General features: G+C 63.0%; 77 protein-coding genes. 42 read left to right on the forward strand and 35 right to left on the reverse strand.

Annotated elements, in window-relative coordinates; all coding sequences use genetic code 11:
• Positions 1-396: 396 nt before the first annotated feature.
• Entirely contained in the window at positions 397-1,803 is a 1,407-nt protein-coding gene (locus PQR08_RS27695) for a sugar porter family MFS transporter (protein ID WP_250487559.1), read from the forward strand.
• Between the two features lie 18 nt (positions 1,804-1,821).
• On the opposite strand, the gene PQR08_RS27700 is transcribed toward PQR08_RS27695, so the two are convergent.
• The 8 genes from PQR08_RS27700 to PQR08_RS27735 are packed head-to-tail and all read right to left on the reverse strand — an operon-like array spanning position 1,822 to position 9,153.
• Positions 1,822-2,736, reverse strand: coding sequence for a LysR family transcriptional regulator (locus PQR08_RS27700; RefSeq protein ID WP_035499147.1), 915 nt, complete (start codon positions 2,734-2,736; stop codon positions 1,822-1,824).
• A 9-nt stretch (positions 2,737-2,745) separates the two neighbouring features.
• The gene (fdxA, locus tag PQR08_RS27705) at positions 2,746-3,090 is read right to left on the reverse strand and encodes a ferredoxin (RefSeq protein WP_250487558.1); all 345 of its coding nucleotides are present in this window, start codon (positions 3,088-3,090) and stop codon (positions 2,746-2,748) included.
• The gene (locus PQR08_RS27710) at positions 3,090-3,863 is read right to left on the reverse strand and encodes an enoyl-CoA hydratase-related protein (protein ID WP_250487557.1); all 774 of its coding nucleotides are present in this window, start codon (positions 3,861-3,863) and stop codon (positions 3,090-3,092) included. The genes fdxA and PQR08_RS27710 overlap by 1 nt, the downstream gene beginning before the upstream one ends.
• Complete coding sequence (locus PQR08_RS27715) at positions 3,860-5,008, reverse strand: CaiB/BaiF CoA transferase family protein (RefSeq protein WP_250487556.1); 1,149 nt, start codon at positions 5,006-5,008, stop codon at positions 3,860-3,862. The genes PQR08_RS27710 and PQR08_RS27715 overlap by 4 nt, the downstream gene beginning before the upstream one ends.
• A 17-nt stretch (positions 5,009-5,025) precedes the next feature.
• Positions 5,026-6,411 carry an FAD-dependent oxidoreductase gene (locus PQR08_RS27720; RefSeq protein ID WP_250487555.1) on the reverse strand — a complete coding sequence of 462 codons (1,386 nt, stop codon included), beginning with the start codon at positions 6,409-6,411 and terminating at the stop codon, positions 5,026-5,028.
• Positions 6,412-6,448: 37 nt separating this feature from the next.
• Positions 6,449-7,288, reverse strand: a complete 840-nt coding sequence (locus PQR08_RS27725) for an ABC transporter permease (RefSeq protein WP_250487554.1) — start codon at positions 7,286-7,288, stop codon at positions 6,449-6,451.
• Complete coding sequence (locus PQR08_RS27730) at positions 7,288-8,121, reverse strand: ABC transporter ATP-binding protein (RefSeq protein ID WP_250487553.1); 834 nt, start codon at positions 8,119-8,121, stop codon at positions 7,288-7,290. The genes PQR08_RS27725 and PQR08_RS27730 overlap by 1 nt, the downstream gene beginning before the upstream one ends.
• Before the next feature lie 3 nt (positions 8,122-8,124).
• The gene (locus PQR08_RS27735; protein ID WP_250487552.1) at positions 8,125-9,153 is read right to left on the reverse strand and encodes an ABC transporter substrate-binding protein; all 1,029 of its coding nucleotides are present in this window, start codon (positions 9,151-9,153) and stop codon (positions 8,125-8,127) included.
• Between the two features lie 410 nt (positions 9,154-9,563).
• On the opposite strand from PQR08_RS27735, the gene PQR08_RS27740 reads away from it, so the two are divergent.
• The 3 genes from PQR08_RS27740 to PQR08_RS27750 all read left to right on the forward strand — a co-directional run bounded on the left by PQR08_RS27740 (position 9,564) and on the right by PQR08_RS27750 (position 14,188).
• A complete protein-coding gene (locus tag PQR08_RS27740) occupies positions 9,564-10,691 on the forward strand; it encodes a porin (protein ID WP_250487551.1) in 1,128 nt (375 codons plus the stop codon).
• A 199-nt stretch (positions 10,692-10,890) separates the two neighbouring features.
• Entirely contained in the window at positions 10,891-11,637 is a 747-nt protein-coding gene (locus tag PQR08_RS27745) for a hypothetical protein (protein WP_408162999.1), read from the forward strand.
• A gap of 2,374 nt (positions 11,638-14,011) precedes the next feature.
• Positions 14,012-14,188, forward strand: coding sequence for a hypothetical protein (locus tag PQR08_RS27750; protein WP_238211484.1), 177 nt, complete (start codon positions 14,012-14,014; stop codon positions 14,186-14,188).
• A gap of 520 nt (positions 14,189-14,708) precedes the next feature.
• On the opposite strand, the gene PQR08_RS27755 is transcribed toward PQR08_RS27750, so the two are convergent.
• Together PQR08_RS27755 and PQR08_RS27760 are read right to left on the reverse strand one after the other, a co-directional pair.
• Entirely contained in the window at positions 14,709-15,680 is a 972-nt protein-coding gene (locus tag PQR08_RS27755; protein ID WP_250487549.1) for a ParB/RepB/Spo0J family partition protein, read from the reverse strand.
• Entirely contained in the window at positions 15,677-16,885 is a 1,209-nt protein-coding gene (locus PQR08_RS27760) for a ParA family protein (protein WP_238211486.1), read from the reverse strand. The genes PQR08_RS27755 and PQR08_RS27760 overlap by 4 nt, the downstream gene beginning before the upstream one ends.
• A 330-nt stretch (positions 16,886-17,215) precedes the next feature.
• Between PQR08_RS27760 and PQR08_RS27765 the strand changes: the two genes are divergently transcribed.
• Both PQR08_RS27765 and PQR08_RS27770 read left to right on the forward strand, forming a co-directional pair.
• Positions 17,216-17,425, forward strand: coding sequence for a hypothetical protein (locus tag PQR08_RS27765; RefSeq protein ID WP_250487548.1), 210 nt, complete (start codon positions 17,216-17,218; stop codon positions 17,423-17,425).
• A 253-nt stretch (positions 17,426-17,678) separates the two neighbouring features.
• Positions 17,679-19,058, forward strand: coding sequence for a replication initiation protein (locus PQR08_RS27770; protein WP_250487547.1), 1,380 nt, complete (start codon positions 17,679-17,681; stop codon positions 19,056-19,058).
• Between the two features lie 214 nt (positions 19,059-19,272).
• Here PQR08_RS27770 and PQR08_RS27775 read toward each other — a convergent pair whose 3' ends face one another.
• A complete protein-coding gene (locus tag PQR08_RS27775) occupies positions 19,273-20,487 on the reverse strand; it encodes an FAD-dependent monooxygenase (protein ID WP_250487546.1) in 1,215 nt (404 codons plus the stop codon).
• Positions 20,488-20,624: 137 nt separating this feature from the next.
• Here PQR08_RS27775 and PQR08_RS27780 point away from each other — a divergent pair, with 137 nt between their 5' ends.
• Together PQR08_RS27780 and PQR08_RS27785 are read left to right on the forward strand one after the other, a co-directional pair.
• Entirely contained in the window at positions 20,625-21,560 is a 936-nt protein-coding gene (locus PQR08_RS27780; protein WP_187609263.1) for a LysR family transcriptional regulator, read from the forward strand.
• A 34-nt stretch (positions 21,561-21,594) separates the two neighbouring features.
• Entirely contained in the window at positions 21,595-22,239 is a 645-nt protein-coding gene (locus tag PQR08_RS27785; protein ID WP_187609262.1) for a DsbA family oxidoreductase, read from the forward strand.
• 21 nt (positions 22,240-22,260) lie between these two features.
• On the opposite strand, the gene PQR08_RS27790 is transcribed toward PQR08_RS27785, so the two are convergent.
• On the reverse strand, positions 22,261-23,061 hold the full coding sequence (locus tag PQR08_RS27790; RefSeq protein ID WP_250487545.1) for an SDR family NAD(P)-dependent oxidoreductase: 801 nt from the start codon (positions 23,059-23,061) through the stop codon (positions 22,261-22,263).
• A gap of 259 nt (positions 23,062-23,320) precedes the next feature.
• Here PQR08_RS27790 and PQR08_RS27795 point away from each other — a divergent pair, with 259 nt between their 5' ends.
• From PQR08_RS27795 to PQR08_RS27835, 9 genes are all read left to right on the forward strand, one after another.
• Complete coding sequence (locus tag PQR08_RS27795) at positions 23,321-24,643, forward strand: MFS transporter (RefSeq protein WP_238211492.1); 1,323 nt, start codon at positions 23,321-23,323, stop codon at positions 24,641-24,643.
• A gap of 15 nt (positions 24,644-24,658) precedes the next feature.
• Complete coding sequence (locus PQR08_RS27800) at positions 24,659-25,813, forward strand: CaiB/BaiF CoA transferase family protein (protein WP_250487544.1); 1,155 nt, start codon at positions 24,659-24,661, stop codon at positions 25,811-25,813.
• Between the two features lie 179 nt (positions 25,814-25,992).
• Positions 25,993-27,138 (forward strand): acyl-CoA dehydrogenase family protein, encoded by a 1,146-nt coding sequence (locus tag PQR08_RS27805; RefSeq protein ID WP_250487543.1) that lies wholly within the window; start codon positions 25,993-25,995, stop codon positions 27,136-27,138.
• Positions 27,139-27,167: 29 nt separating this feature from the next.
• Entirely contained in the window at positions 27,168-27,665 is a 498-nt protein-coding gene (locus PQR08_RS27810) for a MaoC family dehydratase (RefSeq protein ID WP_035499213.1), read from the forward strand.
• An 11-nt stretch (positions 27,666-27,676) separates the two neighbouring features.
• A complete protein-coding gene (locus PQR08_RS27815; RefSeq protein ID WP_250487542.1) occupies positions 27,677-28,888 on the forward strand; it encodes a thiolase family protein in 1,212 nt (403 codons plus the stop codon).
• A 10-nt stretch (positions 28,889-28,898) separates the two neighbouring features.
• Entirely contained in the window at positions 28,899-29,318 is a 420-nt protein-coding gene (locus PQR08_RS27820) for a Zn-ribbon domain-containing OB-fold protein (protein WP_250487541.1), read from the forward strand.
• Between the two features lie 22 nt (positions 29,319-29,340).
• A complete protein-coding gene (locus PQR08_RS27825; protein WP_250487540.1) occupies positions 29,341-30,567 on the forward strand; it encodes a CaiB/BaiF CoA transferase family protein in 1,227 nt (408 codons plus the stop codon).
• Positions 30,557-31,705: a CaiB/BaiF CoA transferase family protein gene (locus PQR08_RS27830; RefSeq protein ID WP_250487539.1), complete on the forward strand. Its 1,149-nt coding sequence runs from the start codon at positions 30,557-30,559 to the stop codon at positions 31,703-31,705. Before PQR08_RS27825 ends, PQR08_RS27830 begins: the two co-directional genes overlap by 11 nt.
• A 54-nt stretch (positions 31,706-31,759) precedes the next feature.
• The gene (locus tag PQR08_RS27835) at positions 31,760-32,704 is read left to right on the forward strand and encodes a LysR family transcriptional regulator (RefSeq protein WP_238211498.1); all 945 of its coding nucleotides are present in this window, start codon (positions 31,760-31,762) and stop codon (positions 32,702-32,704) included.
• Here the strand turns inward: PQR08_RS27835 and PQR08_RS27840 are convergent.
• Together PQR08_RS27840 and PQR08_RS27845 are read right to left on the reverse strand one after the other, a co-directional pair.
• Positions 32,678-33,928, reverse strand: a complete 1,251-nt coding sequence (locus PQR08_RS27840; protein WP_250487538.1) for an acetyl-CoA hydrolase/transferase family protein — start codon at positions 33,926-33,928, stop codon at positions 32,678-32,680. The genes PQR08_RS27835 and PQR08_RS27840 overlap by 27 nt on opposite strands.
• Entirely contained in the window at positions 33,925-34,479 is a 555-nt protein-coding gene (locus PQR08_RS27845) for a DUF2889 domain-containing protein (protein ID WP_250487537.1), read from the reverse strand. Before PQR08_RS27845 ends, PQR08_RS27840 begins: the two co-directional genes overlap by 4 nt.
• A gap of 354 nt (positions 34,480-34,833) precedes the next feature.
• Between PQR08_RS27845 and PQR08_RS27850 the strand changes: the two genes are divergently transcribed.
• From PQR08_RS27850 to PQR08_RS27870, 5 genes are all read left to right on the forward strand, one after another.
• Complete coding sequence (locus PQR08_RS27850) at positions 34,834-35,688, forward strand: IclR family transcriptional regulator (protein ID WP_250487536.1); 855 nt, start codon at positions 34,834-34,836, stop codon at positions 35,686-35,688.
• A 7-nt stretch (positions 35,689-35,695) separates the two neighbouring features.
• On the forward strand, positions 35,696-36,484 hold the full coding sequence (locus PQR08_RS27855) for an IclR family transcriptional regulator (protein ID WP_250487535.1): 789 nt from the start codon (positions 35,696-35,698) through the stop codon (positions 36,482-36,484).
• 153 nt (positions 36,485-36,637) lie between these two features.
• Positions 36,638-37,483, forward strand: a complete 846-nt coding sequence (locus PQR08_RS27860) for an enoyl-CoA hydratase/isomerase family protein (protein WP_250487534.1) — start codon at positions 36,638-36,640, stop codon at positions 37,481-37,483.
• Between the two features lie 14 nt (positions 37,484-37,497).
• Positions 37,498-38,682 (forward strand): CaiB/BaiF CoA transferase family protein, encoded by a 1,185-nt coding sequence (locus PQR08_RS27865; protein ID WP_238289546.1) that lies wholly within the window; start codon positions 37,498-37,500, stop codon positions 38,680-38,682.
• A 29-nt stretch (positions 38,683-38,711) separates the two neighbouring features.
• Entirely contained in the window at positions 38,712-40,385 is a 1,674-nt protein-coding gene (locus PQR08_RS27870; RefSeq protein ID WP_250487533.1) for an electron transfer flavoprotein-ubiquinone oxidoreductase, read from the forward strand.
• A gap of 39 nt (positions 40,386-40,424) precedes the next feature.
• Here the strand turns inward: PQR08_RS27870 and PQR08_RS27875 are convergent, their stop codons facing one another.
• Positions 40,425-41,303, reverse strand: a complete 879-nt coding sequence (locus tag PQR08_RS27875) for a MaoC/PaaZ C-terminal domain-containing protein (protein ID WP_250487532.1) — start codon at positions 41,301-41,303, stop codon at positions 40,425-40,427.
• A 16-nt stretch (positions 41,304-41,319) separates the two neighbouring features.
• A complete protein-coding gene (locus PQR08_RS27880; protein WP_371883195.1) occupies positions 41,320-42,225 on the reverse strand; it encodes an SDR family oxidoreductase in 906 nt (301 codons plus the stop codon).
• 250 nt (positions 42,226-42,475) lie between these two features.
• Here PQR08_RS27880 and PQR08_RS27885 point away from each other — a divergent pair, with 250 nt between their 5' ends.
• The 3 genes from PQR08_RS27885 to PQR08_RS27895 are packed head-to-tail and all read left to right on the forward strand — an operon-like array spanning position 42,476 to position 44,278.
• Positions 42,476-43,630, forward strand: a complete 1,155-nt coding sequence (locus PQR08_RS27885) for an acyl-CoA dehydrogenase family protein (RefSeq protein WP_250487561.1) — start codon at positions 42,476-42,478, stop codon at positions 43,628-43,630.
• A gap of 10 nt (positions 43,631-43,640) precedes the next feature.
• A complete protein-coding gene (locus PQR08_RS27890) occupies positions 43,641-43,871 on the forward strand; it encodes a hypothetical protein (RefSeq protein WP_238289537.1) in 231 nt (76 codons plus the stop codon).
• Positions 43,871-44,278, forward strand: coding sequence for a YybH family protein (locus tag PQR08_RS27895; RefSeq protein ID WP_250487531.1), 408 nt, complete (start codon positions 43,871-43,873; stop codon positions 44,276-44,278). The genes PQR08_RS27890 and PQR08_RS27895 overlap by 1 nt, the downstream gene beginning before the upstream one ends.
• 42 nt (positions 44,279-44,320) lie before the next feature.
• Here PQR08_RS27895 and PQR08_RS27900 read toward each other — a convergent pair whose 3' ends face one another.
• The gene (locus PQR08_RS27900) at positions 44,321-45,469 is read right to left on the reverse strand and encodes a porin (protein WP_250487530.1); all 1,149 of its coding nucleotides are present in this window, start codon (positions 45,467-45,469) and stop codon (positions 44,321-44,323) included.
• 134 nt (positions 45,470-45,603) lie between these two features.
• Positions 45,604-46,800: an acetyl-CoA C-acetyltransferase gene (locus PQR08_RS27905; protein WP_250487529.1), complete on the reverse strand. Its 1,197-nt coding sequence runs from the start codon at positions 46,798-46,800 to the stop codon at positions 45,604-45,606.
• 293 nt (positions 46,801-47,093) lie between these two features.
• Between PQR08_RS27905 and PQR08_RS27910 the strand changes: the two genes are divergently transcribed.
• On the forward strand, positions 47,094-49,034 hold the full coding sequence (locus PQR08_RS27910) for an AMP-binding protein (protein ID WP_250487528.1): 1,941 nt from the start codon (positions 47,094-47,096) through the stop codon (positions 49,032-49,034).
• A gap of 7 nt (positions 49,035-49,041) precedes the next feature.
• Here PQR08_RS27910 and PQR08_RS27915 read toward each other — a convergent pair whose 3' ends face one another.
• The 3 genes from PQR08_RS27915 to PQR08_RS27925 form a co-directional block, all read right to left on the reverse strand.
• The gene (locus tag PQR08_RS27915; protein ID WP_250487527.1) at positions 49,042-49,929 is read right to left on the reverse strand and encodes an alpha/beta fold hydrolase; all 888 of its coding nucleotides are present in this window, start codon (positions 49,927-49,929) and stop codon (positions 49,042-49,044) included.
• A 13-nt stretch (positions 49,930-49,942) separates the two neighbouring features.
• Positions 49,943-50,716 carry an alpha/beta fold hydrolase gene (locus tag PQR08_RS27920; protein WP_250487526.1) on the reverse strand — a complete coding sequence of 258 codons (774 nt, stop codon included), beginning with the start codon at positions 50,714-50,716 and terminating at the stop codon, positions 49,943-49,945.
• 124 nt (positions 50,717-50,840) lie between these two features.
• Positions 50,841-51,290 carry a YaiI/YqxD family protein gene (locus tag PQR08_RS27925; RefSeq protein ID WP_238211517.1) on the reverse strand — a complete coding sequence of 150 codons (450 nt, stop codon included), beginning with the start codon at positions 51,288-51,290 and terminating at the stop codon, positions 50,841-50,843.
• Between the two features lie 191 nt (positions 51,291-51,481).
• Here PQR08_RS27925 and PQR08_RS27930 point away from each other — a divergent pair, with 191 nt between their 5' ends.
• The 6 genes from PQR08_RS27930 to PQR08_RS27955 all read left to right on the forward strand — a co-directional run bounded on the left by PQR08_RS27930 (position 51,482) and on the right by PQR08_RS27955 (position 55,819).
• Positions 51,482-51,745 carry a DUF4148 domain-containing protein gene (locus PQR08_RS27930; RefSeq protein ID WP_187609277.1) on the forward strand — a complete coding sequence of 88 codons (264 nt, stop codon included), beginning with the start codon at positions 51,482-51,484 and terminating at the stop codon, positions 51,743-51,745.
• Between the two features lie 280 nt (positions 51,746-52,025).
• The gene (locus PQR08_RS27935; protein ID WP_250487525.1) at positions 52,026-52,868 is read left to right on the forward strand and encodes an ABC transporter substrate-binding protein; all 843 of its coding nucleotides are present in this window, start codon (positions 52,026-52,028) and stop codon (positions 52,866-52,868) included.
• 51 nt (positions 52,869-52,919) lie between these two features.
• Positions 52,920-53,636 carry an amino acid ABC transporter permease gene (locus PQR08_RS27940; protein ID WP_250487524.1) on the forward strand — a complete coding sequence of 239 codons (717 nt, stop codon included), beginning with the start codon at positions 52,920-52,922 and terminating at the stop codon, positions 53,634-53,636.
• A gap of 21 nt (positions 53,637-53,657) precedes the next feature.
• The gene (locus PQR08_RS27945) at positions 53,658-54,302 is read left to right on the forward strand and encodes an amino acid ABC transporter permease (protein ID WP_250487523.1); all 645 of its coding nucleotides are present in this window, start codon (positions 53,658-53,660) and stop codon (positions 54,300-54,302) included.
• Positions 54,299-55,051, forward strand: a complete 753-nt coding sequence (locus tag PQR08_RS27950; RefSeq protein ID WP_035499103.1) for an amino acid ABC transporter ATP-binding protein — start codon at positions 54,299-54,301, stop codon at positions 55,049-55,051. Before PQR08_RS27945 ends, PQR08_RS27950 begins: the two co-directional genes overlap by 4 nt.
• Positions 55,052-55,069: 18 nt before the next feature.
• Positions 55,070-55,819 (forward strand): IclR family transcriptional regulator, encoded by a 750-nt coding sequence (locus PQR08_RS27955; protein ID WP_187609234.1) that lies wholly within the window; start codon positions 55,070-55,072, stop codon positions 55,817-55,819.
• Between the two features lie 12 nt (positions 55,820-55,831).
• Here the strand turns inward: PQR08_RS27955 and PQR08_RS27960 are convergent, their stop codons facing one another.
• The 4 genes from PQR08_RS27960 to PQR08_RS27975 all read right to left on the reverse strand — a co-directional run bounded on the left by PQR08_RS27960 (position 55,832) and on the right by PQR08_RS27975 (position 61,368).
• On the reverse strand, positions 55,832-56,791 hold the full coding sequence (locus tag PQR08_RS27960; RefSeq protein WP_250487522.1) for an alpha/beta hydrolase family protein: 960 nt from the start codon (positions 56,789-56,791) through the stop codon (positions 55,832-55,834).
• A 387-nt stretch (positions 56,792-57,178) separates the two neighbouring features.
• Positions 57,179-58,639 carry an efflux transporter outer membrane subunit gene (locus tag PQR08_RS27965; RefSeq protein WP_250487521.1) on the reverse strand — a complete coding sequence of 487 codons (1,461 nt, stop codon included), beginning with the start codon at positions 58,637-58,639 and terminating at the stop codon, positions 57,179-57,181.
• Positions 58,640-58,682: 43 nt separating this feature from the next.
• Positions 58,683-60,248, reverse strand: a complete 1,566-nt coding sequence (locus PQR08_RS27970; protein ID WP_238211522.1) for an MDR family MFS transporter — start codon at positions 60,246-60,248, stop codon at positions 58,683-58,685.
• The gene (locus tag PQR08_RS27975) at positions 60,241-61,368 is read right to left on the reverse strand and encodes an HlyD family secretion protein (RefSeq protein ID WP_250487520.1); all 1,128 of its coding nucleotides are present in this window, start codon (positions 61,366-61,368) and stop codon (positions 60,241-60,243) included. The genes PQR08_RS27970 and PQR08_RS27975 overlap by 8 nt, the downstream gene beginning before the upstream one ends.
• Before the next feature lie 179 nt (positions 61,369-61,547).
• Between PQR08_RS27975 and PQR08_RS27980 the strand changes: the two genes are divergently transcribed.
• On the forward strand, positions 61,548-62,213 hold the full coding sequence (locus PQR08_RS27980; protein WP_238211525.1) for a TetR/AcrR family transcriptional regulator: 666 nt from the start codon (positions 61,548-61,550) through the stop codon (positions 62,211-62,213).
• 36 nt (positions 62,214-62,249) lie between these two features.
• On the opposite strand, the gene PQR08_RS27985 is transcribed toward PQR08_RS27980, so the two are convergent.
• Positions 62,250-62,513: a hypothetical protein gene (locus PQR08_RS27985; protein ID WP_187609229.1), complete on the reverse strand. Its 264-nt coding sequence runs from the start codon at positions 62,511-62,513 to the stop codon at positions 62,250-62,252.
• A 475-nt stretch (positions 62,514-62,988) separates the two neighbouring features.
• Between PQR08_RS27985 and PQR08_RS27990 the strand changes: the two genes are divergently transcribed.
• Both PQR08_RS27990 and PQR08_RS27995 read left to right on the forward strand, forming a co-directional pair.
• Positions 62,989-63,270 carry a hypothetical protein gene (locus tag PQR08_RS27990; RefSeq protein ID WP_187609228.1) on the forward strand — a complete coding sequence of 94 codons (282 nt, stop codon included), beginning with the start codon at positions 62,989-62,991 and terminating at the stop codon, positions 63,268-63,270.
• Between the two features lie 64 nt (positions 63,271-63,334).
• Entirely contained in the window at positions 63,335-63,550 is a 216-nt protein-coding gene (locus PQR08_RS27995) for a hypothetical protein (protein WP_035499201.1), read from the forward strand.
• A gap of 108 nt (positions 63,551-63,658) precedes the next feature.
• Here PQR08_RS27995 and PQR08_RS28000 read toward each other — a convergent pair whose 3' ends face one another.
• Positions 63,659-63,865, reverse strand: a complete 207-nt coding sequence (locus PQR08_RS28000; protein ID WP_408163023.1) for a hypothetical protein — start codon at positions 63,863-63,865, stop codon at positions 63,659-63,661.
• Here PQR08_RS28000 and rpoD point away from each other — a divergent pair.
• A complete protein-coding gene (rpoD, locus tag PQR08_RS28005; RefSeq protein WP_408163014.1) occupies positions 63,809-65,572 on the forward strand; it encodes an RNA polymerase sigma factor RpoD in 1,764 nt (587 codons plus the stop codon). The genes PQR08_RS28000 and rpoD overlap by 57 nt on opposite strands.
• Here rpoD and PQR08_RS28010 read toward each other — a convergent pair.
• The 3 genes from PQR08_RS28010 to PQR08_RS28020 all read right to left on the reverse strand — a co-directional run bounded on the left by PQR08_RS28010 (position 65,569) and on the right by PQR08_RS28020 (position 67,387).
• Positions 65,569-66,567, reverse strand: a complete 999-nt coding sequence (locus PQR08_RS28010; protein ID WP_313761223.1) for a S1 family peptidase — start codon at positions 66,565-66,567, stop codon at positions 65,569-65,571. The two genes, rpoD and PQR08_RS28010, sit on opposite strands and share 4 nt — an antisense overlap.
• Positions 66,568-66,787: 220 nt before the next feature.
• Positions 66,788-67,006: a hypothetical protein gene (locus PQR08_RS28015; protein WP_035499089.1), complete on the reverse strand. Its 219-nt coding sequence runs from the start codon at positions 67,004-67,006 to the stop codon at positions 66,788-66,790.
• Positions 67,007-67,183: 177 nt separating this feature from the next.
• On the reverse strand, positions 67,184-67,387 hold the full coding sequence (locus PQR08_RS28020; protein WP_035499088.1) for a cold-shock protein: 204 nt from the start codon (positions 67,385-67,387) through the stop codon (positions 67,184-67,186).
• 393 nt (positions 67,388-67,780) lie between these two features.
• Between PQR08_RS28020 and PQR08_RS28025 the strand changes: the two genes are divergently transcribed.
• The 5 genes from PQR08_RS28025 (at position 67,781) to PQR08_RS28045 (ending at position 72,635) form a co-directional block, all read left to right on the forward strand.
• Positions 67,781-69,514 carry a M57 family metalloprotease gene (locus PQR08_RS28025; RefSeq protein WP_250487518.1) on the forward strand — a complete coding sequence of 578 codons (1,734 nt, stop codon included), beginning with the start codon at positions 67,781-67,783 and terminating at the stop codon, positions 69,512-69,514.
• Positions 69,515-69,609: 95 nt separating this feature from the next.
• The gene (phaP, locus tag PQR08_RS28030) at positions 69,610-70,191 is read left to right on the forward strand and encodes a TIGR01841 family phasin (protein ID WP_250487517.1); all 582 of its coding nucleotides are present in this window, start codon (positions 69,610-69,612) and stop codon (positions 70,189-70,191) included.
• A 312-nt stretch (positions 70,192-70,503) separates the two neighbouring features.
• Positions 70,504-71,382: an extracellular catalytic domain type 1 short-chain-length polyhydroxyalkanoate depolymerase gene (locus tag PQR08_RS28035; RefSeq protein WP_250487516.1), complete on the forward strand. Its 879-nt coding sequence runs from the start codon at positions 70,504-70,506 to the stop codon at positions 71,380-71,382.
• 139 nt (positions 71,383-71,521) lie between these two features.
• Positions 71,522-71,884 (forward strand): cupin domain-containing protein, encoded by a 363-nt coding sequence (locus tag PQR08_RS28040; protein ID WP_250487515.1) that lies wholly within the window; start codon positions 71,522-71,524, stop codon positions 71,882-71,884.
• Between the two features lie 4 nt (positions 71,885-71,888).
• Positions 71,889-72,635 carry an SDR family NAD(P)-dependent oxidoreductase gene (locus tag PQR08_RS28045; RefSeq protein WP_250487514.1) on the forward strand — a complete coding sequence of 249 codons (747 nt, stop codon included), beginning with the start codon at positions 71,889-71,891 and terminating at the stop codon, positions 72,633-72,635.
• Here PQR08_RS28045 and PQR08_RS28050 read toward each other — a convergent pair.
• The 4 genes from PQR08_RS28050 to PQR08_RS28065 are packed head-to-tail and all read right to left on the reverse strand — an operon-like array spanning position 72,615 to position 83,358.
• Positions 72,615-73,559 carry an alpha/beta hydrolase gene (locus PQR08_RS28050; protein WP_250487513.1) on the reverse strand — a complete coding sequence of 315 codons (945 nt, stop codon included), beginning with the start codon at positions 73,557-73,559 and terminating at the stop codon, positions 72,615-72,617. The two genes, PQR08_RS28045 and PQR08_RS28050, sit on opposite strands and share 21 nt — an antisense overlap.
• Positions 73,560-73,574: 15 nt before the next feature.
• Positions 73,575-80,750 (reverse strand): non-ribosomal peptide synthetase, encoded by a 7,176-nt coding sequence (locus tag PQR08_RS28055; protein WP_250487512.1) that lies wholly within the window; start codon positions 80,748-80,750, stop codon positions 73,575-73,577.
• A gap of 44 nt (positions 80,751-80,794) precedes the next feature.
• A complete protein-coding gene (locus PQR08_RS28060) occupies positions 80,795-82,486 on the reverse strand; it encodes a cyclic peptide export ABC transporter (protein ID WP_238211541.1) in 1,692 nt (563 codons plus the stop codon).
• Positions 82,474-83,358, reverse strand: a complete 885-nt coding sequence (locus PQR08_RS28065) for an alpha/beta fold hydrolase (protein ID WP_250487511.1) — start codon at positions 83,356-83,358, stop codon at positions 82,474-82,476. The genes PQR08_RS28060 and PQR08_RS28065 overlap by 13 nt, the downstream gene beginning before the upstream one ends.
• A 229-nt stretch (positions 83,359-83,587) precedes the next feature.
• Here PQR08_RS28065 and PQR08_RS28070 point away from each other — a divergent pair, with 229 nt between their 5' ends.
• Positions 83,588-84,244, forward strand: a complete 657-nt coding sequence (locus PQR08_RS28070) for a GAF domain-containing protein (RefSeq protein WP_250487510.1) — start codon at positions 83,588-83,590, stop codon at positions 84,242-84,244.
• A 127-nt stretch (positions 84,245-84,371) separates the two neighbouring features.
• Here the strand turns inward: PQR08_RS28070 and PQR08_RS28075 are convergent.
• Positions 84,372-85,854 (reverse strand): alpha/beta fold hydrolase (locus tag PQR08_RS28075; protein ID WP_408163020.1); only part of this gene is annotated, 1,483 nt, incomplete at its 5' end.

Below are 85,854 nucleotides of genomic sequence, written 5' to 3' on the forward strand. Positions count from 1 at the left end.
CCAGCCCAAAGGACTGAAACCGCACTCGCTATCAAGCGCCCACACTTATCGGCTGTTAGTTTTTAAAGAGCATTGCGCCAAGAATTTGCTTCGCGGGTTACCTGCTTTCGCTTGCTTTCTTGCGCGCCGTCATTCAACGGGAGGCGAATTATGCGGACCAATTTCGATATCGTCAAGCGTCTTTTTTCAAAAAAATTAATCAGACTATTTTCGAATCGGAATGGCGAAATCGCGCAAAGGTGCGCGCTGCCGCTCGATCGCGTGGCGGCCCGCCTTCGGCATGCCCTCATCACGCGCTAATTCTCGTGTTCGATCATGGATGCAGATGGGAACGACCGGCGACGCCGCCCGCCGCAACCGAAATCGAGTATGAAGAACAACCTGGAGACACCCCAAATGAGCACGCTCGCCGATAGCACCGTCCCGACACACTCGAGGTCCCGACGCTATGGTCTCTTCGTCTGCCTCATGGCAGCGCTTGCCGGTCTGCTGTTTGGCCTCGATATCGGCGTGATCTCGGGCGCGCTGCCGTTCATCGCGAAGCATTTCGTCCTGAATGATCGCGCGCAGGAATGGATCGTCAGTTCGATGATGGTCGGCGCGGCGATCGGCGCACTGGGTGCGGGCTGGCTGTCGTGGCGCCTCGGACGCCGCTATGCGCTCGTGCTGGCGGCGATCCTCTTCATCGCGGGATCGCTCTGGTCGGGATTCGCGGGCAGTCCCGCTCATCTGATCGGCGCACGGCTGATACTCGGCCTCGCGGTCGGCATGGCGTCCTTCACGGCGCCGCTGTACCTCTCGGAAGTCGCGCCACGGCAGGTGCGCGGCGCGATGATCTCCACGTATCAGCTGATGATTACCGTCGGGATTCTGGCAGCGTTTCTGTCGAATATCGGGCTGTCCTACGTGGCCGACTGGCGCTGGATGCTGGGCGTGATCGCGATCCCCGCCGCGTTCTTCCTGGCAGGCGTCCTCGCGCTTCCCGACAGTCCGCGCTGGTTGCTTCAACGCAATCGCGCCGCGGAAGCGCGCGCCGTGCTGCAGCGCCTCTACACGAATCCGGCCGACGTCGAAGCCGAGCTCGAACAAGTCAGCGAAGACAGCACGCGTCCGCAGCGAGGATGGAGCCTGCTGCGCAAGAACATGAACTTTCGCCGTTCGGTGTTTCTGGGCGTCGTGCTGCAAGTCTTCCAGCAGCTCACCGGCATCAATGTCGTGATGTACTACGCACCGCGTATCTTCGAGCTGGCCGGGTTCGCGACGCACGAGCAGCAATTGTGGGCGACGGTCATCGTCGGCCTCGTCAACGTCGTGGCGACATTCGGCGCGATCGCCTTCGTCGATCGCTGGGGCCGCAAGCCGATTCTCTATGCGGGATGCGCGGTCATGGCAATCGGCATGTGCTCGCTCGGGGTTCTCCTGCATATCGGCGTGGCGGGCCTCACGGCTCAGGTTCTGGCGGTTGCGGCGCTCCTGCTTTTCATCGCCGGCTTTGCGATGTCCGCTGGTCCGCTCGTATGGATTCTCTGCTCGGAAATTCAACCCCAGCAGGGTCGCGACTTCGGCATCGCCGTTTCGACGCTGGTCAACTGGGTCGCCAACATGGCGGTCGCCGCCACGTTTCTCAGCTTGTTGTCGACGGTCGGCGAAGCGAATACCTTCGTTCTGTATGCCATCCTAAACGTCGTCTTCGGGATCGTCGTGTTCGTCTACGTACCCGAAACGCGCGGTGTCTCGCTCGAGAAACTGGGCAACGATCTGATGGCCGGCAAGCGCCTGCGTGATCTGGGCAAAAGCAACTGAGGAAGACGCGGGAGCAACTCAAAACTCCCGCAAGGTCAGCTCGACATGCTTCAGCCTGCGCACCATCCGCTCGATGAATTCGCCCGTCACATGCGGCAGCGCGCGCTGGCTCGGAACGATGATGCCGACCGTCAGCTCGTTGATGTTCTCATCGTCGATCGGCCGCCACACGACGTCGCCGCGCGACAGCTCGTCGAGGAACGCGAGCTTCGAGAAGAACGATATGCCGCGCCCGGATGCGATCAGACGCTTGAGCAGCGTCGTCGAGTTGCAGGTGACGCTCGGCTGCAGCAATTCCCAGAACGCGGGGAACTCGCTGCTCATGGCGCCCTGGATCGGCGAGCGGCCTTCGAGGCGCAGAAACGCGTGATGGCGGCATTCGTCGAAGGTCACGCGCTCGCGCTTCGCGAGCGGATGCGACGACGCCATCACGACGCCCGGCGGCAAGGGCACTTCCGTCACGACATCGAGCCCGGCGGGCAGCTTCGTGATGTACGTGATGCCGACGTCGTACTCGCCGGTCAGCACGCGCGGCGGGACATCGTGTGGCGGCACGGCGGCGATCGAGTACGTGACGGCCGGATACGCGTCCGAGAATTCCTCGACCGTCGCCGGCAGAAAATCGACGAACAGCGAATCCATCGCCACCACGGACACGTGGCCTTTGCGATCGCCCTTCAGTTCGTCGAGCTCGCTGCGCATGAGGTGGAAATCGTTCAGCGTGCCGCGAATGTGTTGCAGGACGCGCTCGCCCGCCGCGTTCAGACGGATGCCGTTGGGAAGCCGGTCGAAGAGCTCGGTGCCCATCTCGGATTCGAGCTTGAGTATCTGCCGGTTCACCGCGCTCGATGCGACATAGAGGTTCTGCGCGGCCTTGCGGATCGATCCGCACCGCGCGACCTCGACGAAATACTTCAGAACGTTCGCGTGCATCGTTTGCCCTCAGTCCTTCACCGTCACGCTGCTTCGCGGCCACGACGCGACCACGGGGTGATCGAAGGCTACCCTGCCGACGTCCGATGCGCCACCCGGCGAACCGAGCGCGCTCACGTTCGCGTCGAAGAAGGCGCGGTTAACCGCCGCGAACGCGGCTTGCTCGCGCGGCAGTTCTTCCTCGTGATAGATCGCCTCGGTCGGGCACACTGAGACGCATACGCCGCAATTGATGCATTCCTCAGGATGGATGTAGAGCGTGCGCCCGCCTTCGTAGATGCAATCGACCGGACAGCACTGCACGCATGCGCCGTCCTTCACGTCGATGCACGGCGACCCGATCACATAGGCCATCAGCGTCCCCTCCATTGCGGCTTGCGCTTTTCCTGGAACGCACGCACGCCTTCGTGCGCGTCCTCGGACTGCAGCGCGCTGACGAGCGCGGGGAGCCTGAGCGCCTGCGCCTCGCTCGCGGACAACGTCGACGTGCGGCGCACGACCTGCTTGATCGCCTGCACCGACAACGGCGCGCACGCGAGCACCGCATCGACCCATCGATCGACGGTTGCGTCCAGCTCCGCTCGCGCGACGACCTCGTTGATGAGGCCCATCTCCCGCGCTTCGTGCGCGGAAATGCGGCGTCCCGTCATGAGCATCGCCATCGCCTGACGATACGGAATCTGCCGTTGCAGCAAGGTCATGCCGCCGTCGAGCGGCATGCGGCCGACGAGCGCCTCGGGCAAGCCGAAGCTCGCTTCCTCGCACGCGATCACGAGATCGCAGCCGAGCACCATCTCGAAGCCGCCGCCGAGCGCGTAACCGTTCACGCGCGCGATCACCGGCACATTCAGCGTCTCGCGCAGCGCGATGCCGCCGAAGCCGCCGGGGCGCGGCGCGGCCCAGTATTCGAGGCCGCTCATCGCGGGATTCTTGAGATCCGCGCCGACGCAGAACGCGCGCTCGCCTTCGCCCGTCAGCACGACGACACGCACGTCGCGGTTATGCTCGAGCTCGCTCCAGATGCGTTGCAGTTCGGCTTCGGTTTCCAGATCGACGGCGTTGAGCGCTTCCGGACGCGCGAGCGTCACGGTGGCCACGTGCCGATCGATGACGAGGCGCACGCTCATACGGCCTCCGTCGTCGTGAGGCCGAGCACTTCGGCCGTGTGCTGGCCGAGGCGTGGCGGTGCGCGGCGCAGCGCGACAGGCGCGTTCGACAGCTCGATCGGGCTGCCGATCAGGCGCACCGGCTGCCCTTCTCCGTCGCCTTCGATGACGAGCCGGTTATGCAGCGTCTGCGGATCGACGAGCGCCTCGCGCAGATCGCGCACCGGCGCGCACAGAAGGTCCTGTTCTTCGAGCCGCGCGAGCCAGTGCTCGCGGCTGTTGCTCGCGAACCGTTCGCGGAAGGTGCGCTGCAATTCGGCCTTGTGTGCGAACTGCTGATTCAGGTTGCAGAAGCGCGCATCGGCGGACATGTCGTCGATTTCCAGCGCCGCGCAGATGTCGCGCAACGGATTCGCCTTGAACGCGCCGACGAGCACGAGCGGGCCCGTCGTCGTCTCGAACACGCCGGAGAGCGGCATCGCGGCCCAGTTCACTTCGGAGTCCGCCATCATGATCATCGCGGCTTCCTGCATCTGCATCGCGAGCATCGAGTTGTAGAGCGACACGTTGACCTTCTGCCCCTCGCCCGTGCGCTCCCGATGCAAGAGCGCGAGCAGAATGCCCTGCACCATGTGCATGCCCGCCGAGTAATCCGCGAGCGCCGTCGGATAGACGGAGACAGGCAGCGAGTCGTCGGCGCGGCGCGCCATCACGCCGCTCATCGCCTGCGCGAGCACGTCTTGCCCGCCCTTGTGCGCATACGGTCCCGTCTCGCCGAAACCCGTGCCGACCGCGTAGATAATGCGCGGATTCAGCGCGCGGCAGGCTTCGTAGCCGAGACCCAGACGATCCATCACGCCCGCGCGGAAGTTGTTCACGACGACGTCCGCTTCCGCGATCAGCGCCTTCAACGCTTCCATCTGCGATGCATCGCGCAGATCGAGCGCGACGCTGCGCTTGTTGCGATTCAGGCTGCAGAAGATCGGATTGTCCGCGCCCGCGACCGGCTCGAAAGTCGAGCGGCTCAGATCGCCCGCACCGTGCCGTTCGATCTTGACGACATCGGCGCCGTAGTCGGCGAGCATCTGCGTGCAGACGGGGCCCATCATCACTTGCGTGAGATCGATCACGCGCACGCCGGTCAATGGAAGATCGTTCTTTTTCATCTTGTTCTCCGTGTTGCTCATGCCGCTTCCCTCGCATCGATATGCCGCGCGAGCGCCGGGACGTCCGCGTTGCGCCCGCTCTGGTCGCCCGGGTCCGCGCCCTGCGTGCGCAGCGTCTTCTGCAGCGCGGATACATCGACGTCGCGCACGGTGACGCCTGCGTTCAGCGCGAGCGCCGCCGCGACGCCCGCGGCTTCGCCCATCGCCATGCACGGCGGAATTTCGCGCGACATCTTCTGCGCCTGCGACGTCGCCGAGTAATGACGGCCCGCGACGAGCAGGTTGTCGATCTCCTTCGGCAACAGCACGCGATACGGCATGTAGTAGTCGCGTCCACGCGCGATGCTGTCGGTGAAGCGCGTGCGCTGCGCGAGGTCTTCCTTCGTCATTACGTATTCGCCCTGCAACAGGCGCGTCTGACGCACGCCGGTCTGCGGCGCGACATCGATCACGTAGCATTGCTCGAAGCCCGGCAGCTTCTCGCGCACGAATTCGACGACCGCGTGAATGTGGCTGCGTCCCTGCATCTCGGCACGCGTCAGGTCCTCGGGCTTCAGGCCATCGAGACCGGCCATGTGCGGGCAGTTGCACCACACGACGCCCGGCAGCGGCGTCTTGAGCCACCAGTAGCCCCACGAGCCGCCGAGAATCCGCTTGATCTGGCGATCGAGCGCGGCGAACGCTTCCGGCTCCTCTGCTTCGAAGCGCTCGGCGGCTTCGGTATCGACGCCGCCGAGACGAAACACCGTCGTCGTGATGTAGCTGCCGCCGACATGCGGCACGCCCGCCGACGCCGCGACGTCGAGATCGCCCGTCGCGTCGATGACGACATCGGCGAGAATCGCTTCGCGCCCGCTCTTGGTCTCGCAGATCACGCCCTTGACCTTGCCTTCCTCGACCAGCGTGCGCGAGAACCACGAATGCAGCCGCAGCTTGATGCCGAGCGACTCGACCATTTCGAGCGCGACGCGCTTCATCGCATCGGGATCGAAGGCCGCGGCGAAGCACACCGGATGCGGGTTCTTCTGGCTATGAAAATCGAACGTGCCCCAGCGGCCCCACTTGCGATACGCCGCCGGATCGTCGCCCCATTCGTCGGCACGCGGGAAATAGGCGAGCTTGCGTGCGGCCATGCGCTCGATGAACGTCATGCAGGTGCCGCGCACCGAGATCTCATTCAGATGGTTGTCCCACATGTCGTCGAGCACGAGCACCATGCCGCCCGATGCGAGACCGCCCAGATGGTTGTAGCGTTCGAGCAGTATCACTTCCGCGCCGTTGCGTGCGGCCGCGATCGCCGCCGACAAGCCCGCCGGGCCGCCGCCGACCACGACGACGTTTGCTTGCGCCGCCACGCGCACATCGCGTGCGGGTTCCTGAATCCAGTCGCTGATCGTATTCATTTCGTCTCCTGTGTTGATGGTTCGTGTCGCGTCGGATTCAGCGGACGCCTTCCGGCTGCCACTTGACGAGCCAGCGCTCGAGCGCCGCGATCATGAGAAAAAAGAAGCCCGAGAGAACGGCGCTCATGATGATCGCCGTATAGAGCAGCGCCGAGTCGAAGGCATAGGTCGCCTGAATGATCATCGCGCCGATGCCTTCGGTCGCACCGATCCACTCGCCCACGACCGCGCCGATCACCGACATCGACGCCGCGATGCGCAGCGCGGAGAACAGATACGGCAGCGATGCGTAGAGCCTCAGCTTGAAGAAGATTTCGCGCTTGCTGGCGGAGAGCACGTGCATCAGTTCCATCGACTGCGGATTGACCGCTTCGAGACCGCGCACCATGTTCACGAGCGTCGGGAAGAAGCAGACGATCGCCGCAATCGTGATCTTCGGCTCCAGCCCATTGCCCATGATGAGCACGAGGATCGGCGCCTTCGCGACCACCGGAATCGAATTGATCATCACCGCGACCGGATAGAAGATGTCCTGCAGCGTCTTGTTGTGCACGAAGATCGTCGCGAGCACGATGGCCACGAGATTGCCGAGCACAAAGCCGAGCGAGGCTTCGATCGCAGTCGGCACGAGGTTCTGCAGCAGCACGTCGCTCTTGGCGAAGAGCGTCTCGAACACGAGCGCCGGCGAAGGCGCGATGAACGGCTTCACATGAAAGCCCGCGACCACCGCCCACCACGCGAAGATCAGGCTCGCGACACCGAGCGCCGGCAGCATGCGGGCGCGCCACAACTGCTGGCGACGGCGCGCGCGCCACGCCAGCGATTCCGCGTCCGGCATGCTGGCCGGCACGTTCAGGTTCATTTCGGACGTAGCCATCAGCAAGTCTCCAGTACGCGGCGCAGATGCGCGGTGAGTTCGACGAATTCGCGCGTCTCGCGGATATCGAGCGTGCGGTCCTCGGGCAGGTCCACCGGCACGATTTCCTTCACGCGTCCAGGGTTCGCCGCGAGCATGAGCACGCGCTGACCGAGGAACGCGGCCTCGTAGATGCTGTGGGTGACGAAGAGCGTCGTCAGGCCGAGCTCCTTCCAGACGCGGCGCAGTTCTTCGTTGAGGCGGTCGCGCGTGATTTCGTCGAGCGCGCCGAAGGGCTCGTCCATCAGCAGCACTTTCGGATCGCAGACGAGCGCACGCGCAATCGCGACGCGCTGGCGCATGCCGCCCGACATCTCATGTGGAAACGCATCCTCGCGGCCTTTCAGACCGACGAGTTCGAGCAGCTCGCGCGGCGTCGCGCGGCCGGCGCGTGCCTTGCCGTGCGCGACTTCGAGCGGCAGCTCGACGTTCTGGATCGCGGTGCGCCACGGCAACAATGCCGCGTCCTGAAACACGAAGCCGATATCGCGCCGCTCGCGCGCGGCTTGCGGCGGCGAACCAAGCACGCTGATGCTGCCGCGGCTCGGCTTCACGAGATCGGCGACCACGCGCAGAAACGTCGACTTGCCGCAGCCCGACGGCCCGAGCAGCGTGAGGAATTCGCCCTCCGCGATATCGAGGCTGAGACCCTCGATCGCGGTAACGCTGCGGCGGTCGGTGAAAAAGCGCACGTTGATGTCGCGGCAACTGATCGCGCAATCGATGTCTCGCGGCAACGCGAAGTGCGAGCTAGCCCGCTCCGCGCGCGGCGGATTCAAAGTGGCAGCATGCATGGGTTACACCTTCAGGCGAGAGGAGTGAGTGGCCTTGAGCACGTCCATCGTCATGACGTCGTCGACTTTGGGTTGTCCCGCGCGAAACTGGCCGAGCTGGCCGTACATCGCGATCTGTTCTTCCCAGACGCCCGCGTCCATCGCGCCCCAGCCCTGCGTCTGCGTGGTCTGGTTGAATGCGTAGCTCATCAGCGAATCGATCGCGACGCGCTCATCCGCGCGATTCAGGTTCGGATAATCCTTCACCAGCATGTCGACGGCCTGATCGCGATTCTGGTTGGCGTACATCCAGCCGCGCGCGGTGGCACGAAGAAATCCCGCGACGACTTCCGGATGCTCCTTCAGGCTCGACGTCGTCGCGTAGTACGGCAGCGCGTAGAGGCGCACGCCGGTGTCCCACAGACGCAAGTCCACGCGATCCGCGCCGAGCGGCTTCAGTGCCGTGGTGTTGGTCTGCCAGCCGGTGACGGCATCGACCTGACCGGCGACGAGCGGCATCATGTCCGCGCCGACCGGCACGATCTTCACCTGGCTCTCGGGGATCTTGTGTTTCGCGAGCAGCGCGCGCAGCAGCACCATGCCCGTCGACTGAATGCCGATGCGCTTGCCGATCATGTCCTGCGGCGAGCGGATCGGCGCCTTCTTCAGCGAGAAGAACGTATACGGATGTTGCTGGAGCCCGACCGCGATGCACTTGATGGGCAGCCCTTCCGACACGGCCAGCATGATCGATGGACTCGATGAAATCTCGCCCGCCTGAAAGCGCCCGGACGCGACGATCGCGACGCCGTCGATGTTCGGGCCGCCCGGCTGGATATGAAAGTCGATGCCTTCCTTCTCGTAGTAGCCGAGGCGCCTGGCCACCACCTCACCGACCTGATTGCCGCCCGGCACCCAGCCGAGCTGCATGTTCACGGTCGCGAGTCCGCCGGCGAACGCTCGCACCGACAGCAGGCCGCCGCTCGTCGCCAACGCACCCGCGGTGAACGCGCGCAACATGCGCCGCCTTCCCGCGTTTTCGATCATTGCCATTTTCGTCTCCGGTGTTTCCTGCATGGGCTCCCCTTTTCCACTGTCTTTCGTCAGACGGGTGATGCCGAGTGATCCCATTGTCAGCAGCCAAAAGTGTCCCCGCATAGCATCATTTTTTGCGATGAGTGATGCCGAAATTAGATCGGGGTGGGTATACCCGGCGATCCGAAGGCGATGAAAAGCGTACGCAGCGCGCACGGATGCGCAGCGCATGCGCGCTAAAAATTCGCTCGCTGGTGGCCAAATTCGGTGCTATCCCGCGCGTTTTTTGTTCCGCAAGAATCTGTCGCAACCGGGACGAATCGCTGTTGCCGATGTCCGTGAAAGGCGAACGCCGGGCTTCAAGGAGGTTGATTCGTCATCCTTATCGATCGAGATGTTTCCGTTCAAACTCATACGACAGGAAAGCCATGAAACGACGTTTGTTGGTCATCGCCGCAAGCGCGCTGTGCGTCCAGAGCGCGTTTGCCCAGAGCACCGTAACGCTCTATGGACTGGTTTCGACAGGCATCGTCTATGCGAACAACCAGCGCGGCGCGGACAAGCAGGGGCATTCGACCTGGCAGTTCGCGAGCGGTCCGATGCAGACGCCGCGCTGGGGCATGAAGGGCACCGAGGATCTGGGCGGCGGCGTGAAGGCGATCTTCACGCTGGAGAGCGGCTACAACATCGGCAACGGCACGCTGTCGCAGGGAGGACGCGAGTTCGGGCGGCAGGCGTTCGTCGGGTTATCGTCGAACACGCTCGGCACGATCACGTTCGGGCGTCAGTACGACGAGGCAGTCACGCTGTGCATGTTCGAATCGGCGTGCCAGTTCGCGGCGTATGGCGCGCATATCGGCGACAGCGACAACGTGTTCGATACCTTCCGCATCAACAACGCGGTGCAGTACAAGACGATCGACTACGGCGGCTTTCAGGCGGAAGCGCTGTATGGCTTCTCGAATCGCGCGGGCGGCTTTTCCGACAACAACGCGTACAGCGCGGCGGTGCAGTACCGCAGAGGTCCGTTGTCACTGGGCGCCGCGTTCCTGCTCGTCAACGAGCCGAACGATCCGAACAACCCGAACGGCGCAGTGGTCGGCGATTATGGATTCACGTCGCCCTTCATCACCAACCCGGCGACGGGCTCGGGCGTGCGCAGACAAACGATGTACGGCGCGGGCGGCGCTTACGCGTTCGGATCGGCGAGCGCGTCGTTCCTCTATACGAACGCGCGCTTCGACTATCTGGACGAGTCGCGATTGACGCTGCAGAACTTCGAAATCTCCTTGACGGACTATGTCTTGCCCGACCTGCTGCTCGGCGCGGCGTATATCTACACGACCGGCCAGTACCATCCGCAGGACACGTCTCCCGCTTGGCATCAGGTGAATGCGGGCGCGAACTACTTCCTCAGCAAGCGCACGGACCTGTTCCTTGTCGGCATCTATCAGCATGCGGCGAAGGACGCGCCTTACGCGCAGATCTACACGCTGTCGCCGTCGACGACGAAGACGCAAGTCTCGGCCGTCGTCGGGTTGAGGCATCGGTGGTAACGCTTCAGGGCATCGGATTGGAAACGTCGACCTCAAGTTGTAATCCTCGGTGCCGTTAAGTCAGTGAGAGCGCCGATTCGCTTTCGTGGCCGTTGCTAGAACACGCGGCCGTTTTTGCGGCTTCCGGATCGTTTCGCAACCCAGGTTGGCTTTTTTAATTTCCCTTGCCGCGAGCGCAAGTCAAAACACCAGAACAAACATGAAATTCGTCGTCGCGGTATCTGCACTTTCGATCGCTTTGGCCGGATGCGGCGGAGGTGGAGGCGGTGGCTCGGACAGCACGCCCAGCGCGCCCGAGGCAAACACCGCCCAAGGCCTTTATTCGGGAACCGATGTAAACGGCAACGTTGTCGGCGGCGTTGTGCTCGATACAGGTGTTTACTATTTCGTGTATGCCAACACGACGACCAACGCATTCGGGTTGGTGCAAGGCACGGCGTCCGCATCTCATGGCGCGTTTCAATCCGACAACGCGCGTACCTTCGACATCACCGGCAAGAGCGCGAGCGATACGCCTGTCCTCGCGGGCTACAACGAGAAGAACAGTGTCCAGGGCGTGATCTATACGAGCGCCGCGAAGCAGAACAGCTTCAAGTTCAATCTGCTTTACGACGGCACGTATGAGCGCGCGATCGCGCTGTCGGCGGTCGCGGGGAGTTATTCGGGCGCGGCGGGATCGATCAAGGGCAGTGAGACGACCACGTTCGCGATCGGTCAGGACGGCGCGATCAAAGGTTCGGGAGCGAGCGGCTGCACGTTCAGCGGGACGGCAACGCCTCATGGGAACAAGTATTTTCTGGATGCCGCGATTACGTTTGGAGGCGCGCCTTGTGTTTATCCGGGCGCAACCGTTACGGGGGTCGTGTTCTTTGCCAACGGACAAGTGCTCGCGGCGCTGACGCTGCCCGATCGATCGGATGCGTTTGTTGTTGCTGCTACGAAGTGAGGGGATGAGGGCGTTGAATCGACTGGATTCGGTTTAGTGCCCTCTTCAAGGAGCCGCTTTTTGGCGGATCCGTCGGCGGGATGATGGCGCCTTTTAAATTGGCAGAGACTCTCGACGATGCTTGGGCAGAGGCGATTTTGCTGATGCTTCGCGCCTCAGACCGTTAGTTGCGTCACGATTGCTGTGGGCGATTGCGGCGGCAAGGTTTGCAGGTCGATGTCCATGTCGGCCCTTGCGTCGGCATTTGCGGGACGACGTGTCACGGACGCCATGGCAACTGCGCGCGACGTGCCCGTTTCCACGAAGGCTCAAACGCCGAACAGACGCGCATTGTGATGGCTTATCGCGACTTTGATGTGGCGTTGCCAAATACATACTCAGGCAAATCGATTCTTCGACACCACAGATTTCGCGACCGGATGAGGTAGACATGGCTTTGCTCGAGTTCCTTGGCACGATTGGGTTTGTCGCTGTCGTACTCCTGTCGTTGATAACGGTTTTGGACGTGTTCTTCCCGCGCCTGATTCCGAACTCGAACGCACTGCGCGCTTTTGATCACGTTCGCTCACGCAAACTTGCGAAGGTACGTGCGCGTTAGTCCGGCCGGGGCGTTAAGTCACGCGCAGCGTGGGCATCTTCGCTCTCGTTCTCTCGATACGGAGCAGACGGGTCCCGCTCGTAGTTGAATTGCGTCTCGCAGAAGCATGGCTCATGCTGAACCTAACCGCCCTTTTCGATCGCGCACCGACAGGGCGCTCTTATGAAGGCGGCATATCCGGGCGTTGTTTGAATGCATTCAATCGTTGATTGTAGCCAACCCAGCCTGTTAATCGCGGCGCGGTCGCCTGAGATGGCTCAGATTCAGCGGGAGTGGACTGCGCTCGTCTCGCATCACGGCAATGGTTGCAGGTGTAGCGAAAAATACATAATCAGGGTGTTTTGTTACGAAAACACTGTGAAGGTCTGCTTCAATGCCTCCAAGGAGTAATGCATGAGTCCGGTGCGTGTCAGCGTCGATAAAGGCGTGGAACAATTCCTCGAAGGTAGATGAAAAACGGCGCTAAAGCCCTTACCAGCAAGGGCTAAAGGCACTTATCGTCGTTGCAATTATTGTTTCACGGTCCTCTCCGTAGAAGCACCGGCAGGTTGCGAGGTCGTAGGTAGGCTCACCGGACAAAAGCCCATCCGGTCGCAATTCGCAAGCTATTAATGGTTCAGTTCAGCGAGGTTTCGCCGCGGATTCGAAGGTTGTGCCGAGCGCGTTAGTGCTCCCTCGGAAAAGGCCTCTGCGGCAGTGACGGCGTCTTTGGACTAGGGTCGACTAGCTCACCCGTAGGATTCGACTATCCGATCTCAAAGTTGTCGACTCGCTTCTCTTCAGCAGAACTTCTCCAGCCGATGCCGATGACCGCGCGATCGTCGCTTCTGCATGCGGTTTCGAATAGACGCAGCTTTCACGTGAGATTCAATATGCTTGCAGACCGACCTCGATGTAATTGCTGTCGCCAGCGGCCCGGCAATTAAGGCAGCGTAGCAGACGCGCCCTCCATCGCGGACGTTGCCTCGCGCTTGATTTACGAGGTGAGATTGCACCTGAATCGGCGCGGCGAACGCAACATCAGCTCGTTACGAGGATGATGCTCAAAATGACTGCGCGACTGTGCGTCATGATCGCTGCGCGGACTTCGGGAAAAAGGCGATAGCCACGCATCAGCCTTCTAACGAAACTCTTCATCACCTGTTGCTGCCGCCTCAAGAACATCGCGGACAATGGGCTCGGTCCAATGCACGAGTAAAGGATGCAAGTCTTGTCCGCTGTGCAGTCTGAGTCGTTATCTGGCAACCACGCGATTTCAGCAGGCAGTTTCAAGAAAATCGGTTTTGAACGGTACGGCGAGTCCCACGTTTCCCTGGGAACACCCCCTTGCGGCGCTTGGCTCACTGTTTTCATGGTCGCTGCAACTTGACGAGTACGCTCGTCGTAGTGGGCGCGATGTTCAGAGCCATCAGAATCTCGATGCTATTGTTCTTCGCTTGTGGCTTTGGCATCAATGCCGACGCTGCGCTGCCATGGTGAGCGTCTGCCTTTATTAGCAAACTGCGCACGTAGCGGCGCGCGGACGAATGTTATCGACCAAGCCGGCGGCGTCCGTTTTCCTGAGGTTGAGTCATTCCTAGTGGAAAGCAGGAAGCAAGCTTGCTGCCACTCTCCCGATCGCGCTACTCGCGATCGGTCTTGTTCGGGGCGTTTTTCCTGGAACGCTCTCTCGCGAGGTCGCCAGTTGGCATCCGATCGACCATCGCAGCCGGAGTAAAAGCCCCGCACTAGTCGCACTTGGCTTTTTTGCTCGTCGCTGTTAAGAACCGCCGTTGTATGGCTACGCGCTATTTCAAGCTAAGCCACGACGCGGCGATTTCGCGGCAGTGCCGCGATCGCGACGACGATGCTGCTGCTACATCGATCGAGCGAGGCTTCGCGGAGAAGGAACGAATCTATCCACGGATTTCGCCGACTCAAGATGAAGGGATCCCGTCAAACATCAGTGTGTGAACCGCGCGTTTCGTCGAACGATAGTGCTCACAACTCTTCGTGAGTTCAACGTCCAAGTTTATGCCTGCGTGGGCGCGACGAGCGCGCGCGAGAAACTCCGTTCCCGAATTTGACTGGCAAGTCTTCGACTGTTTGCGCGATTCCTTCCGGTCGTCTGAGGCCGCTCTAGCTATTGACAATGATCCGGAGAATTGAGCCGCGGGTAGCAACGGTTTGTTGAGTTGGCGGACGCTTCGGCCGAGGGCAAAACTGATCGGAATGAGAACAGCAGCGGCAAGAAAATCTAGGAGAGCTTGAGGATGCGTTCTCGCCAGTCGGCAGTCTAAAAAGGGGGCGAACCTGTAGCGAGGGCGCTCGCCGGACGAACGCGCACTGGGTGTCCCAAGTAGGGACACCCGGCGAGCCCTCAGCTTACGAGAAAATATGTCAGTTTAGAAAACTGTCCCAACTTGAGACACTGCAACCCGGGAAATCGTAGGACGACAAAAGCGATCGGGCCAATTTAAAAGTACGACGCAAACTAACCGTTATCTGCAAACAACTGCGTGACCAAATCCCGGATTTGCTTTTCCTTGTCCGCGGTCAGCGACCCCGCTTTGATCTTGACAGTCAATCCCATCGAGTCCTTTGTGATCGACCCCGCTTGCGATCCGCCCGCGAATATTTTGTCGATGCTGCGATCGCTCACGCCGGGTGCCGCCTTGCCTTCATCCTCCAACGCCTGCTTGATCGCCCTCCCGAATTTCGACTGTTCCAAATCCCCCGCTACCACTCGCGCCCAGAGATCCTTGGCGATCCCGAAAGCAGCCTCATTCCGTCCGCGAAGCACGGATACGACGTTTTCCGCGGCAGTCGCGCCCAGCAAACGCGGTTGCACATCCAGATCCTGGAGAACGAAATCAGGCAATTCTCCGAAAGCCAGATACCGATAAAGCTCCGATCGAGAAATTCCCAAAGCCTCCGCCATCCGCTTGCGGTTAGGAAACTCCTTTTCGGTCCGCCGAATCGATCGCGAAATCTCGTAGTCACACAAATCCTCGCGGGCGACGTTCTCCACGAGGGCGAGCATCGCCATCTCTTCGTCCGAGAGGTCGACCACCAGGACTTTGATCGACTCCTTTCCGATCATCTTGTGCGCGCGCCACCGCCGCTCGCCCGCGACAATTTGAAATCCCGCGCCGACGCGCCGTACAACAATAGGCTGAACAAGTCCGGCTTCACGAATCGACTCCGCCAGCTGAACAAGCTTGGCGTCGTTGAACACTTGGCGAGGCTGCCACGGATTCGGAATGATTTCCGATACTGCCGCCTCCGATGCGGGACCGGCGTGTTCGAGCTGAGCAATACGCTGCTGCGCGGCCGCCAATGCGGCCGCCATGCCGGGTGCGGTCCGCGGGCTGACGGCCTTCTCCTGCTGCGGATCGAGTTGAATGTCTTTCGCCGCTCGAACCTCGGCGGTCTTGCTCATCATGCGATCACGAAGGCTGCTCATTGTCCTGCCCTCCATTGGGCGACATACTGGTCATCGATCCATTTGCAGTAGTCCACCATCGGCTGCTTTACGCGCGCCAAGGTTTTCGCGACAGTTTCGGCACGCGACAAATCGAACACAGTCGAAAACGCCAACGCGCCGTTACTCATAACGGAACTGGCCGGGATCTCTGTGGTATGCAGCCAGTCGCCATATGCTCGCTGAGACCAGGAGCGCACCACTGGCGCCGACGAGGTGCTCCCGTAGTCCACCCGTGACAGGAGTACCGAGACGAAATCGTAGGTTTTGTCGACCTCGTGCTCTACGAAACCATTCGCGACTTCCGCGAACAGCGACCAAAACGACACCGACGATATGAAGTCGAGACTTTCGGGTACGAGTGGCATTACCATCGAGTCGGCCGCCATCAGTCCGTTGAGCGTCATATAAGAGAGTGACGGAGCGGTATCGAGGATGATGTAGTCGTATTGAGCACGCAGCGGCTCGATCCCTTTCCGTAGCACCGACCAGAACTCGAAGTTCGCATTCGTCTTCTGAGCGGTCGGCAGGTGAAACTCGGCGTCGTGCAAATAGTTGTGCGCCGGAATCACATCGAGACCATCCCAATAGGTCGTCTGTACCTTTGACGAGAGCCCGCCTTCGATATCCGGATCATAGATATAGGGCAGGACTGTATCCTCCCAAGTCAGATCCTTCTCGGCGTACAAACCGCACAGTTCCGAAAGCGATGCTTGTGGGTCGAGGTCGATCATGAGAACCTTGCGACCACGCAGACTCAGTCCCTGACCGATGCACATCGATGTCGTCGTCTTGCACGAGCCGCCTTTGAAGTTCGCGGTGATCAATACGCGACCCCGATGTTCTCGCGTACCGGTGACCAGCGGCGTCTGATAAATGTCCGAGACCTGTTGCACCCAGGTCCGGGCGTCCCGCAAGGAGAAGATGCGCGCGCGGCCCGTCCCGTGCGTTTCTCCCGGAGGCAATTCGCTTCCGTCCTTGGTCGCCAGATAGTTGATTTTCTGGCGGTCGATGCCGCACATGTCGGAGAGCTCGCCGATCGTAAAGACGGGAGCTGTCTTCCGCGGCCTGGGGGCAAGGATCTGATCTCGCAGTTCGTTCGTCATGACCGACAAACGCTCGGCGAACTCGCCAAGATTGGAGAGTTTCACCCTTCGATTGATCCCTGGCAGTTCACTCAAATTCATTCCGGCGCTTCCTTATAAATCCACGGTGAGGTGTTTTCTCCACGCTCCGTGGTGTTTCCACGGTTTTGGTATAACTGGATGTCGAACCGTAGAATACTCGTCGCAGTGATGAATGGCTATTGGAAATGAAGGAAATTCGCAAAAGCCACCGTCTAGATCGAAAAACCCCTTATCTTTCCGAGACTTGACCTTCCCGCATAGCTCATTGCGCAAGCCATAAACAGACAGATCCTTCTGCGAGTGTCTCAATAGGGGATCAACGAGCGAGCGTACCAGCACAAAACACCTCACCTCAGCAGGCGGCCCTCCGGCTCGTTGAAGGACGCATCAATGCCCGATCACAATTCGCCTCACCATTCCGCCAATACTGTAGGCGAGAAAATCAGTTGCCTGGCTCAAACCGCATGGTCCAGCGAGATTGATCTCAGGATCGGTGAACTTGTGTTCGCTGGTTTGTTTTTTTTTAAAAGAACAGAACCGACCACCACCAACAGCACCGATGACCTCGTTAAAAATCAGATAGATACATTCAGATGGTGAGGTTTACTGTGCTCGAAGTGCTGTTGATTGAGTACCAAAGTGCTGTGTTTACCCCGGCTAAGTGAGGCGAATTGACAACGAAGGTGAGACGTCTGGGCGGCGAGGGTGAGGGAAATTGTGAAAGAGATCGGGAAAGGTGAGGCGTTCTGTGTTGACGTCGAACCAAGGTGAGGTGTCTTGTGTTGACAGCTCACCTTGCAGACGTTAACGTACCGCTCGACAGCAAAACTACAGCGCGTGATGCGGAGGCGGAATGACGGGAGCAGGGCAGGTGGCCACGTCCAGACAACTGGCGTTGGCGCTATTCGACGATGCGAATGCCGAAGGCCTTCCCGTCGATGCTGCTCGCTCGGACATCGGTTTCGCGCGCAAGAACGTCCTGATTCGGATCGTCGATCTCGGCGTGTCGGCTCGACGTCTTATCGACGCGGCTTATTTCATCGTCGCTCAGGAACACAAGGTCCACGATCTATACGACGTCGAACTGGACTATTTCAAATGGCTCATGCGCTACTCGAGCCGCAATAACGCGCATCTCGAACAGGTGATCACGGAGGCGCAGCGGGCACTCATTCAGGCGACCGCGGAACCCGATGCCGACGGGTCCAAGCCATTCGGATCGGTTCAACTGATCGGCCGTATCTCCTACGTGGGCGGACGGTTCCAGTTCCGAGTGCCGCCCGACCTCATCGGGATCATTCGTGGTCCGGGGAAATCTCACTGGCTTAGCCTGCGCATCACATCTCTCTTCACGCTCAGCTATGCACGTGTCATGTACGACCACCTTCTTCCGTACGCGGGCGAGGGTGTAACCGACTGGTTCACACTCGATGAACTGCGCGCGTGGCAGGGAACGATGGGCGCGAAGGCACAGGAATTCAAGTACTTCAAGCGGGACTGGCTCGCGCCCGCCGTGGATCAAATCAATGAGGTGTCCGATCTTTCTCTCTCTTATGAGACGCGCAATGAACCGGGCTCCCGCAAGATCGGGCGCATGCGCTTTCGCGTCGAGCGAAAGGAGATGGCCGAGCGATTGCTTCATACGCACGAGCACGCACAAGCGCTGTATCAGACGTTGAAGCAGGAAATCGGTCTGTCGAGCGCGCAATTCGGTCAGATCGCTTCGGACCGGGATACCTACACCGATGCTCGTCTGGAACAGGCAATCGAGCGTACGCGTTTCAGCCTGAAACTGGGCAAGGTATCAAAGAGTCCGGCCGGCTTTTTCATGAAGGCGCTGAAAGAAGGCTGGATCGTCTCGGACGCTGAGCGTCAGATGGTACAGATCCAGCAGGGCCTGACGCTCACCGATCAGCGCGAGGCGGAGGCGAAGGAACAAGCCGAGGCGCGCCGGGCATTGCAGATCGCGGCGCAAGACGTGAATGCACAGAACCGGATCGTCGACGAAGTTCGTCGAGGCTGGGACGTGTACGAAGCCGCAACGCCGCGACAACGCGATGATTGGCGTCGTACCTACAAAACGAGCCCTGGCGGAAAACTGACGCTGCGCAGGCTGGGCATCGATCCATCGAGTGATCTTGTCGAAGCCATCATCCAGAAATATCCCGATCTGCGCGACGGGTTCTCAGGATATGTGTTCAACAAGATGCGATCCGTGAAGAGCAGGGGCTGACAAATCGGAACGATGTGTGACTGCCTTGATCGCATAGTCCGCAACTAACGGTCTCGCTGAGCTTGCGCCACGATTCGCTTCGCCAGCGAAGAGCAGCAATCGACGATCGCGCTAGAAGCGACGCACGGAACCAGCCCGGCGCATATCACCGAGCGAATCCCGCACGCATCAACTCGGCGCGATCGTTAGCCGTCCGCGTCGAGAACCTGCAACCTCAAAGCCACACGCCGCCCTGACGCTCGCTCGGTTCCTGTGTCAGGGCATCGAAATCGTGAATCCAGTCCAGATGACGCATCAGGCTGTCACGCCCCTGAAGGCGAGCGTTACGGGCCTGCGCCTCGGGCCCGTCCGGCAGATGCAGCACGTCCGCGGTCGTTATCGACGCGTATTGCACCTTGCGCGTACGGCCCCGACGCAGCCGTTCATACCCCTCCTGCGCCTCGCGCCACCGTCCCGCGCCGGCCTTCAATTGCGCGGCCAGCACGACGGCATCTTCGATCGACTGATTGGCGCCTTGCCCGTGATGCGGCACGAGCGCATGCGCGGCATCGCCGATGAGCGTCACGCGGCCTTTGCTCCAGCGTCCGAGCGGAGGCCGATGAAACAGCCCCCAGCGCTGACTGATCGGCACCGCCGTGATCATCTGCACCACGGCCGGATGCCAGTCCCCGAACAGCCGCAATTGCTCGCCTTCACTCGCCGGCGTGACCCAGTCGCGCGACGGCCACGGCGACGGATGACGCTCGACCAGCAGAAAGTTCTGATCGCCCTCATCGCCGATCGGATAGTGCAGCAGATGGCCCTGCGGACCGATCCAGAACTGGATGGCTTCAGGGTCGGGCAGTAGATCCATGCGCCCGGCGGGCACCACGCCGCGAAAGCCCGAGCAGCCTGAATACAGCGCGTCGTCGTAGCCGAGCATCCAGCGCCGCGTAATCGAGCGCGCGCCGTCCGCGCCGATCACCAGATCGGCGTCGATCTGTTTGCCGTTGGCAAAACTCAGACTCACGCGATCCGGATGCTGCACGAGATCGATCAGCCGATGGCCGAGATTGATACGTTCGAGCCCCACCGCTTCCGACAGCACCGCCTGCAGGTCCGCACGATGCACGCCCCAGTACGAGCCGCCGAACTGCTGCCGATAGCTCGGCTCGCCGCGATGCTCTCCGATGAGCTCGCCGCTGCGCCCATCGCGATAGATCAGCGCGGGAATTTCGGCGCACACGGCGTCGAAGGCCGAGCGCAACCCCATGCGCTCGTAGAAGCGCGTCGCGTTCGCCGACAACGCGACGGCCGCGCCGACTTCGCGAAGCTCGTCGGTCTGTTCATAAAGCTGTGCATCGACGCCGTGTTCGCGCAACGCGAGCGCGAGCGTGAGGCCGCCGATTCCCGCGCCGACGATGGCGATTTTCAGATCCAACTGTCCCATGATGTGTCTCCGTGTGTTCGAGTGGACGCCGCATTCGTGCGCCGTGTCCGTATTCTCGGGAGCGGAGTTTCATTCCACAATAAAATGGGATGAATCTGCTTCATCACCAGAATCAATGAACGCGAGATAACCGAATCATGGAACTGCGCGACGTCGATCTCAATCTGCTGCTGCTCTTTCAACGTCTGATGCAGGAACGACGCGTCTCTACCGTCGCCGAGCAGATGGACATGAGCCAGCCCGGCGTCAGCAATGCGCTCGCCAAGCTGCGTCGGCGGCTCGGTGATCCGCTGTTCGTGCGCGGGCCGGGCGGCGTGGTGCCGACGCCGTTCGCGTTGCGTCTGGCCGAACCGGTCTCGCAGGCGCTCGCGACGCTGCACGCCGCGCTCAATCCCGCGACCGGTTTCGATCCGCTGCGCGCCACGGACACGATGACGATCGGCATGACCGACATCGGCGAGGTCGTCTTTCTGCCGGCGCTGGTCGAACGGCTGTCGCGTGAAGCACCGGGCATCGCGCTGAATACCGTTCGCGAAACCGGCGTCAATCTGAGCGACGAAATGGCCGATGGTCGCGTGGACCTCGCCATCGGTCTGCTGCCGCAACTCAAGGGCGGCTTTTATCAGCGCCGTTTGTTCGATCAGCGCTATGTGTGTCTCTTCAGACGCGGCCATGCACTGGAGGATGCGCCGCTCACGCTCGCGGCCTGGCGGGAAGCCGAGCATCTGGTCGTGGTGTCGGCTGGCACCGGGCACGGTCAGGTCGAAGACTGGCTGAAGCGCCGCGGCGTGCAGCGCCGGGTGCGGCTGACGGTGCCGCATTTCATGAGCGTCGGCTATATCCTGCAACGCACCGACCTGATCGCCACGGTGCCCGAGCGACTGGCCCAGCAACTGGCTCAGCCGTTCTCGCTCAGCCTGCGCGCGTTGCCTTCGACGCTGCCCGCCGCGCCAATCCATCTGCTCTGGCACGCGCGCGTGCAGCAGGACGAAGGCAATCGCTGGCTGCGCGGCGTGGTGATCGATCTGTTCGCGGACTCAGCGAAAAACGCAGGCCAAACCGATTTGCGCTAGCCTGTGCGATTCATCTTCAACTTTCACCACACTCATGTCTCGCCCTCTCCAAATCGACTTCGTCTCCGACATCGCCTGCCCGTGGTGCGCCGTCGGCCTGTCTTCCCTGCAACGCGCGCTGGAGCGCCTCGGCGATACCGTCGATGCCCGCATCACGTTGCATCCGTTCGAACTGAATCCGGACATGGGCCCGCAAGGCGAGCGCATCGTCGATTATCTCGGCCGCAAGTATGGCCGCACGCCGGAGCAGATCCGCGAGACGCAGGCGATGATCCGCGAGCGCGGGGCGCAGGAAGGCTTCGATTTCGGCGAGCGCAACTGGGTGTACAACACGTTCGATGCGCATCGGCTGCTGCACTGGGCGGGCATCGAAGGCAAGCAACTGCCGCTCAAGCTCGCGCTGTTGCGCGCGTATCACGGCGACGGCAAGGATACGAGCGATCCGGACGTGCTCATCGAGGCGGCCCGAAGCGTCGGTCTCGATGGCGAAGCGGCGCGCGCGGTGCTGGAAAACGGCACCTATGCCGATGAAGTGAGGGCCGAGGAGCGGGAGGTGCAGCAACTCGGCATCCAGTCCGTGCCCGCGATCATCTTCGACCAGAAGTATCTCGTGAGCGGCGGCCAGCCTTCCGAAGCGTTCGAACAGGCGATCCGCAAGATCATCGACGAGAAGGGTTGAAGGGCAGGGACGCGACGGCCTTCAGTGCAGCGTGAGTCCGCCCGTCGGGCTGAGCGTCGCGCCGGTGAGGTAGGCGGACTCGTCGGAGGCGAGAAACGCCACTACGCGTCCGATGTCCGCCGGCGCCGCGACGCCGAGCGGGCAACCCGCGACGATCTTCTCGTACTGTCGGCGATGCTGCTCCGACACCTTGCCGTCCTCACCGAACACAGCTTCCCACGACGGACTGTCGCGCACGACCGTGACGCACACGCAATTCACGCGGATGCGGTCGCGCGCCAGTTCTTTCGCTATCACCTTGCTTGCGCGGATCAGCCCGCCGGCAAACGTCGCCACGGCGGTTTGCCCCGGCGTCGGCACACGGCCGCCCTCCGATGTCAGGAAGATCACGCTGCCGCCGCCTCGCGCGCGCATATAGGGCAGCGCCGCCTGCACGGGGAAGAGCTTCGCGCAGGTGTTCTCCGCGACGACGGCCGCCACGCGCGCCAGATCGATGTCGACGAACGGGCCGCGCACTTGCGCCGAGCGGGCTTCGTCGTCGTTGCCGCCCGCGTTCGCGACGACGATGTCGATGCCGCCGAACCTGCGCGCGGTCTCTTCGGCGAGCGCGGACATATCGGCGCTGGATCGCACGTCGCCCGCGATGAAGCCTGCCGTTGCGCCGGCCTGCCGCATTTCCGCGAGCGCGGCTTCGGCTTTCGCCGCGCTGCGCCCGCTGATCACGACGACGGCGCCGCGCGTGGCGAGCTGCAACGCGATGCCCTTGCCGATGCCGCCCGTGCCGCCCGTGACGATGGCCACCTTTCCTTCCAGATCGCTCATTGCATTGCGTCCTCGATGATTTGACGAGTCCTCTCCTGCCGATCACCACGTTAGGCGCGCAACGGTCATCGCGGCAACTGCAATGTTTCGAACCGGCGCTTCGCGTAATCCGAACGACCTGCCGCGCCGCGATTCGACGACACCGAATACCCGATTCGAAAACCGTCACTAGGTCTGAAAATTTCGCGTGCCTATATTGGGACGGCTCACTCGATGAGCCCATCAGCGGACATTCGAATAATCCGACACAGGAGACGATGTGAACCTATCTTCAAGACCGCCGCGAAGCAGTCTGTTCGTGGTCATGCTGTGCTTTCTGACGATTGCAGTCGATGGCTACGATCTCATCGTCTACGGTGCGACCATCCCGCGCCTGCTCGAAGAACCCGGCTGGAACCTGAGTCCCGCGAGCGCGGGGATGATCGGCAGCTGGACGCTCGCCGGCCTGATGGTCGGCTTGCTCGGCGCAGGTCCGCTGTCCGATCGCATCGGGCGGCGCAAGCTCATGATGGCGGGCGTGTTGTGGTTCTCGCTCGGCTCGCTGCTCTGCGCGATCGCGCATTCGCCGCAGGCGCTCGGCATCGCGCGTTTCGTGACCGGAATCGGGCTCGGCGGCGTGGTGCCGTCGGCGGTGGCGCTCACCATCGAATACGCGCCCCGCAGCCGCCGGCAACTCTACAGCGCGATCGCGTTGACGGGCTATCCGGTCGGCGGCGTGATCTGCGCGCTGCTCGCCATCGCGATGCTGCAAGAGCAGGGCTGGCGCGTGCTCTACGGACTCGGGGCGCTCTACGTGTTCATTCTGCCGGTCATGTTCTTCTACCTGCCCGAGTCGGCGAGCCATCTTCTGGACCGCGGCCGCACCGACGAAGCGCGCGCACTCGCTGCGCGCTACGCAATCGACCTCGACGAAATCGCACGCGACGAAGAGGAACATCGCCGGTCGCGCGTCGCGGCCGCGGGCGCGCGGGGATATCGGCTGCTGACATCGCCCGAATTCCGCGCCGCGTTGCTGCTGTTCGCGCTGATGTGCTTCTGCGCGCAACTCGTCGTCTATGGCCTCAACGCATGGCTGCCCCAGTTGATGCGCAAGTCGGGCTATCCGCTGGGTTCATCGCTGCAGTTCCTGCTCGTGATGCAGTTCGGCGCCGTGGTGGGCAACCTGATCGGTTCGTGGCTCGCCGACCGATTCGGCTCGAAGCGCGTGCTCGTGCCGTATTTCCTCATCTGCTCGATATCGCTGCTCGTGCTCAGCCAGAAGCCGGATCACACCTGGCTCATGCTGGCGGTGTTCGGCGCGGGCCTCGGGTCGATCGGCTCATCGACGCTCGTCTACGGCTTTATCGGCGCCTATTTTCCGGCATCGTGCCGCGGTTCCGCGATCGGCGCCGCGCAGGGTCTCGGGCGCATCGGCTCGATTCTCGGACCGATGATCGGCGGGTGGGTGCTCGGCTCGAACCTCGGCCATCACTGGAACTTCTATGCGTTCGCGATTCCCGCCGTGATGGCCGCCGGCGTCGTCACGCTGATACCGAAGGCCACGCAATACGACGTACCCTATGCGCAAGCGAAGAGCACGTGAGCGGAGACGACCGACATGGAAAACGCACGAGGGCCGCTCGCGGGCATTCGCATCGTCGAGCTGGGCGGTGTGGGTCCGGCGCCGTTCTGCTGCATGCTGCTGGCGGATCTGGGCGCGGATATCGTCCGCATCGACAGGCCGCCGGGCTATGACGGCGGCGCGCCGGTGGAACATCGCTTCAATCTGCTGCATCGCGGGCGTCGCAGTGCGGCGCTCGATCTGAAGAAGCGGGAAGCCACGGACGCCGTCATGAAGCTGGTCCGCTCAGCCGATGCGCTCATCGAAGGCTTCCGGCCGGGCGTCGCGGAAAAGCTCGGGCTGGGACCGGATGCGTGCCTCGCCGCGAATCCCGCGCTCGTCTATGGACGGATGACCGGCTGGGGGCAGGACGGGCCGCTCGCGCAGGCGCCGGGACACGACATCAACTACATCTCGCTCACCGGCGTGCTGCATTCGGTGGGGCGCGCGCAGGGCGGTCCCGCGATTCCGCTGAACCTCGCGGGCGATTTCGGCGGCGGTTCGCTGTATCTCGCGCTGGGCGTAGTATCGGCGCTGCTCGAACGGCAGCGCTCGGGCAAGGGTCAGGTGATCGACGCGGCAATGGTCGACGGCTCCGCATCGCTGATGACGCTCTTCTACGGCCTGCGCGCGGGCGACTACTGGCGCGATGAGCGGGGCGTCAATCGGCTCGACTCGGGGGCGCCCTGGTACAACGTGTACGAGACGAAGGACGGCCGCTGGCTAAGCCTCGGATCGAACGAGGCGCGTTTCTGGCGCAACACGCTGGCGCTGCTGGACTTGCGCGAAGCCGATATGCCTGCTCAGCACGACCGCGCGCAATGGCCCGCCGTGCACGCGATATTCGCCGCGCGTTTTCGCACCCGCACGCGCGATGAATGGTGCGCGCTCGCGCAAGGGCGCGAGGTGTGCATCGCGCCCGTGCTGTCGATGGCCGAAGCGCCGGATCATCCGCATTTGCGGGCGCGCGAGACGTTCGTCGTGAACGATGGCGTCACGCAACCCGCGCCCGCGCCGCGCTTTTCCCGCACGCCGGGCGCGATCCAGCGGCCGCCGCCCGCGCCCGGCGAGAACACCGATTCCGTGCTTGCCGACTGGGGTTTCACGCCCGAGGAGCTGAGCGCATTGCGCGAAGCCGGCGCGATCGTCTGAACCCGTTTCGTTGCAGCCCGCAAACAGCGCCGGAGGGCGCTGTTTGCGTTTCCGCGCACGCGCAACACGCTTCGACATCATCGAAACCGGGCTTCGAAAAACGCCAGTTGGATCGCGGTCTGCATCGCTCTAACCTGCAAATACCGATACATCGGTCATTCAACGAGGAGCAAGAAGACATGCCCGCAAACTTTCTGGACGAGTCGCAAACGATGTGGCTCGACACCGTCAACAAGTTCATGGACAACGAGATCACCGTCGAATACGTGCGCAAGTGCGACATGGAACGACAGTATCCGTACGAAGCCTACGAGAAGATCGCGCAGCAGGGATGGCTCGGCATTCTGATTCCGGAAGAAGCGGGCGGCTCGGGCGGCGACATTTTCGATTACTCGCTGATGGCCGAAGGCCTCGGCAAGTTCGGCTTCGACTTCGCGTGCTCGGTGCTCGTGCCGACCTTCACAGCGATGAACATCATCAAGTTCGGCACGCCGGAACAGAAAACGCGTTACGTGAAGCCCTTCATCGAAGGCAAGATCCGCTTCTCGGTGTCGATCTCCGAGCCGGACGCGGGTTCCGATGCCGCCAACACGAAGACGCGCGCGCGTCGCGACAGCAACGGCGACTGGATCGTGAGCGGCCAGAAGCTCTGGTGCAGCGGCGCGGCGGCGAAGGACACCACCATCGCGATGCTGGTGCGCACGGGCAACGACGACAAGCACGGCGGCCTGTCCGTGCTGCTGATTCCGAACGACACGAAGGGCGTCGTCATCAACAAGCTGCCGACGCTCTCGCGTCACGCGACGGGCACCACCGAAATCTTTCTCGACGAAGCGCGCGTGCCCGGCGATGCGCTGCTCGGCGACGTCGGCCAGGGCTGGAAGATCATCACCGAGCATCTGGAGCTGGAACGCTGCGCGGTCGCGGCGGCCTACGCCGGCAACGCGCAACAGGCCGTGACCGCGGCCACGCGCTATGCGCACGAGCGCATCCAGTTCAGCAAGCAACTGTACGAATTTCAGGTGATCCGCCACATGCTGGCCGATTGCCAGACCAAGGTCGATGCCGCGCGCCTGCTTTGCTATCGCGCCGCGCAAATGGCCGCCGCGCATGTGCCGTGCAGCCGCGAAGTGTCGATGGCCAAGCTCTACGGCTCCGAGACGCTCAAGGAGTGCGCACTCACCGGCATGCAGGTGCTGGGCGGCTACGCGAACCTGCCCGAAGCCGACATGGAGCGCTATCTGCGCGAGAGCATTCAGTCGACCATCGGCGGCGGCACGTCGCAGATTCAACGCACGATCATCGCGAAATCGATGCGTCAGTGAACCCCGCAAAAATCACACAGGAGATATCGATGAGCGTCGTCAATAACAGCGTCAACGTGCCGTGGGACGAACTGGAGATCGGCCAGAAATTCCGCTCGGCGGGCCGCACCGTGACGGAAAGCGATGTGGTCATGTTCTGCATGTTCACCGGCAACTGGATCGAGATTCACTCGAACACCGAATACGCATCGAAGACGCGCTGGGGCGAGCGCCTCGTGCAGGGCATGTTGACCTTCTCGCTGCTCTCGGGCCTGCTGCAGTTCGGCCCGGCGATTCAGGCGAACTACGGCGTCGACAAGATGCGCTTTCTCAATCCGGTGAAGATCGGCGATACCGTTTATGTGAGCGCGGAAGTCATCGGCAAGAAAGAGAAGGACGACAAGTACGGCGTCGGCTCGTTTCTGATCAAGGCATTCAACCAGCGCGGCGAAGTCGTGCAGCGCAGCGAATGGAGCCTTCTGATGATGAGAACGCGCGCCGATCTCGACGCGCTCGTCGCCGGATCGCAGCCCGAGCTTCAGGACTGAGGAGAGCGAGCATGACGCCTCAACCCGTCGCGGCGATCGTCGGAATGGGCGATGCGTATGCATCGCTCGCGAATCGCAAGGACCCGTTGCAGCTCGCGGCCGAAGCCACGCACAACGCACTCGCCGACGCGGGCATCGATCGCGATCAAGTCGATGCCGTGTTCACCGGCCGCTCGCCGTGGGCCGACAAGCGTTCCCAGTGGAGCAACATCTTCATCTCGCACATGCAGATGCCGGTGACCATCACGAGCGAAGTGACGATGCACGGCGCGGGGCTGACATCGACCATCGCCATCGCTTCGCAGATGATCGCGGCGGGCCGCGCGGAGTACGTGCTGTGCCTGCAAAGCGATGCGACCGAGCTCTTTGTCGATGCCGTCGCGATGGGCGCCGAAGCCGACGCCGATCCGCAGTTCGAGATTCCGTACGGCCCGACCATTCCCGCGCTGTATGCGCAGGCCGCGTGCCGCTACTTTCACGAGTTCGGCATCACGGAAGACGACCTCGCCGATGTCGTGATCGCGAATCAGCGCTGGGGGCGGCATCATCCGCACGCGGCGAAGGCGAAGTTCGGCGAGATCGATCGCGCGAAGGTGCTGGGCTCGCCGTATGTCGCCTCGCCGTTGCGCCGCTGGATGTGCTCGACCTGGGGTGGCGGCACGGGCGGCGCGCTCATCGTGACATCGCCGGACAACGTGAAAGATGCACGCGATCCCGTCTACGTGCTCGGCTACGGATCCGCGACGACGCACGAGTATCTGACCGATCGCATGAACATGCGCCGCTGCAAGTTCGAAGGCCTCGGCGCGTTCCCGAACCTCACGCATACCGCGACGGCCGAAGCGGCGCGTCAGGCCTATGCGATGTCCGGCCTCACGCCATCGGACATCGACATGACGCAGATCTCCGTCAACTTCGCGCACATGGGTCCGATCGTGATGGAAGACCTCGGCTTCGCGAAGAAGGGACGCGGCATCGATCTGTATCGCGAGGGCCGCACCGGCATCGACGGCGATCTGCCGACCGATACCAACGGCGGCTGGCTCTCGTTCGGGCAGCCGGGCATTTCCTGCAACATGGACAGCATCGTCGAGGCGATCCGCCAGTTGCGCGGCACGCCGCTCGGCCTTGCCGCGAGAAACCGTCCGAAGACCGTGCTGGTGCAGGGCGCGGGCGGCATGCTGGCAGCGGGCGCCGTGCTGATGCTGTCGTCCACGACCTGAGAGAACGCACATGACAGAAGCCATTTCAGCGCAAGGCTGGCCGCAACCCTACCGCCTTCCGGATGCCGAACCGTACTGGGCCGCGCTCTCCGGGAACGAACTCACGTTTCAGCGCTGCGCCGATTGCGCGCAGGCGGTGTGGCCCGCGCATTCGTACTGCCCGCATTGCGGTTCGCCATCGCTCGGCTGGGAACGCTCGCAAGGGCGCGGCGAAGTCTGGTCGCACAGCACGATCATGCGCGGCCCGACGCCCGTGTGGGCATCGATCACGCCGTACACAGTCGGCTTCATCAAGATGGACGAAGGCTACTATCTGTTCTCGCAGATCGATGCCGAACCGGACGCCGTGCGCATCGGCGAGAGCGTGACGATGCGCATCGTCGAACGCGGCGCGCAGAAGATGCCGGTCTTCGTCCTGTCCGACCGATAACGAACAAGCTGGAGGAGACGTCATGGCAGGACCACTCGACGGCGTGCGCATTCTCGATCTCACGTCGAATTTCATGGGGCCGTACGCATCGCTTCTGCTCGCCGACATGGGCGCGGACGTGTGCAAGATCGAATCGCGCGAAGGCGACACGACGCGCGGTGTCGGACCGTGCAGGCATCGCGGCATGAGCGCGATCTTTCTGCATCTGAACCGCAACAAGCGCAGCATCGTGCTCGACCTGAAACACGAGCGCGGCGCGGCGGCGCTGCAACGCATGATCCGGCAGGCCGATGTGGTGATCTACAGCCTGCGGCCCGCATCGATGGCGCGGCTTAACATCGCATACGAAGATGTGCGCGAGGTGAATCCGCGCATCGTGTACTGCGGCGCGTTCGGCTTCGGGCAGAACGGCCCGTATGCGGATCGCCCGGCTTACGACGATCTGATTCAGGCCGGCGTCGGCATGCCGGTGCTGCAGGCGCGCAAGAGCGGCGAGCCCGAATACGTGGCGACGGCGATCGCGGATCGCGTCGTCGGCATGGCGTTGTGTTCGGCGGTATCGATGGCGCTGTATCGACGAGAGAAAAGCGGCGTCGGTCAGGAAGTCGAGGTGCCGATGTTCGAGACCTTCGCGCACTTCGTGATGGGCGATCATCTCTACGGCCATACCTTCGTGCCGCCGATCGGCGACTGGGGCTACGCGCGCATGATGAACGGCGACCGCCGTCCGTATCGCACGCTGGATGGCTACATCGGCGTGAACGTCTATGCCGATCATCACTGGCGGCGCTTTTTCGTGCTGACCGGGCATCCGGAGATGGCCGACGATCCGCGCTACGCCGACATCCACGGACGCACGCAGCATATCGCCGATCTGTACGCGTTTCTCGCGCGCACGTTCGAAACGAAGACGACTGCGCAGTGGATGAAGCTGCTGGTGGAAGCGGACATTCCCGTCATCGAGATGAACACGCCCGCGACGCTGCTCGACGATCCGCACATGAAGCAGATCGGTTTCTTCGAGGAGCAGGAGCATCCGTCGGAAGGCAGGCTGCGCAGCATCGGCATTCCCCAGCGGTGGAGCGAGAGCGCGCCCGCGTTGCGTCATCCCGCGCCGCGCCTCGGGGAGCACACCGTGCAGTTGCTGGACGAATACGGCTTTTCGCGCGACGAGATCGAAGCCATCTTGCTGTCCGGCGGCGCGTGGGCCGCGCAACGGGCACAACCGGAGAACGAACATGCTACGTGACCTGCCTTTGTCGGGCGTGGTGGTGGTGGAGTTGAGCGACAGCGCCTCCGCGCCGTTCAGCGGCCGCATTCTCGCCGCGCTCGGCGCCGAAGTGTGGAAGGTCGAGCGGCCGAGCGGCGATTCCTCGCGCGGCTGGGGGCCGAGCACATGGAAGGGCAGCGGCGCCGCGTTTCATGCGATCAACCGGGGCAAGCGCTGCATCAGCATCGATATCAAGGATCAGGCGCAACTCGGTATGCTGCATCAGCTCATCGCCGAACATGCCGATGTGTTCATCCATAACCTGCGGCCGGGCACGAGCGCGAGCTACGGCCTCGACGCCGACAGCCTGCGCGTGACCAAGCCCGAACTGGTCCATTGCGAGATCGGCGCGTTCGGACACACCGGTCCGCTCAACGATCTGCCCGGCTACGATCCGCTGATGCAGGCGTTCTCCGGCATCATGAGCATCACGGGCGAGGAAGGGCAGTCGCCGGTGCGCGCGGGCGTGTCCATCGTCGATTTCGGCACCGGCATGTGGGCCGTGATCGGCATTCTCGCGGCGCTCTACCGGCGACAGGCGAAGCATTGCGGCGCGAGCGTCAGCAGCTCGCTCCTGGAGACGGCGATCGCGTGGATGTCGGTCGGCATCGCCAATTACAGCGCCGACGGCGAACTCGGCGCACGGCACGGCTCGGGCGTCGCGTTCATCGTGCCGCATCGGGCTTATCCGGCGGCGGACGGCTATCTGATCATCAGCGCCGCCAACGATGCGCTCTTCGCGAAGCTGTGCGCCGCGCTCGATCATCCCGAATGGGCGCGCGACGAGCGCTTCGCGACCAACGCGGCGCGGCTGAAGTATCGCGCGGAGATCGACGGCCTGATCGGCGCGCGGCTCGCGCGGGAAACGCGCGCGTTCTGGCAGGCGCGCCTGCAGGCGGCGGGCCTGCCGGTCGCGCCGGTTCAGACCACCGACGAACTCGTGCATCACGCGCAGACGAAGGCGCTCGGCATCATCGAAACGCCGCCGGACGACGAGATCGGTCTGGTCGGGCTGCCGCTGTCGTTCGAAGGCAAGCGGCCGCCGCCCTTGCACGCGGCGCGGGATATCGGCGCGGACAACGACCGGCTGGAGGCCTTGCTGAAAGTTCACCAGTAGAAAGCGCCTGTAAAGAGCGCACAATGAGCGCATCGGCGATGCGCGAGAGGAGACATGGGAACCTTCAACCGGCTTCACCTGATCCGTCAGGTCGATCTGTTCACGCTCAAGCTCTTTCTTTCCGCGGTCGAGGAACAACAGATCGGCCTCGCCGCGATCCGCGAAAACATCGCCGCATCGACGGCGACCAAGCGCATTCAGGACCTCGAGGACATCGCCGGCGTCAAGCTGCTCGAACGCAGCCCGAAAGGCGTCGTCGCAAGTCCGGCGGGCAACGTGCTCGCGCGCTATATCCGCACGATTTTCGGCAGCCTCGAAGACATGCGCGCCGAGATCGCCGCGTTCACGGAAGGCATGCAGGGCGAGTTGACGGTCGCGTCGGCGCGTTCGGTGTACGTGCCGTTTCTGTCGCGCGAGCTGGGCGAGTTCAGCCGCGAATATCCGCTCGTGCATCTCGTCCTGCGCGAACTCGAAAATGCCGAGATCATTCACGCCGTATCGCGTGGCGAAGCCGATATCGGGCTTTTCGCGGCGGCGCACGAACTGGATCTCGGCGGCGTCGATGTCACGCCGTATCGGCATGACCGGATGGTCGTGGTCGTGCCGCAAGGGCATCCGCTGAGCGCGCATTCCAGCGTCACGTTCAAGGAATTGCTGCCGGAACAACTCGTCACCGTCGATGCGATGCTCGGCGCGTTTCGCGCGGCGGCCCGCCGTCTCGGCACGGAATTCGAGCCGCGCCATTGCGTGCGCAGCGCGGGCGTCGCGATCAGTCTGGTGCAGGCGGGTCTCGGCGTGACCGTGCAGCCCGAATGCTTTCTCGGCCACGAACTGCTGAACCGCGTTTCGGTGATCGAACTGGCGGAGCCGTGGGCCGTGCGCAGAATTCATATCGCGACGCCGCGCGGCCGCAGCCCGAGTCCGACCACGCGCGCGCTGATGCAGCAATTGCTCGATCAGCCGCGCGACGAATCAACGCGCCACGATGACGCGCAATGACGCGTCGCGCGCTTCGCGCTCCAGCGCTTCACGATGATCGGGATGCGCGACATCGATCATGCGCGAAAGACGCTGCGCGAGGGACAGTCCGCGCAGGTCGGCCACGCCGTATTCCGTGACGATCACGCAGGCGTCGCTGCACGGGATCGTCGTGGGTCCGGCGAGTCGCGTGACGATGCGGCTGTGTTTGCCCGCGGTCGACGGCATCGCGATGATCGGCACGCCGCCACGGCTCGCCTGCGCCGCGCGCAGAAAATCGCCGGCGCCGCCGACCGCGCCGACATACGTGCCTGCCGCGACTTCTGCGTTCACCTGCCCGGTCAGATCGACTTCGACGGCGGAATTGATCGCGACGAAACGATCGAATCTCCGCAGCACGTTCGCGTCGTGCGTGTACGCGGTGCCGCGCAGTTCCAACGCGGGATTGCGATGCGCGAACCGGCGCACGCGCGCCGAGCCGATGATGACGCCGCCCACGCAGACGCCCGCATCGACCGCCTTCCTGGCGTTCGTGACGACGCCCGCTTCGCATAGCGTCGCGATGCCGTCGCCGATGCTGCCCGTGTGCACGCCGAGATCGCGGCGGTCCATCAGTTGCGAGAGCACCGCGTCGGGAATGGCGCCGATGCCGGTCTGCAAGGTCGCGCCGTCTTCGATGAGACTCGCCACGTTTTTCCCGATGGCAATTTCGACCGGACCCGGCGCGCTCGCGGGCGGGTTGGCGAACGCGGCATCCGATTCGACCAGCAGATCGAAGTCCGATTCGCGCAGATAAGGCCCGCCATGTGTCCAGGGCACGTCGCGATTCACTTCGCCGATGATCGTGCGCGCGCCCTTCAACGCTTCGACCAGATATTCGCGCGCGAGGCCGAGCGAATGGCGGCCGAGCGCATCGGGCGGCGATACCTGAAGCATGACGACATCGACACGCAAGGCACCGCTCTGCACGAGTTTCGGAAGCTGCGAATAGTGCGCGGGAAGAATATCGAGAACGCCCGCGCGCGCGAGCGTCCGGTTGGAGCCGCTGCCGCAGTACGCCAGAAAGTCGAAGGCGTCGGCGTGTTCGGGCGCGAGCACGTCAGAGAGGCCGATGCCGAGAAAGAGCCGCACACGCCCGATGCGATGCCGCTCTTCGACGAGCGCGCGCATCAGCGTGACGGGTTCGGCGTGGGACTGGCCCCACATGACGGTATCGCCGGGGCGGATCAGCGCGGAGAGATTCATGTGGGCGTGTGATGGTAGGGCCATAGACGTTTCACGAGATCGCGCGTCGCGCCGTAGGCATGGCAACTGTCGATCTTGACGGGTTGGCCGTTGCTGTCGCGGTCGTTCAATGCCGATGGCCGCAGTCCCACCATCGTCTGAAATGCGGTGCTCGCGAGCGGCCCGAGCAGTTCCTTCAGATGCGTGCACGTGTCGCACGATGGCAGACGCTTGCGCACCTCGCCGTTCCAGCCCGCGCCGATGCGCAGGCCGATCAGCGCACGCAGCGAATCGCCGCCGCCGGGGCACGTATCGTAGGGATGCGCGCGCATGAACGTGCGCACGTCGCGCACGATCATGTCCGCGTCGAAGATGAGCGTCACGCCCATGTCGTGAATCGGCGTATGGCTGCGTGCCGTGCGCGCACCGCCGGGCGGCGTGAAATCGTGCGACTTGGAATCTATGAGAATCGCGCTCGCTTCGAACAGCCCATCGCCGCGCCGGTATCCGCGCATGTCGATCTGGCGATGATGAATCTCTTCGCGCGTGACGTCGTCGTGTGGAATCGTCATGTGTTCGCCTCGTATGCTGTTCTCACGATAAGCGGCTTCTTCATGCGATGTCCACGCCACGAGCGTCCGTGTTCCGTAGTTTGAAAGCGTTTGCAGATACTGAACGAGGGCATTACCCGATGGTCGCTTGACCGAACACGCGATAGGGTAACAAACGTTAGGTAAATTGTCGTGACGCGACGGGACTGTCCATACATCGAAAAGCGTTCGCTGCCGAACGAGCGTTCGGCGCACGCTGCTTGAACGACATTTCGCAGGGAAAATGAACCTTCCAAAGTACGGAACACATTCGCCAACCGGTTGACGTTCTCGACGCGAAAACCTGTAATCGAACGCATGAAGAAGGAGTGAATCATGTCGACGCAGCCGAGCCGCAATGCCGGAGCACATCAGACGCGTTGGGATTCGGCGCTGTCGGACAGCGCGCATGCGTCGCGCGAGCAGACGGGCGCGGCGATGGTCGTGCCGCTCGCCCGCAGCCTCGCGATACTCGGCGCGTTCACGCCGCAGGAGCCGTGGCTCGGCAATCAGGAAATCGTCTTCGAAACAGGCATCCCCGCGCCGACCGTGTCGCGCATGGCGCGTTCGCTGGTGGCGCTCGGGTATCTGCATTATTCGCCGGCGCAGCGCAAATACCGGCTCGCGGCATCCGTTCTTGCGCTCGGCTATGCGGCCATCGCGCATTCGAGCGTGCAGCGGCTCGCGCGCCTCGAGATGCAGTCCTTCGCCGATGCGAGCGGAACCTACGTCGTGCTCGCCGCGCGTGACCGTCTCGATGTGATCGTCCTCGAAACATGCGCGAGCAAGCCTGCGACGATCGATCTCGAACTTCATGCGGGCGCGCGGCTGCGCATCGCGTCATCGCCGATGGGCTGGGCGCTGCTCGCCGCGCTGCCCGAACTCGAACGCTTCTATCTGCTGGGCAATGTCGAGCGCAGGGCGGGGCGCGACTGGCCGCATTTGCGGCGGCGCATCAGCGAAGGCATTTCGCAGACGCATAACGCGGGTTATTGCACGTCGCTCGGCGAATGGGAGCCAGATCTCGCGATCGTCGCGGCGCCGCTCGTGATTCGCGATCAGACGCCGCTCGTGCTGGCGTGCATCGGGCCGAGCGCGAAACTCGGGCGCGCGCGCGTCGAACGTGAACTCGGGCCGCGTCTCGTGGCCGCGGCGCAGCATCTGCAGGAGCAGGTGCTTTTCGACGATTGAGGCGACGATGACCACCCCAGCCGATACCACGCCCGTCACGCTGACCGTCGAACGCGGGCTCGAAGTGTTGCGCGCGTTTCGCGCCGACCGTGCGCCTTTGTCGAACGCGGAACTCGTGCGCCGCACCGGCTTTCCCAAGGCGACGGTGTCGCGTATCACCGCGACGCTGATCCGCATCGGTTTTCTCCGGCGCGTGAGCGGCGGGCGGCAGTTCGAGCTGAGCGCGGGCGCGTTGAGCATCGGGCATGCCTATCTCGAAGCGAGCCCCGTCACGCGTCTCGTCAATCCGTTTCTTCAGACACTCGCCGACAAGCTCGAACTGTGCGTCGCGCTCGCGGTGCCCGATCATCTCGACATGCTGTATATCGCGTGCAGAACGAGCGCGCGGATCGCGACGTTGCGGCTTGGCGTCGGCACCTTGCTGCCGATGGAAACGACCTCGGTCGGGCGCGCGCATCTGTACGCGCTGCCCGAAGCGCAACGCCGCGAACGCATCGCCGCGATTCTCGCGACGCCGGGCAAGAACGCGGACGTCGTGCGCAAGAATCTCGACACCGCGTTCGAGGACCTGCGCACGACGGGCGTCTGCATGGCCGTCGGCGAATATCAGCGCAATGCGTACGGCATCGCGTTGCCGCTGACGGTGGGACGCACGCGCACGCTGATGTCGCTCAACTGCGGCGCGGTCGAACTCGAACCCGACATGACCGCGATCCGCAAGCGCGCCATTCCCGCGCTTCACGCAGCCGGGCACAGGCTCACCGAACTGCTCGCGGATGTCGATTGCGAGCCGTGATTCCGTACTTCGGAATCCGCTTCGACTCACGCGCGAGACACCGCGCAGCAGAGCCGGTTTCGACGTACGGAACAACGCGGCGCATCGCGTTGACGCTATCGGTCGCGGTCGTCACGATGGGTTCAACGAATTCCAGAGAGAAAGGAAGAATCCATGTCGGAGCATACGAAGTCCAACGTGTCTTATGCGTCGTATCGTGCGCTCGCATTCGATCGTCCCGCGCGCGGCGTGCTGCGCATCACGCTGAATCGCCCGGAACGGCTCAACGCGCTCGATGCGCGCGGCCACGACGAACTCGCGCGCGTCTGGCGCGATGTCGATGAAGATGCGCAAACGAGCGCCGTGATCCTGTGCGGCGCGGGCCGCGCGTTCTCGGCGGGCGGCGACTTCGACATGGTCGAGGAAATGATCGACTCCTTCGATGCGCGCGTGCGCGTGTGGCGCGAATCGAAGGATCTCGTCTACAACATCATCAACTGCTCGAAGCCGATCGTCTCGGCGATACACGGATCGGCCGTCGGCGCGGGACTGGTCGCGGCGCTGCTCGCGGATATATCGGTCGCGGCGCGTTCCGCGAAACTCGTCGACGGGCATACGCGCCTCGGCGTCGCAGCGGGCGATCATGCGGCGATCATCTGGCCGCTCTTGTGCGGCATGGCGAAGGCGAAGTATCACCTGATGCTGTGCGAGCCGGTGAGCGGCGAGAAGGCGGAACAGATCGGACTCGTATCGCTCGCCGTGGACGATGTCGAGCTTCAGGACACCGCGCTTTCCATCGCCACGCGCCTCGTGAACGGCGCGCCTTCGGCGGTGCGGCTGACCAAGTACGCGCTGAACAACTGGCTGCGTCAGGCGGGCCCCACATTCGATGCATCGCTCGCGCTGGAGATGTTCGGCTTCGGCGGCGCGGAAGTGCGCGAAGGCGTGGCGTCGTTCCGCGAGAAGCGCGCGCCCGCGTTCCCGGTGACCACGCCGGTTTCGCCCGCACGCAGCGCCTGAGAGGACGACACGACATGGCCAAGGTTCTTCAAGGCATTCGCGTTCTCGATTTCGGGCGCTATATCGCAGGGCCTTTTTGCGCGGCGCTGCTCGCGGATTTCGGCGCCGAAGTGATCCGCGTCGATCGCGTCGGCGGCAGCGAAGACCGCTTCGTCATGCCGGTCACGGAAAGCGGCGAGGGCGCGTTCTTTCTGCAATCGAACCGCAACAAGCGTTCGATCACGCTCGACATCGATCATCCTCAGGGCCGCGAGGTCGTGAAGCGGCTGATTCGCGACGCCGACGTCGTCATCGCCAACATGCCGCCCGCGACGCTCGCCAATCTCGGCCTCGATTACGAGTCGTTGTGCGCGATCAAACCGGACATCATTCTCACGGCGTCGTCCGCGTTCGGGTCGCATGCGGATGCGGCGAATCGCGTCGGTTTCGATGGCGTCGGCCAGGCGATGAGCGGCGCGGTCTACATGTCGGGCACGCCGGAAAGTCCGGCCAAGGCGATGGTGCCGGTCGTCGATTTCGCGACCGCGCTGTCGTGCGCGCTCGGCACCGTGATGGCGCTTTACGAACGGCGCACGAGCGGCAAGGGGCAGGTGGTCGAAGCGTCGTTGCTGCAAACCGCGCTGATGTTCGCGAGCGGCGCGCTGATCGAGGAAGCGGTGCTGTCCATCGACCGGCAGGCGACCGGCAATCGCAGCCCGATACACGGACCGTCGGACATCTTCCGTACGCGCGATGGATGGATCATCGTGCAGGTGATCGGTCAGCCGCTTTTCAGGCGCTGGGTGCGCATGATCGGCGATCCCGCGCTGATGAACGATCCGCGTTTCACCGACGACTTGCGGCGCGGCGAAAACGGCGCGGCGCTGAGCGAGATGATGTCGGCGTGGTGTGCGTCGCGCACGCGCGAGGAAGCGCTCGCCGCGCTCGAAGCGGCGCGCATTCCCGCAGGCCCCGTCTATTCGCCGCGCGAGGCGCTCGACGATCCGGCGATCCACGCTTCGCATGCGTTCGACTGGGTCGATTATCCGGGGCTGGCGCGCAAGGCGCCGATCGTCGTATCGCCGGCGATGCTGTCGCGCACGCCGCCTTCGATCGAATCGCGGCCGCCGACCATCGGCGAGCACACGACGGAGATCCTGCACGAAGCCGGCTACGGCGACGCGCAAATTCAGGCGCTGCGCGAACTCGGCGTGGCGTGAAGTCTTCATGTATCGGGAAGTCGAAGCTCATGTCTCAAACGAATGTCCTCGAACAATACGGTCCGCGCGAATCGATGGACTACGACGTGGTGATCGTCGGCGGCGGTCCTGCCGGATTGTCCGCCGCGATTCGACTCAAGCAGCGCGCGGCGGAGCAGGGCGTCGAACTCGGCGTCTGCGTGCTGGAAAAAGGCTCGGAGATCGGCGCGCATATCCTGTCGGGCGCGGTGATGGACCCGCGCGCGCTCGATGAACTCATCCCCGACTGGAAGGCGCAAGGCGCGCCGCTCGATGTCGCCGTGACGGAAGACCGCTTTCTGTTCCTGTCCGAATCCGGCGCGCGTTCCGTGCCGAACTGGGCGCTGCCGGATAACTTCAGGAACCACGGCAATTACGTGATCAGCCTCGCGAATCTCACGCGCTGGCTCGGTCAGCATGCGGAAGCACTGGGCGTCGAAATATTCGCGGGCTTTCCCGCAGCCGAAGTGCTCTATCACGATGACGGTTCGGTAAAGGGCGTCGCGACGGGCAACATGGGCGTCGGCCGGAATGGCGAGCCGACCGAAAACTTCCAGCTCGGCATGGAACTCCACGCGAAGTACACGCTGTTCTGCGAAGGCGCGCGCGGTCATCTCGGACGGCAGCTATCGGAGCGTTTCAGGCTGCGCGACGGCGCCGATCCGCAGGTGTACGGCATCGGCATCAAGGAGTTGTGGGAGATCGATCCCGCGCGGCACGAGCCCGGTCTCGTCATTCATACCGCGGGCTGGCCGCTCGATCGCGACACGTACGGCGGTTCGTTTCTCTATCACCTCGACGACAACCAGGTGATGGTCGGCTTCGTCGTCGGACTCGGCTATTCGAATCCGTATCTCTCGCCATTCGAGGAATTCCAGCGCTACAAGACGCATCCCGCGATCCGCACGTTTCTCGAAGGCGGCAAGCGCGTGTCGTACGGCGCGCGCGCGATCACGGCGGGCGGGCTGATGTCCTTGCCGAAGCTCGTGTTTCCGGGCGGCGCGCTCGTCGGCGACGATGCGGGCTTTCTCAACGCGTCGCGCATCAAGGGCTCGCATGCGGCGATCAAGACCGGCATGCTCGCCGCCGACGCCGCCTTCGATGCGGTGCAGGCCGGACGGCGCTCGGACGAACTCGCCGCTTATCCGGCATCGTTCAAGGCTTCATGGCTGCACGACGAGTTGTATCGCGCGCGCAATTTCAAGCAATGGATGAGCAAGGGACTTTACCTCGGCACGTTGATGGTGGGCATCGAGCAAAAGGTGCTGGGCGGCAACGCGCCGTGGACGCTGCATCATCGGCATTGGGATCACGAGACGCTCAAGCCCGCTTCGCAGTGCACGCCGATCGCGTATCCGAAGCCGGATGGCAAGCTCACGTTCGATCGATTGTCGTCGGTGTTCATCTCGAACACGAATCATGAAGAGAACCAGCCCGCGCATCTCACGCTGAAAGATGCGCGCATTCCGGTCGATATCAATCTGCGCACGTATGCGGGCCCGGAAGCGCGCTTCTGTCCCGCTGGCGTGTATGAATTCGTGAAGAACGATGCGCAGGAGGACTGCCTGCAGATCAACGCGCAGAACTGCGTTCACTGCAAGACGTGCGATATCAAGGACCCCACGCAGAACATCGTGTGGGTGACGCCCGAAGGCGGCGGCGGGCCAAACTATCCGAACATGTGATCGACGCGCGTGCCCGATGGAATCGGGCACGCGCTGCGCTCAGGCTTCGGTGATTTCAGCTTCGCCGTTGTTGAGCACGACGACGTCGCGTTCCACCGATCGCGCGCGGAAGCGCAGCGCCGTTCCTGACTGACGCCATATTTCGACGCGTATCGTCTCGCCCGGAAACGCCGGCGACGAAAAGCGCGCGTAGAGCATCCTGAGGCGCGTTGCCTCGTAGCTGCACACCGCGCGCAGAATCGCGTGACCGGCGACGCCGTACGTCGCCAGTCCATGCAGCACGGGGCGCTCGAAGCCGGCCGCACGCGCCGTCGCGGGATCGACATGCAGCGGATTTACATCCCCGTTCAGCCGATACAGCAACGCGCCTTCCGCACGCACGGGCAGATCGCAGTCGATATCCGCCTGCGTTTCCGGCACGGCCGAAGGCGCGGGCAGCGGCGCATCGTGTGGCTGACCGCGCGCGGTAAAGCCGCCATCGCCGCGGCAGAAGTTCAACTGCTCGACGCGCGCCAGCACTTCACCGTTCGACGCATCGATGACATCGCGCGACATCAGCACTTGCGCGCCCTTGCCTTCTCCCTTGTCGACGATCGATTGCACGCGCGTGCGCCCGATGATCGTCGCAGCAGCAGGCAAGGGCCGCATGAGCGTCACGCGCTGCTCGCCATGCACGACCTTCACGTAATCGATGCCGCTCTCTGGGTTGCGCATCCACTGGCCGGGAAAGCCGAGCACGGCGGCCATCGTCGGCGCGACGGTCATCTCCGGGCCGTAGGTGAACTTCAGCGCGCGCGTGTCGAGCGGATCGACGCCGAAGCCAACGCTCAACGCATACAAAGCGCTATCGCGCTCGGTGTAGGTCTGGTGCACGTCGTCGAACGGCCAGTTCTTCAGTTTCTGATAATCGATCGCCAAGTCAGTCTCCGTCGCGTCACACCGGGTCCCAGCTGAAGACATCGCCGGAGCGGTCCATCGGCACGAACGAGGACTTCAGCGCTGGCATGCCATGCTCCGCGATGGATTCGGGCGTCCAGCCCTCGCTCTGATGCACGGAGCGCACGGGGCGCGGCTGGCTCATCAGGAAGATTTCGTTGTTGCGCACGGTGAAGATCTGGCCGTTCACATCGCGCGCGCCGTCGCTGGCGAGATAGACCGCGAGCGGCGCGATCTTCGCGGGCGTCATCTGCTTGATCTTTTCGACGCGCGCCGCCTGCTCGGGCGTGTCGGTCGGAATGGAGCTGACCATGCGGCTCCAGGCGAACGGCGCGATACAGTTCGAGCGCACCTTGAACCTGCCGAGATCGAGCGCGATGGATTTCGAAAGCCCCGCGATGCCCATCTTCGCCGCGTTGTAGTTGGCCTGCGCGAGATTGCCGATCAGCCCCGAGGTCGATGTCATGTGGACGAACGTGCCGCTCTCCTGATCCTTGAAGCGGTTCGCGGCGGCGCGGCTCAGATTGAAGCTGCCGTACAGATGCACTTTCAGCACGGCATCCCATTCTTCGTCCGACATCTTGTGAAAGAAGCGGTCGCGCAGAATCCCCGCGTTGTTCACGACGCAGTCGATGCGCCCGAACGCATCGAGCGCCTGTTCGACGATGCGCTCGCCCGCGCCGTTTTCCGCGACGCTGTCGGTGTTCGATACGGCTTCGCCGCCCGCCGCGCGAATCTCATCGACGACGCGCTCGCCCGGCGTGCTGTCGCGGCCCGTGCCTTCGAGCGACGCGCCGATATCGTTGACCACCACGCGCGCGCCGTAACGCGCCATCAGCAGCGCGATATCGCGGCCGATGCCGCCGCCCGCGCCCGATACGACCACCACCTTGCCTTCCATCATCCTGCTCGTCATATGCGTCTCCGTTGAATCCCGATTGCCTGACTTCGACGATGAAGCGCGCGGCCGATACGTGTCAACGCGATGCGCGAGGACATTCCGTACATCGAAAAGGATCACGCGGGGAAACACGGCGCACGCGCGGAAGAGGCGCAATCGAAGTACGGAACGTGCCTTCACATGCCGTTGACGCAGGTGCCTCGCGAATCGCAGCATGAGCACATCACAGAAGCATCCGGAGAGACTGAAGACCATGATTCGCGATACCGAAACGATGAACGTGCTGCGCGACAACATCGCGCGTTTCGTTCGTGAACGCCTGATCCCCAACGAGGAGCGCGTGGCCGAGAGCGACGAGATTCCGCAGGACATCGTTCGCGACATGAAGGAGATGGGCCTGTTCGGGCTGACCATTCCCGAAGGGTACGGCGGCCTGCAATTGACGATGGAAGAAGAAGTGATCGCGATGTTCGAGCTGGGCCGCGCATCGCCCGCGTTCCGCTCGCTAATCGGCACGACGGTGGGCATCGGCTCGCAGGGCATTCTGCTCGACGGCACCGAGGAACAGAAGGCGCTGTATCTGCCGCGTCTCGCGACCGGCGAGCTCATCGCGTCGTTCGCGTTGACGGAACCGGAAGCCGGGTCCGATGCGGCCTCGCTGCGCACCACCGCGATACGCGACGGCGATCACTACGTCGTCAACGGGACGAAGCGCTACATCACCAACGCGCCGCAAGCGGGCATCTTCACGCTGATGGCGCGCACCGATCCCGAGGACAAGACTTCCGGCGGCATCTCGGCGTTCATCGTCGAGGCGGGCACGCCGGGCATCGGGTTCGGCAAGCGCGACAAGAAGATGGGGCAACGTGGCGCGCATACGTGCGACGTGATCTTCGAAAACTGCCGCGTGCCCGCCGCGAATCTGATCGGCGGCGTGGAGGGAAAGGGCTTCAAAACCGCGATGAAAGTGCTCGACAAAGGGCGCATCCATATCGCGGCGATCTGCGTGGCGGTCGCGCAGCGCATGCTCGACGACACGGTGCAATACGCGATCGAGCGCAAGCAGTTCGGCCAGGCCATCGGCGAGTTTCAGCTCGTGCAGGCGATGCTCGCGGACAGCCGCGCCGAACTCTATGCGGCGCGCTGCATGGTTCTCGATGCCGCGCGCCGTCGCGATGACGGTCTGAACGTGAGCACGGAGGCATCGTGCGCGAAGCTGTTCGCATCGGAGATGTGCGGGCGTGTCGCTGATCGCGCGGTGCAGATTCACGGCGGCGCGGGCTACATGAGCGAATACGGCATCGAACGTTTTTATCGCGATGTGCGTCTGTTCCGCATCTTCGAGGGCACGACGCAGGTGCAGCAACTGGTCATCGCGCGCAACATGTTGCGTGAAGCGCGCGGGTAAGGAGAATGACATGATGTCCGCGCGAAAGTCCCTGCGTGATGCCGTCGAAAGCTGGATCACACCCAACCGGGCGATTCCGTTTCGTGTACGCTCGATTCATCGCGGCGAGCGGCTGCGATGCGTGCAGGTCGAAGCCCGCGACGCCAGCGGCGATGTCGCGATCTGCTTCTTCAAACATGCCGACGGCGCGTGGCATCTGTTCCCGCCCGCGCCGCGCCGCCTGACGATGAGAATCGCGTGATGAGCGAGTGGATCGCAGCAGACGTTCTAAGCGAAGTCGAAGCCGCATGGAACGCGGCGGCGCGCGACTGGAACGTGCATGCATTCGGTGCGCTCTATGCGCCGGACGCGTTGTTCTTCGGCGGACGAAAAGGGCAGTCCGTCGGAGAAGCGGGCATCCTCGCGTATTTCGCTTCTTACTGTGGCGTGATCGAATCGGCCACGCTCGCATTGACAGATCAGAAGTTCATTCGTCTGGCGCCGGACTGCTTTCTCGCACAGGGATACGGCGAATTCACATTCTCTCTTGCCGGGAACAAGACGTCGAAAGCGCGCTTGCGCACGACGCTCGTCATCGCATCGATCGACGGTGCGTGGCGCATCCGTCAACATCATTTTTCCAACGAGCCGGAATCGCCGCCGATCTGAACATGCCGGCGCACATCGCGTGCGCCGGCATGAACGAGCCGATCAGAACTTGTGACGCATCGCGAGCCGCACGAGCACCTGATTGCGCGTGGTCGATGCATCGGGCGCGGATGTGCCGCCCGTGCCGTACGTATCCGGCGCGATCGATGCGACCGGCGCGTCGCCGACCGCATGCTGCCATGCGCCGAGCAGATACACGTCGGTGCGTTTCGAGAGGAAGTAATCGGCGATCAGCTCGGCCTGATGATATCGAGGCTTCAGATCCGAGTTGTGCGCCTGGCCGTTCGTGTAGGTGTAGTTGCTGGAGAGAATGAACGCGGGCGTGATCTGCCAGCTTGCCGTCGCCGCGTAGTTGTCGAAGCGGAGCGAATCGCTCGCGGAATAGAACTTGGAGTGGCTATACACGAAGCCGAGCGTGACAGGCGTGAGCTGATACGTCACGCCCGCCGCGGCCACGTCCTCCCGAATCACCGCGCCGGTGAGGCCGGCGGCATGCAGCGGCGAGGTTGTCGTCACGTTGATGTAATCGCCCGAGATCGCGCCCGTCGTATTCGCATTCGGCGCATTCAGATGCATATACGCCGCGCCCACAGACAGCCTGCCTTGCGTGTAGCTCGTGCCGAGACTCCACAGCCGGTTCGTCGCGAAGCCGGAGCCGTTGTCCGTCGTCGCGGTGTTGCTGAACGCGTACATGCCGCCGAACTTCAGACCGCCGAAGTTCGGGCTCGTGTACTTGACGGAGTTGTTCACGCGAAACGAGTTGTCCATATTGTCATTGTCGAACGGATGCGCGAGACCCGTATAGGGAATGCCGCTCAACGGCTGAATATATTCGACGATGGAATCGTATTGACGGCCCATCGTGAGCGAGCCGAAGCGATCGTTGGCGATGCCCATCCATGCTTGCCGTCCGAAGAGACGTCCGCCTTGCGCGAGCGCGCCGCCGCCGGTGAAGCCGTTTTCGAGCTGAAATACCGCGCGGGTTCCGCCGCCGAGATCCTCCACGCCCTTGAAGCCGAAGCGGTTGCCTTGCAGTACGCCCATCGTCATCGTCCAGTTTGCTTTGCCGTTGTCGTTGCTGACGTAGTTCACGCCCGCATCGACGAGACCGTACAAGGTCACGCTGCTTTGCGCGTGCGCCGCGCCCGCAACGCTGCTGATTACCGCGACCGACAAAAGATGCCTTTTCACTGACGTGTCTCCTTGATTTTGTAGGACTTCGACTGCTGGTTATGGGAATTTATTTCGGATGACGAATTAATGGACATGCGCAGACACCGTCAGACTGTCGAACGCGCTAACGGTGCAGATTCAGGTTCGGTTGCTTATGCTGCTTCGAAGATCGCCGCGAGTCCTTGACCGCCGCCGATGCACATGGTTTCGAGGCCGTAACGCGCGCCGCGCCGCCGCAGTTCGTTGAGCAGCGTGGTCATCATGCGCACGCCGGTCGCGCCGATAGGATGCCCGAGCGAGATGCCCGAGCCGTTCACGTTCAGCCGTTCGCGGTCGTCCCATTGCCAGCCTTTCAGCACGGCGAGCGCTTGCGCGGCGAATGCCTCGTTCAGTTCCACCAGATCGATGCGATCGAACGAAAAGCCCGTGCGCGCGAAGAGTCTTTCGACGGCGGGAACCGGGCCGATGCCCATCGTCGCCGGCTCGCATCCCGCCGCGGCCCAGCCGACGAGATAGCCGTGCGGCGCAAGTTCGAGCGCATCCAGCTTGTCTTCCGCGACGATCAGGCACGCGGCCGCCGCGTCGTTCTGCTGGCTCGCGTTGCCTGCCGTCGTCACGCCGTCCTTCATGAGCGGCTTGAGGCGGGCGAGGGAATCGGCGGTCGTGTCGGCGCGAATGCCTTCGTCGCGCGTGAACATGAGCGGGTCGCCCTTTCGCTGCGGCACCGCGATGGGCACGACTTCATCGTCGAACTTGCCTGCTTCCCACGCCGCGGCCGCGCGCTGATGACTCGACGCCGCGAATGCATCGGCTTCGGCCCGCGTGATGCCGTATTCGCGCGCGAGATTCTCGGCGGTTTCCACCATGCCCGAGATATAGCCGAAGCGATCTTCCGGCTGCGAGCGCTCGCGGCCGCGCTCCAGCCGATCGTGAAAGCGCACCGAGCCCGAGCGCTTGCCCCAGCGCATGTCGGTCGTGTAGTACTCGATGTTGCTCATGCTTTCCACGCCGCCCGCCAGCACGACATCGGCGGCGCCGCTTTGCACCATCATCGCGGCGGTGACGATGGCCTGCAATCCGCCGCCGCAGCGTCGGTCGAGCTGCATGCCCGGCACGCTGACCGGCAGACCCGCATTGAGCGCCGCCCATCTGCCGATGCACGGCGTCTCGCCGTTCGCATACGACTGCGCGAACACGACATCGTCGATGCGCGCGGGATCGATGCGCGTGCGTTCGAGCACAGCCTGTATCACGGGCCGGGTGAGATCTTCGACCGGTACGCCGCGCAGGCTGCCGCCGAACGCGCCGACGGGCGTTCGCACGGGTGCAACAATGGCTGCTCGTCTCATGAATCGTCCTTCGATGTGAATGTCGGATAAGTACGTGCACGATGCGAGCCGCACGATACTTCCGTCAACGCAGGACGAAAGACATTTCCGTACTTCGATAGCACGTCGAATGCGATATGCGGGTTGCGCCCTATGCGAGCGTCGCGCGCGTTCGCGATGCCGTTTCGTTGCACGGAACATGCTCGCGTGCCGCGTTGACGGGCATTGCCCTGCCGCTCAGGATTGGAGCGACAATGATCGGGCCTCGTTCCAGGTTCCGGTTTCCGGCTTCATCTCATCGGTATGGAATTGCAATGAACGATCATCAGAAAAGTGCGTGGCGGCCGAGCGCCGAAGACATCGCGACGTCGAACGTGAATGCGCTGATCGAACGCCTCGGCGTGCAGGATTACGACGCGCTGCTGGCCTGCGCGAGCGCGGAGCCGGACCGTTACTGGAAGACGGTGCTCGATTACTGCGGCATCGTGTGGGACGAGCCGTATCGCGCGTATGCGGATCTCTCAGCGGGAAAGGAATTCCCGAAATGGTTCGACGGCGGCAAGCTCAACTGGGTCAACTCTGTGCTCAAGTGGGCGGACGATCCGTCCACCGCCGAACGGCTCGCGGTCGTCGCGGAACGCGAAGACGGCTCGGTGCACAACGTCACGTTCAGTGAGTTGAAGGCGCGTGTCGCATCGTTCGCGGCGGGCCTCAGGGCGCAGGGCGTGAGACGCGGCGATCGCGTCGGCCTGCTGATGGAAAACGGCATCGAAGCCACCGTGACGATGCTCGGCCTGTCGTGGATCGGCGCCATCGCGGTGCCGCTTTTCAGCGGCTTCGGCGTCGATGCGATCGTCTCGCGCCTCTCGTCGTGCACGGCGCGCGCGCTCATCGCGACCACGGGTTTTGCGCGGCGCGGCAAATGGGTCGATGCGCGCGCGCTCGTCGACGAAGCGCTCACGCGCCTGCCCGATATCGACACGCTGATCTGGAAGGACGGCAACGAAGCGCGTGGCTTTCGCGGCAATGTGGTCGACTGGTCGGCGGTCGCGTCGGCGGCGCGGGGTGCAGCGCCTGAAGTGATGGCATCCGGCGATCCGTTCATGGTGATCTACACGTCGGGCACGACGGGCAAGCCCAAGGGCGCAGTGCACACGCACGGCGGCTTTCCGATGAAGATCGCGCACGATTCGGCGGTGCACTTCAACGTCAAGCCCGGCGATGTGTTCTGCTGGCCCGCCGACATGGGCTGGATCGCGGGCAGCCTCGTGATGTCGAGCGCGTTGCTGCGCGGCGCGACGCTCGTCTGCTACGACGGCGCGCCGGATTTTCCGGACTGGTCGCGCATGTCGCGTCTGATCGAGCGGCATTGCATCACGCATTTCGGCTCGGCGCCGACGCTCATTCGCGGTCTCGCGGCCAACGCCGACGTGGCGATGCAGGGCGACGTGTCGTCCGTGCGCTTGCTCATCACGGCGGGCGAGGGCATCGATCCGGAACACTTCGTCTGGTTTCAGCGCGCATTCGGCAGAGGCGAGCGCCCCGTCATCAATTACACGGGCGGCACGGAAGTGTCGGGCGCGTTGCTGTCGAGCGTGGTCGTGAAGCCTATCGTGCCGAGCGGATTCAACACGAGTTCACCGGGCGTGGCCGTGGATGTCGTCGATGTAGACGGACACACGCTCGTCGGCGCGATCGGCGAACTCGCGGTGCGCGCGCCGTTCGTCGGCATGACGCAATCGTTCTGGCAAGACGACGAGCGTTACCTCGATTCATACTGGCGCACGGTACCCGGCATCTGGGTGCACGGCGATCTCGCGATGCATCGCGAGGACGGTCACTGGTTCATGCTCGGCCGTTCCGATGACACCATCAAGCTCGCGGGCAAGCGCGTCGGGCCGGCCGAGATCGAGGAAGTGCTGCTCGAATTGCCGGAGATCGCCGAGGCCGCCGCGATCGGCGTGGACGATCCCGTCAAAGGGCAAAAGCTCGTGGTGTTCGTCATTCCGATGGCGGGCGCGCCCGTGTCGCAGACGGAGCTGGAGCAGACCGTCGCGCGCCACGTGGATACGCGGCTCGGAAGGCCGTTCCGTCCGTCGGCGCTGCACGTCGTCGAGCAGTTGCCGAAGACGCGCAGCTCGAAGATCATGCGGCGCGTGATTCGCAGCGTGTATTGCGGGCGTTCACCGGGCGATCTTTCATCGCTCGACAATCCGGCCGCCATCGACATGATTCGCCGCGCCGCGCAGTCCTGAACGCGATTCAGCCGTGCCGGTCCCGGACCGGCACGCTGCGCAGCAGAAAATCGATCGCGACGCGCCCGAACCGGTCGTTGCGATCGCCCGCCACCATATGCCCCGCTTCCGCGACGTTCACATGATCCGCGTGCGGGCACAGCGCGAGAAACTCGCGCACGCCTTCCTCGCTGACGACATCGGAACTTGCGCCGCGAACGAGCAGGGTCGGCGCCGATAATGCGCGCGCACACGCCGACAGTCGTTCGTGGCGTCCGCGGATATCGAGCGGGCGTTCGATGAAGCGCGGGTCCCAGTGCCAGCGATAACGCCCGTCGTCGCCGAGCCGCACGTTCTTCGCGAGACCCGCCGGATTGCGACGGCGCGATTGCGACGGTCGATACTCGCTGATGGCGTCGGCCACCGCTTCGAGCGAATCGAAGCCTTCGGGACGCTGCCGCATGAATGCGCGAATCCGGTCGACGCCCGCGGGCTCCGTGTACGGAACGATATCGACAAGGATCAGCGCGCTCGCATCGACGAGGCGCTCGCCCATTGCGACGAGGCTCGTCGCGCCGCCCAGCGATGCGCCGACGAGCACGGGTCGCGCACCGTTCACCGCGCTAATCACGCATTGCAGATCCTGCGCGAGCGCGTCGAGGCTGTAGTCGCCGTCCGGGCTCCAGCCCGAATCGCCGTGTCCGCGTGCGTCGTAGGCAACGGCGAAATAGCCGGCCTCGCCGAGCCGCGCGCCCGTCTCGCCCCACGCGTGACGTGTCTGGCCGCCGCCATGCAGCAGGATGACGAGCGGGCCGTCCGGATCGCCCCACGTATCGGCGGCGAGCGCGATGCCCGATGGTCCGGTCCACATGTGCGTCGGTTGCGGTGCGCCCGCGAGTCGGGTTCCTGCGCTCATCGTCGTTCCTTTTTCATGCGCATTCGTAGAGACGTCGCGCGCGTGGCCGCTCGGCGCACGCGCGGCGCTCGATGAAGCGCAGCGCCGCATCGCCGAATATGTCATTGCCTTTTCCGACGCGATGACCCGCATCGCGCACGGTGAGGTATTCGGCGTGCGGACACAGCGCCAGAAACTCGCTCGCGCCTTCCTCGCTGATGACATCCGAACGCTCGCCGCGCATCAGCAGCGTGGGCACAGCGAGCTTGCGCGCGCACGCGCTGAGCCGCCGATGCCGCCGCGCCATGTCTCGCGGCCATGCGACGAAATACGGGTCGCAGTCTTCCGGCGATCGTTGCCGCATGAACGAATGCACGCGCGCGACGCCGCCGGCTTCCGTCTGCGGCGCGATGTTGACGAGAATCAGCGCGCGGGCATCGACGTAATTCTCGCCCACGGCGAGCAGGCTCGTCGCGCCGCCGGTGGCCGCGCCGATCAACACGGGCCGACGCGCGCCCAGCGATACCGCGATGCATTCGAGATCGCGCACCATCGCGCTCTGGCTGTAGTTGCCGTCCGCGGGCCAGTCCGAATCGCCGTGGCCGCGCGCATCGAACGCGATGGCGTGATAGCCCGCATCCGCGAGCAGCCGTCCAGTGCGATGCCAGGCGTGCCGCGTCTGCCCCGCGCCGTGCAGCAGGATGACCGGGACACCGCCGGGGTCGCCCCAGGCATCGCCGGCGAGACGAACGCCGTCGTGGCTTTTCCACCAGCGCGCCGACTCGGGCATGTGACTTGAAACGTTCATGACTTCGCTGCGCGCGATTCGCGCCGTCTCCTTTCTATCGGTCAACACTCAATGTCATCGCGCGCGAGTGAAGCGTCAACGTCGATCGATGCGTTGTTCCGTATTTCGGAAGGGCGAGGCTTGGCTATCTAGCGTTCTTCGCGAGGAAGCGATCGAGTTGCGCGGCGAAATTCTTCCCGTCGCGCGGCGCATACGGCGCGGGGCCGCCCGTCTGGACGCCGGAGCTGCGCAACTGATCCATCATCGCGCGGATCGACAGCCGTTCCTCGATGTTCTCCGTGCTCATCCATTCGCCGCGAGGATCGAGTGCAAATGCGCCCTTCGCGATCACCGCGGCGGCGAGCGGGATGTCCGCCGTGATGATGAGATCGCCCGCCTGTGCCATCTCGACGATGCGCGCATCGGCCACGTCGAAACCGGCCGGCACCTGAATCGCGCGTATCCAGGGCGAGGGCGGCGTGCGAAGGAACTGATTGGCGACCAGCGTGACGTTCACGTTCATGCGCGGGCCTGCGCGAAACAGGATATCTTTCACGACGGCGGGGCAGGCGTCGGCATCGACGATGATTTGCATCGGTTGGTATCCCGGAATGTTAAGCCGCCGTCGCGAATGGAAGCGGGCAGGGTGGTGCGACGAGTATCGCATGATGACTTCCAACGACGCAGCGTGGACCCGAACGCCCTATACTTTCGTGAAACGCATCTCCTCCAGAACGGAGAATCACCGTGAGAACGAAGCTGGCAAGCATTGCTGTGTCACTCATCATGGGCGTTGTGGGCGCATCCGCGACTCCGCTTACCTATGCTCAGGATACCGGTTCGACCGCCACTGACGCGACGCAAGCGGCACCCACGACGAAAGCGGAAAAGAAGGCCGCCCGCAAACAGGCGCGCGCCAAGAAGAACGCCGAGTTGAAGAAACTCGAAGACGCGGGCTACAACCCCGGCCGCGCGAACGATCCCAACTATCCCCAGGATTTGCAGAACGCTCAGAAGAAGGCGGGGATCGGGGCGGGCGCGAGCCAGTAGTTTCGCAGCCGAAGTCATCGCACAGGGCATGGACGCCATCACGGAACGCCGTGATGGTTGCGCACGTGCGTGCTAACTCGCCCGTATCTGAACAAAAAAATCCGTGCAATTAGGGTTCGGGCGGCTTGCGCGCGGAATTCTCTTATCCAACACTGCATTGCATTCCGATTAGCCAGATGCCTGTCCGATATACCGGACAACGAGCGACAACCCGATTTTCGATGCGGAACGAGTCTGGAACCGGTTCCGTCATTTCCTTCCTCAAGAACAGGACCTGCAAATGAAACTCTCGAACATAGGCGCCAGAACTGTCTCGCTGTTCGTCATCGCCGGGGCGCTGGCGCTGTCCGCATGTACCAAGGTTTCCGCGCCGGCCGAAGGCAGCGCGGCGGCAGGTTCTGCTTCGACGCTTCAGGCGGTGCTTCAGCGCGGGACCTTGCGTGTCGGCGATTGCCTGACCTTCGCGCCGTTCGGGTTCTACGACAAGGCCGGGCAGCCCGATGGCTATGACGTCGATCTCGCCAAGGAGCTCGCCAAACAGATGGGCGTGAAACTCGAAGTGGTGAACACGACGAGCGCGAACCGCATTCCGAACCTGCAGACGAGCAAGGTCGATGTCGTGTTCTGCAATTTCACGCGCAATCTGGAGCGCGCGAAGGTCATCGAGTTCACGACGCCTTACGTCGTTGCGAGTGAAGCGCTGCTCGTGAAGAAGAGCAGCGGCATTCAGTCCGTGAAGGACATGGGCAACCGTACGATCGCGACCGTGAAAGGCTCGACCAACGGCGACGAAGTCCGCTCGCTGAACATTCCGATCAAGATCCAGGAATACGACAGCTCGCAGGCCGCGATTCTCGCCGTGAAGCAAGGTCAGGCCGACGCGATGATCGAGGACAACAACTTCCTCGCGTATCAGGCGACGCTCGACCCCGAACTGACCGTGACGAACGAAGCCCTCGTGCCGCTCGAATACAACGGCTTCGGCGTGAAGGCCGGCGATCAGGCGTGGCTCAATTACCTGAATCTGTTCCTCTTCAACATCAACGCGTCGAAGCTCAACGCGCAGCTCTACAAGAAGTGGTTCGGCGTCGATCCGCGTTATCCGCTCAACCCGCAGTTCTGAGGAAGGCGTGATGTCGATATCGCATGAAACCGGCACGATGCGGAGGCTGATATGAGTTACAAGTGGCTAACCTTGTGGGGCTATGTCCCCGAGTTCCTGAAAGCGGGCTGGCTGACGCTGCAAGTGACGCTTCTCGCGTTCGTGCTGGCGGTGCTGCTCGGTCTGCTGACGGCGCTGGCCAGCATGTCGCCGCTCGGCGTGATCCGGTTCATCGCCCGGGCTTACGTCGAGATCATCCGCAATACGCCGGTTCTCCTGCAGATATTCATCGTGTTCTTCGGCTTGCCGTCGGCGGGAATTTCGCTCGATGCGTACTGGGCCGGCGTGATCGCGCTGGGGCTGAACGTCGGCGCTTATCTGTCGGAGGTGTTTCGCGCGGGCATTCAGTCGGTGCCGCGCGGGCAGCTCGAAGCCGCGGGCATTCTCGGCCTCGAACGCGGCCAGATTTTCACGGAGATCGTATTGCCGCAGGCCGCGCGTGCGGTTTATCCGGCGATCGTCAATTACCTGATTCAACTGTTGCTCGGCACGTCGCTGTTGTCCGCAATCGCATTGCCCGAACTGACCGGCACCGCGACCGTGATCAACTCGCGCACGCTGCTCTATATCCAGACGTTCGCGGTCGTGCTTGTCGCATATCTGGTGCTGAGCAACGTGCTGTCGTGGATCGCGGGGCAGCTCGGCGCACGGATGTTCCATCCGCCGCTGATCGTCCGGCCGCGCGCGCGCTTCGGCGGTCTCGCGCTGCGCCGCGCCAACCGCGCCTGATGACCGAATCGGAGTTGGATCATGTCAATTGAATTGCTGGGAACCAGTCTGTCGATCCTGCTGCAAGGTCTGGTGACGACGCTGCTGCTGTCTATCGCGTCGATCGTCGGCGGCACGCTGATCGGCCTGATTGCCGCAGTGTTGCGAACGTTCGGACCGTGGGGCACGGATCGCATCGCGCGCCTGTATACCGAGCTGTTTCGCGGTACGCCCGTTCTGATCACGCTGATGTTCATCTACTTCGGCGTCTCGTACTTCGGCTATGCGATCGACGTGTTCGCCGCCGGGGTGATCGGCCTCTCCGTGTATCAGGGCGCGTATATCGCCGAAGTGTTCCGTTCCGGGATCGAGTCGGTGGCGAAGGGCCAGTGGGAAGTCTCGCAGATTCTCGGCTTGTCGCGGATGCAGGCGTTCGCGTTCGTCGTGTTGCCGCAGACCGGCAGGATCGTGCTGCCGCCGCTTATCGGCCAGTATCTTTCGCTCATCAAGGACACGTCGATCGTCAGCATGATCGGCATGTCCGAGCTGATGCACGGCGGGCAGGCGATCGTCGATCGCATCGGCAAGCCGGTCGAGATATACGGACTCGTCGCACTCATCTATTTCGTCGTGTGCTTCCCGCTTTCGCAGTGGGTGCGCCACCATGACCGCAGGAGACTGTCGTGAGCAATCAAAGTCAGACCAAGCCCGTCATTTCGCTCTCGGGCGTCAGTAAAGCATTCGGGGCGACGCGCGTGCTCAACGAGATCAATCTCGAAGTGCGTGCGGGCGAAGTGCTCGTGCTGATCGGCGCATCGGGTTCGGGCAAGAGCACGGTGCTGCGCATCATGGCGGGACTGGAAACGACGGATTCCGGCGAAGTATGGGTCAACGACGTGCCGATGCACGACCCGAAGCGCGCACGCGACATTCGCGGTCACGTCGGCATGGTGTTCCAGCAGTTCAATCTGTTTCCGCACAAGACCGCGCTCGGCAATGTCACGCTCGCACTGATCAAGGCGCGCAAGATGAATCCGGCCGATGCCCGCAAGCGCGCGATGGACGTGCTCGATCGCGTCGGCCTTGCGGATCGCGCCGATCATTACCCGAGCCAGTTGTCGGGCGGACAGCAGCAGCGCGTCGCGATTGCGCGGGCGCTCGCCGTCGAGCCGGGCATCATGTTCTTCGATGAAGCGACATCGGCGCTCGATCCCGAACTCGTCGGCGAAGTCACCGAAGTGATGCGCGGACTCGCTCGCGACGGCATGACGATGGTCGTCGTCACGCACGAAATGGGGTTCGCGCGCAAGACGGCGGATCGCGTCGTCTTCATGGACAAGGGCGTGATCGCGGAGCAGGGCGAGCCGGAACAGATCTTCGTGAATCCATCGAACGAGCGCACCCGGCAGTTCCTGCATCGCGTGCTCGACCATTGACGCATACGGAGTGAATGCATGGCAGTTACAGAATCGTCGCGAGCGAGAGGCGTGGACCGGGTCATTGCGATGTTTCGGCAATTGCATCTCGCGCAGCGCCCGATGACGATGCGCGAGTTGATCGAAGCGACCGGTGCGCCGCGTTCGAGCATCTACGAGCTGGTCGCGATACTCGCGGAAGTCGGCTGGCTCGAAACTTCCGCCGATGGAAGCGTGTTCTTCGGACGCGAGATGCACTATTACGGCTCCGATTACGCGACGCACAACGACCTGATCAGCCGCGCGCATCAGTCGATTCTCGCGCTGGTGCGCAAGTACGACGAGACCACCCAGTTGTGCATGCTGGAGGGCAACAAGTACACCGTGGTGCTCTCCGAGAACAGCGCGCGCCCGTTCAACATCAGCTCGGACATCGGCGTGCGAGTGCCGATTCCGTGGACCGCGACCGGACGCCTGCTGCTCGGTCACATGAACGCCGGGGAAATCGGCGCATTGATTCCGCGCGAGGACTTCACGCTCGATAACGGCGTGCATATCGACTTCGATGAATTCATGCGCGATGTCCAGCGCGCGAAGGATCTGGGCTATTGCTGCACGGAAGGATTGTCGAACGCGTTTCGCCTGTGCATGGCGGCGCCCGTGCGCGATCGCGCCGGCATGCCGATCGCGGCGCTGTGCTTCATGACGGGTCGCGATACCGATCCGCAACGGCGGCAGGCGATGCTCGACGATCTGCTGCAATCCGCGAACGCGCTGTCGCAGCGATAGTGCCTCTGCTTCCTATCGCAGTTTTGCGTCGAAGAAGCGCACTATGTCGGCGTTGAAACGTTCATGGAACGCCGACCGGTCGAAGCCTGGCGCGCTCGTGCAGATAGCGGGCGTTTTGCGCATCAGACGCGCGCTACAGGGCGGCAGGAAGTCGTAGTGTCCAGCATTAGCGATGACGTGATACTCCGGCGCTTGCGGCAGGCTCGCGCGCACCGCTTCGTCATAGAAAGGGTTCGGCTGATGATGATCGTCGGCGGCTCGCCAGAGCTGGATCGGGATGCGCACGTCTTTCAGGCCAACAGGTCCGAAGGTGAAGCCGAACGCCGGAGCCGCGATGACCGCCGCCTTGATGCGGGCGTCCGCCGCCCAGGCGTCGGCGGGCACGTTCGCGCCGACATCAGGATCGACGCCGGCGTGCTGAAGCGCCTGGCATAAGTCGTGATCCGGATGCGCGCGGCAATACGGCGCGATCGCGGAGAGATTCGGCACGCCGCCAGCGGCCACGAGCACGGTGAAGCCGCCGTTCGAGAAACCGAATGCACCGATGCGCGCCGGATCGAGATGCTCGCGGCCGCGCCACTGTGCGAGCATGTAATCGATCACGCGGTGAAGCTGGACCGGACGACGCCATATCTCCAGCACATGCGTCTGGTCGTCGAACGTGTCACCGGCATGGCTCACCGCCGCTGCGACGAAACCCGCATGAGCCAGCGCGATGGCCGTATCGTAGTGGCTGTCATACGAGCCGCCGCCACCGTGCGACATCACGATCAGCGATAAGCCATTGCCCGCGATCGTCTTCGCAGGGTCGGCCGAGGCCGGTGTATCGGTGGGATACCAGATGCCGACGATCAGCGGCGGTTCCGCACCGTTCGCGATCCTGACTTCCTCGAAGCCGACATCGGCGGCGAAAGACGGCGCGGCAAGAAGCGCGAGAACGAGCGCAAACGCGGTGACGGGAGCGAATCTCATGACGGTCGGGCTCCTCGTCCGTTCGCCGAAGGAATGGATGATGTTAGAGCATTCGCAAGCCGACGATGCCGCATCGCCAAAGCGCTTTCGCGTCATGCCGGACCACGGACAGGTACTCGTAAACTCACGCTGTTACGATCGTGCCTCTTTCATCTCCAAGACAACGAACTCATGAAAAAGGCTGTTCTCGCCGTATTGGCCGCTGGCATGGCATTTTTTTCGGTCGCTCCGGCTTTCGCTGCTTCGCATCATCATGAACCGGTCTGCCACAAGGTGCGCGTGCATCATCACTGGGAACGCCACTGCAAGTAAGCGCGTTGCGCCGCTGAAAGCGAAGAGCCCCGTCGCGAATACTGACGGGGCTCTTTTTTTTTCCGATGCGACGCTTCAGGGAGCGCGCGCCAAGGACACGGCCGCGCTCGACGATTCCCATCCCAAACCCAGACTCTTCTGTAGCGACACGAAATCCTTCAGCAATTCAGCCTGCGCGGCCACCACGTCCTGTTGCGCGGCGAACTGCGTGCGCTGCGCATCGAGCAGATCGATGAGCGTCGATACACCCGCCGTATAACGCTGGCGCACGAGCGTCGCCGATCGTTCCGCCGATGCCTGAACCTGCTGAAGCCGCACCACATGTTCACGCTGATTGCCGTATCGCGACAACGACGAATTGGCGTCCTTCAGCGCGCCGAGCACTGTCTTCTCGTAGCGCGCTTCGGCTTCGTCGCGCGCGGCTTCGGCGGCATCGACATTCGCCGCCGTGCGCCCGAAGTCGAACAGATTCCATTGCAGATACGGCACGCCGACCCACGAGAAATTCTGCTTGCGCAGCAAGTGGCCCGGGTTCGACGCGGAAAAGCCGATATCGCCGAGCAAGGACACCTTCGGAAAATAGTCCGCGACGTGCTCGCCGATCTGCGCGTTGCTCGACGCGAGACGCCGTTCGGCGGCGCGGATATCGGGGCGCTGTTGCAGCATCGTCGCCGGATCGCCGATCGGCACCGACGACGGCAGCGCGGGCAGCGGCGCACGCGCGCCGAGTTCCGCATCGAGCGCGCCGGGCGTGCGGCCGGTCAGCACGGCGAGCTGATCGAGCGAATCGGTGATCTGCACCTGCAGCGGCACGAGCGTTGCGCGCGTCGTATCGACCTGCGTGGTGAGGCGTTCGACATCGACTTCCGCCGCCGTGCCGCGCGCGCGGCGCTGCTCGGTGAGCGTGAGCATCTGCTGCTGATACTCGGCCGTGTGCTCGGCGAGCGCGAGCCGTTCCTGCTGATCGCGCAAGTCGATGTACGCCGACGCCACTTCCGCCGCGAGCGACACGCGCGCGTCGGAAAGATCGGCGTCCACGGCGTCGGCTTCGTCCGATGCGGCTTCGATCGCGCGGCGCGTGCCGCCGAAGAGATCGATTTCCCATGAGGCGTCGAAGCCCACGGTATAGAAATCGACGGGACCGCGTCCGCTCGATGCCGGCGCGCCCTGATCGCCCGACGACGAACCGAAGATCGACGTATCCGGCGAACGCGTGCGCAGCGCCGCCGCCGAAGCCGACACCTTGGGCAACTCGTTGGCCCGCTGTCCGCTCAGTTGCGAGCGCGACTGGCGCAGACGCGCGCGTGCCATCTTGAGGTCGGGATTGTGCGCGAACGCGGCATCGATCAACGTGTTCAGTTGCTGATCGTCGAGAGCCTGCCACCATGTAGCGGGCGCGTGCGTCGCGACGACGCCCTGCGCCGGGGCGCGCACGAACGCGCCGCTCTTCGCGGCGTCGGGCGCGACTTCCGGCGCGCCGTGATAGTCGGGGCCGACCGTGCACGCGGCGAGCACTAGTGCGGCCAACGGAAGCATACAGGTGAAGCGGGAAGGAAACATCGTCGAATGATTCATGACATCAGTGGCCGGCGGACGGCATCTCGCCGGCCTGCGCGCGCGGCGTCTTGAGGAGAAGCGCGAGCGGCAGGCACGCGAGCAGCGCGATGGCCAGCACGTAAAAGGTTTCGGAGTAGGTCATGACGATGGCCTGCTGGCCGATCTGCATCGACAACTGGCCGAGCGCCTGCATCTTCGCGTGGGCGATGTCGCCACCTTGCGCCGCGAAGTTGGCGGCGCTCGCCGCAATGCGCTCCTGACCGATCACGGAGTTCGCCGTCAGCGATTCGCGGATCGCCGCCGTATGGAAATCGTTGCGGCGATCGATCACGGTGCCGAGGATCGCGAGACCCACCGAGCCGCCGAGATTGCGCGCCATGTTGTAGAGGCCGGCGGCATCGCCGGATTCCTCGCGCGATACCGCGGCCATCGACGCCTGATTGAGCGGCATCATCGCGAGCATCTGGCCGAAGCCGCGCAGGATTTGCGACCAGAAGAAATCGTGTCCGACGCTCTGCGCGGTGAGCGAGATATCGAGCAGGCAGCTCGCCGCGAAGAACAGCAGACCCGTGATGACGAGCACGCGAAAATCCACCTTGCCGAGCAGACGCGGCAGCACCGGCATGATGAGAAACGCGGGCACGCCCGAGACGAGCATGATCGCGCCGGACTGCAACGCGTTGTAGCCCGCGACGATGCTCAGGAACTGCGGCAGCAAAAACGATACGCAATAAAGCCCCGCGCCCACCGCGAACACGATCAGGATCACGCTCGCGTAGCGCGGATTGCGCAAGAGCGAGAGCCGCACGATCGGCTTCTTCGCGATGAACTGCGAGAGCGCGATGAGCAGGAAGCCGAACGCGGTGACGCACGTGAGCATCACGATCTCGCCCGATTCGAACCATTGATTGCGCTGGCCTTCTTCCAGCACGACGGTGAGCGAGCTCAGACCGATCGCCAGTCCCGCGATGCCGATCCAGTCGGCTTTCAGGAACGCCTCCCAGTGCGACTTCTCGGCGGGCAGCCCGGTGACGAGCAGCGCGACGAGCGCGATGCCCACCGGCACGTTCACAAAGAAGCACCACGACCACGAGATATTCTCCGCGAGCCAGCCGCCGAGCACGGGGCCGAGCAGCGGCCCGAGCAGCACGATCAGGCCGAAGATCGTCATGCCGACGGGCATCTGCTCGCGCGGCAGCCGCGTGCGGATGATGGTCTGCGCGGTCGGGATCATCGCGCCGCCGGTGAAGCCCTGGCCGATGCGGCCCGCGACCATCATCGGAAGGGAGTTCGAGAGGCCGCACATCACCGAGAACAGCGTGAACAGCACCGCGTTGCCGAGCAGGAAATTGCGCAGACCGAACACGCGGGTGAGCCACGCGGCGAGCGGGATCATCACGATTTCCGACATCAGGTAGCCGGTCGAGATCCAGGTGCCTTCGGTGCCGGTCGCGCCGATCTCGCCCTGGATCTGCGGCAGCGCGGAGTTGGTGATGGAGATGTCGAGCGTGGCCATCAGCGCGCCGAGCGCGCCGGCCGTGACCGCGATCCAGTCGACGGCGCTCGCGCGTGCGTGCGCTTCAGTCATGACGATTCTCGGCGGCGACGCGCTTGCTGTCGTCGGTGGCGGCTTTCGTATCGACGTCGACCGTCACCGACAATCCCGGCAGCAGCACCTTGCGCGTTTCCGGACCGGTATCGACGCGAATGCGCACCGGCACGCGCTGCACGATCTTCGTGAAGTTGCCGGTCGCGTTCTCGGGCGGCAGCAGCGCGAACTGCGCGCCGGTGCCGGGCGCGAAGCTCTCGACGACGCCGTGCAGATCCGTGCCCTTGAGCGCATCGACATGCAGCGTCGCCGGCTGGCCGATACGCATGCGGCCCACTTGCGTTTCCTTGAAGTTCGCTTCGAGATACAGCGACTGGACCGGCACGACCGTCATCAGCCGCGTGCCGGGTTGCACGTACTGGCCGACGCGGATCGTGCGGTCGCCCACGCGGCCCGCGACCGGACTCACGAGCGTCGTGTCGTCGAGATCGAGCTTCGACTGGTTGAGCTGCGCCTGCGCCGCTTCCATCTGCGCCCGGGCCTGCGCGATCTGCGCTTCGGTCGCGCCGATCTGCATCGCGGCGGAGCGGGCGGCGGCGAGATTCGCGGCGAGCGTGGCGCGCGCCTGATCGCGTGTCGAAACAAGGCTCGCGAGGCGCTCGGCGGTTTCCGCGCCGGTCGCGACGAGCGGACGGTAGCGGGTCACGTCGTCATCCGCGTGCGCGAGACTCACGCGCGACACATCGGCCTGCGCCTTCGCCTGTTCGGCGTTCGCGTGCTGCTGCTTCAGCTCGACCTCGGCGCGCTGGATATCGGCGGCGCGCGCGTCGAGCGTCGCTTTCGCCTGATCGAGCGATGCCTGATACTGCCGCGTATCGAGGCGCGCGAGCGGTGCGCCTGCCGCGACGGACTGGTTGTCTTCGACCAGCACTTCCGTGATGTAGCCGCTCACCTTGGGCGCGATGGTCACGCTGTCGGCCTTGAGATAGGCGTCGTCGGTGGTTTCGACGAAGCGGCCGACGGTCCACCAGCGCAGGCCCCACGCAACGCCGGCGACGACCGCGACGATGCCGATCGCGATCAGCACGCGCTTGCGTGACGTTTTGCCTTGGGCGGCGTCAGCGGATTGGTCGCCGTGCGTGGGCGCTGTGACTGACATGATTTCTCCGGGATTGCTTGCGCTACCGCCTGCGTGCGGTAGTCTTCGATGAATACGAGACGGTGAGCGCGTTTGCTGCATGTTCGATACACGCGGCGCGCTCGCCAAACTAGACGATGGCGTCTAGTATGCACGAATCTAGACGATCGCGTCTAGTTTCGCCCGTGCCAGGAGAGACGATGAAGAAGCCTCGCGCTGACAACGAAAGCGAGTTGCAAGATCAGGAGCGCGGCAGCACTGCGCGTTCGCCGCTGCAGGCGCGCGGGCGGGCGCGCATCGAGGCCGTGCTCGACGCGACCGCTGAGCTGATCGTGGAAAAAGGTCTTGAGGGCGTGACGATGCACGGCGTCGCCCGGCGCGCCCAGACGCCGATCGGCTCGATGTATCACTTCTTTCCGGATCGCGACAGCCTGCTCGCCGCGTTGTGGGATCGTCACGCGGCGGCGCTCGACGAACTCGAAGATGAACTCGGACGCATCGATAGCGAAACGTGGAGGGGGCTATCGGCGGAAGCGGTCATCGATCGCATCATGACGCCGCATATCGAATACTTCGAGCGCAAGACCGACTTTCTGATCCTGATGTCGGTCATGCCGCACGACGAAGCGAAAAAGAAGCGCAAGTCCGGCATGATGAGAAAGGTGATCGACGCACGCATGCCCGGCGTGAAGGCGTCGGAGCGCGAACTTTACGTGGAGATGCTCCATGCGCTCGCGGGCGGCGCGCTGGCCGTCAAGTTGCGTCCATCGATGGGCGACGTGCAGTTGGCGCGCCGCTATCTGCGCGAAGTCAAGCGGGCACTGGCCGCGTATCTGGCGGCGGTGGAGGCGGCGGTTCTCAAGTGACGCTCGGAAATAAGAGAATTCGGAATCCGAAGTAAATCAAACTTCCGCGTGCTTGCGAATCTGCCGTGTCATGAACTCGCTCGAATCGACATCGTCCGGAGACAGCGAACGGCCACACGCTTCACATGCAGGCGTGTTGTCGGCGAAGAGGCGGTCGGCGCCTTGGTAGTGACCAGTGTCCGACAGGCCTTCCAGCGTCGCGCGATACCAGTGTGACTGTCCATCGTCGTAGATGCGTTCCACAATCGAGCCGCGATGCCCGCAAGGGCAGTTCACGTGTGTGATGATGCCGACTTTCATGCATGCCTCGATATCATTGGCGAAGCGTTGAAGTGCGCGATGCGCCCGGCAAGCGTGCTAATGGACAAACGGACGCAACGCATGTACCTGACTTCATCGATTTGGCAGGCGATCGCATAACGAGTTCATTCCGCGTGCAGGGAGTGGCGAAAATAAGCGTCATCCGCTCAGTAGCGGGTCGAGTCGGGTGGAAAGGACTTTCGCAGCGCGCCTGCCTGTTTCGCCTTGAAGAGACGTCGGCGGCATCGCTTGGATTCGTCAAAATTTCGCTATACAAAATCCTTAAACCGCGTAGGATGGATGAATCCAGCGAGTGGCAATCAATTCGTAGCATCCGATAGCGCTCAAGCGCCGGCCCCGAACGGGATCAGCCTCAGATCGGAGACCGTGCAACGCGGTCGATCGTGTCACCTTGCCGATACTGCTCTACGCCCCCTTACTACACTGCCGCCTGTGCGCGGTCCGAGATCATTTGATGACAGTCGAAAACCGCCTATATCGTGGCCTGGAAATATGCCCGCTCGTCTTTTCGCATCGGCCGGCCGGCGCCAGTCGCGCATACAGCCAGGACGATGGATTCGATGCTGCCGTGCGTATTCAGGAACCATCGGCGGAAATGGGTATGTCGCGCAGCCGTGTATTCAAGATCAGCGCGGGCGAGCCGTTTCAGAGCGCCGGCGACGCGCGTCGCGCATCGATCGCCTACGCCGAGCAGATGATCGACAAGTGCCCGCAGGCGCGGACGTTCCTTGACTAGCGCTACGAACACGCTTCGTAGCGCCGACGATGACCTGCCGTCGCAAACGGCAAGGGGAAGCATGATGCAAGCCGATACCCGCAACATTCGCATCGATCCGACGCCGCGCCGCGCCGATGGCGAATATATGGCGCATGCGCGCATCTGCGCCGACCGTGCGGACGGCAGCGTAATGGATGTCTTCGTCAGTGGCGACCTTGCCGGCTTCGACCGCCGTGACGATGCCGTCGCGTTCGCGGCGAACTGGGCGCGCCAGTGGCTTGAAGTCCGGTTCGGTTGAATAGACCTCGGTAGATTGACATGCCGTGATTTCGTCTGCGCAGGCCGCCGCGCCTCCTAACGTCTCACATTGGCAAAAGAAGCTGATTGTGGAGCGAGGATGGCCGGTTCACGTCGAAAAGAAAACACTGAAGATCTGGGCACGGACGCGCTGAATGTCCGCGTCGCTACAGCGAAAAAGGGCAAGCCGGCCGTTGCGGATGCATTGCAACCAGACCGGCAACGACGCGCCGACGAACAGCAACGAGCGGTACGCGCCTTGATCCGTGTGGCCAGGGATCAAGGCTTCGTCACGCATGCGCAAATCAACGATCATTTACCTGGCGATCTCGCGCAGCCGTCCGTGCTCGATGATGTTTCGCGCACGTTCCTCGAAATGGGCGTGGCCGTCTACGAACAGGTTCCCGACACCGAAACGCTGTTGCTCGGCGACGCAGTCCCGGTCGTCGCGCTCGATGATCAGTCGGAAGAAGACGCCGAAGTCGCGCTCTCGACTGTCGATGCCGAATTCGGCCGCACGACCGATCCCGTGCGCATGTACATGCGCGAGATGGGCGCGAAGCAACTGCTGACGCGCGCGGCCGAAGTGAAAATTGCGCAGCGGATCGAAGAGAGCATCAACGAGATGATTCAGGCCATCGCGGCCTGTCCTCCTACGATCTCGATGATCCTCGCGAGCGCGCGGCAGGTCGCGGAGAACGAGCTTGGCATCGATGAACTGATCGACGGTATCGATGACAAGACGATGCCATCGGAGATCGATAAACCCGAGCGTGCCGACGATGAACGCGATCCCGAAGCCGAGGACGAAGCGAACCGCGTGCGGCTGACGCAACTCAAGGACGACGCACTCGCGCTCTTCGCGCGGGTGGAAGAATGCGTCGATCAATTGCGCGAAGCGGGCACGACCAGTGTTCCGGGCGCTCACGACACCATTCGAAAAGAGCTGGCGCGCGTGCGCTTCACGACGCGCACAGTGGACCGCGCCTGCAACGATATCCAGCAGCGGCTGGTGCACGTGCGACAGATCGAGCGGCGAATTTGCGGCATTGCCATCGACCGGTGCGGCATGCCGCGCGAGCAGTTCATCGCATCGTTTCCGGGTCACGAGACCGATCTCGACTGGACCGCGAAAACCGCCGCGACGTCGCGCGACTATGGTGCATCGCTGGAACGCAGCCTGCCTGCCATTCAGGCGGAGCAATGCCGTCTGATCGATCTCGAGCGGCACGCCGCGATGCCGGTTCAGCGCCTGAAGCAAATCGGCCGCCAACTGCTCGCGGCCGAATCCCGCATGCGGCACGCGAAGAACGAGATGATCGAAGCCAATCTGCGCCTCGTGATCTCGATCGCCAAGAAATACGTGAATCGCGGCGTTCACTTTCTCGACCTCGTTCAAGAGGGCAACATCGGCTTGATGAAGGCCGTCGACAAGTTCGAATACAGGCGCGGCTGGAAATTCTCGACGTACGCGACGTGGTGGGTTCGTCAGGCGGTCACGCGCGCGGTCGCGGACCAGGCGCGCACGATTCGCGTGCCTGTGCATATGGTCGAGACGATCAACAAGCTCAACCGCATTTCGAGCGAGATTCTGCAGCAGACCGGCAAGCCCGCGCAGCCCGCGGTGCTGGCCGAGCGCATGGAGTTGCCCGAGGCGCGCATCGGCAGCATTCAGAAAATGGCGATGCGTCTGATCTCGCTCGAAACACCGGCGAACGATGACGCCGATGCGACGCTCGGCGACCTGATCGAGGATTCGAACGCGGAATCGCCGCTCGATGCCGTCGTGCGCGCCAGCTTGCGTGTTGCCATCGACGATGCCTTGAGCGCGCTCACGCCGCGCGAAGCACGCGTTTTGCGCATGCGCTTCGGCATCGACATGCTGAGCGAATTCACACTCGGCGAGCTAGGCACGCATCTGGGCGTGTCGCGCGAACGCATCCGGCAGATCGAAAGTCAGGCCATCCGCAAACTGATGCATCCGCGACGCGCGGATAAACTGCGCTCGTTTCTCGATCACTAATCGAGTCGGTCTTCCGTGAGGCTCATGAGGACATCGGCGTACCAGGCGCTGTTGAGGCCGAGCGATTCGTCCACGTGCAGATCGCGCGTGGTCATGTCGATGGTCGATGAATGAATGCCGAGCAGCCGCCACGGAAGCGCGCACGACGCGCCGCTTTCATCGGCCGGATGGCGGCTTATCACGACGGGCGCGCCGCTCGTGCCGCGGTGCGTGCGCGCATCGGTGATGAAACAGCCCTTGCCCTGAAACCGCAGCCCGAACGCGGACGCGATGATGCCTTGTCTCACCACCGGCAGATGATGCAGCGAGTCATGAAAGCCCAGCGGAAAGCCGACGATCAGCACGGAAGCGCCGATCGGCATGGCGTCGCTGGATGCGGGGAGATGTTCGGGACGAAACGCGGCGAACACGGCCGTGAGCGGCAACTGATGGCGGGGCACTTCGAGCACGGCGACATCGATCTCGCCGCCCGTATCCGATGCCTGACGCCACAGGCTCATGCCCGCGTCGTATAGCGGCAGCGACGCCCACGCCGACGCGCCCAGATTGTCGCGATCCACGTGCAGCTCGATTTCGATGCGATCGGGGAAATGCTGGCTGGCCGCATCGACCAGTACATGACGGCTTGTGACGAGAAAGAGGCGCTCTCCGCGCGCGAAGAAAAAGCCGCTCGCGTTGGTCAGATGACGTGCTTGCACGAACGTGCGCACCCGCACCGCCGTGAGCAAGAGGGCTTCGACCGTGGGCTTGCGCGCGGCGTCGGGCTCGTCGGGCAAATTCGGATTGATGTTGTTTCTTGCGAGGAAGATTCGCAGCGCATCGTGCTGCGGATATTGATCTTGCAGGCTGTTTTCCGACAGGAACTCCGCGACAGGCTTGTCCGAAACAGAACCGCCGGACGCCGCGTTTGGCACGTGCCGGACGACGGCATTCGCGCCGTCGCAGAGGAGCCATCTGTCACCGTTCGAGCTGCGATAGAACTCGGTCGTATGCATTGCCGTGGTGTCCTGGTGACGCGAAATTTGCAGCGTCACCGTTGTCCACGCGACCGCTTAAAAAACATGCGTCGGTTCAGGCGCGGCGGTCGCCGGGAAGATGCGGATCGAATACCGCCTCGAGCATGAATTGACGATACGCACCTCGCCCGAAGCGGTCAAGGCATTTCGGGCAACGTGAGGGAGACGAGTCGCGATGCGCTTGCGCCTCGGTCATGCACTATCCGCGGGTGTCGATCCAGTCCTTCGCCCAGCGATGCGCGTAAGCGATGGCCTCGACTTCTTTCGAGAAGTAGCCGACGGAATAAAAGGTGTACTGCGATTCGGAAGAACGAATATTTTTACGGTCTACAGACACGTTTGCCGAAAACGTCCGGTCCGGCAGGCGGTGTGCGGTCGCTTGTACCGCATAACCGTGATAACTCTGAATGGATGCCATTAGATTTTATATTTTTTGGGCGCTGATACTTACGTTCAAACGCAACGAATGAGAAAAGAGTGCGCGCGATATATCACCGAGCGATGTCGGGACGTGCGGCAATGAAGGGGGTGAGGGAGGGAAGCGGAAAAACCAGAGGGGAACGGGGTCCGCACAACGGACCCCGTGACGCTGCGATTAGAGCGGCTTGATGTTCGAGGCTTGCATGCCCTTCGGGCCGCGCTTCGTTTCGAAGCTCACCTTCTGACCTTCGACCAGGGTCTTGAAACCGTCGGCGCGAATTTCGGAGAAGTGCGCGAACAGATCATCGCCGCCGTTATCCGGGGTAATGAAGCCGAAGCCCTTGGTGTCGTTGAACCATTTAACGATGCCGTTATCCATGAAAAATCCTTGAGAATCTGATGTGGGTGTTGAACGAGAGAAGCATCAAGGAGGGAGTGGACAACGAATTCCGGCACTAAAACGGACTATTGATGAGCAGCAGTCGACTTCTTGAACTTCGGCTGCGATTGTACCAAACCCATATGAAATGGTCAACTATTAGTCGATTTTAGTGCGGATACGTGACGGGAAGGCGCTCCGGCCATGCCCCTCGGCGGCGCTGCGCTTCCTCATCCGACAATTCGGATAATTAATGATTGACGTCCGCACGCAGCCAGGCAGAAGCTTGCGGAAATAATTCGTAATGGAGAGCCTCCGGTCTGAATACGCGCTGAGAATATATTTCCTTCCGCCATGCGCAAGCCTGCATGGTCTCGAAAAACGGAGAAGAGAATGAGAAGGATACGAGGGCTGGTTCTGGCGATATCTTCAGGAGTATTGATTACCGGATGCGGCGGCGACGCCGGCTCCGATGCAGCGGTCACGAACGGAAAGAGCGCAACTGGCCAGCCAGCGGCGCAGCAGGAGGCGGCAACCAAGGGTTACGCGTTATCGACGGTCATCTGGGACCGCGTTCCCATCGGCGTTTGCTGGAACATGAACAACGCCGATTTCGCGCGATACTCCGCGGAACGGAACTGGAGCCGCCTCGCGGTTCAGGAAACCTGGGAGCAGAATTCGGGCGTGCGGTTCACTGGATGGCGGCAATGCACGAACGATCCGAACTACTACGGCGTACGGATCACCGTCGAGGACATTGCGGCGAGCGGACCGCATACCGTCGGCCTGGGCGCGATGCTGAACAACGTCGCAGGCGGAATGGCGCTCGATTTCACCTTCAGGAACTGGAGCCCGAGTTGCCAGGGACGTGAGGAATATTGCATTCGCCGGGTTGCCGCGCATGAATTCGGCCACGCGCTGGGCTTCGCGCACGAGCAGAACCGGCCCGACACGCCATCGACATGCATCGAGCCCGCGCAAGGCACCTCGGGCGATACGATGATCGGCAGTTGGGATCTCGCATCGATCATGAACTACTGCAATCCGAACTGGAACGGTGACGGCAAGCTGAGCGCCACCGACATCGAAATGGTGCAGAAGTACTACGGACCTCCCCGGGTCAGCGAAACCGTGTACACGTTGACGCGCGCCCAGGCTCCGGCTCAGGTCACCGCGTACGATTTCGCTTCGCGCACAGCGAAGGCATCGATCGATCTTTCATTGACGGGCGACTACAAGCAGGTCGATCGAATGTTCGCCAGCGTCGACGGGAAGCGGCTTCACGTGCTTCTGGAGAGAAGTCCGACATCGCTCGATCTCGCCACGATCGATACCGCGACCAACAAGGTGCTGCACGTCACGCCCATCGGGCCGCTGCTGACGACTTCCACGGGTTATAGCTTCCAGCCCGCGTTGGATGGCAAGCAGGTCTATCTGTCGAACAAGAACGTGATCAGCGTCATCGACACCGACACGGGGGCGCTGCTCAGAAAGATGGTGCTGCCCGAGGACTACAGCGTCATCAAGCTGGTAACGGCGAAGAATGACGATCAATACCTCTTCGCGCTCGCGAACGCGCCGGGGACGAAGCTGGAAGTTCTTCGCATCGAGGCGGCCAGCGGGTTTATCGTGGGCGGCTATCCGGCGGGTTCGGCGTCGAGCACGATGAACGATGAATTCACCGTGACCGCCGATGCGAAAAAGGCTTATTTCGTGAGCTTCACGTCGTTTGCGGGCGAGGGCAGCCTGACGGAAATGGATCTGGAAAGCGGCATCTGGCGCGTGCTGACCGATCTGCCGGAAAAGAAGCCGAAATTCCTCACGGCAATCGGTAACGGGCAGATTCTTTTCGCCGATGACAATGCGACGAGCCCGAGCGCGATCATCCTCTATGACGTGACGAGCAGAGCCAAGACGACGTTGCTGACATCGCCGAGCCTCGTGGGATACATGCAATTCGATCCGACGTCCGGGTCCGTTCTCCTCGAACGGAGTGACACGTGGTCCGTCAATCAGTTGCAGCAGCGTTCGGACGGAAAATATCGAAGCACCGACCTCGGGTTGCGGTCGTTCACCAGCGGTACGGTATCGAGCGGCGTTGCGCCCTTCGTGGTGGTGACGCGCTGAGAAACGGTTCGCGATTCGTAGGACTTAAAGGAGGAATCCGCACCACCGATAACACGGTGAGGAAAACACGAATGCTCACTTGACGACAGCCGAAAGTGCCGTATGATGGGTCTCTATATTGCGGTGCAGCAAAATCGCGACCGGTCATAAATACAGCTTTTTCTACGAAGCTGAACTCAGGAGCAACAATGTTTCCTTCTTCTTTCGCGAATCAAACGTTTGTCTACCCGGCAGCAAGCCTTCAGGTCCTCGTGAATGTTGCAAAGCGGTATGCGAGCGGCCTTCAGCAACTTGCTGAACTGAACGTGCAGACGGCCAAGACCGTCTTCGAAGAGAGCACTGCCGTTGCCAAGGCCGGCCCGCAGGCAAAACCGGCCGACTTTCTGAGCTGGCAATCGACGCTGCTGGCCGAGACGCCCGAAAAGGCGGCTGCTTACACGAGGCATTTCTGGCAGATCGTCCGTGCGACGCAGACGGACATTCTCAACGAGGCGCGTGGCCCGATCGAGCAATTCGGCTTCGGACTGAAGAAGGCGACCGAATCTGCTTCGCAAGAGGCTGTCGGACTGCTGTCGAGCGCCGCCGAGGCATCGACCGATCTCGCGGATGCAGGCGCCGAGGCGATCGAGTCATCCGAGAAGGCCGTGCGTGCTGCCAAGGCCGACGCAAAGCGCTAATCCGTGCCGTCAGCCCTGACGTGCCACTGTTGACTTTCGAAACCCGCATCACGCGGGTTTTTTATTCTGCTCGACCCGACGGGAAAATCGATGAATCCCTTCCATCCGCTTGCGTGGGCGCACGACTCGTTCTGGTCGATGTTTCCTCGCGAAATCGTCGGTCTCACGGCGCAATTCTTCGACAATGCCGACACAGCCGTCGCAAGCCCTGCGACTCCGCTGCCATCGGCAAGTGAAACGAAAAAGACATACTCCGAAGATGAACCGCCGCACCGCGACAACTCAGTCGCGCAAGCGGGCGCTCATCGTTGGTTGAGCAAGAGTTTCGAGCATGGCAACGAGCGTTATCGATTCAAGGTCTATGTTCCGACCGCATACGAAGGCCAGCCGCTGCCGATGATCGTCATGCTCCACGGCGCGCAACAGGACCCGGACGACTTCGCATCGGGGACCGGGATGAACATCGTCGCCGAAGAGAAGGGCTTTATCGTCGTCTATCCGGAGCAGCCGGAAAGTTCGAATCCACTGAGGTGCTGGAACTGGTTCATGGCGGCGAATCAGACGCGCGAATCAGGCGAAGCGGCGGCCATCGCGGCTCTCACGCGCGAGGTCGCGGCCACGTATAACGTGGATCGTGCTCGCGTTTATATCGCCGGTATGTCGGCGGGTGGAGCATTGGCCGTCAATCTCGCCGTGACGCATCCGGAGTTATACGCGGCCGCGGCGATTCATTCGGGCCTGGCGTTCGGCGTCGCCGACGAGCAGATGACGGCGCTCTGCGCGATGAATGACGGCAAGGGCAAAGTGCGCCTGCCCGACACCCTGTCCGACGGCCCCAAACCGCGCGCCGTGCCTCTGATCGTTTTTCACGGCGATGCCGACGACACGGTACATCCGCGCAACAGCGAACAGATCGTGTCGATGAGCCAGTTGCTGCATGGCATGTCCGACGACACGGTTACGTCATCCTCGATCTACGTCGCCGACGAAGCGGGCGGCCACGCCTATACCCGTCAAGTGTTTCATGACCGTGACGGTGAACTGATCGGCGAGCAGTGGGTCGTGCACGGCTTGGGTCATGCGTGGTCCGGAGGCCATCCCGACGGCACTCATACGGACATGCGCGGACCGGCTGCGAGCCGCGAGATTGCGCGATTCTTCGGTCAATTCACGAGAGACGGCAGCCGGTAATACTGAAGGTTCATCGAGGAAGTCCGCTTTGAATTCTCCCCCCTCGCCGCCTAGACTTTGATTCGACATTCCGGGTAGTCGATCAAAACGGGAATTCGTTCGCGCATCGTCGGAACGTGGCGTGACACGAGGAGGGGCGATGGAATGCATCGAGATATACAGCGGCCTCGACGGACATTCGGCGTTCAGAACCATCCACGCGTTCGAAGCGAGCCCGGTGATATTCAAGGGCGTCGCCGTTTCCTTATCGTCGCCGCAGCCGTGTGAAAGCGTGCTCGTGCACGAGTTCGACGCCGACTATGTGCTCGGCTGGCATAACCCGCCAGCCCGACAATATGTCGTCGTGCTGGACGGCGAACTCGAAGTCACCGTGCAAGGCAGCGACGCTTCGCAACGGTTTGCAGCGGGCACGATGTTCATTGCCGGCGACATGGACGGCACAGGCCATACGACACGCGCGATCCGATCGGGCCGCGCGTTGGTCGTCAACGTGCGGGCGTGACGCGATGTTACTCAAGCATGTTCTCGCAGTGGTGACAGGCGGCGGCAGCGGCATAGGCTACGCCGCCGCCGAACGATTCGTGGCCGAAGGCGCGCGCGTGGTCATCAGCGGGCGTAACGCGGAGAAACTGCAACGCGCCGCGGAGAAACTCGGCGAGCACGCACTGCCTGTCGTTGCCGACGCCGCGAACCCCGACGACATGCGACAGCTATACGAGACGGCAGTCGGCCACTTTCAATGCAAGGTGGATGTCGTCGTTGCCAACGCGGGTATCTCCCGGCAAACGCCGGTGCGCGACACATCGCTGGCGCAATTCTCCGATGTTCTCAACACCAATGTCGGCGCGGTCTATGCAACCGTGCGCGAGGCGCTGCCGTTCCTTGCACGGCCTGCGTCGATCATCCTCGTGGCGTCGCTCGCGGCCAATCAGGGCACCAAAAATTTTTCCGCATACTGCGCGTCGAAGGCAGCGGTGGTTTCGCTGGCAAAAAGTTTCGCGGCGGAATTCGTCGAGGCCGACATACGCGTCAACAGCATTTCTCCGGGCGTGGCCAATACGCCGATCTTCGATAGCCTGGGAATGTCGGAAGCGCAACTGCTGGAATGGGCGCGCGTGATTCCGATGAAGCGCCCGGCCGACCCGGCGGAAATCGCCGCCGCCATTCTGTTCCTCGCATCCGATGCGTCGCGCTACATGACAGGCGCCGACCTAGCGGTCGACGGCGGCATGTCAGGCATCAGTCCATTTTGATTCGTCGCTGCGATTGCTGCGATAGAACGCCGACATCTCTCGCACGATCGCATCGAAGAACGCGGGGTCGAGGGCGTGCCCCATGCGATCGATCACTCGAAGCGTTGCTCGCGGGCTTGCGCTGGCGGCCCATTCGCCATGCGCGACCGGAAAGATCGGATCATCGCTTCCGTGAATGATCAGCACGGGCAACCCGAGAGACGCCAGTTCTTCGCTGGTCAGCGCCGGCGTCGCTTTTTGAGCCAGCGCATGGTTGCTGTTGTTGGCGAGCGTCGGCTGTAGTCCATCGGGTCGCAGGAGCGGTCGCTCGGCAAACGCTCGACCGAGACTTTGCCACGCGCGTTCGTCGAAAGGCGACCTCGGTCCTGCGGCGAGCCTGAAATTCTCGATGAAGCGCGTCGCGATTTCATCGACGCTCATCGGTGGATTCGCGTTCAGCGCGATGACTTTCCTGACATAGCCAGCGGAAGGACGAGGAAGCGCGCCCGGCGCCTCGATCGCACCTGCAAACGCATCGTTTTTGGGCCGCAGGTCGGGCGACGACATGATGGTGCAGAGCGTCGTGACGCGCTGGGGCATCGCGAGCGCCATCCTGTAGCCGATGACCCCGCCCTGAGACAGCCCGACGACATGCGCCTCATCTATGCCAATGCCATCGAGCAGGTCGAAGGCGTCGGCGGCCAGATCGTCGAGCGTGTAGGGCGACGTGCTGAAATCGATGTACGTCGAGAGACCGGTATCACGCGCATCGAAGCGGATGACGCGCAATCCCCTTGCGGAAAGCAGACGGCAGAACGCGTCAGGCCACACCAGACCCGGCGCGCTGTTGCCCATGACGAGCAATACCGGCGGGTCTTCGCCCTCTCCGAATTCCTCGTAGAAGAGGTCGATCCGATTGCCGCGAAACGTGCCCGCCTTGACCACGAAAATCTCCTTTCATCACGATGCCTCGACGTTGCGCGCGAGTGGCAGAGGCCGGGCTTCGCGATGCTCGTCGAGATGTTTGCAGACGACGTCCGCGACGAGTTCCGGCCGCGTGCCCACGAAGTAGTGCTGTCCCTCGGGCAACACGTCCAAAGCCGTCCGATCCGACAGCGCCGACCACGCGCGAAACCGGCGCGCATATCCGCGCGTCAGCGGATCATCGGCGCTGACGATGCAGAGTATCGGCGCGGCGATCTTGTCGTCGGCGCGATGTTTCTCGTAGTCGAACGTCAACTGGGCATTCCTGCGGAAGTTGCCCATCATGAACGCGATGACATCGGGTTCCATCGCGTCGGTCGGACCACCCCAGCGCTGAATCAGCGTCTGCAGCTTGCTGTCGCTGGTGAGGCTCCACGGCGAGGGCATCGGCAGCCAGCGCAGAAGCCAAGGAAGCGGAAACGCCGCAGCAACGGTGAGGAGCGCGACCTTGCGCCCCCGGCGCTCGATCTGGCGCACGAGTTCAAACGCCAGAAAGCTCCCCACACAATGGCCGTACACGGCGATATCGCCGGTGTCCGCCGCGACGAGCTCGTCGGCGCAGGCCTGCGCCATCTGCACCACCGACACGTAATCGCGCGGATCGCTGCCGAGCTCGTTACCGGGCAGCGCGATTGCGCGCACCGCGAGCGTCGGATCGCGCGAGCACAGGGCATCGGCCAAAGGCCGGAACACGGTGGCGGACGCCCCGGCATACGGCGCGCATACGACAGTCATACGCGTCGTGGCGGAACCGCGCGCAATGACAGGCACGAGTGTGCTCGCCGTGGGAGCATCGCGAGCGAGCAGCGCGGCGACGCCCGCGACGGTCGGCTGGCGATAGAAATCAAGCTGTGCGATCTTTTTATCGAACGCACTCGCAAGCCGGGACAACGACGTGATCACCTTCAACGAGTGGCCGCCGAGCGCGAAGAAATCGTCGTGACGCCCGATGCGCTGCACACCCAGAAGCTCCTGCCAGATTGCGGCGATCGCGATTTCCGCCTCGCCTTGCGGCGCCTCGTAGTCCCTCGTCACCACCGAAGACTGGTCCGGCGCCGGCAGCGCGCGCCGGTCGAGCTTGCCGTTCTGCGTCAGCGGCAACGTCTCCAGATTCACGAAGGCGCTCGGCACCATGTAATCGGCCAGCACCATCGAGAGCTCTTCGCGCAAGTCCGCCGCCGATGGCTCGGTCCCGTCGCGGCCGACCACATATCCGACCAGCCGTTTGTCGCCCGAACTGTCCTCCCGAACGATCACTACGGCCTCGCGCACGCCTTTGCATGCCAGCAGCTTCGCTTCGATCTCGCCCAGTTCGATGCGAAAGCCGCGAATCTTCACCTGGTCGTCGTTGCGGCCGAGGTATTCGAGCGTGCCGTCGGCCAGCCATCGGCCCAGATCGCCCGACTTGTACATCCGCGCTTGCGCATCGCTCGTGAACGGATCGCTCACGAAGCGTTGCGCGGTGAGTTCCGGACGGTTCAGATAGCCGCGCGCCACGCCCGCGCCACCCACGTATATCTCGCCGATCACGCCCTCGGGAACCGGCTGACCCTGACCGTCCAGCACATACAAGCGCAGGTCCGGAATTCGCCCGCCGATCGGACTGCGGCCCATGCGCTGCGCATCCTCGGGACTCAGCGCACGATAGGTCACGTGCACCGTGGTCTCCGTGATGCCGTACATGTTCACCAGTTGCGTGAGCGCATTTTGCTCACGCGCATACCACGGCTGGAGGATCACCGGTTCGAGGGCTTCGCCGCCGAAGACGACCTGGCGCAGTCGATGCGACAGATTGCTTTCTCCCTGTGCGGCGATCAGTTGCCGGAACGCGCTCGGCGTCTGGTTCAGGATCGTCACGCCTTCCTCGCAAAGCAGGCGATAGAAGTCCTGCGGCGAGCGGCTCACCTGCTTCGGCACCACGACGAGGCGGCCGCCGTACAGCAGCGCACCCCAGATTTCCCACACCGAGAAGTCGAACGCGAACGAGTGAAAGAGCGTCCAGACGTCCTTCGCACCGAACTCGAACCAATTGTCCGTGGCGCTGAACAGCCGCACCACGTTGCGATGCTCGATCATCACGCCCTTCGGTTGGCCCGTCGAGCCGGACGTGTAGATCACGTAGGCCAGACGATGCGGGTTCAGGTCCGCGACCACTGGGTTGTGCGTCGGCTGCGCTTCGAAGGTCCGCGTGTCGAGTTCGATCATCGGCGCGGACAGTTCGCCCAGCACCTCGCGCACGCTCGCCTGTGCGAGCACCACCACCGGCGCGCAATCGTCGAGCATGTAGGCGAGCCGCTCGACGGGGTAGGCCGGATCCAGCGGCACATATCCGGCGCCTGCCTTGAGAATGCCCAGCACGCCGACGATCATGTCGATGCCGCGTTCCACGCAGATCGCGACCCGGTCGTCGGGCTTGACGCCCGCATCGATCAGACGATGAGCCAGCCGATTCGCGCGGACGTTCAATTCTCCGTACGTGAGACGCGCGTCTTCATGGACCACCGCCACGGCGTCCGGCGTCTTTTCGACCTGTGCCTCGAACAGCGCGACCACCGTGGTTTCCGGCGCTTCCGCCGCGATTTCGTTGCGCTTGACGAGCAGGCGTTCGCGCTCGGCGACCGGCAGCATGTCGAGCGCGCCCACGGGCAGCGACGGGCTTTCCGCCAGCGCCAGTGCGAGCGCGTCCAGCGTGCAGTCCATATAACCGGCCACACGCGATGCATCGACGCGCGTATCGGCCTGCACGACGAGTTCGAAGTCGCCGCCGAAGTCGTTCACCGAGAGCAACAGCGGATAGTTGGTGCGCTCATCGCCGTGCAGCACCGACACGCCGCTCGCGGTGGTGCGCGCGCCGTGCGCCTTGTCGGACGCCCGGCTGTGACGGTAGTTCAGCAACGCGCTGAACAGCGGCAACGGCGCGGCGACGCCGCTGCAGCGCTGCGCCAGCGCGAGCGAGGCGTGTTCATGGTGCAGCAGCGTCGATAGCGCCGCATGCGTGTGTCGCACGGCATCGCCGACGCTCACATCGTGCAGGCGGACGCGGATCGGCAGCGTGTTGATGAACATGCCAAGCACGCGGTCCGCGCCCTCGCCGCCCTGCATGCGGCCGAGCAGCACCGTGCCGAACACGACGTCCTCACGGCCCGACACGCGCCCCAGCACCTGCGCCCACGCAAGGTGAAAGAGGCTCGCCACGCTGACGCCGAGCTTGCGCGCTTCTTCGCGCAACTGCCGGCTCAGCCGGACCGGAAGTGTCGTCCTGAATTCGGCGATGCCGAGGCCGTTGCTCTGCACGTCGCTCAGGCCATACGGCAGCGTGGGCTCGTCGACGTCGGCAAGCGCTTCGCGGAAGTACGCCTCGTGCTCGCTCTGGCTCATGCCGAGCCGCGCCTGCGCGACGAAGTTGCGATACGGCAGCGGCGTGGGCAGAGACTCCGTCTCGTCACGCAGGATCGTTTCGATCTCCTCCAGCATCATCTCCAGCGCCGTGTAGTCCATCACCATGTGATGGCCGAGCAGTTGCAGCAGCCAGCGGCCGTTGGGTTCGTCGCGAGCCACGTAGAGCCGCATCATCGGCGCCTGCCGCACATCCAGCCGATGATGTCGCGGGTCGAAGCGCTGCGCCAGTTGCGCCTCGATTTCGCCATCCTCCGGCAAGAGCGTGACCTCCTCGACGATCAGGCGCGCCTCGCGCCACACCACCTGCACCGGTTCGGGCAGACCTTCCCAGAGCACCGCCGTGCGCAGGATGTCGTGGCGCGCGATCACCGTTTGCAGCGCCTGCACGAAGCGCCCGAGCTCGACGCGCTCGGGCATGGCCATCATCATGTTTTGCAGATATGGATCGCCGTCGCCGCCCGCGATATGGTGGAACAGCATCCCCTCGTGCAACGGGGCGAGCGGATAGATGTCCTGCACGTTGCGCGCACCGCCTTCGACCTGCGCGACCACGGCGTCGATCTGCTGCGCGGTCAGCGTGACGAGCGGCAGCATCTCCGGCGTGATCGCCTCGCACCCGGCGGGAATGCCATTCGACGGCACCGTCACCGCGTTGCGCACGCTTTGCGCCGCAGCCGCCAGCGCGGCCACGCTCGGCTGGCTGAACAACACCCGAACGTCGGCGCGCACGCCTGCCTGACGCATCCGTTCGATCAGCGTCACCGCCAGCAGCGAATGGCCGCCCAGCTCGAAGAAGTTGTCGTGCCGGCCCACGCGTTCGCGTCCCAGCACCTCCGCCCAGATCGCCGCGATCATCGATTCCGTATCGCCCGCCGGCGCTTCGTAGTCGCGACGGGTGAATGCGCCGTCGTCGGGGGCGGGCAACGCGCGCCGGTCCACTTTGCCGTTCGGCGTGAGCGGGAGTGCGTCCAGCATCACGTAGGCGGCCGGCACCATGTACTCCGGCAGCGTCTCCAGCATGTGGGCGCGCAATTGCTGGCTCTGCGACGCTCCCCGCGATGCGTCCGCCGTGTAATAGGCCACGAGCTGCTTGCCGCCGCCGCCCTCGCGCGCCACCACCACCGCCTCGCGGATGTTTTCATGTGCCGCGAGCCGCGCCTCGATCTCGCCGAGCTCAATGCGATAGCCCCGGATCTTGACCTGAAGATCGTTGCGGCCGAGGAACTCGATATTGCCGTCGGGAAGCCAGCGGGCGAGGTCGCCGGTGCGATACATGCGCGCATCCGGCATCATGCTGAAGGGATCGGGCAGAAAGCGTTCGGCGGTGAGTTCCAGGCGATTCAGATAGCCGCGCGCAACGCCCGCACCGCCGATATGCAGCTCCCCGACGGCGCCCGGCGGCATCGGCTGGCCGTGCGCGTCGAGCAGATATATTTGCGTGTTGGCGAGCGGCCGGCCGATAGGCACCGTGTTGCCGCCGAACCCGTCCGGCCTGCGCCATGCCGTCGCGCAGACCGTGGTTTCGGTCGGGCCATAGGCGTTGAAGATCGTGATATCGGATTGCACTGCGCGCATCAGCGAGACACCCGGCGATTCGCCGCCCAGCACGAGAACCTGAAGCCTCGGCAGGAGCGCCAGCGAATTCTGTCCCTGCAACAGCGCCGGGGGCAACTGGGCGTGCGTGACCGCGTGCCGCCGCATGTAGTCGATGAGCGATGTGGCCGCGAGGCAGTCGTCCCGCACCGGAAGATAGAGCGCGGCGCCCGCGGCCAGCGTCATGAACACATCGGCGACGCTGACGTCGAAGCCCGGCGAAACGAACTGGACGACGCGGCTCTCCGGACCAACGCCATAGAGCGCGATTTGCGCGACGGCAAGATTGACGATGTTGCCATGTTCGACCATGACGCCCTTGGGCGCGCCCGTCGATCCGGACGTGTAGATCACATAGGCGAGGTCGCGGGAACCGAGCCCCGAGACCTGCGGATCGTGATCGGGCCGGGTGTCATCGAAAGCGCCGGGTTCGAGCACCGGCAGTTCGCCCGTATCACCGAGCGCCGCGCGACCCGCGGTATCCGCGATGAGCAGCGCGGGAGCGGCATCCCTGAGCATGTAGGCCAGCCGTTCGCCGGGATAGGCCGGATCGAGCGGCACATAGGCGGCGCCCGCCTTGAGAATCGCCAGCAGTGCGATCACCAGTTCCGGACGACGCTCCATACACAGCGCCACGCGCGCTTCGCGTCCGACGCCCAGCGCAATCAACTGATGGGCGAGCTGGTTGGCCTGCTCATTGACCCGCGCATAGGTGACGGACTGGCCTTCGAAGACGAGCGCGACCGCATCCGGCGTGCGCGCAGCCTGCTGCTCGAACAACTGATGGATGCACTGCGCCTGCGGCAAGGGCGTGGCCGTCCCGTTCCATTTATCGAGCACGTCGCGCTCGCCGGGCAGCAGCAGGGGAAGGGTATGCAACGGGACATCGGGCTGCGCGATCGCCTGTTCGAGAAAATGCGTGAACCGCCGCAAGTGCGTCTGCACCGCCTCGGCGCTGTACATTGCCGCGCTGGCATCGAATACCAGTCTCAGGCCCACTTGCTCTCCCTCGTCGTGGACGTGCAACGTCAGGTCATCGGGCGTGACGGAAAAGGTGCGCGTCGATGCAACCTCGCAGTCCGTGAACGCGATCGCGCTATTGAAGCCGGGCATGATATTGACGATCGGGCCGAACAATCTTTGACCGATGTCGAGGCGTTCGAGATCGCGCCGGATATCCTTGATCCGATAACGCTGGTGACGCAACACGCGAAGGCTCTGCGCGGAAACCTGCTTGACGAGTTCGATCATGCTCGCGCGCGGATCGACGGGCACTCGCAGCGGCAGCACGTTGGACATCATGGCCGGCACGTTCTTGGCCGTTCGCCCGACGCGGGCAGTGACGGGCATGCCCAGCACCACTTCATCGGCTTGACCGCTTACGCGAGCCAGATAGGCGGCCATCGCGGCCGTGATGAACTGCGACCACGAGGTGCCGTTCTGTTGAGCGGTTTGACGCAGGGATGCCACCGTTTCCGGCGGCAGGTTGATCCTTGCCTTGACCGTCGTGACTTCAGGCGATGGATTCTCCACGTCCGCGGCGATGATCGGAGGTTCCGGGCAATTGGCCAGATGCTCGCTCCAGTACTGCTGATCCTTTTGAAAGGCGCTGGATGCGCGATACGCCTCGTCATCCGCGAGCAGATCGGCCAGCCGGCTCCATGTCGCCGGAGCGGGTTGCGATCCGCTTTTCAGGGCCGAATAAATCTCCGCGAGCCGCTCGATGAACAGAAGAAACGAGTAGCCATCGAACACGAGATGATGAAAGCACAGAAACAGGAAGAACCGGTCCGGCGCGGTCCGAAGCAATGCCACGTTGAACAATGGCCACTGATCGAGATCGAACGCGGTGGAACGTCGGGCCTGCACATGATCCTCGACTGCCTGTAGCGGGTTTGCCTCGCCGCTGACATCGAGCACCGGGAGCCTGAAATCGACCGGCTCCAGTACCTGATGCGGCAATCCTTCCGTGCCGCGCAGACGAACCTGCACCGCGTCCGCCTCCGAGATGGTCTGCCGCAAGGCCGATTCCAGCACGTCGATATCGAGCGGCCCGGCAATCTCCGTCAGATGCGCGAGGTTGTATCGGGGATCCTGCAAGTCGACTTGTTGTCGAAAGAAGATGCCGAGCTGCGCGGGCGTAAGAGGAAAGCTGAGCATGGTTTAACTCGATAAGAAGTTTTAACCGGACGGCCCCGACACGTTCAGTCGGCCACGGGCGAGTCGTTGCGTCTCGCGTACAAACCCGCCTTCAGCGCTTCGGCCGATACATCGACGAGACGGCCTTGCGCCACCTGTACGAGCCGGTCGGCGCATTCGAAGTAGGCGTCGTCGTGAGAGATGACGATGACCGTCTTGCCGCGGCGCTTGAGATCGGGAATGAGCTCCGTGTAGAACACGCGCCTGAACACGGGGTCCTGATCGGCGGCCCACTCGTCGAAAAGATAGATCGGGCGATCTTCGAGATACGACGAGATCAGCGCCATCCGCTTGCGTTGCCCCGACGAAAGACTGGTGGTGCTGAACCGGTTGTCCCGGATGCTTACCTTGTGATCGAGTTCGAGCGTGCGCAGATAGTGCGTCGCCTGCTTGTCGACCTGAGCCTGATCCTGACACAGGATTTCGTCGAACAGATGAAAGTCGGCGAACACAGCCGAGAAGCGCTGACGATACTGCACGAGGTTATGCCTGTCGACCTTGATGCCGTTCAGCTCGACATGTCCTTGCTCGGGTTCGTAGAGCCCGAGCAGCAGCATCGCGAGCGTGGTCTTGCCGCTGCCGTTTCCTCCGATCAGGTAGACGACCTCGCCTTGTCTGATCGACAGATCGATCGGTCCGAGCGTGAACGGACGATCCTCGGTCAGCCCCGGATAGCGATGCGATACGCCGGCGAATCTGAGCAACGGCGCACCTTCTTTCGTGACGGCGAACGGGTCGTCCTGCGTCGCGGGCGTGTCGTCATTCGGTGCGTGCGTCAGCTCGGCATCGAGAATGCGGATGCGCCCCAGTGCGATGGACGCCTGACGCAGAATCGGCAAGCTCGTCATCACTTCGCTGACCGGCTGGATCAGAAACAGAAGCAGCAGCGTGAGCGTCACGAGAACGCCCGGCGATTGCGGAAACCAGTGCGGCACGACGAGCAGGATCAGGCCGATAGCCACATAGAACAACATGCCGCCTGCATTGGCGACGAGCGAATAGAGAAGCATCGCCCGCGTGAAGGATCGCCTGAACCGATGCGCGGTCGGATGGACCACATGATCGGTGAAGTATCGGCCTCGCGAAGTATTGAGCTGCAATTCGCGCGTACCTTCGAGCAGCGAGCGGAAATGCCGGAAGATGACGTCGAGCTGATCGCGAACCGCCTGCATTTCTCGCAGCGGCCAGCGCTCCACGCTGTGATAAATGACCGCCGCGGTGATCAGAAACACGAAGAAGCACGCGAATGCCTGCCAGGAAAGCCAGGCCATATACGCGAGACATACGGCGGTGAGGACCAGATGTCCGAACACGACCGGGAGCATCTGTGCGGCCTGCGCGAACGTGTTGACGTCCGTCGTGAGAATGGCGAGCAGGCGCGGCTTTCCGAGCGCCTCCAGCTTTTTATAGGGCGTATGAAGGATCTTCCGGCACAACTCGATGCGCAGGCTGCATATCACCTGCTGCCCGAAGTCCATGATGAGAATCTGCGACGTCGTTCTGAAGAGCAACTGTGCCGCGCAGACGGCGAAGAAACCGATCGCAAGTGCGCGCGTGGGTATGTGACCGCTGGCGACGGTACTGATCAGCCGCGCGATTTCGGCGCTGCAAATGGCCCCGACAAACCCGGCGATGACAGCGACGACAATGCGCGGCATCGACTCGCGTCGAATCTGCGGAGGGATCAGCGAGAACATGACGCGTCTCCGCTCGCTGCGGGTGCAAGAGACGCAAGGAACATCTGGATCGTCCGGTTGAATTCGTCGGGATTGTCGGTCATCACGGAGTGGCCTGCGCGCGGGATCGTCGCGAGTTGCCCTTTGGGCAGCGCCTGATTCGCCATGCGCCACGCGATCTGCGGCGTGAGCAATGCAGACCCGATGCCTCTCACGACGAGGCTCGGGCAACGCACGGACCTGAGCATGGCCCAGACATGCTCGTCGCGCGCGTTGTCCTTCGGCGAGTCATCGGCGACGGCCCTGTCGAGCTTCGGCTCGAACGCGCCCGTATTCGTGCGACGCAGCGCATGCGCCGCGAGATGTTGCAGCGCACGTTCATTCGCAAGCGGACGGCGCTCCTGCAGCCACTGCGCATACTCGGTGATCGAGTTGAAACGCGCCGGCGTTTCGCGTATTTCAGCGAACACTTTTTGCGAACCAGCGCCATCGGAATCCGGTCCAAAGTCGACCAGGACCAAACCCGACGTGAACTGTTCGAGCATTCCCGTAAGATGCAATGCGACGCTGCCGCCGAGCGAATGACCGATCAGCACGGGCTTTCGTATGTTCATTGCAAGCAGGACTTCGAGCACGTCGCCGGCGAGCGTTCGCGCGTCGTATGCGCGCTCCGGGTCCCAGCTCGAATCGCCATGCCCGCGCAGATCGATGGATACGAAACGGTTGTCGGCGCAGGCGGATTCCGTCAGCGTGCGCCACACGCCGCTGCACTCGCCGCGGCCGTGAAGCAGCACGCAGGGCGTGCCGGCGCTGCCCGAATCCTCGACCGATATGTCGAAACGGCCATTACGGATTCTGACGCTGCGTCGCTGCACGAAAGAGGGGCGTTTCATGATTGTCACCTGTTAGGATCGAACGGAGACAGCTTGACGCTCGAGAGTTAGAACCGGATTAGGTCACGAAGCAGCGGGGTAAAAGTGGCCGATGCATCCCGCTAACAGGTTCCTAACTTTCCACGTCTAACTTGACTTCATTCACATGTTCTGTCGGTCCGGGCCTTCATGGAACGTAAGACTGACCGACGATCCGATAACACGATGTAACTTTCCGGTGGATGCGCACATGACAAATTCGAACCCTGTTTTCAAAGAGCCAGTCGCAGAAACCGCCGTTGCGGTCACGGGCAATTCCGTCGGCTCACCCGAAGAACTCGCGTCGATGGTCGCCGAGGCGCTGGGTGCGAAACGCTGTGTCGTCTCGGTGACGGCGGACGAGCGGATCGCCGACGTGTGCTCGGGGCACTATGTTTCCTTCGGCGAGGTGCATCTCGGGGCGACGGCGGCCATCGTCGAATATTCGGACGCGCGCGACAAGATGTTCTCGGTGCTCGAGTCGAATGGAAAGGCGATTGGCGTGGTGCAGGTTTCGGGGCCGCGAGACAAACAGCGGTTCGATGAACATGACCTCAAGCTGCTGCGCATTTTCGCGGCGTTCATCACGCGGGCCGTCGAAGCGGACAGACTGCAGAAGCTCGTTTCCTCGCCCTTCGCGCGCATGACGCTGAAGCGCTCGACGGATCAGACTATCGGTGACATCGTTGCTCAATCGATCCAGAATCCGAGCCAGCTCTCGAAGCTGCTCGCCCGGTCCTTCTATCGCGAGATGACGCGCGCGGGCTTCGACTTCAACCAGATCATCGGCGCGGCGACCGAGATCATTTCCGAACTCGCGAGCAACGTGCGCAAGCATAGCGATCGAAATAACCGGCGCGAAAGCTGACTTTTCGCTTCGCGTGACGAGCGGCGGCGCGCCATGCGCCGCCGCTTTTTTTGTTGGTGACATTCGAACGATCATCTGACTTCTCCTCTTCGTTGTTTGCCATCGGCCGTGCAGCCGATGGCAAGCTTCACTTCACGCCGAGTTCCTCACCCGGATGCCGACGCGCCGAAGCTTCGAAGACGCTCAACGAAGCGAGACTTCGTCCGATCGTTGCGAGCGAGGAAGGCTGGCACATTTCGCCGTGCGCGCAATCGATATCGAAGTTCACGACAGCGCCTTCCGCCCGCTCGCGCCATTGCGCGACATGCGGCGCCTGACCGTCCGCTTCGGACCGCGTGGCTGTGAAGTAGACGATATCGCCGCCGAACTGCGCTGGCGCGAACGTGCTTTGCAGATGCATGTTCCGCCGCGTTGCATCGATCAGCGTCATCACGTGTCCATCGGTGATATACGCCGGAATCAGCCGATGCTGGCGCAGGGCATCGACACGCTCCGTAGTCGTCTGCATCTCGCGAAGCGCGAGCGTGAGTTCCTCAGGCATGTTGGAAAAGGCCGCCGCCATGAGCGCGCATTCGTCGAATTCGCGCGCTTCCCGGCCATCGGGCAGGCGCGAGTCCAGCAGAACGAGCTGATCGACGGTCTCGCCCGCGCGTTGAAGCTGCGTCGCCATTTCATAGGCAACCAGTCCGCCGAAAGACCAGCCGAACAGCCGATAGGGCCCTTGAGGCTGAACGCTCCGGATGCGCTCGATGTAATCGCTCGCCATTTCCGCGATATTCGCGGGACTGTGATCGGGTTGCTGGAGCGCGGGCGTCTGCACGGCGTAGATTGGCCGATTTCCTTCGATGCTTTGAGCAAGTCCCGCATAGCTCCAGGCGAGTCCGCCGACCGGGTGAATGCAGAACAGCGGCGCGCCGTCGCCGGGAGTACGGATCGGCAGGATGGCGTCGAACTCCGTGTTGGAGGGCGCAGTGCTCAGATGGTCCGCCAGCTCGGCCACCGATGGGGCGTGGAACAGGACCCGGATGGATATGTTCTGTCCGAGCCGGGCGTCGATAAGCGCCATCAGTTGTACGGCGAGCAGCGAGTGTCCACCGAGCGAGAAGAAGTTATCGAAGACGCTGACACGTTCGAGACCAAGCACACTGGCGAAGCACTGCGCGAGCGAATGTTCGATCGACGTGCGCGGTGCGACATAAGCTGCAAGGTCTTGCCACTGCGGATCAGGCAATGCGCGGCGATCGAGCTTGCCATTAGGTGTCAGCGGCAGCGCATCGAGCACGACGAAGGCCGATGGCACCATATAGTCGGGCAGACGCGAATCGAGATGTTCACGCAAAGCGCTCGTATCGATCTCTGAAACCAGCGTGACGTACGCGACAAGCTGCTGATCCTGCTGTCGAGCACGCGCAATAACCACCGCCTCCCGCACAGCCGGATGACTGGCGATCTGCGCTTCGATCTCACCCAGTTCGATACGGAAGCCGCGAATCTTGACCTGATGATCGTTACGGCCGAGGAACTCGATATTCCCATCGGCACGATATCTTGCGAGGTCGCCCGTGCGATACATCCGCCCGCCTGAAACGAACGGATCATCGAGGAAACGT

The organism is Caballeronia jiangsuensis (assembly GCF_046030135.1).
Taxonomy (GTDB): domain Bacteria; phylum Pseudomonadota; class Gammaproteobacteria; order Burkholderiales; family Burkholderiaceae; genus Caballeronia; species Caballeronia jiangsuensis.

Excerpts from the sequence above, each read along its gene's own strand:
- PQR08_RS28000 (WP_408163023.1), bottom strand. The coding sequence starts at position 63,865 with ATGATCGTTGATTTGCGCATGCGTGACGAAGCCTTGATCCCTGGCCAC.
- PQR08_RS27855 (WP_250487535.1), top strand. The coding sequence starts at position 35,696 with ATGACCACCCCAGCCGATACCACGCCCGTCACGCTGACCGTCGAACGC.
- PQR08_RS27750 (WP_238211484.1), top strand. The coding sequence starts at position 14,012 with ATGGCTACGCGCTATTTCAAGCTAAGCCACGACGCGGCGATTTCGCGG.
- PQR08_RS27725 (WP_250487554.1), bottom strand. The coding sequence starts at position 7,288 with ATGGCTACGTCCGAAATGAACCTGAACGTGCCGGCCAGCATGCCGGAC.
- PQR08_RS27995 (WP_035499201.1), top strand. The coding sequence starts at position 63,335 with ATGCAAGCCGATACCCGCAACATTCGCATCGATCCGACGCCGCGCCGC.
- PQR08_RS27840 (WP_250487538.1), bottom strand. The coding sequence starts at position 33,928 with ATGAATCTCTCCGCGCTGATCCGCCCCGGCGATACCGTCATGTGGGGC.
- PQR08_RS27785 (WP_187609262.1), top strand. The coding sequence starts at position 21,595 with ATGTCTCGCCCTCTCCAAATCGACTTCGTCTCCGACATCGCCTGCCCG.
- PQR08_RS27960 (WP_250487522.1), bottom strand. The coding sequence starts at position 56,791 with ATGAGATTCGCTCCCGTCACCGCGTTTGCGCTCGTTCTCGCGCTTCTT.
- PQR08_RS27870 (WP_250487533.1), top strand. The coding sequence starts at position 38,712 with ATGTCTCAAACGAATGTCCTCGAACAATACGGTCCGCGCGAATCGATG.
- PQR08_RS27815 (WP_250487542.1), top strand. The coding sequence starts at position 27,677 with ATGACGCCTCAACCCGTCGCGGCGATCGTCGGAATGGGCGATGCGTAT.
- PQR08_RS28055 (WP_250487512.1), bottom strand. The coding sequence starts at position 80,750 with ATGCTCAGCTTTCCTCTTACGCCCGCGCAGCTCGGCATCTTCTTTCGA.
- PQR08_RS27865 (WP_238289546.1), top strand. The coding sequence starts at position 37,498 with ATGGCCAAGGTTCTTCAAGGCATTCGCGTTCTCGATTTCGGGCGCTAT.
- PQR08_RS28065 (WP_250487511.1), bottom strand. The coding sequence starts at position 83,358 with ATGAAACGCCCCTCTTTCGTGCAGCGACGCAGCGTCAGAATCCGTAAT.
- PQR08_RS27745 (WP_408162999.1), top strand. The coding sequence starts at position 10,891 with ATGAAATTCGTCGTCGCGGTATCTGCACTTTCGATCGCTTTGGCCGGA.
- PQR08_RS27880 (WP_371883195.1), bottom strand. The coding sequence starts at position 42,225 with ATGATGGAAGGCAAGGTGGTGGTCGTATCGGGCGCGGGCGGCGGCATC.
- PQR08_RS27985 (WP_187609229.1), bottom strand. The coding sequence starts at position 62,513 with ATGAAAGTCGGCATCATCACACACGTGAACTGCCCTTGCGGGCATCGC.
- PQR08_RS28045 (WP_250487514.1), top strand. The coding sequence starts at position 71,889 with ATGTTACTCAAGCATGTTCTCGCAGTGGTGACAGGCGGCGGCAGCGGC.
- PQR08_RS27695 (WP_250487559.1), top strand. The coding sequence starts at position 397 with ATGAGCACGCTCGCCGATAGCACCGTCCCGACACACTCGAGGTCCCGA.
- PQR08_RS27925 (WP_238211517.1), bottom strand. The coding sequence starts at position 51,290 with ATGCAAATCATCGTCGATGCCGACGCCTGCCCCGCCGTCGTGAAAGAT.
- PQR08_RS27760 (WP_238211486.1), bottom strand. The coding sequence starts at position 16,885 with ATGAATTTGAGTGAACTGCCAGGGATCAATCGAAGGGTGAAACTCTCC.
- PQR08_RS27885 (WP_250487561.1), top strand. The coding sequence starts at position 42,476 with ATGATTCGCGATACCGAAACGATGAACGTGCTGCGCGACAACATCGCG.
- fdxA (WP_250487558.1), bottom strand. The coding sequence starts at position 3,090 with ATGGCCTATGTGATCGGGTCGCCGTGCATCGACGTGAAGGACGGCGCA.
- PQR08_RS27720 (WP_250487555.1), bottom strand. The coding sequence starts at position 6,411 with ATGAATACGATCAGCGACTGGATTCAGGAACCCGCACGCGATGTGCGC.
- PQR08_RS27910 (WP_250487528.1), top strand. The coding sequence starts at position 47,094 with ATGAACGATCATCAGAAAAGTGCGTGGCGGCCGAGCGCCGAAGACATC.
- PQR08_RS27820 (WP_250487541.1), top strand. The coding sequence starts at position 28,899 with ATGACAGAAGCCATTTCAGCGCAAGGCTGGCCGCAACCCTACCGCCTT.
- PQR08_RS27800 (WP_250487544.1), top strand. The coding sequence starts at position 24,659 with ATGGAAAACGCACGAGGGCCGCTCGCGGGCATTCGCATCGTCGAGCTG.
- PQR08_RS27700 (WP_035499147.1), bottom strand. The coding sequence starts at position 2,736 with ATGCACGCGAACGTTCTGAAGTATTTCGTCGAGGTCGCGCGGTGCGGA.
- PQR08_RS27790 (WP_250487545.1), bottom strand. The coding sequence starts at position 23,061 with ATGAGCGATCTGGAAGGAAAGGTGGCCATCGTCACGGGCGGCACGGGC.
- PQR08_RS27715 (WP_250487556.1), bottom strand. The coding sequence starts at position 5,008 with ATGAAAAAGAACGATCTTCCATTGACCGGCGTGCGCGTGATCGATCTC.
- PQR08_RS27935 (WP_250487525.1), top strand. The coding sequence starts at position 52,026 with ATGAAACTCTCGAACATAGGCGCCAGAACTGTCTCGCTGTTCGTCATC.
- PQR08_RS28020 (WP_035499088.1), bottom strand. The coding sequence starts at position 67,387 with ATGGATAACGGCATCGTTAAATGGTTCAACGACACCAAGGGCTTCGGC.
- PQR08_RS27805 (WP_250487543.1), top strand. The coding sequence starts at position 25,993 with ATGCCCGCAAACTTTCTGGACGAGTCGCAAACGATGTGGCTCGACACC.
- PQR08_RS27770 (WP_250487547.1), top strand. The coding sequence starts at position 17,679 with ATGACGGGAGCAGGGCAGGTGGCCACGTCCAGACAACTGGCGTTGGCG.
- PQR08_RS27810 (WP_035499213.1), top strand. The coding sequence starts at position 27,168 with ATGAGCGTCGTCAATAACAGCGTCAACGTGCCGTGGGACGAACTGGAG.
- PQR08_RS27930 (WP_187609277.1), top strand. The coding sequence starts at position 51,482 with ATGGGCGTTGTGGGCGCATCCGCGACTCCGCTTACCTATGCTCAGGAT.
- PQR08_RS27945 (WP_250487523.1), top strand. The coding sequence starts at position 53,658 with ATGTCAATTGAATTGCTGGGAACCAGTCTGTCGATCCTGCTGCAAGGT.
- PQR08_RS27990 (WP_187609228.1), top strand. The coding sequence starts at position 62,989 with ATGACAGTCGAAAACCGCCTATATCGTGGCCTGGAAATATGCCCGCTC.
- PQR08_RS27955 (WP_187609234.1), top strand. The coding sequence starts at position 55,070 with ATGGCAGTTACAGAATCGTCGCGAGCGAGAGGCGTGGACCGGGTCATT.
- PQR08_RS27845 (WP_250487537.1), bottom strand. The coding sequence starts at position 34,479 with ATGACGATTCCACACGACGACGTCACGCGCGAAGAGATTCATCATCGC.
- PQR08_RS27980 (WP_238211525.1), top strand. The coding sequence starts at position 61,548 with ATGAAGAAGCCTCGCGCTGACAACGAAAGCGAGTTGCAAGATCAGGAG.
- PQR08_RS27825 (WP_250487540.1), top strand. The coding sequence starts at position 29,341 with ATGGCAGGACCACTCGACGGCGTGCGCATTCTCGATCTCACGTCGAAT.
- PQR08_RS27830 (WP_250487539.1), top strand. The coding sequence starts at position 30,557 with ATGCTACGTGACCTGCCTTTGTCGGGCGTGGTGGTGGTGGAGTTGAGC.
- PQR08_RS27915 (WP_250487527.1), bottom strand. The coding sequence starts at position 49,929 with ATGAGCGCAGGAACCCGACTCGCGGGCGCACCGCAACCGACGCACATG.
- PQR08_RS27860 (WP_250487534.1), top strand. The coding sequence starts at position 36,638 with ATGTCGGAGCATACGAAGTCCAACGTGTCTTATGCGTCGTATCGTGCG.
- PQR08_RS27710 (WP_250487557.1), bottom strand. The coding sequence starts at position 3,863 with ATGAGCGTGCGCCTCGTCATCGATCGGCACGTGGCCACCGTGACGCTC.
- PQR08_RS28010 (WP_313761223.1), bottom strand. The coding sequence starts at position 66,567 with ATGCATACGACCGAGTTCTATCGCAGCTCGAACGGTGACAGATGGCTC.
- PQR08_RS27895 (WP_250487531.1), top strand. The coding sequence starts at position 43,871 with ATGAGCGAGTGGATCGCAGCAGACGTTCTAAGCGAAGTCGAAGCCGCA.
- PQR08_RS28015 (WP_035499089.1), bottom strand. The coding sequence starts at position 67,006 with ATGGCATCCATTCAGAGTTATCACGGTTATGCGGTACAAGCGACCGCA.
- PQR08_RS27740 (WP_250487551.1), top strand. The coding sequence starts at position 9,564 with ATGAAACGACGTTTGTTGGTCATCGCCGCAAGCGCGCTGTGCGTCCAG.
- PQR08_RS27905 (WP_250487529.1), bottom strand. The coding sequence starts at position 46,800 with ATGAGACGAGCAGCCATTGTTGCACCCGTGCGAACGCCCGTCGGCGCG.
- PQR08_RS27735 (WP_250487552.1), bottom strand. The coding sequence starts at position 9,153 with ATGGCAATGATCGAAAACGCGGGAAGGCGGCGCATGTTGCGCGCGTTC.
- PQR08_RS27765 (WP_250487548.1), top strand. The coding sequence starts at position 17,216 with ATGCCCGATCACAATTCGCCTCACCATTCCGCCAATACTGTAGGCGAG.
- PQR08_RS28040 (WP_250487515.1), top strand. The coding sequence starts at position 71,522 with ATGGAATGCATCGAGATATACAGCGGCCTCGACGGACATTCGGCGTTC.
- PQR08_RS27920 (WP_250487526.1), bottom strand. The coding sequence starts at position 50,716 with ATGAACGTTTCAAGTCACATGCCCGAGTCGGCGCGCTGGTGGAAAAGC.
- PQR08_RS27940 (WP_250487524.1), top strand. The coding sequence starts at position 52,920 with ATGAGTTACAAGTGGCTAACCTTGTGGGGCTATGTCCCCGAGTTCCTG.
- PQR08_RS27975 (WP_250487520.1), bottom strand. The coding sequence starts at position 61,368 with ATGTCAGTCACAGCGCCCACGCACGGCGACCAATCCGCTGACGCCGCC.
- PQR08_RS27970 (WP_238211522.1), bottom strand. The coding sequence starts at position 60,248 with ATGACTGAAGCGCACGCACGCGCGAGCGCCGTCGACTGGATCGCGGTC.
- PQR08_RS27755 (WP_250487549.1), bottom strand. The coding sequence starts at position 15,680 with ATGAGCAGCCTTCGTGATCGCATGATGAGCAAGACCGCCGAGGTTCGA.
- PQR08_RS27850 (WP_250487536.1), top strand. The coding sequence starts at position 34,834 with ATGTCGACGCAGCCGAGCCGCAATGCCGGAGCACATCAGACGCGTTGG.
- PQR08_RS27835 (WP_238211498.1), top strand. The coding sequence starts at position 31,760 with ATGGGAACCTTCAACCGGCTTCACCTGATCCGTCAGGTCGATCTGTTC.
- PQR08_RS27890 (WP_238289537.1), top strand. The coding sequence starts at position 43,641 with ATGATGTCCGCGCGAAAGTCCCTGCGTGATGCCGTCGAAAGCTGGATC.
- PQR08_RS28070 (WP_250487510.1), top strand. The coding sequence starts at position 83,588 with ATGACAAATTCGAACCCTGTTTTCAAAGAGCCAGTCGCAGAAACCGCC.
- PQR08_RS27780 (WP_187609263.1), top strand. The coding sequence starts at position 20,625 with ATGGAACTGCGCGACGTCGATCTCAATCTGCTGCTGCTCTTTCAACGT.
- PQR08_RS27730 (WP_250487553.1), bottom strand. The coding sequence starts at position 8,121 with ATGCATGCTGCCACTTTGAATCCGCCGCGCGCGGAGCGGGCTAGCTCG.
- PQR08_RS27965 (WP_250487521.1), bottom strand. The coding sequence starts at position 58,639 with ATGCTTCCGTTGGCCGCACTAGTGCTCGCCGCGTGCACGGTCGGCCCC.
- PQR08_RS28060 (WP_238211541.1), bottom strand. The coding sequence starts at position 82,486 with ATGTTCTCGCTGATCCCTCCGCAGATTCGACGCGAGTCGATGCCGCGC.
- PQR08_RS27775 (WP_250487546.1), bottom strand. The coding sequence starts at position 20,487 with ATGGGACAGTTGGATCTGAAAATCGCCATCGTCGGCGCGGGAATCGGC.
- PQR08_RS28025 (WP_250487518.1), top strand. The coding sequence starts at position 67,781 with ATGAGAAGGATACGAGGGCTGGTTCTGGCGATATCTTCAGGAGTATTG.